The 115,343-nt window shown below is 71.3% G+C and carries 76 protein-coding genes and 1 pseudogene (1 of these 77 running past the window's edge); 41 read left to right on the forward strand and 36 right to left on the reverse strand.

Annotation, left to right across the window (positions count from 1 at the left end; all coding sequences use genetic code 11):
- Window positions 1-198: 198 nt before the first annotated feature.
- Entirely contained in the window at window positions 199-639 is a 441-nt protein-coding gene (locus ACFYM2_RS24715; RefSeq protein ID WP_359005330.1) for a VOC family protein, read from the reverse strand.
- Window positions 640-827: 188 nt separating this feature from the next.
- The gene (locus ACFYM2_RS24720; RefSeq protein WP_388839105.1) at window positions 828-1,784 is read right to left on the reverse strand and encodes an alpha/beta fold hydrolase; all 957 of its coding nucleotides are present in this window, start codon (window positions 1,782-1,784) and stop codon (window positions 828-830) included.
- 267 nt (window positions 1,785-2,051) lie between these two features.
- Here ACFYM2_RS24720 and ACFYM2_RS24725 point away from each other — a divergent pair, with 267 nt between their 5' ends.
- From ACFYM2_RS24725 to ACFYM2_RS24735, 3 genes and pseudogenes are all read left to right on the forward strand, one after another.
- On the forward strand, window positions 2,052-2,636 hold the full coding sequence (locus ACFYM2_RS24725; protein ID WP_388839108.1) for a TetR/AcrR family transcriptional regulator: 585 nt from the start codon (window positions 2,052-2,054) through the stop codon (window positions 2,634-2,636).
- A gap of 189 nt (window positions 2,637-2,825) precedes the next feature.
- A pseudogene (locus ACFYM2_RS24730) lies at window positions 2,826-3,305 on the forward strand (HIT family protein).
- 388 nt (window positions 3,306-3,693) lie between these two features.
- The gene (locus ACFYM2_RS24735; RefSeq protein WP_388839111.1) at window positions 3,694-4,284 is read left to right on the forward strand and encodes a dihydrofolate reductase family protein; all 591 of its coding nucleotides are present in this window, start codon (window positions 3,694-3,696) and stop codon (window positions 4,282-4,284) included.
- 21 nt (window positions 4,285-4,305) lie between these two features.
- On the opposite strand, the gene ACFYM2_RS24740 is transcribed toward ACFYM2_RS24735, so the two are convergent.
- The gene (locus ACFYM2_RS24740) at window positions 4,306-5,907 is read right to left on the reverse strand and encodes a carboxylesterase/lipase family protein (RefSeq protein ID WP_388839114.1); all 1,602 of its coding nucleotides are present in this window, start codon (window positions 5,905-5,907) and stop codon (window positions 4,306-4,308) included.
- Between the two features lie 142 nt (window positions 5,908-6,049).
- Here ACFYM2_RS24740 and ACFYM2_RS24745 point away from each other — a divergent pair, with 142 nt between their 5' ends.
- The 4 genes from ACFYM2_RS24745 to ACFYM2_RS24760 all read left to right on the forward strand — a co-directional run bounded on the left by ACFYM2_RS24745 (window position 6,050) and on the right by ACFYM2_RS24760 (window position 9,068).
- Entirely contained in the window at window positions 6,050-6,643 is a 594-nt protein-coding gene (locus ACFYM2_RS24745; RefSeq protein ID WP_388459916.1) for a TetR/AcrR family transcriptional regulator, read from the forward strand.
- Between the two features lie 153 nt (window positions 6,644-6,796).
- Window positions 6,797-7,633, forward strand: coding sequence for an MEDS domain-containing protein (locus tag ACFYM2_RS24750; RefSeq protein ID WP_388839117.1), 837 nt, complete (start codon window positions 6,797-6,799; stop codon window positions 7,631-7,633).
- Entirely contained in the window at window positions 7,630-8,592 is a 963-nt protein-coding gene (locus ACFYM2_RS24755) for an anti-sigma factor RsbA family regulatory protein (RefSeq protein ID WP_388839120.1), read from the forward strand. Before ACFYM2_RS24750 ends, ACFYM2_RS24755 begins: the two co-directional genes overlap by 4 nt.
- A gap of 287 nt (window positions 8,593-8,879) precedes the next feature.
- Window positions 8,880-9,068, forward strand: a complete 189-nt coding sequence (locus ACFYM2_RS24760) for a hypothetical protein (protein ID WP_350228385.1) — start codon at window positions 8,880-8,882, stop codon at window positions 9,066-9,068.
- Window positions 9,069-9,249: 181 nt separating this feature from the next.
- On the opposite strand, the gene ACFYM2_RS24765 is transcribed toward ACFYM2_RS24760, so the two are convergent.
- Window positions 9,250-10,386: an NADH:flavin oxidoreductase gene (locus ACFYM2_RS24765; protein ID WP_359005304.1), complete on the reverse strand. Its 1,137-nt coding sequence runs from the start codon at window positions 10,384-10,386 to the stop codon at window positions 9,250-9,252.
- Between the two features lie 162 nt (window positions 10,387-10,548).
- On the opposite strand from ACFYM2_RS24765, the gene ACFYM2_RS24770 reads away from it, so the two are divergent.
- Entirely contained in the window at window positions 10,549-11,133 is a 585-nt protein-coding gene (locus ACFYM2_RS24770; RefSeq protein WP_388839124.1) for a MarR family winged helix-turn-helix transcriptional regulator, read from the forward strand.
- Between the two features lie 99 nt (window positions 11,134-11,232).
- Here ACFYM2_RS24770 and ACFYM2_RS24775 read toward each other — a convergent pair whose 3' ends face one another.
- The 3 genes from ACFYM2_RS24775 to ACFYM2_RS24785 form a co-directional block, all read right to left on the reverse strand.
- Window positions 11,233-11,586 carry an NTP pyrophosphohydrolase gene (locus ACFYM2_RS24775; RefSeq protein ID WP_359005298.1) on the reverse strand — a complete coding sequence of 118 codons (354 nt, stop codon included), beginning with the start codon at window positions 11,584-11,586 and terminating at the stop codon, window positions 11,233-11,235.
- A 166-nt stretch (window positions 11,587-11,752) separates the two neighbouring features.
- The gene (locus ACFYM2_RS24780; protein WP_359005296.1) at window positions 11,753-12,391 is read right to left on the reverse strand and encodes a hypothetical protein; all 639 of its coding nucleotides are present in this window, start codon (window positions 12,389-12,391) and stop codon (window positions 11,753-11,755) included.
- A 115-nt stretch (window positions 12,392-12,506) separates the two neighbouring features.
- Window positions 12,507-13,328, reverse strand: coding sequence for a MerR family transcriptional regulator (locus ACFYM2_RS24785; RefSeq protein WP_388839127.1), 822 nt, complete (start codon window positions 13,326-13,328; stop codon window positions 12,507-12,509).
- A 201-nt stretch (window positions 13,329-13,529) separates the two neighbouring features.
- Between ACFYM2_RS24785 and ACFYM2_RS24790 the strand changes: the two genes are divergently transcribed.
- Together ACFYM2_RS24790 and ACFYM2_RS24795 are read left to right on the forward strand one after the other, a co-directional pair.
- Entirely contained in the window at window positions 13,530-14,477 is a 948-nt protein-coding gene (locus tag ACFYM2_RS24790) for a helix-turn-helix domain-containing protein (RefSeq protein WP_388839130.1), read from the forward strand.
- Window positions 14,478-14,539: 62 nt separating this feature from the next.
- The gene (locus tag ACFYM2_RS24795) at window positions 14,540-15,379 is read left to right on the forward strand and encodes an oxidoreductase (RefSeq protein ID WP_388839133.1); all 840 of its coding nucleotides are present in this window, start codon (window positions 14,540-14,542) and stop codon (window positions 15,377-15,379) included.
- 110 nt (window positions 15,380-15,489) lie between these two features.
- Here ACFYM2_RS24795 and ACFYM2_RS24800 read toward each other — a convergent pair whose 3' ends face one another.
- Window positions 15,490-16,647, reverse strand: coding sequence for an FAD-dependent monooxygenase (locus ACFYM2_RS24800; RefSeq protein WP_388839136.1), 1,158 nt, complete (start codon window positions 16,645-16,647; stop codon window positions 15,490-15,492).
- Between the two features lie 72 nt (window positions 16,648-16,719).
- On the opposite strand from ACFYM2_RS24800, the gene ACFYM2_RS24805 reads away from it, so the two are divergent.
- Window positions 16,720-17,277, forward strand: a complete 558-nt coding sequence (locus tag ACFYM2_RS24805; protein ID WP_388839139.1) for a TetR/AcrR family transcriptional regulator — start codon at window positions 16,720-16,722, stop codon at window positions 17,275-17,277.
- Between the two features lie 94 nt (window positions 17,278-17,371).
- Here the strand turns inward: ACFYM2_RS24805 and ACFYM2_RS24810 are convergent, their stop codons facing one another.
- Window positions 17,372-17,935 carry a CGNR zinc finger domain-containing protein gene (locus tag ACFYM2_RS24810; protein WP_388459907.1) on the reverse strand — a complete coding sequence of 188 codons (564 nt, stop codon included), beginning with the start codon at window positions 17,933-17,935 and terminating at the stop codon, window positions 17,372-17,374.
- Between the two features lie 103 nt (window positions 17,936-18,038).
- Between ACFYM2_RS24810 and ACFYM2_RS24815 the strand changes: the two genes are divergently transcribed.
- Window positions 18,039-19,211 carry an epoxide hydrolase family protein gene (locus tag ACFYM2_RS24815; RefSeq protein ID WP_388839142.1) on the forward strand — a complete coding sequence of 391 codons (1,173 nt, stop codon included), beginning with the start codon at window positions 18,039-18,041 and terminating at the stop codon, window positions 19,209-19,211.
- Window positions 19,212-19,269: 58 nt separating this feature from the next.
- Here ACFYM2_RS24815 and ACFYM2_RS24820 read toward each other — a convergent pair whose 3' ends face one another.
- Complete coding sequence (locus tag ACFYM2_RS24820; RefSeq protein ID WP_388839145.1) at window positions 19,270-20,493, reverse strand: phosphodiester glycosidase family protein; 1,224 nt, start codon at window positions 20,491-20,493, stop codon at window positions 19,270-19,272.
- A 402-nt stretch (window positions 20,494-20,895) separates the two neighbouring features.
- Here ACFYM2_RS24820 and ACFYM2_RS24825 point away from each other — a divergent pair, with 402 nt between their 5' ends.
- Window positions 20,896-23,199, forward strand: coding sequence for a DUF4157 domain-containing protein (locus ACFYM2_RS24825; RefSeq protein ID WP_388839148.1), 2,304 nt, complete (start codon window positions 20,896-20,898; stop codon window positions 23,197-23,199).
- A 40-nt stretch (window positions 23,200-23,239) separates the two neighbouring features.
- On the opposite strand, the gene ACFYM2_RS24830 is transcribed toward ACFYM2_RS24825, so the two are convergent.
- On the reverse strand, window positions 23,240-23,830 hold the full coding sequence (locus ACFYM2_RS24830) for a helix-turn-helix domain-containing protein (RefSeq protein WP_388459903.1): 591 nt from the start codon (window positions 23,828-23,830) through the stop codon (window positions 23,240-23,242).
- Window positions 23,831-23,970: 140 nt separating this feature from the next.
- Here ACFYM2_RS24830 and ACFYM2_RS24835 point away from each other — a divergent pair, with 140 nt between their 5' ends.
- Window positions 23,971-24,957 carry an alpha/beta hydrolase gene (locus tag ACFYM2_RS24835; RefSeq protein WP_388839151.1) on the forward strand — a complete coding sequence of 329 codons (987 nt, stop codon included), beginning with the start codon at window positions 23,971-23,973 and terminating at the stop codon, window positions 24,955-24,957.
- 34 nt (window positions 24,958-24,991) lie between these two features.
- Here ACFYM2_RS24835 and ACFYM2_RS24840 read toward each other — a convergent pair whose 3' ends face one another.
- Together ACFYM2_RS24840 and ACFYM2_RS24845 are read right to left on the reverse strand one after the other, a co-directional pair.
- Window positions 24,992-25,897, reverse strand: coding sequence for a phenylalanine 4-monooxygenase (locus tag ACFYM2_RS24840; RefSeq protein ID WP_359005263.1), 906 nt, complete (start codon window positions 25,895-25,897; stop codon window positions 24,992-24,994).
- 80 nt (window positions 25,898-25,977) lie between these two features.
- Complete coding sequence (locus ACFYM2_RS24845; protein ID WP_388839154.1) at window positions 25,978-26,508, reverse strand: DUF6234 family protein; 531 nt, start codon at window positions 26,506-26,508, stop codon at window positions 25,978-25,980.
- Between the two features lie 348 nt (window positions 26,509-26,856).
- Here ACFYM2_RS24845 and ACFYM2_RS24850 point away from each other — a divergent pair, with 348 nt between their 5' ends.
- The 3 genes from ACFYM2_RS24850 (at window position 26,857) to ACFYM2_RS24860 (ending at window position 29,292) form a co-directional block, all read left to right on the forward strand.
- On the forward strand, window positions 26,857-27,513 hold the full coding sequence (locus tag ACFYM2_RS24850) for a hypothetical protein (RefSeq protein WP_388839157.1): 657 nt from the start codon (window positions 26,857-26,859) through the stop codon (window positions 27,511-27,513).
- A gap of 152 nt (window positions 27,514-27,665) precedes the next feature.
- Entirely contained in the window at window positions 27,666-28,361 is a 696-nt protein-coding gene (locus ACFYM2_RS24855) for a sigma-70 family RNA polymerase sigma factor (RefSeq protein WP_388459899.1), read from the forward strand.
- 337 nt (window positions 28,362-28,698) lie between these two features.
- Window positions 28,699-29,292 (forward strand): DJ-1/PfpI family protein, encoded by a 594-nt coding sequence (locus tag ACFYM2_RS24860; protein ID WP_388839160.1) that lies wholly within the window; start codon window positions 28,699-28,701, stop codon window positions 29,290-29,292.
- Here the strand turns inward: ACFYM2_RS24860 and ACFYM2_RS24865 are convergent.
- The 11 genes from ACFYM2_RS24865 to ACFYM2_RS24915 all read right to left on the reverse strand — a co-directional run bounded on the left by ACFYM2_RS24865 (window position 29,285) and on the right by ACFYM2_RS24915 (window position 42,782).
- Entirely contained in the window at window positions 29,285-30,088 is an 804-nt protein-coding gene (locus ACFYM2_RS24865; RefSeq protein WP_359005251.1) for an ABC transporter ATP-binding protein, read from the reverse strand. The two genes, ACFYM2_RS24860 and ACFYM2_RS24865, sit on opposite strands and share 8 nt — an antisense overlap.
- Entirely contained in the window at window positions 30,085-31,050 is a 966-nt protein-coding gene (locus ACFYM2_RS24870) for an iron ABC transporter permease (RefSeq protein ID WP_350234405.1), read from the reverse strand. Before ACFYM2_RS24870 ends, ACFYM2_RS24865 begins: the two co-directional genes overlap by 4 nt.
- Before the next feature lie 74 nt (window positions 31,051-31,124).
- The gene (locus ACFYM2_RS24875; protein WP_359005248.1) at window positions 31,125-32,153 is read right to left on the reverse strand and encodes an ABC transporter substrate-binding protein; all 1,029 of its coding nucleotides are present in this window, start codon (window positions 32,151-32,153) and stop codon (window positions 31,125-31,127) included.
- A gap of 70 nt (window positions 32,154-32,223) precedes the next feature.
- Window positions 32,224-36,495, reverse strand: a complete 4,272-nt coding sequence (locus tag ACFYM2_RS24880; protein WP_388839163.1) for an amino acid adenylation domain-containing protein — start codon at window positions 36,493-36,495, stop codon at window positions 32,224-32,226.
- Window positions 36,482-36,739, reverse strand: a complete 258-nt coding sequence (locus tag ACFYM2_RS24885) for a phosphopantetheine-binding protein (RefSeq protein ID WP_359005242.1) — start codon at window positions 36,737-36,739, stop codon at window positions 36,482-36,484. Before ACFYM2_RS24885 ends, ACFYM2_RS24880 begins: the two co-directional genes overlap by 14 nt.
- A 41-nt stretch (window positions 36,740-36,780) precedes the next feature.
- The gene (locus tag ACFYM2_RS24890; RefSeq protein WP_388839166.1) at window positions 36,781-38,376 is read right to left on the reverse strand and encodes a long-chain-fatty-acid--CoA ligase; all 1,596 of its coding nucleotides are present in this window, start codon (window positions 38,374-38,376) and stop codon (window positions 36,781-36,783) included.
- A gap of 115 nt (window positions 38,377-38,491) precedes the next feature.
- Window positions 38,492-39,028, reverse strand: a complete 537-nt coding sequence (locus ACFYM2_RS24895; protein ID WP_359005237.1) for an FcoT family thioesterase — start codon at window positions 39,026-39,028, stop codon at window positions 38,492-38,494.
- Window position 39,029: 1 nt separating this feature from the next.
- Complete coding sequence (locus ACFYM2_RS24900; protein WP_388839169.1) at window positions 39,030-39,914, reverse strand: TauD/TfdA dioxygenase family protein; 885 nt, start codon at window positions 39,912-39,914, stop codon at window positions 39,030-39,032.
- Window positions 39,915-39,958: 44 nt separating this feature from the next.
- Window positions 39,959-40,195: an acyl carrier protein gene (locus ACFYM2_RS24905; protein ID WP_350228360.1), complete on the reverse strand. Its 237-nt coding sequence runs from the start codon at window positions 40,193-40,195 to the stop codon at window positions 39,959-39,961.
- On the reverse strand, window positions 40,192-41,256 hold the full coding sequence (locus ACFYM2_RS24910; RefSeq protein ID WP_388839420.1) for a beta-ketoacyl-ACP synthase III: 1,065 nt from the start codon (window positions 41,254-41,256) through the stop codon (window positions 40,192-40,194). Before ACFYM2_RS24910 ends, ACFYM2_RS24905 begins: the two co-directional genes overlap by 4 nt.
- A 122-nt stretch (window positions 41,257-41,378) precedes the next feature.
- The gene (locus ACFYM2_RS24915) at window positions 41,379-42,782 is read right to left on the reverse strand and encodes an MFS transporter (protein WP_388839172.1); all 1,404 of its coding nucleotides are present in this window, start codon (window positions 42,780-42,782) and stop codon (window positions 41,379-41,381) included.
- Window positions 42,783-43,558: 776 nt separating this feature from the next.
- Here ACFYM2_RS24915 and ACFYM2_RS24920 point away from each other — a divergent pair.
- Both ACFYM2_RS24920 and ACFYM2_RS24925 read left to right on the forward strand, forming a co-directional pair.
- Window positions 43,559-45,931 carry a heavy metal translocating P-type ATPase gene (locus ACFYM2_RS24920; RefSeq protein ID WP_388839176.1) on the forward strand — a complete coding sequence of 791 codons (2,373 nt, stop codon included), beginning with the start codon at window positions 43,559-43,561 and terminating at the stop codon, window positions 45,929-45,931.
- Window positions 45,928-46,455: a copper chaperone PCu(A)C gene (locus ACFYM2_RS24925; RefSeq protein ID WP_359005225.1), complete on the forward strand. Its 528-nt coding sequence runs from the start codon at window positions 45,928-45,930 to the stop codon at window positions 46,453-46,455. Before ACFYM2_RS24920 ends, ACFYM2_RS24925 begins: the two co-directional genes overlap by 4 nt.
- A gap of 33 nt (window positions 46,456-46,488) precedes the next feature.
- Here the strand turns inward: ACFYM2_RS24925 and ACFYM2_RS24930 are convergent, their stop codons facing one another.
- The gene (locus ACFYM2_RS24930; RefSeq protein ID WP_359005223.1) at window positions 46,489-47,241 is read right to left on the reverse strand and encodes an aspartyl/asparaginyl beta-hydroxylase domain-containing protein; all 753 of its coding nucleotides are present in this window, start codon (window positions 47,239-47,241) and stop codon (window positions 46,489-46,491) included.
- A gap of 445 nt (window positions 47,242-47,686) precedes the next feature.
- Complete coding sequence (locus ACFYM2_RS24935) at window positions 47,687-48,085, reverse strand: winged helix-turn-helix transcriptional regulator (RefSeq protein WP_388839181.1); 399 nt, start codon at window positions 48,083-48,085, stop codon at window positions 47,687-47,689.
- A gap of 88 nt (window positions 48,086-48,173) precedes the next feature.
- Between ACFYM2_RS24935 and ACFYM2_RS24940 the strand changes: the two genes are divergently transcribed.
- The 5 genes from ACFYM2_RS24940 (at window position 48,174) to ACFYM2_RS24960 (ending at window position 52,574) form a co-directional block, all read left to right on the forward strand.
- Entirely contained in the window at window positions 48,174-48,998 is an 825-nt protein-coding gene (locus tag ACFYM2_RS24940) for a polysaccharide deacetylase family protein (RefSeq protein WP_388839184.1), read from the forward strand.
- A 313-nt stretch (window positions 48,999-49,311) separates the two neighbouring features.
- Entirely contained in the window at window positions 49,312-50,451 is a 1,140-nt protein-coding gene (locus tag ACFYM2_RS24945) for an alpha/beta fold hydrolase (protein ID WP_388839187.1), read from the forward strand.
- Window positions 50,452-50,488: 37 nt separating this feature from the next.
- Window positions 50,489-50,923 carry a VOC family protein gene (locus tag ACFYM2_RS24950; RefSeq protein ID WP_359005210.1) on the forward strand — a complete coding sequence of 145 codons (435 nt, stop codon included), beginning with the start codon at window positions 50,489-50,491 and terminating at the stop codon, window positions 50,921-50,923.
- 599 nt (window positions 50,924-51,522) lie between these two features.
- Window positions 51,523-52,107 carry a DinB family protein gene (locus ACFYM2_RS24955; protein WP_388839190.1) on the forward strand — a complete coding sequence of 195 codons (585 nt, stop codon included), beginning with the start codon at window positions 51,523-51,525 and terminating at the stop codon, window positions 52,105-52,107.
- Between the two features lie 329 nt (window positions 52,108-52,436).
- Complete coding sequence (locus ACFYM2_RS24960; protein WP_388839193.1) at window positions 52,437-52,574, forward strand: hypothetical protein; 138 nt, start codon at window positions 52,437-52,439, stop codon at window positions 52,572-52,574.
- Window positions 52,575-52,739: 165 nt separating this feature from the next.
- Here ACFYM2_RS24960 and ACFYM2_RS24965 read toward each other — a convergent pair whose 3' ends face one another.
- The gene (locus tag ACFYM2_RS24965) at window positions 52,740-53,621 is read right to left on the reverse strand and encodes an SDR family oxidoreductase (RefSeq protein ID WP_388839196.1); all 882 of its coding nucleotides are present in this window, start codon (window positions 53,619-53,621) and stop codon (window positions 52,740-52,742) included.
- Between the two features lie 88 nt (window positions 53,622-53,709).
- Between ACFYM2_RS24965 and ACFYM2_RS24970 the strand changes: the two genes are divergently transcribed.
- Window positions 53,710-54,288 carry a TetR/AcrR family transcriptional regulator gene (locus tag ACFYM2_RS24970; protein ID WP_388839199.1) on the forward strand — a complete coding sequence of 193 codons (579 nt, stop codon included), beginning with the start codon at window positions 53,710-53,712 and terminating at the stop codon, window positions 54,286-54,288.
- Window positions 54,289-54,739: 451 nt separating this feature from the next.
- Here the strand turns inward: ACFYM2_RS24970 and ACFYM2_RS24975 are convergent, their stop codons facing one another.
- From ACFYM2_RS24975 to ACFYM2_RS24985, 3 genes are read right to left on the reverse strand one after another with little or no spacing between them, the layout of a single operon-like run.
- Window positions 54,740-54,970 (reverse strand): hypothetical protein, encoded by a 231-nt coding sequence (locus tag ACFYM2_RS24975; protein WP_388839202.1) that lies wholly within the window; start codon window positions 54,968-54,970, stop codon window positions 54,740-54,742.
- A 6-nt stretch (window positions 54,971-54,976) separates the two neighbouring features.
- Complete coding sequence (locus ACFYM2_RS24980) at window positions 54,977-55,327, reverse strand: hypothetical protein (protein ID WP_388839205.1); 351 nt, start codon at window positions 55,325-55,327, stop codon at window positions 54,977-54,979.
- Window positions 55,312-55,650 (reverse strand): ATP-binding cassette domain-containing protein, encoded by a 339-nt coding sequence (locus tag ACFYM2_RS24985; protein ID WP_388839208.1) that lies wholly within the window; start codon window positions 55,648-55,650, stop codon window positions 55,312-55,314. The genes ACFYM2_RS24980 and ACFYM2_RS24985 overlap by 16 nt, the downstream gene beginning before the upstream one ends.
- A 1,024-nt stretch (window positions 55,651-56,674) precedes the next feature.
- On the opposite strand from ACFYM2_RS24985, the gene ACFYM2_RS24990 reads away from it, so the two are divergent.
- The 4 genes from ACFYM2_RS24990 to ACFYM2_RS25005 all read left to right on the forward strand — a co-directional run bounded on the left by ACFYM2_RS24990 (window position 56,675) and on the right by ACFYM2_RS25005 (window position 58,186).
- Window positions 56,675-56,893 (forward strand): hypothetical protein, encoded by a 219-nt coding sequence (locus tag ACFYM2_RS24990; RefSeq protein WP_388839211.1) that lies wholly within the window; start codon window positions 56,675-56,677, stop codon window positions 56,891-56,893.
- 57 nt (window positions 56,894-56,950) lie between these two features.
- Window positions 56,951-57,313: a hypothetical protein gene (locus ACFYM2_RS24995; RefSeq protein ID WP_388839214.1), complete on the forward strand. Its 363-nt coding sequence runs from the start codon at window positions 56,951-56,953 to the stop codon at window positions 57,311-57,313.
- Between the two features lie 229 nt (window positions 57,314-57,542).
- Entirely contained in the window at window positions 57,543-57,926 is a 384-nt protein-coding gene (locus ACFYM2_RS25000; protein ID WP_388839423.1) for a transposase family protein, read from the forward strand.
- The gene (locus ACFYM2_RS25005) at window positions 57,848-58,186 is read left to right on the forward strand and encodes a hypothetical protein (RefSeq protein ID WP_388839429.1); all 339 of its coding nucleotides are present in this window, start codon (window positions 57,848-57,850) and stop codon (window positions 58,184-58,186) included. The genes ACFYM2_RS25000 and ACFYM2_RS25005 overlap by 79 nt, the downstream gene beginning before the upstream one ends.
- Window positions 58,187-58,306: 120 nt before the next feature.
- Here ACFYM2_RS25005 and ACFYM2_RS25010 read toward each other — a convergent pair whose 3' ends face one another.
- Window positions 58,307-58,783, reverse strand: a complete 477-nt coding sequence (locus tag ACFYM2_RS25010; RefSeq protein ID WP_388839217.1) for a DUF6194 family protein — start codon at window positions 58,781-58,783, stop codon at window positions 58,307-58,309.
- A gap of 98 nt (window positions 58,784-58,881) precedes the next feature.
- Here ACFYM2_RS25010 and ACFYM2_RS25015 point away from each other — a divergent pair, with 98 nt between their 5' ends.
- Complete coding sequence (locus ACFYM2_RS25015; RefSeq protein ID WP_388839220.1) at window positions 58,882-59,586, forward strand: MerR family transcriptional regulator; 705 nt, start codon at window positions 58,882-58,884, stop codon at window positions 59,584-59,586.
- Window positions 59,587-59,675: 89 nt separating this feature from the next.
- Here the strand turns inward: ACFYM2_RS25015 and ACFYM2_RS25020 are convergent, their stop codons facing one another.
- The 3 genes from ACFYM2_RS25020 to ACFYM2_RS25030 all read right to left on the reverse strand — a co-directional run bounded on the left by ACFYM2_RS25020 (window position 59,676) and on the right by ACFYM2_RS25030 (window position 63,059).
- Entirely contained in the window at window positions 59,676-60,842 is a 1,167-nt protein-coding gene (locus tag ACFYM2_RS25020; RefSeq protein WP_388839223.1) for a Cmx/CmrA family chloramphenicol efflux MFS transporter, read from the reverse strand.
- A gap of 372 nt (window positions 60,843-61,214) precedes the next feature.
- Entirely contained in the window at window positions 61,215-62,165 is a 951-nt protein-coding gene (locus ACFYM2_RS25025; RefSeq protein WP_388839226.1) for a VOC family protein, read from the reverse strand.
- Window positions 62,166-63,059 (reverse strand): 2-dehydropantoate 2-reductase, encoded by an 894-nt coding sequence (locus ACFYM2_RS25030; RefSeq protein ID WP_359005193.1) that lies wholly within the window; start codon window positions 63,057-63,059, stop codon window positions 62,166-62,168. It abuts the gene before it with no gap.
- 248 nt (window positions 63,060-63,307) lie between these two features.
- On the opposite strand from ACFYM2_RS25030, the gene ACFYM2_RS25035 reads away from it, so the two are divergent.
- The 4 genes from ACFYM2_RS25035 (at window position 63,308) to ACFYM2_RS25050 (ending at window position 67,217) form a co-directional block, all read left to right on the forward strand.
- A complete protein-coding gene (locus tag ACFYM2_RS25035) occupies window positions 63,308-64,273 on the forward strand; it encodes a YihY/virulence factor BrkB family protein (protein WP_388459883.1) in 966 nt (321 codons plus the stop codon).
- Between the two features lie 53 nt (window positions 64,274-64,326).
- On the forward strand, window positions 64,327-64,539 hold the full coding sequence (locus ACFYM2_RS25040; protein WP_359005191.1) for a hypothetical protein: 213 nt from the start codon (window positions 64,327-64,329) through the stop codon (window positions 64,537-64,539).
- Between the two features lie 391 nt (window positions 64,540-64,930).
- Entirely contained in the window at window positions 64,931-65,557 is a 627-nt protein-coding gene (locus ACFYM2_RS25045) for a PDZ domain-containing protein (RefSeq protein ID WP_388839229.1), read from the forward strand.
- Window positions 65,558-65,852: 295 nt separating this feature from the next.
- Entirely contained in the window at window positions 65,853-67,217 is a 1,365-nt protein-coding gene (locus ACFYM2_RS25050; protein WP_388839426.1) for an RICIN domain-containing protein, read from the forward strand.
- Between the two features lie 53 nt (window positions 67,218-67,270).
- On the opposite strand, the gene ACFYM2_RS25055 is transcribed toward ACFYM2_RS25050, so the two are convergent.
- The gene (locus tag ACFYM2_RS25055) at window positions 67,271-67,774 is read right to left on the reverse strand and encodes a hypothetical protein (RefSeq protein ID WP_388839232.1); all 504 of its coding nucleotides are present in this window, start codon (window positions 67,772-67,774) and stop codon (window positions 67,271-67,273) included.
- Between the two features lie 42 nt (window positions 67,775-67,816).
- Window positions 67,817-68,911: a hypothetical protein gene (locus tag ACFYM2_RS25060; RefSeq protein WP_359005179.1), complete on the reverse strand. Its 1,095-nt coding sequence runs from the start codon at window positions 68,909-68,911 to the stop codon at window positions 67,817-67,819.
- Between the two features lie 403 nt (window positions 68,912-69,314).
- Between ACFYM2_RS25060 and ACFYM2_RS25065 the strand changes: the two genes are divergently transcribed.
- From ACFYM2_RS25065 to ACFYM2_RS25095, 7 genes are all read left to right on the forward strand, one after another.
- Window positions 69,315-70,046, forward strand: a complete 732-nt coding sequence (locus ACFYM2_RS25065) for a hypothetical protein (protein WP_359005176.1) — start codon at window positions 69,315-69,317, stop codon at window positions 70,044-70,046.
- A gap of 67 nt (window positions 70,047-70,113) precedes the next feature.
- Window positions 70,114-71,946, forward strand: coding sequence for an FG-GAP-like repeat-containing protein (locus tag ACFYM2_RS25070; RefSeq protein ID WP_388459878.1), 1,833 nt, complete (start codon window positions 70,114-70,116; stop codon window positions 71,944-71,946).
- 1,627 nt (window positions 71,947-73,573) lie between these two features.
- Window positions 73,574-74,785, forward strand: coding sequence for a cytochrome P450 (locus tag ACFYM2_RS25075; RefSeq protein ID WP_359005170.1), 1,212 nt, complete (start codon window positions 73,574-73,576; stop codon window positions 74,783-74,785).
- Window positions 74,786-75,051: 266 nt separating this feature from the next.
- Complete coding sequence (locus tag ACFYM2_RS25080) at window positions 75,052-76,407, forward strand: serine hydrolase domain-containing protein (protein ID WP_388839237.1); 1,356 nt, start codon at window positions 75,052-75,054, stop codon at window positions 76,405-76,407.
- A 243-nt stretch (window positions 76,408-76,650) separates the two neighbouring features.
- Entirely contained in the window at window positions 76,651-95,205 is an 18,555-nt protein-coding gene (locus ACFYM2_RS25085; protein WP_388839240.1) for a non-ribosomal peptide synthase/polyketide synthase, read from the forward strand.
- A 13-nt stretch (window positions 95,206-95,218) separates the two neighbouring features.
- Entirely contained in the window at window positions 95,219-115,174 is a 19,956-nt protein-coding gene (locus ACFYM2_RS25090; RefSeq protein ID WP_388839243.1) for a non-ribosomal peptide synthase/polyketide synthase, read from the forward strand.
- A 134-nt stretch (window positions 115,175-115,308) separates the two neighbouring features.
- Window positions 115,309-115,343, forward strand: the 5' portion of a protein-coding gene (locus ACFYM2_RS25095) for an MbtH family NRPS accessory protein (RefSeq protein WP_358997061.1). 169 nt of this gene lie beyond the right edge of the window; only the first 35 of its 204 coding nucleotides appear in the window; its start codon is at window positions 115,309-115,311; its stop codon lies off the right edge, out of view.

Here is a 115,343-nt window from a genome sequence, read left to right on the forward strand (position 1 = left end):
GTGCATCGCAAGGCGCCGGAGCGTCTCGATAGCGGAGCTATCGGGGCGATTCGGCAACGCCGCGAGGTGCCGTGCCAGACGCCGCGCCCCCGGCCGTGGTCCACCAGACACCCCCTAGGCCGCCTCCCGGGCCGCGCCGGGTCGGGAGACCGACTGATCGCATGAGCAGGAGGAGGCCGAGCTGGCCCCCACCGCACTTCAGCGCAGCTGCTCGGCCAGTCCGACGATGATGCCTGCAGGCCCGCGAAGGTAGCAGAGCAGGTAGCTGTCCTCGAACTGGGCGATCCGGCCCACGAGTTGGGCGCCGTGGGGGCGCAGGCGGGCAACGGTGTCCTCGATGTCGTCGACCGCGAACATGACGCGGTGCGTGCCCAGGGTGTTGTGCGGCCGGTCGCGAGGCCCGGAGGTGATCACCGTTGGGGTCCGATACTTCGCCAGCTCGATCCGGCTGTGACCGTCCGGCGTCCGGACCATCGCGATGTCACAGTGGACGCCCTCCAGGCCGGTGCACTGGTCGGCGAAGGGCCCCTGGACCTCGGCCCTGCCCTCCAGTTCCATACCGAGTTCCACGAAGAACGCGATCGCCGCCTCCATGTCGTCGACGACGATGCCGACGTTGTCCATCCGCTGAATCGCCATGCCGATATCCCCTGTCTCTCCTGTTCGCCCGCGACCTTGGACCACCGAACACCGCAAGCCGTCCGTCACCGTACGCGTCTGACGATGTCACGCGGTTGAAGTACACCGGTCGGCGGCAATTCACGGCAACGTACGCGCCGCTCAGCTCGCGGGGGCGAGCAGGACGCTGTGGCGCAGCGGTACCGGGATCAGTCGCCCTCGGTCGGCCTGCCCCGCGCCCCGAGGAAGTCCGCTATCGCGGCGGCGACGGCTTCGGGCTGTTCGTCGGGGATGAAGTGTCCGGCGTCGGGAATGACGACACTGGTGACGTTGTCGGCCCAGGGGCTGATGGAGCCACCCATGTCCGGTATCGAGCCGTGACTGCTGGAGATCGCGAGAATGGGCACGGTCAGGTGCCGCTCGTTCAGCGCGTCGCGGTTCTTGCGCGCTGATTCCGCGGCGTCGCGGTAGTACGCCAGGGATGAGCGCAGGCCGCCGTCGGCGGCGATGGACGCCGCGTAGTGGTCGAGCTCGGCGTCGTCGAACGCGCCGGGAGACAAGGCCTTCATCTTCAAGAACCAGCCGACGTACTCGCGTTCGCGGCCGGCGAGCAGGGCTTCGGGCAGGTCGGGCACGATGTGGAACGCGAAATGCCAGGTCTTCCACGCTCGGTCCGGGTCGGTGGGAATCGACTCCGGAAGCGTGATGCCCGGAATGCCGGCGTCGAGCAGAGCGACCTTGTGCAGGTGGCTCTCGAAGGTGAGGGCGAGGGAGAAGGCGACCCAGGCGCCGATGTCGTGGGCGACCAGGGAGTAAACGGACACTCGAAGGGCCCGCACGGCGGAGTGGACCAGCGCCGCGACCGTGTGTGTGTCGTACCCGCGCTCCGGACGTTCGGAGTGGCCCTGACCCGGCAGGTCGACCGCTATGACGTGGAACCGATGGGCGAGGCCGGGCATCACCTTGCGCCAGGCCCACCAGGTTTGCGGGAATCCGGCGAGCAGTACGACGGTCGGGCCGTCCGCTTTTCCGCCTTCGACGGCATGAACGCGGACGCCGTCCGTTTCGACCCAGCGGTGCGTGAACCCGGCGAGATGCCGCAGGGGCAAGTCGGGTATGGGGTTGCTTTCGCCGATGTGCGTGGTGCTGTTCGCCTGGCCGGTCACGGGGGCTCCTCGGTGGCAGGTGTGCGGACGGGGCGGTACGGCTGACGATGCCGACCGGGGCGGCGCGCGGTTGCGTTTCTCGCATGGCCGGGAAGTGCGGGGCAGGTCTGGCCATGACCACGCCTGAAGGCTAGCGCATCTTGAACCGACCAGTTCAAGATAGGATGGCGTGCAACGCGATATACAACGCAGCGCGCATCGCGACGCGCGACGTGACGCACATCGCGACGTGAATCGCCGACGCATCGACAGGGAGGCACCCACCGCGTGGCAGGCAAGAAGCAGTTCGACATGGGCACGGTGCTCGACGCCGCGATGGCCCAGTTCTGGCGCGAGGGTTACGCGGACACCTCATTGGACGACCTGTCTCGGGCAACGGGCCTGAACCGCAGTTCCCTCTACTCGTCCTTCGGCGACAAGGACACGCTTTTCCTGCGTTGTCTGGATCTCTACGTCACGCGCTATGGCGAGAGGTACGACGCCGCGCTCTCGCGTGCGGCTCGGGATCCTGTTGCTGCCGTGCGTGCGTTCTTCGACGTCACCCTCGAGCGCATCGCCGATCCCGAACTGCCTGACGGATGCCTGGTCGCCCAGTCGGCCATGGCGATTCCAGTGCTGAGTCCGAGTGTCGCGGCACACACGAAGAAGGCGCTCGGCCTCCAGCGCCTGCGCCTGCGCGCCGCGTTGTTGGCCGGCCGGCTGCCCGACCGGGACGCCGAGGCCTTTGCCGTACACGTGGCGGCCGTGAACCAGTCCCTCGCCGTCATGAGCAGAGCCGGCGCGACCCCGGCACAGCTCCGAGCCGTCGTGGGCGTGACCCTGGACGCGCTGACACAGGCGCCGCGCGTGTAGCGATCCGGGACGACCCGTCGGAGCGGAGGGCGGCAGGACGTGGCCGGGCCGCACCACTGTGAGTCCGGCGGAATGGTCTGCCGCGACCACATCCAGGGCGGAACGTCGCGCCCGCAGACGAGTTTCCCGGGGGCCGTCGCGGACCGCACGGCCTGCGCGCCACCGGAATGGTAGGCGTTGGCGATGACTGTGACTGGTGACTGGCAGGCGGACCGGATCGGGGCCGCGCTGCGGGGCGAGAATCCGACCGTTCTACGGCGACTGGCGTCGGGATTCGCGGTGATCGGAGACGTTCAATTCCTGCCTGGCTACTCCGTACTGCTCGTGGACGAGCCGGCGGTGCAACGGCTGTCGGACCTGCCCAGGGCGAAGCGGCTGTCGTTCCTGTCCGACATGGATCGGCTTGGTGAAGCGGTCGAGCGAGTCTGTCGGCGGCTGGACCCGGATTCCCGCAGGGTCAATCTGGAGATCTTGGGGAACACGGACCCGTTCTTGCACGCGCACGTCTGGCCGAGATACTAGTGGGAGCCTGCCCATGCGGTAGGAAAGCCCGTCTGGCTCTATCCGCGCGAACGGTGGACCGACGAGCAGTTCGGACTCGGCCCGCAGCACGACGCGTTGCGGGATGCGATCGGCAGTGAACTCGACCAACTAGGTGTGCTGCCATGAGAGTTGAGCGTGAGAGCCGTCCCGCCGTCAGCGCGCGGTTCCGGAGGTCGGCGACGTTCAGTCGAATGGCCGGTCGGTCGGCCGGTTGGCGTCCCGGGCGGTGTGCGGGGGCCGAGCGTGGGCAAGCGTGGCCAGCTGGTCTCAATGCGGGCAGTTGGTCGCGGTACGACCAGTTGGGGGCCGGCGTCGGCACCGCTGGCGGGGCGGTGGCGCCCCCGCGTCGCCCGATGCGGGGCCCCGGCTCACGGGACTGATTCCGGCCTGGGGCCGCACCGGCGCGGCGGGCCGATGATTTTGGCGGTTGCCTGAAGTCTTCCCTGTGACAAGCGCCCCGGCGGTGGAGCAGGAAGCGCCGGCCCCCGGCGGCACGGACGAGAGGGAGGCCAGGATGCACCACCCCATTCGGCTCTACATGTCGATGTCGCTCGACGGTTTCATCGCCGGCCCGGACGACAGGGCAGGGCAGGAGCTCGGACGCAAGGGCGGGCGGCTCTTCAACTGGCTCGACGACCGGGAGTCCGACGGCCCGAGTGGCCAGATCTACCGCGAAGCGCTCGCGACCGGCGCGTTGATCTCCGGCCGTCGCACCTTCGAACTCGCCGGGCGCTGGCAGGGCAACCACCACGACGGAGTGCCGATCTTCGTACTCACCCATCAGGTGGATGAAGGGGACGTGCCACCCGGCCACGCCCGCTTCGTCACGGACGTCGAGGAGTGCGCCCGGCAGGCCCGCGCGGCCGCGAAGGACCGGCCGGCCATGGTGCACGGAGCGGGGGCGGCTCAAGCGCTGCTCCGCGCCGGGCAGCTGGACGAGATGGAGATCCACCTGATTCCGGTCCTCCTCGGCGAGGGACGTCGGCTCTTCGACCACCTGGGCAGCGATCACATCGAACTCGAACTCGTCCGTCGGCTCGAGGACCGGGATGTCACCCATCTCCGCTACCGGGTGCGCCGGCCCCAGGAGTCCACGGGAGGGTGAGAACGTTCCGCGTCGCGCACCTCACCGCGCCTTTGAGTCCGGGTCCCGCTCGGGCCCCGTGCCTCCCGTCCCGGCCCCTGGAAGGGCGGCGCCCAGGTCTCGTCCGGACGCCCGTACCCCTCGTACGAGATCGAAGGGCAATGGTGCGTGTCCCTCCCAGATCCGGCGGGAGACCTGCTCGGGGTAGGGCGCGGTTTCCGGCTCGGCGTCCACGAGGCGCGTGAGCCGGCGGCCCGGCTCGTAGGCGGCCCAGCCCGGGTCGCCGGTGTGGGCGAACGCCGCCCAGGCCTGCCGGAGTTGCCGTGACACCGCCACCGCCTCGGGGATGGCCGGGTCACCGCACAGCTGTCTGCCGGTGGGACTGTCCAGGGCGCCGAAGGCCAGCGGGACGTCGAGACTGTGGCAAGCACCCAGGATGCCTCCCTGGGCGGGGGAGCCGAACCGGAGCTCGAACAGGAACGAGGTGCCGCCGGCTGCGGCATTCGCCTCGGCCAGCAGCACGGAAGGCATGCGGAAGAGCGCATCGCCGTACACCCACTCGAACAGCGCTTCCGAGGAGGCCTGCGGTTGGGCGGCGCGGTAGGCGTCCGCGCCACCCGGGTCCGGGGCGAACAGATCCAGTGCCGTACGGGCGTCCTCGTCGGTGATCGTGCCCGACCGCCCGGTCATGACGGTGAACAGCCGGAATTCGTCCCGGGTGTGCCCGACGAGGAGTTCGGTGCCGCCCGCCCGGCCGCCGTTCAGCGCGGACCAGGGCGTCTCGCGGAGTAGGTCGCCGTCGATGACGGGGCACATCGCGACGCCGGTCCGGGAGAGGCGTCCCCACCGCTCGCGATGGCCGGAAAGCTCGGCGCCGAGTGAGGTGAGCGCTGAGGCCAGACTCCAGGGGTCGACGTCCGCGAGCGCCGCAGCGGTGGGTACGGTGCCGAGCCGGCCGGCGAGCGCGGTCGAGACCTCCTCGGCCAGCTCACGCGAGCAGTGCCACCCCGGTACGGAGTGGGTGATCGCCCGCCGGAACAGTCCTCGCGTCTCCTCCATCGTCAGCAGGGCCGCGATCGATCCCGCACCCGCCGACTGCCCGGCCACGGTGACCCGATCGGGATCTCCCCCGAACGCAGCTATGTTGCGCCGCACCCACCGCAGCGCGGCGATCTGGTCGAGGAAGCCCCGGTTGGCGGGGGCGCCCTCCAGGAGTGCGAAACCCTCGGCTCCCACGCGGTAGTTGAGGCTCACCACGACGAGTCCCGCTTCGGTGAGGGCGGTCGGGTCGTACATCGGGTCGTCGGAGCTCCCCGCGATGTAGGCGCCGCCGTGGATCCACACCAGCACCGGCAGCCCCGCCGCGCCCGGATCCGGGGTGCGGACGTTGAGCGTCAGCCAGTCCGTGGCGCCCGCCGGGGCTGCGATGGCCGGGCCGAAGTCCGGCATGGACTGCGGTACCCGGGGCCCGAACTCCACGGCCTGGCGTGTTCCTTCCCAGCGCGGGGGAGGGGCAGGCGCGAGGAAGCGGAGCCTGCCCACTGGAGGCTGGGCGTAGGGAATCCCGCGGAACTCCGCCTGGCCGTGCTTCCACAGACCTGCGACGACGCCCTCGGTGGTACGCACACTCGGCTGTCCGGACATGGTGGCTGCTTCCTTCCGCCGCTCGGACCTCCAGGGTTGTCGGCCAGATGTATTATGTCAATCGTATGGGAAAAAAGAGGCCCCCCCCCGCAGGCCTCGCAGACACAGACGCGACGCGACAGTCCCCGCAGAGAAGGCGAAGATGCCCAAACAAGTGGACCATCGTGAACGCCGCGAGGAAATCGCCCGGGCGCTGTGGCGGGTGGTGGAGCAGCGCGGCGTCGCGCATCTGTCCGTACGGGAGGTCGCCCGCGAGGCCGGCATGTCCCACGGCCAGTTGCAGCACTATTTCGCCTCACGGGAGGCGATGCTCTCCTTCGCCATGGACTTCGCCTCCGAGCAGACTTCCCTACGTGTCGGGCGCGGCGTGCGGGAACTGGGCGAGCGGCCGCACCCGCGCGACGTACTCCGCGTGATGCTCACCGAGATGCTGCCCCTGCGTGCCGACGCCCGAGCGACCAGCCGCATGAGCGCCCTCTTCGTGCTGGAGGCCCTGCACAACGAGAACTTCCACGCCAGGGCGCGCGAGGGAATGGCCCAAGGGCGGCTGCTCGTCGAGGAGTTGATCCGCCAGGCGATCAATGACGGGCACATCGCGCCGGACCGCGATCCGGTGATCGAGACCCATCTCCTTCTCGCCCTCACGGGCTTTTCCACCCTGCTCGAACTGGGCGTGACCGAGCCCGACGAGGCGCGTGCCGCGATCGACCACCACCTCGATCGGCTGTTCCTCTGAGTCCCGTTCTCGCGGGGCGAGGTGATCACGACCATGTGGTGCGGTCCTCCACCGGCCGGCCTGGGAGCATACCCGCGCACGCCCACGCGGAGTCTCCTGATCCGAGTCCGTTGTCACTCGGCTAGGCTCATCCGTCAGCGCATACTCCGCCCCATGGCGGGACGACTGCTGGAAGGGGGCCAGGTGCGGGCCGCACGGGTAAGGGCGACACTGGACGAGGTCGAGCTGGGCGACCACGTCTGCTGGCGCATGGACCCAGCCGCGTCGCTCCTGACCGACGTACGGGCTTTCGTGGCGGACGGAGCCCTCTACGGCGACAAGATCGTCGTCGTCGGCGGTCACGGCGACACCTTCCACGTCTCGCGTGAGGGCGTGCCGTCCTCCTCGGTCGTGCTCGACCGCTCGGAGACCGCGGGCGCCGACTCCGTCCTGGCGGCGGTACGCCGTGAGGCGCGTACGGCGGAGCGCGAGGGCTTCCGGTCCGTACGCGTTCTCGCCGAGCGAAGACCCATTACGGCGCACGACGGCGTGGAGGAGCTGCTGGACCAGGAGCTGCGACTGGACCAGTTCGCGTCCGAAAGCGGGGCGATCGTGGTCTGCGCCCTGCGGCCCGCACAGTGGGACGGGACTACGCTGGAACATGTGACAGGCGTGCACCCGCACGAGGTGGGCACACGTGCTGTGCATCCGGCATTCCGGATGTTCAGCACGGGCGCCGACACTTGGAGTGTGGACGGAGTGATCGACGCGGAGGGCGCGCCGGCGTTCAGCGCGGCATTGCGCGCGGCGGTGCTGCGTGCGCCGATGCTGAGGCTCTGCTTTGACGCGCTCGAACTCATCGACGCGGCAGGGATGCGGGCCCTCGTGGACACGGTGCGCCGTATCCCGGACCACCGTGTCCTGGTGGAGGGCGCCAACGACACGGTGCGCCTGTGCTGGGAACTCGCCGGCTACGCGGGGGCCGACCTCAGGGTGGTGATGAGCGCATGAGCGTCTCTTCGTCCTCGACGGCGTCCGCCGGGCCCGAGCCGGGCTTCCGCCACGAGCTCTATCCCTACCGTGGTGACGAGCAGTTCCTGGCCGGCACTCTGGGCTTCATCCGGGAGGCTCTGGAGGCAGAGGAGGCGATCATCGTCGCCGTCCCGGAGGAGAAGGCTTCACTCCTGCGTGAAGAACTCCCGGATGAGTCCGCTGTCACGTTCGTCGACGCCTCCTCGGTCGGATCCAACCCTGGTCGGCTCATCGACGCCTGGACGGCCTGGATGAGCGAGCGCGGCGATGGGGGCCGGCCGGTACGCGGCATCGGCGAGATGGCATGGCGCCAGGCACGCAGTGCCGCACACCTCTCCGAGCTGCGCTATCACGAGTGGCTTCTCAACCGGGCCTTCGCGCGCAGCTCGGCGTGGTCGATGCTGTGCCCCTACGACGCGGCCGACGACGACCAGAACGCCCTGGAGTCCGTCTCGCGGTGCCACCCTGGCATCCACCAGGACGGGCGGTCCGTGCCGAACGAGGGGTTCCTGGGGCTCGACCGTTACGAGTTCGACGAGCTGGCCGCGGCGTGCGATCCCTTCCAGGAGCTGGTCTACAGGCGCGGTGACCTGTCGGCCGTGCGGTCGAAGGTGTCGCAGTGCGCGGCGGACGCGGGGGTGCCCGAGGACCGGCTGCCCCGACTGGCGGTGGCCGTCACCGAGATCGCCACGAACAGCGTGCGGCACGGTGGCGGGCAGGGAACCTTGCGGACGTGGAAGCAGGACGCGACGTTCCTGTGCGAGTTCCACGACGCGGGCTACATCCCCGACGTGCTGGCCGGCCGCACCCGCCCCCGCGCGGATCAGCCAGGAGGCCGCGGCCTCTTCCTCGCCCACCAGCTGTGCGACCTGATGGAGATCCGCTCCACCCGCGAACAGGGCACCACGATCCGCCTCCACACGGACATCCCGCAGTGAACGGGTTTGGCCGACACGGGAGTTGACGTCGAGGGCCCCCGCGCGAGGCGTGGGCTGTTCGTGTCGTGCCGGTGGCTCACTGAACGGCACCGAGTGCCCTTCCGGCCCTGACTGATCCGATGTGCTGCTTGAAACGGCCGCAGTACGAGCTGCCGCGCGCGCCGGCGACCAGGAGGCCGGCCCCGCTCGTACGCCGCTGCGCGCCGATTCACCCGAACGCCCGCCCGGGCGGCGTCGGCGCTCCTGGGGTGGTGGTGTGGAGTGCTCTCTCCTGGAGGAGGACCGTCATGTACGAAATGCACGTCGGCACGGCCATAGCCGGCACCCGCCGGGTGTGGCACGTCGTTGCCCACGGCCAGCGGGCCACCCTGTGCGGCCAGCCGCTCGACCCGGTCGAGGACACCCAGACCGACCACCACTGCCTGCCGTGCATGGCGGCCTTCCAGCGCCTCATGCAGACGGCCGAGCCCGCCTGACGGGCGACCTCATCAAGGACCACCGGGGGAGTGGCCAGCGTGCTCCGCGCACGGGTTCAACACGAGACGGCCCCCGTGGAATGGAGCAGGGGGCCGTCGAGTGCGGGGAGGTCGCTGCTTGCTCGTCGCAGTGGGCCGGAGGGGGACACCCCGCGTCCCGCCCCCAACCCGCGCTGCCCTGCTACCGGCTGAGCGACTTGAGCGCGGCCGGGTCGTACGGCCGCAGTTCGTCGAAGCGGTTGCCGAGGACCTTCGCGGCCCACTGCGGGTCCTGGAGGAGCGCCCGTCCGACGGCGACCATGTCGAACTCGTCGCGCTCCAGGCGGTCCAGGAGATTGTTGATGTCGCCGAGGTCCGAGCCCTCGCCGGCGAACGAGCGGAGGAAGTCGCCGCCGACCAGGCCGACGGAGCCCACGGTGATGGTCGGCCGGCCGGTGAGCTTCTTGGTCCAGCCCGCCAGGTTCAGGTCCGAGCCGTCGAACTCCGGGAGCCAGTAACGCCGGGTGGAGGCGTGGAACACGTCCACGCCCGCGTCCGCCAGCGGGGCCAGGATGGCTTCCAGCTCCTCCGGTGTTTGCGCGAGGCGGGCGTCGTAGGCCTCCTGCTTCCACTGCGAGTAACGGAAGATCACCGGGAAGCCGGGCGAGACGCGCTCGCGGACCGCCCTCACGATCTCGGCGGCGAACTTCGTACGGGCCACCGCGTCACCGCCGTAGGCGTCGGTGCGGCGGTTGGTGCGCTCCCACAGGAACTGGTCGAGCAAGTAGCCGTGCGCGCCGTGCAGTTCGACGCCGTCGAAGCCGATGCGCTCGGCAGCCGCCGCGGCGTCGGCGAACGCGCCGATGACGTCGTCGAGGTCGGCGCTGGTCATCGCCTTGCCGGTCCCCTCGGTACCGTCGACGCGAATGCCCGAGGGGCCGACGGCGGGCGCGTCGGCGAACGGCGCCTCGCCCTGCTTGCGGACCATGCCTATGTGCCACAGCTGGGGCACGATCGTGCCGCCGGCCTCGTGTACGGCCGCGGCGACCTCGGCCCACCCCGCCAGCTGGTCCTCACCGTGGAAGCGGGGCACCCGGTCGCTCTGCCCGGCGGAGTCGTGCCCCACGTAGGTGCCCTCAGTGACGATCAGACCCACACCCGCGGCGGCCCGGCTGGCGTAGTACGCCCGCACGTCCTCGCCCGGCACACCGCCGGGGGAGAACATCCGCGTCATGGGGGCCATCGCGATGCGGTTGGGGACGGTCAGGCCGTTCAGTGTGATGGGCCGGGCCAGGAGCTCGGCCGCGCGGGAGGCGGTGGGCGGGGTGATGCCGGTCATGCGGGTCCTCCGGGGGGTGCGGTGGCGCGTCGGGACGCGACGAGAAATGCATAGTACACATGCTGTGTATCATGCATATTGCGACGCTCGTCACGCCGGGTCGGGCGCCCCGCCGTTCCACTCGGAAGGGGGCTCACCGCGACGTTGGACGGGTCGGCGATAATGAGGCGACGGAAACGGGTGGGAGGCGTGGTGCTGGAGAAGCTGGAGCGAGAGCTGATGCTGCTCTCGCGCTGCCAGGTGCTCGCCCGGCGCGAGCGTGACCCCGACCGCCTCGAGCGGTCGGCGTACCTGCTGCTCAGCCGGATCGACACCGAAGGCCCCATGTCCATCGGGCAGTTGGCGGAAGCCTTCGGGCTCGACACCTCGACCGTGAACCGCCAGACGGCCGCGCTGCTGCGCTGCGGACTCGCCGAACGGGTGGCGGACCCGGACGGCGGCGTGGCCCGCAAGTTGCGCATCACCGGCGAGGGCGGGCGCCGGCTCGCCGAGGACCGTGAGGTCAACCGGTCCTGCCTGGCGCGGATCGTCGCGGACTGGTCCCCCGAGGAGATACGCGAGCTGGCGGACGTCCTGGTCCGGCTCAACCGCAGCGCCGAAGCCCTTGAAGGGCGGTACTGGCCGCGTACGGAGGAAGCCGGCATCCCCGAAGGCACCCCAGACGGCGTCCCCGACCGCACCCCCGATGGCGTCCACGACCGCACCCGCACCGACAGTCATACGGCGCCGCGCGAACCCGCGCCGTGAGCACGTAGAAGCCGCAACCGCCGTCGTGCGCGGAAGACGCCGAGGGCCTGACGCCTGACGCCTGACCTCAGCGTGCCGCTCGCGCCACGCGCGTCGGTGTCAGGCGGGTCGTACCGTACGAGGACCGACGCACTCGGCGCCGTGGGCCCGCACGCGTTCGCGCAACGCCCGGTCGGCGGTCACGACGGTGCAGGGCCGGCCGGCGCGGGCGGCGGCGAGCTCGACGATGAGGTCGTCCCCGCTGCCGGTCGCGGACTCGACCCGCACCCCGGGCACGGACTCGACACCCCGGGCGGCGCCCTCGACGACGAGGACCACCTCCTCGCCCGCGTCCCGCCCGGCCAGCCGGTCCCGCAGCCGCTCGGCGGCGCCCTTGCGGTCGCGCCACCACCCGTCGGGCACCGACCCGACCACGTTCGCGGCATCGACGATCAGCAGCGGACGCTCACTCATGTCGCCTCCCGGACGCCTCGGTCCCCATCGCGCGTCACGAGCGTCCCCATCGCGTGTGACGCGGGTCGCCGTTCTGAGCACGGGCCGTGATTCTGCCATGCCGCGTCGGCCGCGCGCCCCGCCGTAGCGCCACTGCCACCGCACCCGCCATCGCGACCCGACGGGCTCAGTCCTCGAAGACGGGACGCCGGCCCGCGCTGCGCCGTACGAAACCGCGCCGGCCGGCGAGCAGGGTGATGCCCGTCCATCCGACGACACCCATGATGAGTGAGCCGAGCCGGTTGTCCGGGTCCACGTCGGATGCCACCTCGATCGGTATGACGCCCTTCGGGTCATGTATGACGTCGACCCGGTCACCCACATGCCACTTCGGACGGTCCTCGCCGGAGTCCAGTGTCTCCTTGAGCCGGCCCGACTGTCCGACGAGGGTGAAGTGGTGGTCCGAGCCACCCTCGGTCGCGGCGCTGTCGGCCGTGACGCGGACCGTTTCCCGCACACCTCGGCTGTCGAGTGTGGCCTCGGGGGCGTACTGGACCGAACCCACCAGGACGAACAACGCGGGAACGGCGGAACAGAAGGCGAGCCACCACGCGCAGTGGAGGAAGCGCAGGAGGATCAGGAATACGAGGCACCCGATGAAACCGGTGACGATCGGGATGACGTCCATGCCCAACGCGAGGTAGGAAATCCCGGTGTTGACGGCCGCGACGATCCAGCCGACCCCCATCACGACCAGCGTGAACAGGACATAGGCACTCTTGTCCACGGTCTGGTCCTGCGACTTCTTCAGGTTCACTTCAGGCATTGGGGCAGCATAAACATCCAGTCCCCTGTGACTCGCGCGCGGGTTAGGTGCCCTCGGCACCAGGTGGGCCGCCGGGCGCACACCGACGGCCGACCCGGGCCGGCCGCCTCTCCCGTCACATCGGGAACGCGATGTCGCAGACCTCGTCGTCGGGCCCGGCGCTCGTCCAGTCGGTGAAGTACACCTCGCGCGGGGCCGACGACACGGGCAGGCCCCGCTCCTTGAGCCACTGGGCGACCGTCTCGAAGGCGGAAAGGATCTGCGGAAACGCGACCTGTGCCTTCGTGATGCGGACGTAGGCCTCGCGGTGCGCGGGCTCCTGGCGGGTCGGAGCGGTCAGCCGGCCGGCCGAGGCCGCGTCGACGGGGACGCAGACCTCCACCGGTCCGTCGCTGTCATGGTTGACCTCGCCGTGGTAGACCACGAACGGCGGACCGGCCGGGCCACCGACCGCTTCCGCGACGGCGCCCAGCCGGTCCATCGCCGCGCCGATCCAGCCCGGCAGCTCTTCCGGGGTGATGTGGCGCTGCTCGGACAGCACCAACTGGGCAGGAAGGTCACGGGTGTTGACGGTACCTGTCATGGCGAAGCCTCCTTCGTTGCCGGACACCAGATCCCGTACGTGTGCCGCGAGGTGCCGCTGGGCGGCGAACCGCGCCTCGGCTGCCTCCCAGTAGGCGCTCACGTACCCGGCGCGCTCGGCGGCAGGTGCCGCCAGCACACGGGCCACGTCGGCCAAGGGCATGTCCAGGCGACGCAGCCACACGATCAGGCGCGCGTCGGCCAGCCGCCCGGCCCGGTAGCGGCGATAACGGTTCGCCCCGTCGACCTCGTACGGAACCAGCAGGCCCAGCTGCTCGTACAGACGCAACGCCTTGGGCGACAGCCGGGAACGGCGCGCGAACTCGCCGCTGGACAGCAGCAGATCATCTGGCATACGGAAGGGTGTCCTGTTCCGGTTCAGTAGGAGCCGCGCCTCTCGTGCGGCTCCGGATCAATCGTCGGGGCTGCCCTTGGGGCGAGGTCAAGCTACAGCCGATGACGTGCGCGGTTTCGGTCGGGGACAGCTCGTCACGCGCCGCCGGGTGGGTGGGGCAGGACCACCCACCCGGCGGCGTACGCCCTTACGTTGGTCGGCATGCACACGAAACGGCTGAGCGAGTTCCTGCGGGCGCGGCGGGCACTGGTGCGTCCCGAGGACCACGGGATGCCCACAGGGGTTCGCCGTACTCCCGGTCTGCGACGCGAGGAGGTCGCGGTCCTCGCCGGGGTGAGCACCGACTACTACGTACGGTTGGAACAGGGACGTGAGCGCAACCCGTCGCCCCAGGTACTGCGCGCCCTGGCGAGCGCCCTGCTGCTGAAGGACGAGGAAGCGGCCTATCTGCGCGCGCTAGTCGATCCGCCGAGGTCCGGACGCCCCAGGCCCGCCCGCGAGTACGCCGGGCCGCAGCTCATCTCCCTGCTCGACACCTGGGCCGACACACCGGCTCTGGTCTATGGCCGCCACCTCGACCTGCTGGCCGTCAACGCGCTGGGCGAGGCGCTGTTCTCCTGGCTCGGCGACGAGTGCAGCCTGATCACGGGGATGTTCCTCAACCCCGCCGCCCGGGACTTCTACCGCGACTGGGACGTCGTGGCGCAGGGATGCGTGGCCGCGCTGCGGGCCGGCAATCCCGGTCCCGATGATCAGCGGTTGTGGGAACTGGTGGGCGAACTGTCAGTGCGCAGCCCCGACTTCGCGCGCATGTGGGCACGCCATGAGGTACGGGCCAAGACGGCCTCGGCCAAGCGCTTCCGCCATCCGGTGGTCGGCGAACTCACCCTGGGGTTCGAAACCTTCTCCGTCAACAGCGCACCCGGCCAGCACCTGGTCGTCTACCGAGCCGAACCAGGCAGCGCCGCCGAGCAGTCGCTGGCCCTGCTGGGTGGCTCCTCCCTCACCGGTCTCCAGGACACGCACGACGCGACACACGCGCAAGTCGCGACACACATACGAGGCGCGGCACGCACGCAAGTCGCCGCACAGGCACAAGACATGACACACGCGCTAGACACCCAAGATGAAAGGCCCAGCCCCCCATGAACTCCCGTGAATCCCTTGCATCCTCTGCATCCCCTGCATCTTCTGCGACCCCTGCACCCCCTGTGTGGTTCATCACCGGCTGCTCCTCCGGCCTGGGGCGAGCGCTCGCCCTGGCCGTGCTGGAACGCGGTTGGCGGGCGGTGGTCACCGCCCGGGACCCGGGCACGGTCGCCGACGTGGTCGCCGGACACGAGGAACGCGCCATCGCTCTGGCACTGGACGTCACCGACCCCGAGCAGATCACGAAGGCGGTACGCCAGGCCGAGGACGCCTTCGGGCGGATCGACGTACTGGTGAACAATGCCGGTTACGGCTACCTCGCCGCCGTCGAAGAGGGTGAGGACGACGAGGTCCGTGCGCTGTTCGACACCAATGTCTTCGGCTTGATCGCCACCACGAAGGCGGTCCTGCCGGGAATGCGCGCCCGCCGCGCCGGACACATCGTCAACATCTCCTCACTCGGGGGCCTGGTCGGCTTCGGCGCCACCGGTTACTACCACGCGACCAAGTTCGCCGTGGAAGGACTCTCGGAGTCACTTACCGCCGAGGTCGCCCCTCTGGGCGTCGACGTGATGATCGTCGAACCCGCGGCGTTCCGCACCAACTGGTCCGGGCCCTCCATGCGCCAGTCCGCCACCACCATCGACGATTACGCGACCATCGCCGGCGCGCGCCGGACCTCCACGTTGGCCACCTACGGCCACCAGCCGGGAGACCCGGCACGCGCCGCCCAGGCCGTCATCGACGCCGTCTCGGCCGAAAAGCCCCCGCCGCGCCTGCTGTTGGGCAAGGCCGCGTACGACATCGCCACCGCCAAGCTGGACTCGTTGAGGACCACATTCGAAGCCTGCCGGGAGGTGACGCTGAGCGCCGACTTCCCGCCGGAGCCGATCGTGAAGTGAGCAGCGGTCGCGGTGTGACGTGGGCGTGCGCGGCCCGGTTCGGCTGAGCGCAGCACGCCGTCGGATCACGCGTGCGACCGACCGCAAGCGGGACGCGCGCCCCGAGGGCGCTAGGGCAACTGTGGTGGGACCCAGGCGTGATGGCGAAGGATCATACGTGTCGCGGCGCGGGAGGGTGTCAGCCGCATCGCCGTGTTGCGCAGGGTGACGGCCAGGGGGTGGGAGAGTTGCTGGCCCATCCGCCCGGCCTGTCGCGCGGCTCGGGCGACCGCCTGGCTGCGTGGGCGGCGCTCGGCGTCGTAGCGGGCGAGCGCCGATTCGACGGTGGGCTCGGTGGCGAGCGCGGCGGCCAAGGTGACCGCGTCCTCCAGCGCCTGGCAGGCACCCTGTCCGAGGTTGGGGGTCATCGCATGTGCCGCGTCGCCGAGCAGCGCGATCCGGCCGACGGCGTACGAGGGGAGGGGAGTGCGGATTTCATTGACATCGTGGTGCAGCACGGCGGCGGTCCGGGTCGCGTCCAACAGTGCGGGGATCGGATCGTGCCAGTCACGGAACCTTCGACGCAGTTCGGCCAGCGGGTCGGTGAACCGCGTCCCGGCGGGCAGGTTGAGGACGGCGTGCCATTCGGCCCGCCCGTCACGGAAGGCGAGGTGCCCGAACTCGGCCCCCTGCCCCCAGGTCAGCTCGAAGTCGGTGCGCAGTTCGGCCGTCTGCTCGGTGACGGCGCGCAGCACCGTGGAGCCGCTGTAGACCGGGCCGGGGTGGGCCGGGAAGAGAAGGCCGCGCACCTTGCTTCCGACGCCGTCGGCCGCCACCACCAGATCGGCTTCCAGGATCGTGTCGCCGCAGCCGACGCGAACGGTCCCGGGGCCGGTCTGCCGGACCGAGTCGGCCTCGGAGCCGATCAGCAGTGTCTCGACGGGCAACGCCTCACGCAGCAGCCGGTGCAAGGTGGAGCGAGGGATACCCATGATCGGCGTCCCCACCGCCTTCTCCAGCACCGCGCCGTCCATCCGGGCCAGCCAACTCCCCGCCGGCGTACGGGTGCCGCCGCTGTACTGGCCTCGCGAGGCATCCCGTACCGCCTTGCCGACGCCGAGTTCGTCCAGTGCCCGCAGCCCGTTGGCGGCCAGTGAGATGCCGGCCCCCGCGTCCTGAAGCACGGCCGCACGCTCGACGATCCGCACCTCCCATCCGATGCGGCGCAGGCCGATCGCGGCGGCCAGCCCGCCGATGCCCCCTCCGACCACTACTGCCGTGCTGCCCATGCCGAAGCCCCCGTTCTTCTACATCCGTAGAAAGTGACCCTACCTGAGGCTCTACAGGTGTAGAAAGGAGCCATGGCTTCGGAACGGCGCACCCTCCTCGCGGACGCGGCTCTCGACGTACTCGCCGACGAAGGGATCCGCGGCCTGACCCACCGGGCGGTCGACCGCAAAGCGGCTCTGCCGCCCGGCACCACGTCGGCGTACTTTCGCACTCGGGCCGCGCTGCTCACCGGACTCGTCACCCGCCTTGTCCAACTCGACCAGGCAGAGCTGCGAACGACGGCCGAGGCTCTTCCGCCCATCCGCACCGCCGGGGAACTGGTGGACGGCATGGCGCTGCTCAGTCGGCAGCGACTCACCGGAGAGGGCCGCCGCCGCACGCTCGCCCGTTACGCCTGCGCTGTCGAGAGCGTCCGCGACCCCGAGCTGCGCGAGATCCTCGTCCCCCGCCAGAACGCCGGCCGCGAGGCCGTCCGGCAGTTCCTCGCCGGTCAGGGCGTGCCGGATGTCGAAGACCGTACGCACACCCTGCTGATGTGCGTCGACGGACTGGTCTTCGACCGGCTGGTGAGCGGCGGCGAAGTGCCGCGCGAGTCTCTTGAAGGCATCGTTGCCGCTGCCCTACGTTGAGGACCCGGTTGCCCGAGGTTCTGGCCCGAGCGGCGGGTGCCTTTTGGCGAACCGGCGCCCGGACGCGGTCACCTCAGAGGCTCACGCGGTGACCTCAAAGGCCTTTGCGCTGGGCGGCGTTGAAGCGCGCCTTCTTCTGGCGGTTCCCGCACGTGTTCATGTCGCACCACTTGCGGGTGCGGCTCTGGCTGGTGTCGAAGAAGGCGGCTCGGCACGACGGTGACGCGCACAGGGCCAGTCTCCCGTCCCGTTCGCCCGCGAGGATGTCGATCGCGTCGGCCGCGATCACGCCGAGGGCGTCCTCCACGCGGGACGCCGAGCTCAACTGCCATCGTCGCTGACCCTGTGGCGCGAGGATCGCCGCTGCCCGGCCCTGGACGCTGCGGTCGTTGATGACGTGGACGGCAGTCGGGGGAAGGGCTTCCTGGAGGGCGGCCGCCGTTGCCGCCGCGTGAATCGACTCCCTCAGCTCCCGGGCCAGGGCGAGCTGGGCAGGGGTGCAGGAGTCCACGGCCAGGCCGCTCACTGCCAGCCAGTCGACCAGTCGCCCCGGCGTGGGAATGCGCTCCACGGCGTCGCCATGACGCTCCGACAGAGTCCCCGTGAAGCTGGTGGCCAGCACCTTGCCGAGGCGGAAATCGGGGAAGGCAGCACACATGGAACCACCTTAGCCGGTTGCGGCGGCCGCCGGAGAACTGTTAGAACCGTCTTAGCCGGTTCGCTCTGGATCGCGGCCGGTTCCGCGAAGGCCAGGAGGTCTCATGCCCCGTCCGACCAGCGACGTACAAGCATTTGAAGCCCACGCGACCGACGCCGACCTCGACGATCTGCGGGCGCGACTGACCGCGGCGCGCCTGCCGGAGGCCGAGACGGTCCACCGTGCAGCGCCCGGCCCCGGCCGTTGGGATCAGGGTGTTCCGCTCGCCGACCTCGTCGAGGTCGTGAACTACTGGCGCACCGGCTATGACTGGCGGGCGTTCGAGGCGCGCCTCCATGGGATCGGCCAGTTCCGGACGAGCATCGATGATCTGGGCATCCACTTCCTGCACCGGCGATCGACGCGTGCGGATGCCACCCCTCTGCTGCTGACGCACGGCTGGCCGGGGAGCGTCGCCGAGTTCGTCGATGTGGTGGATGAGCTCGCGGATCCGCAAGACGCGGACGCGCCGGCGTTCCACGTCGTCGTTCCGTCGCTGCCCGGATTCGGATACAGCGACAAGCCGTCCGCAACCGGGTGGGGAACCGAGAGGATCGCGGCCGCGTGGGTGCGGCTGATGGGACGGCTCGGCTACGACAAGTTCCTTGCCCACGGCGGCGATTGGGGCGGCAACATCACGACCGTCCTCGGCGGCAGGTTCCCGGAACACGTGCTCGGCATCCACACCACGTCCGCGGAAGGGCCACCCGGGTTGACGACGGACGGGTTGACGGCGACCGAGCGCCAGTGGACCGAGGACACCCGCCATTTCTGGCGACACCGGGCGGCATACGCGAAGCAGCAGGCGACGCGTCCGCAGACCATCGGCTACTCGCTCGTCGACTCCCCGGTGGGACTCCTCGCCTGGATCCTCGACAAGTTCGCCGAGTGGTCGGACACCGAGGACAGCCCGTTCGAGAGGATGTCGATGGACAGGGTTCTCGACGACGTCACCCTGTACTGGCTGACGCGGACGGGCGCGTCGGCGGCCCGCATCTATTACGAGAGCCACAACTCACTGGACCCCGAGCTGCGCGTCGACGTTCCGTCAGCGATCACCATGTACCCCCGCGACATCGAGAAGTGCCCATGGCCCTGGGCGGCGCAGCGGTATCGGCGGATCGTCAGGTGGGCGTCGCCCGACACCGGGGGACACTTCCCCTCGCTTGAGGTGCCCGAGTACTTCGTCAAGGACCTGCGGGAGGGCCTTGCGGCCGTGCTGGCGGCCCATCGGTGAGCGAGGGGAGCGAGGTGGGCGTGGCACGCTGGGCAGCGCGACGTTCGGATCCGCTCCGTCAGGGCCGGTCCCGGCGGCTGTACAGCGCGATGCCGTTCGGCACGCGGCGTTCCAGGTTCTGGTCGAGGGTGTTGCGTACGGTCGCGTGCCCGGTCATGGGGTCGCGGGTGACGAGGGTCGTGGAGGCGCCGCCATCCACGTAGGCGCCTTCCGCGCAGTCCAAGTCCCGCAGAACGTCGGCTAGTTCGGCGAGTGTGAGTCCCGTGGCCGTCGACTCGCGGCCGTCGGTGGCGATCAGACGCAGCACATGGCCGTGGTGTGCGATGCCGACCGCCGTACGGGGATTGGTGGTGACGGCGTCGAGGCCGGGCAGGGGCTGGTGGTCTCTGAGCAGGGGGTAGGCGCCGAGGGCGAAGGTGAACGGGACGGGGCTGGTGGACGCGAGACGGTAGTCGACGTCGACCGGCGTGCCGGGGGCGAGGGAGCGCAGCGCCTGCGCGCCGCCCTCGCGGCCGAGGACGACCAGGGTCCCGGGCGGGATCGGCCCCTGGCCGGCGCCGGTGCTCGTACCGGTGACGCGCCCGTGACGGATGGTCACCTCGAAGGTGTCGTGGGTGCAGGGCGCCCCCCGGTCGTGATCCGTTCCGCAGACGGCGCGGGCGCGCGAGGTGCTGCCCCACTGAGGGGTGAACAGACCGATCGACCCCTCGGGGAGCGCGTATTGATTGAGGCCGCGCACCGGCAACGTGGCGTGCGGGGTGCGCAGTTGACCGAGAAGGCTCAGGCGCGCGGTGCGGGCCCGGCCGTCGGTGCCGACCCCGAAGACGTCCTCACCGCTGTCGCCGGGGGGCAGGGAGCCGCCGAAGCGCTGGGCGTCGGGGACCGCCGCTTTGAGTGGCCGTCCGGCGAGTACGGCGGCGCCGGATGCGGCTCCGGTGGCGGTGACGCCAGGATGTTGTTCCTCGGTGATGTCGAAGAAGTCCCCGTTGACCGCGGCGACGGCTCCTTGGCGGTCGGCCATGACGGACACGGGCGCCCGGTCGGCTACGGCGCCGGCGTACAGCAAGCCGGCCCGCACCCCCGGATGGTGGAGATCGACGGTCAGCACATGGATCCGGATCGGACCGTGCGCGGTGGGAAGGGTGAACGCCCGGTACTCGATGCCCGGGGCGACGCGTTCGGTTGCCCCCGCGCCACGCTGAGGGGCGGCCTGCGTGGTGGGGGCGGCGCAGAAGAGCAGGGAGACCAGAAGGACGACGGCAGCGACGCGAACACGACTCATGCGCCCAACATCCCGCCGCCCCCGCCCCGATGACCACCGCCGCGACGCACATCTGGCCGACACCACTCGCATGGCGCGGGCCCCCCTGCCCTGCGGACCGCACCGGTTCGGTGTGCGATGGGCCAACTGCGCGCAGACCGGCGTGGATGGGGCGTTGTCGTCATCGGCGACCGTGCGACCAGCCCGGACACCTCATCTCGTAGGACAAACGCAGCTCCGCGGTGGGGGTGGTGTCGTTGGGGGAGGAGCGTCGGGTTTTGCGTTGGCGGGATGGTTGATACTGGGTACCCGGCTACTCTGGGTGGCGGGCTGTGGGGGACACCCCGCAGGGGCGGACCAAGGCGCCGGGCGACAGGGGGCGTTGGCCGCCCGGTTCATCCCGGTTCATCGAAGGGGAAGTGTGTGACCACCAGGCAGTCCCAGGACGGGCCCGCGCGGACGGCCGACGACCGGCTTCGCCAGCCCCAGCGCCAAGACGCCGCACCGGAGCGGGCGTCCACGGGGCTGATGGCGTTGCAGGCCGGTGCGGGCAACGCCGCGGTCGTCCAGATGCTTCGCCAGGCCGGCCACTCCTGGGCCCAGGAGCAGCACCAGCACGGGGCGGGCTGCGGACACCAGCAGACCGAGCAGGCCGCGCCCGTCCAGCGCTCGGCTGTGCACGACGTGCTGCGCAGCTCGGGCAGCCCCCTCGACTCCTCAATACGTACGGACATGGAGGCCCGGCTCGGCGCGGACTTCTCCGACGTACGCATCCACAACGACAGCGCCGCGAAGGCTTCGGCGGCGGAGGTCGGCGCCCGCGCCTACACCTCCGGCAGCCACGTCGTCGTCGGTGAGGGCGGAGCCGACCGCCACACCCTGGCGCATGAGCTGACCCACGTCATCCAGCAGCGTCAAGGGCCCGTCGCGGGCACCGACAACGGTTCCGGCCTCAAGGTCTCCGACCCTTCCGACCGCTTCGAGCGCGAAGCCGAGGCCAACGCGACGCGCGCGCTCAGCGGCGAGGCACCCGTCCAGCGGGCGGCCGGCCCCGATGACGCGGGGGCCGGGGACACGGGCCCGGGCGTGGTTCAGCGCGCGCTCGTCATCAACGGGAACGACGTTTCGCAGGAGTACAAGGCCGCGACGGCGACCGCCGACGACAGCCAGAAGGCGGCCATGCTGGACGCCAAGGTGAACCAGATCCTCACGGAGATGGACTCCGAGATCGGCGCGAAGTTCCAGCCGGACGAGCAGGCGAGCTTCCACGCGGAGCGGCAGCGGATCACGGCGCAGTTGCGCAAGGCCATCGTGGAACCGCGCACGATGAAGGGCATGCACCCGGTCCTCAAGGTGGAGGTCGGCAAGCATCCCGATTTCGGCGCCAAGAACCGTGACATCCAGGTCAACAATGTGGAGGAGCTGGCCCGGGGCCTGATGGGCTGGGTCTACGCCAAGGACAAGCGCAGGGAGGAGAAGCAGCGGGCGCACGGGGTGAAGACCAGCCCGGACGTCGAGATGTTCCTCAACTCCCTGCTGCTGCGCGTCAACTCCGCCACCGACAGCCTGAAGGCGAACCTCACAGCGGAACAGCGGGCCGTGATGGAGGAAGAGCTCACCACCGGCGTGGCCCACCTGAAGTCCCAGCCGCTGGTGATCGACCCGGCGACGGGCAACGAGGTCCACGACCCCGAGAAGGCCGGCAAGCCCTTCGGCGCGTACCTGACCTATTTCAGCCAGACGCACGGCATCGACCCCAAGTTCCAGCCCGGCCAGCCACTTGAGAGGCTGGCGACCCAGCTGCCCGAGGTGGGCGGTGGTATCCAGGCGGTCCTGCGCGACCCGGAGAAGCATTCGTTCCGGGACAAAATCATGGTGCTCCACGACTTGATGGAGTACTTCGGTCCGGCCCGGCACTTCCCCCGGACCATGGGAACCGACCAGCTGGCGGAGGTCGGGGGACAGGACATCCAGAGCACGGCCGGTATCAATCCCGTGACGGGCGCCCGGATCGAAACGACCGACCGCGGCCAGAACCTGGTGCCCAATCTGCGCAAGCCAGGGGAGATGAAGGAACACCCCTCCACCCGGAACGAACACTCCGACACCACCAAGTTCGCCCGGGCCCACCGGGTGCCGGTGTGGGCCGGGCAGTCCTTCACGGCGGCCCGCATGTTCAAGCTCGCCCAGGCGGCCGGCGGCACCAAGCGCGAGATCGCGGCGGTGGCCTGGGGGATCTTCGCCTTCTGGCGGCTGGACTTCGACCACACCACGGCGCTCGCGTACCACACGCTGCACGAAGTCATGGACATCGCCCAGAACTTCGGCGTCCCCTACGACATCAAGGACCAGTACGCGGGTCAGGCGGACGTCACGATGACCGCGCTGACGGACTCCCTCAAGGCCCTCGGGTCCACGGTGGACCACCATCGCCAACAGCTCGAACTCAGCATGCAGGGCCTCCGGAACCTCCAGAACGACGACACTCAGATGGTGACGGACGAACTGGAGCTCAAGTACGCCAACGCTTTGAACGCCGCCGCTGGCATCCAGAACGACATGGTGCGTCTCGCCCAGGGCATCACCGACCTGCTCGCACGGGTGGCCCGCAACCCGCAGGGCCGGGAGAAGACCCTGCTCGTCCAGGATCTCCAGAGCGGTATCGCGGCTGTGCCCACCCGGATCGAGGAACTGAAGGCGCGCTTCAACGCCAACTGCGTCGTCTGAGGCCCGCGCGTCCCGGCCCCGACGACGGGGCCGACTGCCCTCAGCCGGTGCGCAGTCGGGGGCGTTCGCCCTGGGGACCGAACATGATCAGGTACTCGACGGGACCGCCCGGGCCGGCGTTCGCCACCGCGTGCGGGGTGCGGGTGTCGAACTCGGCGACGTCCCCGGCGGCCAGGACGAGATCCTGGCCGCCGAGCGCGAGCCACAGCCGCCCGTACAGGACACACAGCCATTCGTAGCCCTCGTGGGAGACCTGCCGGGGCCGCGCGGGCGGATCCTCGACGGCGGCCAGGACGTGCTTGTGGGCGTGCAGGCCGCCGACATACCGAGTGAGCGGCAGCACCGCCTTGTCGTCGCCGAAGCTCAGCGGCCTCGCCGTGCGACGAGGCCCCGCTCCCGGGGCGGGTTCGATGCCGGCGAGTTCGTCGAGGGAAACGCCGTACTCCTTCGCCAGACGCAGCACCACCTCCAGGGTGGGCCCGCGCCGGCCGGTCTCGATCCGCGACAGCGTGCTCGGCGAGATGCCGGTCGCACAGCTGACGGCGGTGAGTGTGGCGCCGCACCGCTCACGGGCGGCCCGCAGCCTGGGCCCCATCGCCGCCAGCATGCCGGGCACGTCGTCGACAGCCACCGCCCCCACTCCCTTCGGTCACCCAGGTCCGCCCCTGTGTCCTGCGAGTTTGCCAGCTTGGCAAGACCGGTCGCACGGAACGGGTGCCACGCCTCATGATCGACGGGTAGCCGCGTCCGAGTCGAACCGAGGAGACGTCCATGCGCCCCGAGCCGTCCACCGCCGCCCGCCATCGCACCATCGAGGCCCCGGCCGGGCGCCTGCATCTGGTCGAGCAGGGCAGCGGCCCGCTGGTCCTGCTCCTGCACGGTTTCCCCGAGTCCTGGTACTCCTGGCGCCACCAGCTCCCGGCCCTGGCCGCGGCCGGATACCGGGCGGCGGCCGTCGACGTGCGCGGCTACGGCCGCTCCTCCAGGCCCGCCGACCGTGACGCCTACCGGATGCTCGACCTGGTGGCGGACAACGTCGCCGTCGTGCGCGCCCTGGGGGAGGAGAACGCGGTGGTCGTCGGCCACGACTGGGGCGCCAACACCGCGGCGACCTCGGCATTGCTCCACCCCGAGGTCTTCCGCGCGGTCGCCCTCCTGAGCGTCCCCTACGCGCCGCCCGGTGGCCCCCGCCCCACGGACGTTTTCGGCCGGATCGGAGGCCCCGGGCAGGAGTTCTACGTCTCCTACTTCCAGGAGCCCGGCCGCGCCGAGGCAGAGATCGAGCCGGACGTCCGGGGCTGGCTCGCGGGCTTCTACGCCTCAATGTCGGCCGACACCATGCCCGCCGATGACGCGCCCGACCCGCACTTCGTCACCCACGGCGGCCGGCTGCGTGACCGCTTTCCCGCGTCCGCCCTCCCCTCCTGGCTGACCGAGGACGATCTCGACGTCTACGCCGGGGAGTTCGAGCGCACCGGCATGACCGGCGCACTCAACCGCTACCGCGCCATGGACCGCGACTGGGCGGACCTCGCCCCATACCGCGGCGCACCCATCAAGCAACCGTCCCTGTTCATCGGCGGCGCCAAGGACGCCTCCACCACCTGGATGTCCGATGCCATCGACGCCTACCCCACCACCCTCCCCGGCCTGTCGGCCTCCCACATCCTGGAGGACTGCGGTCACTGGATCCAGCAGGAACGCCCCGACGAGGTCAACGGTCTCCTGACCGACTGGCTCGCCACCCTTCAGGACTGACGACTTGCCCGGCCTCGGCCACGCAGCGGCCGACTCAGCGCGGGCGACCCATGAAGCCGCGCTCCGACAGGGCAGGCAGGCCATGGCGGTCCCGTGTGTCCTCGTCGAAGTCGTCAAGGAAGCCGTGCAGATGCTCCGCGAGGCGCGGCAGTGAGTCGACGGCGTACAGGACGGGCTGGTAGCCGGCGACCTGGTAGGGCAGTCGGACGAGTTCGGGGATGTCGAAGGGGCGGATGTCGGCGCGGGTGAAGTGCTCCAGCTCCCCGTAGGAGGACAGCAGCGCCGCGCCGTACGCCTTGGGCTGCCCGTCCTCGTAGGCGATGCCGTACTCCAGGGTGAACCAGTAGACACGGCTGATCAGATCCAGCGCGTCGTCCGACTCCACCCGGGCCGCGGCCCGCCCCACTGTGCGGTACAGGTCGGCGAACCATGGGTCGCAGAGGTGGGTGCCGTGGCCGAAGACGTCGTGCAGGACGTCCGGTTCCGGGGTGTAGAGGGGCACGGCGGGGTGGCGTACGTACTGCACCGCGTGGAAGTAGCCGTCCGCCATGGCGCCCAGGAACCGCTTGTTGGGCACGATCCCGCCGGCCAGGGTGAACCGGAAGCCGCCGAGGGGCTGGAGGCGGTCGGAGACCTCCTCGTGCTGCGGAACCCCGTCGGCCGGTACGGGCGCCGCCTCGCGCGCCCGCGTGACCGCCCGGCACACCCGCCCCTCCTGGGCCCGGGTGAGCGCGGCGTGCACCGTACGCCAAGTGGAGTGCTCGGACTCGCGATAGCGGACGGGCGGCGACGGGTCGCCCACCCGGTGCCCTTCGGCCGCGGCCACGATCGCGTCACGGCGGCGGACGTACGCCGGGTCGGCGAACCCCGGATGATCATCCGCGTGGCCCAGCCGTGAACCGTGGGTATCCAGTGGGGTCTGCCGCAGCCAGTTGATCACACGGGCCATTCTCGGCGGCATCACACGACAAGAGGCCGGGAACGCGCCGGGAGGCACATATGTTCCCCCGTCAGGCCCACTCACGTGTCAGTTGCCATGTGCTGGCGCGCTTCGGTCTGGCAGATGACCGCGAAGCCAGGCCGGGTCATCGAGTGGTCCGGTGTCGATGCTGGGGCAGCCGGGGGCACGGGCGGCGCGATCAGCGCTCGGCAGGTCGGTTCGGGGGCTGAACGGAACTTGTCGTCATCGTGCTGCTGTGCGACGGAGCCGAGGACGAGCACCGCGCCCACCAGCAGGGCCATCAAGAGCTGAGAGACGGCCGTGATCGGCGCCCCGCCCTTGATGGCGACCAGCCCCACGATGACCACCACGCCGCCGAGCACGGCGATCGCCGGCGCGTAGTGCCAGAAGACGTACGGGTGTTGTGGGGCCTGTGGGTCGAGCTCGAAGAGGTCGATGAACGGCCACACGACCACGCAGACGGCAAGCGCCACTAGTTCCAGAAGTCCTAGCGCACAGCCGATCGCGGCATCCGCACCCCGGTGAAGCCGGTCGGGTACGTCCCCGTAGGCAGAGGGGGGAACGGGAGGAGCAGGCGGCAAGTTGCTCATGTCCGACACGGTGCCTGTACTTGCTGCGCTTGCGCATGAGTACGGATACTCAGGCGCTCAACTCGCCTTCTGCGGCCTGGGCTTGGCTGGCTGTTAGGGGCGCGAGCTGTGGCCGACGTCCTGTCACGGGCGAGCGCGGTGTGACGTCCCATGAGACGTGATCCCCTTTTAAGAGTCGGATGGAACGTGTGGTGAGTTCCCTGACGCGGCCGAGTTCTGCATCACGCCGGTTCCATTGAGTGGGTCACCCCGTGAATTCGCGTACCGATCCGTGACGACGGCAGTTCGAGTGCAAGGATGAAGCCTGTCATGGATGCCGGGTGGTGTGCGCGTACGGTACGGGCCGCAGTGTTCGCGGCCATGTGCGTGCTGCTCGCCGCCTTGGGGCACATCATGATGTCGGGTTGCACTGTGCCCTGGTGGGCACTTCTGGCCGGGTTCGCGGCAACGGGCGGCGTCAGCTGGACGCTGGCCGGCCGGGAACGCGGGTTGACACTCATCGTGACGCTCGTGGTCGGCGCTCAGACAGTGCTCCACTGGGGTTTCGCGCTCGCGCAGGCGGAGACCGTACCGGACTCGCCCGGCAAGGCGATGCGCGCGATGCCGATGGGCGCCATGGACATGAGTGGTCTGCATGGCCACTCCATGACCACGCGGACGCACGTGGGCATGGGCAACCCGGTTCACACGAGCGCCGGTGAGGGCGGCCTCGGGCACTGGCTGATGAGCGGTATGCCGTCCTGGGGCATGTCCATGGCTCACCTGGTGGTCGCCGTGCTGTGCGGCCTGTGGCTGGGGTACGGCGAGCGTGTCGCATACCGGTTGCTGCGTGCCGTGGGCGGGTGGCTGGCCGCGCCGTTGCGGCTGGTGATCACCCTGCCCGCACTGCCGCGTCGGCCCCGCCGTCTGGTGCGGCGCAGCCGTTCGCGCTGGGTGCCGTGCCGTCTCCATCTTGTTCACGCGATCACCACTCGGGGACCACCCATGAGGACCGCTGTCGTCTAGAACAGCGGTTTTCCCGAGGTCGCTTCCGGAAGTCGTCGACTTTCGCGCCTCGGTCCGCGGCCGTGCCCGCACGCACGGCCGCCGTCCCCTTGGTGCTGGAACCGGCGTGTCCGCGCGCCGCTGTTCCACGCGTGATTCGTGAAGGACACAAGGTGCTTACTCCTGCCCTGCCCCCGTTACCTGGGCGCCGCAAGAAACGTAGGAAACACGAGAACACTCAGGAGGTCGACGAACTGATCACTGGATGGGCGCTGGAGGCCCGAGGCGGCGACGCCGAGGCCGTCGAGCGGTTCATCCAGGCCCTGCACCACGACGTCAAGCGGTACGTCGCGCACTTGAGCGCGGACCCGCAGTCGGCGGACGACCTGACCCAGGAGACGTTCATCAGGGCGCTGGGCAGTCTGCACCGGTTCGAGGGGCGCTCCTCGGCCCGGGCCTGGCTGCTGTCGATCGCGCGTCGGGCGGTGATCGACGACTTCCGGCGTGCCGCCGCGCGGCCCCGCCTGGCCGATCGTCACGACTGGCGGCGCGCCGCCGAACAGACCCAGCCGGTCGACGTGCCGGGGTTCGAGGAGGGCATCGCGCTCCTCGACCTGCTTGCCACGCTGCCGGACGAGCGCCGTGAGGCGTTCATGCTCACCCAGTTGCTGGGCTTGTCGTACACGGAAGCGGCCGATGTCACCGACTGTCCCGTCGGCACGATCCGTTCCCGTGTCGCCCGGGCCCGCGGGACGCTGCTGGAGCTGCTTGCCGAGCCGGAGGAGCCCTGTCCGGACATCGGTGATCCACTGCCGGCCATCGGGCCGTCCCGCTCCGCGGTAGCCGTCCTGGCAGCCGCGGCGGCCTGACCAACGGGAGGCTCGGCGCGTGCCCCGGCGGGCGGGCACCGAGCCTCCCTGGTGATCCCCGTACGCCTGCCTCATGCAGCTGCCCCATGCCCCTGAAATGAGTGGGACTTGGCGGTCTGGAACGGGCGTTGTCGCTGTGCAGTGCCCTTTTCGCACGCGGAAGCGGAAGGGGCGCCGAGGCCGGGACGCGCACGTCATTCCTTCGGGTTCTTCGCTTGCCCCTTTCGAGTACCGGCGCCGGTACTCGTGCCAGGCTGGGTCCCCAACTGGGCGGGGGCCACAACCGGTCGGGGGTGTGACCGGTCGGCCCGCAGGGAGAGTGGGTGAGCTCGTCGGCATGGGGACTTCTCTGACCGTCGGTGTCTTCGTGTTCGAGGACGCCGAGGAACTTGATGTCGTCGGACCGTGGGAGGTTTTCGGCTTCTGGGCCGCGCACGTCGCCACGGCTCCCGTCCGACTGGTCACGATCGGTCGCGGGGAGGAGTCGGTGCGCTGCGCCAAGGGGCTTCGCCTGGGCGTGGATCACGACTTCGCCACGGCCCCCGCACTCGACGTACTGATCCACCCGGGCGGTGACGGCACACGGGTGCTCGGGAAGGACACCGCCCATCTGGACTGGCTGAGGCAGTTGCACGACCAGGGGGTGCTGCTGGCGAGCGTGTGCACCGGCTCGCACACGCTGGCGGCGGCCGGGCTCCTGAAGGGGCGTCCCGCGACCACGCACCGCGACTTCGCCGCGACACTGGCGGGCATCGACGACACCGTCGACGTCCGTGCCCGCGACCGGTATGTCGACGACGGCGACATCGTCACCAGCGCGGGCGTGTCCGCCGGCATCGACATGGCCTTCCACCTGGTGGAGCGGCTGGGCGACGCGCAGGCGGCGGCCCTGGTCCGCCAGGGAATGCAGTACGAACGGCCCGTCAGCTGATTTCGGCCTCCGTCAGCCGCTCAAGGGCGAGGGGTTGAGCCGCGTAGGTGATGCGGACGACGCCGTCGGGGTGGCGGTCCGCGGTGGCGGCCACGCCGAACACCTCCCGCAGCAGTCCTGAGGTCAGTACGTCCAGGACCGGGCCCGCGGCCACCACCTGGCCGGAGTCAAGTGCCACCAGGTGGTCGCACAGACGAGCGGCCAGATCGAGGTCGTGCAGGACGGCGAGGGTCGTGATGCCGGTCGCCCTGATGAGGTCGAGGACTTCGAAGCGGGCGCGGATGTCGAGGTGGTTGGTGAGCTCGTCCAGGACGAGGAGCCGTGGGCGTTGAGCGAGCGCGCGGGCCAGGAGCACGCGCTGACGCTCGCCGCCGGACAGGCAGGAGACATCGCGTTCGGCCATGTGGCGGATGCCGCACAGGTCGAGCGCGTCTTCCACGGCCTCGCGGTCCTCGACGCTGTCACGGCCGACCAGCCCGTGGTGCGGGGTGCGTCCGAGGGCGACGATCTCGGTGACGCACATGCCGGCCGGACTGCCGCCGGCATCCTGGAGGACGGCGGCGGTGCGGCGGGCGGCGCTGCGGGCGGACAGGGTCCATACGTCGTCGCCGTCCACCCGCACCACGCCGTGGTGGGGCCGCAGGGAGCGGTAAATGGTGCGCAGCAGCGTGGACTTGCCGCTGCCGTTGGGCCCGATGAGACCGACGATGTCACCGGGCCGCGCCTCCAGGTTCACGTCGTGGAGGACCGGGCGGTGGCCGAGTTCGACGTGGATCTGTTCGACGGTGAGCTTCATGCGGTGTCCAGGCTTTTGTTGCGGCGCAGCAGCCACAGGAAGAAGGGGGCCCCGAACAGGGCGGTGAGGATACCGAGGGGCAGTTCGTTGGGGCGGTTGACGGTGCGCGAGAGCAGGTCGACGACGACCAGGTAGATGGCGCCGACCAGAGCGGCCTGGGGGAGCAGTCTGCGGTGGTCGGCGCCGGTCGTGAGGCGCACCAGGTGGGGGATCATCAGACCGACGAAGCCGATCCCGCCGGCGACGGCGATGACCGTGCCGGTCACCAGCGAGGACAGCACCAGCAGGACGGCGCGCAGGCGGTGCACGTCGACGCCGAGGGCGGTGGCGGACTCGTCACCGACGAGCAGCGCGTTGAGCCGCCGGCCGAAGAGGGTCAGGACCACCGTGGTGGTGAGGACGACGGTGGCGACCGCGGGAAGCTGTCCCCACTGGGCGCCGGCGACGCTGCCCAGCATCCAGAACATGACCGTGCGCAGCTCGGTCGGGGTGGCCCGCAGCTGGAGGTAGCTGGTGGCGGCCAGGAACAAGTAGCCCACAGCGACCCCGGAGAGCACCAGGCGGGTGGGTGCCAGGCGTCCTTGCTTGCGGCCGAGGAGGAAGACCAGGGCCGCCGCCGCCGCGGCGCCGAGGAAGGCGGCGGAGGACACGCCGAGCCCGCCCAGCGCGCCGCTGGTGAGCGTGATGACGAGCACCGCGCCCAGCGAGGCACCGGAGGAGACGCCCAGCACATACGGGTCGGCCAGCGGGTTGGCGACGACGGCCTGAAGGACCACACCGGTGACGGCCAGTCCGGCGCCGACGAGCGCGGCCAGCACGACGCGTGGCGTACGGAAGTTCCAGACGATCTGGTCCATGGCGGGATCCGCGACCGTCCCGCCGCCGGTGAGATGGTGCCAGATGATCCGCCACACCTCACCCGTGGGCACGGTCACCGCGCCGATGCCGATGGCCACGATCATGGCGCCCAGGAGCACGGCAAGCAGCACCAGCAGCACGAGGACGGGGTTGGGCCGCCCGCGTCGGCCCGGCCGGGTCAGAAGGCGTTCGGGTGCAGCAACTTGGCGATCTTCTCCACGGCGAGGTCGTTGCTGGGCCCGAGGTAGATCGAGTCGGACAGCACGAGGGAGCGCTCGTTCTTCGCGGCCGGCCACTGGGGGAACTCCTTGAGCAGTTTGCGGGCGTACGCCTCGGGGTTCGGGTCGTTGTAGCTGATCACCACGAGGGCATCCACCTGCTCGGCGGCGACCTTCTCCTTGCTCAGGTCGGCGAAGGTGCTCTTTGAGGTGGAGGCGAAGGCGTTGTTGGCGCCCGCCTTGTCCAGGATGTCGTTCCAGATGCCGTGGGCCGCGATGGAGCTGAAGTCGTTGCCGCCCATGCTCATGTTGGAGAACACCACCATGACGTTGGGCTTCTTCTCACTCCTCACCTTGGCCGAGATGCCGCTGATCCGCTCTCGCGACTCGGTGATGAGCTTTTCGGCACGCCCGCCGACGTTGAAGATCTTCCCCAGGTCGCGCAGGAGTTGATAGCTGTCGTCGATGGTCATGTGGGAGGTGTCCTGGTCACAACCCCCCGGAGAAATATAGGAGTTGGCGCCGACCGTCGTGAGGTCGGCACGGGTCGCGAAGCCGTTCTTGGCGTCGAAGCCGTACGACGTGGTGGACAGCACCAGGTCCGGAGCCAGGCCGAGCATCGCCTCGCGGGGGACGTCGTAGGCGTCGTTGAGTGTGATGTGGCCGGTGGGCAGCTTCTTGATGGCCGCGGCCCGGCCCGGGACCTCGGAGCGGCCGTAGGACTGCTGGTTCGCCACGATGCGGTCACCGAGCCCCAGCGCCAGCAGAGAGGAGACCTCGGCGACGGAGGCGCCGTTCATGACGACCACCCGACTGGGCGCCTTCTTGTAGGTGGTCGTCGCTCCGCAGTTCTTGAGAGTGACCGGATAGCCGGGGGCGCTCGTGCCCGCGGCGGCCTTGGCCGTCGGGGACGTCGAGGCCCCGCATGCCGTGGCCGCCAGACACAGGGCGCCGGCCAGGGCCACGGCAGCGGGCCGTTTCGTCTGCACACGATCTCCTTGGGACGGGAAGTGCTCCAATCAAGTAGTCGGTGCGAGGTGCGTCCGAGTTCCCGGCAGGTCAGTCCTTCCGTCGTTCGGGGGGCGGCAGGGTTCCGGTTTTCACACAGTGGTCCAGATACCGGAACACCAGTGCCCGATCGGCCTCAGGGCACGTGATGCCGGTGCCTTCGAGCCCGCGCAGCACGTTGTCCGCCCGGACGCGGCCCAGCGCGAGCTCCGGCTCGGCGTCTTCGCCGGCATCCAGGGAATCGAAGAACGCTCCGGTCGTCGCCGCCACGTCCGCCGAGCGGGGCAGTTCCACGCGCCACCGCGTCAGAGGGATCTGTTTGACGGCGTAGCCGTACTCCTGCACCCAGTCGTACACGTCGGCCAGGCGTACGGGGGCGACGGGGGCGTGGTTGAAGACCGTGCCGGGCGCGGCGGTCAGGGCCAGCCGTACGACGGCGCGGGCGACGTAGTCGGCGGGGGTCCACACCTCGGCGTCGAACAGCTCGGGCACGATGCCGGCGGGTATGCCGGAGGCCAGGACGCTCCACAGGAAGTCGCGCTGGTTCACCTGGCCGGTCTCCGGTGCTCCCGTCACGCGGCCCAGGCGGTGCAGGGTGACCGGCAGGCCGCGTTCGGCCGCCTGCTCCAGGAGGCGTTCGGACGCCCACTTGGACTGCTGGTAGCCGCTGACCAGCCCCGGATGCGGCGGGAAGAACGCCTCCGGTACTTCGGGGCTGCGGCTGCGGGGCGGGGCGACGGACAGCGTCGACACCAGGTGCACCGGGATCGAGCGCGCGGACGCCATCCGCAGCAGCTGACGGGTCGCTTCGGTGTTGGCGGCGCGCAGGCTGGCGTACTCGCGCATGATGCTGACCGTCGCCGCGTTGTGGATGACGGCGTCGCAGGTCTCGGCCAGTTCGGCGAACCGCTCGGCGCCGAGGCCCAGATGGGGGCGGGCGAGATCGGCCGGGACAGCGGTGATGCGTTCGCCCCCTGCGGGAAGCGGGATCTCCTGAGCGGCCAGGGCCCTACGGATGCGGTCGGTAGCCTCCTCGGGGGTGGCGGCCCGGACCGGGCAGACGATCTCGGCGTCGGTGGTACTCAGGAGTTCGGCCAGAAGGTGGGGGCCGACGAATCCGGTGGCGCCGGTGAGCACAATGGTGCGGGGCGGGCCGGCCGTACGGCGCGAGCCACCGGGCCGGATGTCGTCGTCCAGGACGGTATCGGCCAGGACCGCCCCCGGCAACACCGCCTCCGGCGACGTGGACGCGGCGGCCGGTGCGTCCGCGCGGTGCTCCAGACGGTGCGCGAGGCCGGCGGCCGTCGGGTGCTCGAAGAGCCAGGCGACGCGGACCTCCCGTCCCAGCTCGACACCGAGCCGGTTGGCGACCTGGATGGCCTGGAGGGACTGAGCGCCGAGGTCGAAGAAGTCGTCCTCGGGTGTCATGTCGTCAAGACCCAGAACCTGGGCCCAGATACGGGTGATGGCCGCCACCAGGCCGTCCCCGTCCTCGGCCGGAACAGCCCGCTCCTCCACGACCGTACGCAGAGCGTTCCTGTCGATCTTCCCTGTGCTGGTGCGGGGCAGCCGCTCGGTGAACTCCACGGCGGAGGGCACCATCGCAGGGGGCAGGACCTTCCGCAGCCCTTCTCGCACCTGGGCGGCGGTGGGCCGGGGACTTTCCGCGACGATGTGGGCGGCGAGCCGGCGCGTCCCGTCCGGCAGCACCTGCCCGACGACGGCCGCTTCGCGGATGTGCGGCTGGGCCAGCAGGGCGGCCTCGACCTCCGAGGGGTGGACACGATGTCCACTGATCTTGAATTCGTCGTCCGACCGTCCCAGGAAACGCAGTTGTCCGTCGTCACCGAGGCGCACCAGGTCGCCCGTGCGGAACGCCCTTGGCGCGCCCGGCAGTTGGGGAAGCGGCGCGAACCGGGCGTCGTCCGAGGCGTCCGCGCCACGGTAGCCCGACGCCAGTGCGTCACCCAAGAGGTAGAGCTCGCCTTTGACGACGGCGGTGCGCATGCCGGGCAGCGGAACGCCGATCGGCACGTCACCGGTGTCGGCGGGGCCGTCGTGGAGTGCGGCGACGGTGGCCACGACCGTCGCCTCGGTCGGGCCGTAGGTGTTGAACAGCTGGACGGATGCGCCGACCGCGTTCCGCCAGCGGGCGACGCGTTCGGGCAGCGCGGCCTCTCCGCCGATGATGACGGTCCGCACCCCGTCGGGCAGCGTGGTGGTGCCGGTGGAGACGGCGTAGGCCAGTTCGTGCCAGTAGGCCGTGGGAAGGTCGAGGACGCTGATGCGCAGGCGGTCGACGGCGCGCGAGAACTGCGGCACCGATTCGGTCATCTCGCGGGTACGGATGACGAGGGTGGCCCCGGTGCACAGGGTGAGGAAGACCTCCTCGACACTGGCGTCGAAGTGCAGGGGCGCGAACTGTAGGACGCGGTCCTCGCGGCGCAGGCCGTAGCGGTGCGCGGCGCCCGCGACGAAGGTGGCGAGCGCGCCGTGGCTGATCTCCACGCCCTTCGGCCGGCCGGTGGAGCCCGAGGTGTGGATGAGATAGGCCGGAGCGTTCGCCGTCGCGGCCGGGGCGAGGGGCGCCTCGGCGGCGTCTTCGAGGACGTCCAGCACAAGGGTCGGCCGGCCGGCGCAGCCATCGGCGTGGGCGCTGTCGGTGAGGACGAGCGCGGGCTGCGCGCTGTCCAGGAGCGCGTGCGTCCTCGACTCCGGCGCGTCGGGATCGAGCGGGCAGTACGCGGCGCCCGACATCAGCACGGCGAGGATCGCCGTGACGGCGTCGATGCCGCGCGGCAGGGCGACGGCCACCACCGCGCCGGGGCCCACATCGCGGGCCGAGAGTCGGCGCGCGAGCTGCCGCGCGGAACCGAACAGCTCCGCGTAGGTGATGCTCCGCCCGTCGTGCTCCACGGCGGTGGAGCCACCGCGCCTGCCGGCATGGTCGGCTATGCGGCTCAGCACCGGCCGGGCCGGGCCGGGCAGCGGGCCGCCGTCCACGATGGTGTACGCGGGCCGGCCGAGCGCACGGTCCGGCGCGGACAGGGCCTCGCGCAGCAAAGTCAGCAGGCCCTGCTGGTGCGTGGCCAGGTCCGCCATGTCGTAGAGGTCGGGGTTGGCATCGACGGCGATGCGCAGGCCGGCGCCCTCGGCGCGGTCGTACACGTTGACCGCGAGGTCGTCGACGGGCCCCGCGGAGACGTTGTGGACCGTGCTGCGGTGGCCCCCGAACCGGAGGTCGTACTCGAAGGGCATGATGTTCACGCCCGGCCCGGACAGCCGTCGCGCGCCGCCGACCAGCTTCACATCCCGCCGCAGCTGTTCGTAGCGGTACCGCTGGTGCGGGCGGCTGGCCCGGAGCTCCGCTGCCACCTTGGCGGACAGCGCCCGAAGGCCGTCCTGCTCGTCCACCGCGAGGCGCAGGGGCAGGATGTTGCGCACCATGCAGGGCACGCGCAGGGACACCGAACCGAGGCGGCCCATGGCCGGCACGCTGAGTACGACCTCGGGGGCGCCGCTGACCCGGTGGATGTAGGCGGCGGTGACCGCGAGCAGGAGATCGGACCAGGTCACCGACAAGTCGTCCGCGACGGCACGCAGGCGTTGTGTCTCGGCGGGATCCAGGTCGACGACGCGCCGCAGGAAATCGCGGGCGGGCAGCGCCTGTTGGTCGGTGAGGCTGGGGACGGCCGGGCGGTCGGCGAAGCGCCGCGTCCAGTAGGCGCGGTTCTTGGCGAAACGCTCCGAGGCGCGGTAGGCCGTCTCCTCCTGCCGGACCGACTCCAGGGTGCCGAAGCCGCTCTCGCCCAGCGGGGCGTCCCGCACCAGAGCGGTGTACACCTGCGCCACGCGGTGCGCGACCAGGGACAGGCCGAATCCGTCGAGTGCGATGTGGTGGACGCGGTGATACCAGAGGAACGCGTCGGGGGCCGTGCGCAACAAGGCGTGTCCGAAGACCAGGTCGCGTTCCAGATCGAGGGGGCGGGCGATGTCCTGGGCCATCCACGCCAGGGCCGCCTGGTGCGGATCGGCGGCGGTGGTCAGGTCGGCGATGTGCGGTTCCCACTCGATGCCGGGGACGCTCACCTGCCAGGGCCGGCCCGTCTCGTCGGTGACGAAGCGGACGTTCAGGGCCTCGGCCTCCGCCACGACATGACGCAGCGCCTTCTCGAAGACGGCCGGGTCCACCGGGCCGTGGATGTGCACATATTCGGCGGTGTTGTAGGCGGGGCTGCCCGGATCGAGGTGATGGCCGGTCCAGATGCCCTCCTGGGCGGTGAGGAGGGGGTGGCACTCGGCGTGCGGCTCAGGCGTCGGCATGCGCCGCTCCCGCCTGGCGTTCGGACAGCAGCTGCCACCACTGGCCGAAGGAGGTGCGCTCGGCGAGCTCGACGAAGCTCACCTCCGCGCCGGCGCCGCGCCAGCGCTCGGCGAGGGTGGTGATGCGCAGCGAGTCCAGGCCGGCGTCCAGGGGGTTTTCCTCCAGGTCGACCTCGTCGGGTCGCTGGTGCAGGAACTCCGCCAGATCCGCTCGGAAGGCGTCCAGCGTCAGGGGCTCAGGCATGGTGTTCTTTCTTGGTAGCCGCACGGGGTGGCGGGGGCCGGTCAGTTGACCTTGCGGTCGGCGTCGCTCCAGAAGCGGTCACGCAGCTCCCGGCGCAGGATCTTGCCGCTGGGGTTGCGCGGGACGTGCTCGATGAACTCGTAGGCGGCGGGCAGTTTGAAGGCGGCCAGGCGGTCCACGAGGAACCTGTGCAGATCCCGTGGGGAGGGTTCCTGCCCGGCCACGGGCACGACGAAGGCGTGGACCTTCTCGCCCCACCGTTCGTCCGGGGCGCCCACGATCACCGCCTCGGCCACTCCGGGGTGGCGCTCCAGGGCGTTCTCGATCTCGGCGGGGTAGACGTTCTCGCCCGCGACGAGGATCGCGTCCTTGATGCGGTCCTGAATGAAGACGTAACCGTCGTCGTCGACGTATCCGGCGTCGCCGGTGTGGATCCAGCCGTCGACCAGGGTCTCGGCGGTCTTGCCGGGCAGCCCCCAGTACTCGACCATGTGTGCCGGCGTGGCCAGGCAGATCTCACCGACGGCACCCGGCGGCAGTTCCTTGCCGTCCCCGTCGATGACCCGGCTGGCGACCCCTGGATACGGGTGGCCCGCGGCCTTCATGCGGCGGTGGCCGGGGACGTGGTCGGCGGGCGGCAGGCACACGGCGGTGTTGCCGGTCTCGGTCAGGCCGTAGATCTGGGCGAACTCGCTGCCGAACATGGCCAGGCTCTCCTCAAGCAGGGCCTCGGAGATCGGCGAGCCACCGTAGACGATCTTGCGGAGCGTGCTGAAGTCGTCCGGCCGCACGCCGGGCTCGGCCAGCATCATGCGCAGCATGGCCGGGACCACGCAGGCGGTGGTGACGCCCTTGTCGCGGATGAGGTCGATCGCCTCACGGGGGGCGAAGGCGCGCATCGCGACCACGGTGACGCCGGCGTTGAAGTTCTGGGTGGCCCACCACAGGCCGCCGACGTGGAATCCGGGGATGCCCACCAGGGCTACGTCACCGACTCGCCAGTCGATCCAGTCGAGTTGGCCGTTCGCCAGGGCGTCGCGGATGGCGAAGAAGCTCCGGTGGGCCAGGACGACGCCCTTGGGCAGGCCGGTGGTCCCACTGGTGTAGAGCTGCGCGACGGGTGTGTCGGGGGTGGGCGAGGAGGCGGGTTCGGTGTCCGGGTGGTCCGCTTTCCAGGCGACGAAGCCGTCCTGCGTGCCCAGCCTGACCACCGTCTTCGGCAACGCGGTATGCGGCAGCCGGTCAAGGACGGGGGCGAACTCCTCTTCCAGGAAAAGGAGTTCAGTTCCCGAGTCCTGGAGGATGTGGCTGACCTCGGGGGCGGTCAGCCGCCAGTTGATCGGCACCAGGACGGTCTCGCTCTTGGCGCATCCGAACAGGATCTCGTAGTAGTGCTCGGACTCCTTGCCCAGATAGGCGACGCGAGCCCCTGGCGCGGCGCCGGCGCCGCGGATGGCGTGGGCCGTGCGGCTGCTCTCCTGGTGCAGTTCGGCGTACGTGAGGTCGCGGTTCTCGCACGTGACAGCGGTGACCAGGGGACTGCGCGCGGCGTGGAAACGTGCCGTATCGACGAGGGTCTTGAGCTGAGGGTGGTGCAGCCGTTCGCCGGGTGTCCCGGGCGCGGACGGGTCGGCCATGGTCGGGTCTGCCTCTCGTGCTGCTCTCGGTCTGCCGGGTCGGTCTGCCGGGTCGGTCTGGGGGCGTGCCGCCGCCGGGCGCGGCGGCGGCACGCGGTGAGGGATCGCCGCGCGGCTAGGGGGCGTTGACAAAGGCGAGTTTCACGCTGCCGTCGCAGCGCCCGCCTCTGTCGTCCCAGTACCGGTAGGCGGTCTCGGCGACGAGCAGCGGTTCTCCGCCCGGCGAGCGCCGCTCCACGGACAAGAACTCGATCTCACCGAAGAAGGAACGGGCGTTGATGGGGCGCCGGAAGCTGCCGCTGAAGCGGGCGATCAGGATGTCCGGCAGCTGATGGCGCCAGTAGTCGTCAAGGGTCCAGCCGGCGAACTCCTCAAGAAGTCCCTCTTTCACCGCCTTCGCGACGGTGTAATACATCATCTGGTTGTAGCTGATGTTGACTTCGACGGCGTTGAGATGGCCGGTGTCGTCGATGTAGCAGGACTCCGGGATGGCCAGTTCGCAGCGTGCGGACACGAGGCTGGACCGGGTGCTCACCGCTGCGGACCGCAGGTACTTGCAGTGCGCCTTGTACGGCCGCAGAACCTGGGGCAGCAGCTCGTCGTCGTTGGCGTAGTCCTGAGCGGGCGGGTCGTGTTGGAGGGGCGTCCGCATCTCAACCAGCCCTGTCGTAGAGCTTGTGCGTGTCGTGCACGGTCACCCGGAAGGAGACGGTCGGCTCCGGGGTGGTGGTGTGCCGGGCGCGATGGATCAGGCTGCGGTTGTCCCAGACCAGGAGGTCGCCCTTCTCGAAGGTCTGGAGGTGGATGTTGGGGTGCTCGAAGGTGTCGTCGAGCTGGCCGGTCGCTTCGAAGAGGCGCTGGAGCAGGTCGCCCTCCAGCGGTTCGCCGTCCCCGTCCTCCATGCCGACGGTGAAGCCCTCGCTGATGTACAGGACCGTCTCGCCGGTCATGGGGTGGATGAACGTGCTGGGCTTGACGACCGGCGGGGTCTTCGTGTCGACCTCCTCGATGATCTCCGAGATCGGCCGGTAGACGTCCGAGGGCCGGATCTTGAAGTACTTGCGCACCGAGTGCCGGGAGAAGGTGTCCGCCACCTCCTTCTTCAGGTCCTCGGGAAGGCGTCCGTACGCCTTGCCCATGTCGATGAAGTAGGTCCCCCGGTTCTTCTCGGGTACGACCTGCGGGTAGATGAACGTGAGACCGAAGGGGTCCGGCATGAACTGGTAGTCGGCGTGCCAGAACTTCCCGGTTTTCGGCACGCCGATCTGCTTGCCGTCCTCGGGCACGTTGGAGGAGACGAATATCTCCTCGACCTCGGGGTGTTTGTACATCGGCTCGTAGTACGTCTCGGGACGGCCGAAGCGCCGGCCGAGTTCCAGGAACTGCCGGGGCGCCAGGTGTTGGTTCTTCAGGACGACGATCTTCTTGGTGTAGACGGCCGCCTTGATGGCGTCGATGTCCTCGGTGCCGGCGGACGCGTAGTCGAACCCGTCGACCGTGACGCCGATGTCCGTGCCCATGACTTCCTCGATCTGCATGATTCCTGCTCTCGGTAGGGGACTGGTGGCGGTGGTGAGCGGCGTTACTGGGCGAGCTTCGCGTCGATGAGCTCGGTGGTCGCGCCGAGCGTGAGGTCTTCCTCGAGCTCGTTGTCGTCGATGTGGACGCCGAGTTCACGCTCGATGCGCATGCTGATCTCGACCATCGTCAGAGAATCGACGTCCAGCTGGGCGAAGGTGGCATCGGGGTTGATCCGGTCGCGCGGCGCGTCGTGCAGTTTGGTGACGATGTCGACCAGCTGGTCGTAGGTGGTGGTCATGGCTCCTGCGTTCCTCCTGTGTCGTGCGGGTGGTCAATCCGGGTGAGAGCGGGCCAGGTCAGGAGGCAGGACCCCCAGGTGAGCCCGCCGCCGAAGGCGGTGAGCAGCACGCGTTCGCCCGCGTGGATGGTGTGCTTGGCGGCCGCGTCGGCCAGGGCGAGCGGGATGGACGCGGCGCCGGTGTTGCCCACCGACTCGACGTTGGTCACCAGTCGTTGCGGGGGCAGTCCGAGGTCCTCCGCCACCGCGCGCAGGATGCGCAGGTTGGCCTGGTGGGGGACGAGGTGGTCGATGTCGTCGGCCTTGCTGTCGGCCAGTGTCAGCGTGGTGCGGGCGGAGGCCGTCATGCGGGTGACCGCGTGCCGGAAGACCTCCTTGCCGCGCATGCTGAAGTAGTGGTCCTGGGCGGCGGCCGGGGCGGAGGCCGAGCGCTGTCGTGAACCGCCCGCCGCCACCATGATCAGTTCTTCGCCCGCGCCGTCGCTGCCGAGGTCGAAGTGGCCGACGGCGCCGGGTTCGTCGGCGTGGCCGGCGCGCAGGACGACGGCGCCTGCGCCGTCACCGAAGATGATCGCGTTGGTCCGGTCGTCCGGGTCGACGATCGTGGAGTAGGTGTCCGCGCCGATCAGCAGGACGCGTTCGGCCACCCGGGCCGCGATGAGGCCGGCGGCCGTGGCCAGCCCGTAGACGAACCCGGTGCATACGGCGCTGATGTCGAACGCCGCTGCTCCGGTCAGGCCGAGACGGTCGGCCACCAGGGGGGCGGTCGCCGGGCAGGAACGGTCCGGGGTGGTGGTGGCGACGACGACGGCGTCCACGGTGTCCACACCCGCGGATCGCAGGGCTCGTCGGCCTGCCTCCGCGGCCAAGTCGGAGGTGGCCTGGCCGGGTTCGGCGAAGTGGCGGCGGCTGATTCCGGTACGGGAGCGGATCCAGGTGTCGGTGGTGTCGAGCCGCTGGGAGAGCTCCTGGTTGGTCACGACACGTGGTGGGAGCCAGCCGGCGAGCCCGCACAGAATGGCAGCACGGTCGCGCGGTGGGGCGGTGGCAGGTGCGGGCAGGCTGAGGGGTCGGTCGAGAGTGCTGGACACAAGAGCTCCTGGGTCTCCCGGCATGCGTGAAGGGATGTCTGGAGTGACGGGGAAGGAACGGTTGTAGGAGAGAGGGGGAGAAGCGGGCGCGCTCAGACGTCCGCACGCCGTGGAAAGGGCAGCAGAGCCACAGCGCCGAGACCGATTCCGGCCGCGATCACATATGCGGCGCCACGAACTCCGTCCAGCAGACCGGCGGCCGTCAGGTCGTGGCTGCCCGTGCCGGCGACAGCCACCAGGACGGCAAGGCCCACGGCGCTGCCGATCTGGAGGGTGGTCGAGGCCAGGCCCGACGCGATGCCCTGGTCCTGGTCCGGGACGCCGCTGGCGGCCGTTATCCACATGCCCGTCCAGGTGGCACCCTGTCCGAGGCCGAGCAGCACGATCCCGGGCAGCAGGCGCGCGTAGGAACCGTCCGCGCTGAACGCGACGGCGAGTAGCAGGGCGCCGACCGCGCCGGTCGCCATGCCGGCCAGCAGCATGAGCCGCACACCCAGCGCGGCCACGGCTCTCTCGCCGGCCTTCGTCCCGGCGGCCACGACGAGCGCCGGGACGAGGAAGGCGGCCCCGGTGGCCATCGCGCTGTAGCCGTGCACCGTCTGGAAGTAGAGGGTCAAGAAGTACGGCAGTGAGCTGAACGTGGCGCTGAACAGCGCGGTGAGCGCCATGGCGCCGAGCAGACCGCGATGGCGGAACAAGTGCCCCGGCGTCAGCGGGGCGCGGCAGCGGGTCTCGACCAGGACGAACAGGGACAGCGAGATCACCGAGAGGGCCGCGCATATGAGGACGCCCCGGCTGCTCCACCCGGCTTCCGGCGCATGGATCAGGACGAAGACGAGCAGGGTGATGCCCGCCGTGGCGGTCAGTGCGCCCGGCAGGTCGAAGTTCCGCTGCCGGGTCAGGGCAGCGTCCGCGGGGAAGAGGAACGTTCCGGCCAAGGCGATGGCCCCGGCCAGCGGGACGTTGACGAGGAACACCGCGGGCCAGCCGAAGGCGTCGACGAGCACGCCGCCCAGCAGCGATCCGAAGCAGAGCCCGCCGGCCCCGGCGGCGCCCCACGCGGCCAGCGCCCGGTTACGGCGGGGGCCTTCCTCGTACAGGGTGTTGATGAGGGAGAGCGCGGCGGGGAACAGGAGCGAACCGCCTATGCCTTGCACCGCGCGCACCGCGACCAGCACGCCTGGGGACTCCGAAAGCCCGCCCACCAGCGAGGAGAGCGCGTACACCAGCGCGGCCACGATGAAGACCCTGCGCCGCCCCAGCAGGTCCGTGGCCCGGCCGCCGAGCAGCAGGAACCCGGCGGTCGTCACCACGTAGGCGCTGACCACCCATTGCAGATCCTGTCCCGAGAAGCCCAGCGTGCTGCCGATGCTGGGAAGGGCGACGTACACGATGTTGTAGTCGAGTGAGATGACCAGTTGCGCGGCGGCCAGGACCAGGAGCGGCAACCCGAGGCGCTGACGGGTCGGAGCAGATGGCGAATTCACTGCAGGCATTGCGGAACGATTCCCCCTAAGAATCCGTCCCCCTGAAACAGGACGGCGGCTCACCCCGGGATCGTGGCTCACATCCGTCGCCAGCCACAAGCTCTCGCCCCTCGTTTTCGGACTGGCTTGCGAACGGGTTGCAAGAATCGTTCACTTCTTCATTGAAGCTCGAACATTCGAGACGGCTGCCTGGGCAGCCGATTGTGGAACATGCCAGGTGAGCATGCGGATTGCGAAGCCGATGGGGGATTCCGGTGCGTGTGCGCGGAGCGGAGGACGGGTTCCCTATTCCACAAGTCGGCTGACAGCGACTGCTGGTTCCAGCCCTCTCGGACGAATCTTGACGCCCCATGGATGGCTGATTTCAGTGCCTTGGCAATCGAGTTGACCCCCCACCGGAGATATCGTTCAGGGCGATCCGGAGTTCAATATTTCGAAACGGCTGGGGATGCCCAATCATAGAGAGTCGGATGGCGGAGTGCCCCGGTTCCCGACAACATCCAGGTTTTTTGTCACACACCCCGGCCGAGTCATTGGTCGGGTACCCCCCTACCGTATGGACGCATGGAGAACTCGAAGCGTGTTTTTTTCGTCCCCCCGGTCTTATGGGCGTTCCTCGTGCTGCTCGTGTCATTGACGGCCGTGTCCTATGCCGTGGGACGCATGGCGGGTCCGGTGGCCCCTGGCATGCACCGCACCGTGCCGGCGTCCGGGGATTCCGAGGGGCCGGGTATGCCGGGCATGCGTGGCCTCGGACCGGTCGACCGTGAAGTCCGGGGGAGCCGATGAGCACTCCCGAACGGCATGGGACGTCCGCCGAGCCCGGTGCGACCACCGACCTGCTGGTCGGCGGAATGACGTGCGCCGCGTGCGTGGGCCGGGTCGAGAAGAAGCTGGGCCGCGTCCAGGGGGTGACGGCAACCGTCAACCTGGCGACAGGACGGGCCCGTGTCTCCCACCCCGCGTCGGTGACCGCCGCGCAGTTGATCTCCGTGGTGGAGAGCGCCGGTTACACGGCCGAACTTCCGCCGCCACCCGCCAGCGAGCAGCACGCGGGCGCGGCAGGCGAGCAGCCGAAGGCCCGCGCGGGCGTCACGGACGGGGCCCGTCTGCTGATCACGGCGTTGCTCGCGCTGCCCGTGCTCCTGCTCTCCATGGTGCCGTTCCTCCAGTTCACCTACTGGCAGTGGCTGTGCTTCAACCTGGCTGTTCCGGTGGTGTGCTGGAGCGCGAGGCCGTTCCACGAGCGGGCCATGAAGGGGCTGCGGCATGCCACGGCGACCATGGACACGTTGATCTCCCTCGGCGTGTTCGCCTCGTTCGCCTGGTCCGCGTACGCCCTGTACTTCGGCGGCGCGGGCCAGCCGGGCATGCGCATGGCGTTCAGTCCGGTGCCCGAGGCCGGCGGCGGGAGCGCGCATCTGTACCTGGAAGCGGCCGTGAGCGTGCCGCTGTTCGTGCTGGCCGGCCGCTACCTGGAGGAACGTGCCAAGCGGGGAACCGGATCGGCGCTGCGCGCGCTCGCCGAAATCGGCGCCAAGGACGTCGAGTTGCGCGAGGGTGACCAGGGCCGGCGAGTCCCGGTCTCCGCGCTCCGGGTCGGCCAGGAGTTCCTGGTACGACCGGGTGAGAAGGTCGCCACGGACGGGGTGGTCACCGACGGCAGCTCCGCTCTTGACCTGTCACTGGTGACCGGTGAGAGCGTGCCGGCGGAGGTCGGGCCGGACTCGGCCGTGGTGGGCGGCGCCGTCAACGCCGGCGGGCTGCTTGTGGTCCGGGCCACCGCGGTCGGCGCCGACACACAACTCGCCCGGATCACCCAGCTGGTGAGCGACGCCCAGGCCGGAAAAGCGCGCATCCAGCGACTGGCCGACGCCGTCGCGGGGGTCTTCGTACCCGCGATCGTGACCGTGGCCTGCACGGTACTGGGGTTCTGGCTCGGCGCCGGGGCGGATCCTTCGGCCGCCGTGACCGCGGCGGTCGCCGTCCTGGTCGTCGCGTGTCCCTGCGCACTCGGCCTGGCCACCCCGACCGCCTTCATGGCCGCGACCGGGCGTGGCGCGCAGCTCGGCGTCCTGCTTCGCGGCCCCGAAGTGCTGGAACGGCTGCGGCACATCGACACCGTCGTCTTCGACAAGACCGGCACCCTCACCACCGGACGCATGTCTCTCGGCGGCACGACGGTGGTGGCCGGGGAAGACGTGGGCAAGGTCCTCCGCCTGGCGGGGGCGGTCGAGCACGGCTCCGAGCATCCCATCGGCCGCGCCATCGCCGCCGCTGCCCGCCAGGCCGCGGACGCCGGCCGGCTGCCCCCGGTGGCCTGCTTCCGTGCCGTTCCCGGACTCGGTGTCCGAGGCCGGGTCGACGGCCACGAGGTCGCCGTGGGCCGCCCGCGGCCCGACGCCGCACTCCCGGAGGCGCTGCAACGCGCCGTGGACGACGCGCACGCCGCCGCTCGCACCGCCGTGGTGGTCGAGAGGGACGGCCGCTCAGTCGGTGTCCTCGCGGTCGGCGACACCCTGCGGCCCTCCAGCTACTCCGCCGTACGGCACCTGCGCAAACTGGGCATAGAGCCCATCCTGGTGACCGGCGACGGACCGGCCGCCGCCCGTGCCGTGGCCGAGCAGGTCCGTATCGACAAGGTGCACGCCGAGGTCACCCCGGAGGGCAAGTCCGCCATCGTGGCCCGACTCCGCGACGAGGGGCGCCGGGTGGCGGTCATCGGCGACGGCGTCAATGACGCGGCCGCGCTGGCCTCTGCCGACCTGGGCATCGCCATGGGAGGCGGCACCGACGCGGCGATCGGCGCCGCCGACATCACCCTCGTACGCGAGGACATGCAAGCCGTGGTCGCGGCCGTCCACCTCACGCGCAAGACCCTGAGCACCATCCGCGCCAACCTCATCTGGGCCTTCGGCTACAACCTCGTCACTGTGCCGCTGGCCGCCACCGGCTGGCTCAACCCGATGTTCGCCGCCGTGGCGATGTCCGCCAGTTCCGTCCTGGTGGTCGCCAACAGCTTGCGGCTGCGCGCCTATGCGCCACCCGGACACCGCTACCGCTCCACATCGGCGTCCGCCTCCGCCGGTAAGGGCGGTCCGACACCACCGTCCGCGGCGGACGGCGGCGCCACCTCGCCCCTGGAGGACATTCGATGAGTTCCCCCCCTTCCGCCGCCCCGGCCGAACACTCCTCACCGCCCTGGCACCGTATGACGGCCGGCGCGCTCAGCGCCGCTCTGGTACCTGTGGTCACGTGCGTGACGGCCTTGCTGCTTCTGACGGCCTATACGACGACGGGTGCGGCGGGTGACGCGCCGGCAAGGATCAGCGTCAGTAACGCCCGCATCTTCGTGCCGCCCAACTCCGAGAACACGGCCGCCTTCTTCGACATCAGCAACACCGGGGCCTCCGACGACGTGCTGACGTCCGTTTCCTCGCCGCAGCTCGGCGCGGTCATGCTGGGCCGGCGGGTCAAGAAGGACGGAGCGGGATACATGGAACCGTTGGGCAGCCTCACGATCCCGGCCCGAAGCAGCGTGCGGATGACCCCCTACGGCGTCGACGTCATGGTCGCCGATCCGCCGGAGCTGAAGGCGGGGGACACGGTCCGCTTCGACCTGTTCTTCCGTGACTCCGGCCGGGTGAGCGTGGAGACGGTGACCGTGCCGGTGCGGTCGTGACGAGGAAGAGCGGCCCTCGCGTTCCCCTCGGAGTCACCCCTCACCCATCAGCTTGCGGATCTCGGTGACGGCCGCGACGAGCGCCTTCCGCTCGGGGACGGTGGTCTCCGGGTGCCACAGATCGACCAGCAGGCACGTACGTGGACGCGTGCCTTTGTTCCACGCCTCGTGCTCGAAGGAGTAGTCGAAGAGCAGGCACTTGCCCTCCTCCCACGACCGCGTCTCGCCCGCGACCGTGATGCCGCATCCCTCGGGGATGTCGACCGCCAGGTGCAGGTTGATGCTGAAGTTCCACAGGTCACAGTGGGGAGCGATGGCCGCGCCGGGCAGCAGGGTCGAGAAGTGGGACTCCAGCAGGGGACAGAGCTTCCCGGTGTCGACCGCCTGCTCCTTCAGCACCCGGAAGGCGGTCGGCACCGTGCCGGCCGCCTCCTCCACCAGGCCACCCTTGCGGAAGAGATAGAGAGCCTGCCAGTCCGTCTGGCGCGTGAGGTAGTGCTCGTAATCCGAGAACGCCTCCCGCCGGGCGCCCCAGGCGGCCTCCAACTCCTCCCTTATCGTCGCGTGGTTCGTCTCCAAGGCACGTACCACAGGTGCCAACTCGGGGTGGCTGTATGGATCGTGCCAGGCCTGCTGGGAAACTCCCGGTAAAATCCACTTGGCTCCCTTCTGCAGAGGATGGCGATCCCCCTTTCCCGCCGCCAGCATCTGCTCAACCCGGGCGATCGAATCCGTTCCGTACTCGCCCTTGATGGCGGCGAAGGCTACGTCTATCTCCGGGGTCATAAAATCTCCACGATGTCGAGCTTCACAGTCTCCGCATACGGTGTGGAGGCTACCGAGGACGTGCCCATCCCGTCTCCGAGGAAAGAGCACGGTGTGGCCGGATCGGGGGCACGGCAGACGGTGCGCGTGGTGCGATGCGCCGGTAGTGCTTCCGGTGCTCCGGAAATTCGACTGTCACCGGGAACTGGGGGACGCCGTGAGCCGACTCCCTCAAGGGAATGGCGTGCGCTGCCAGTTGAGTTCGACCAGTTGAGTTCGAGTGGGATCGCTAGGGCGGGGGAGACGCGATTTTCCTACTCGGCCGCGCAGATCTCAACCCTTTGAGAGCCGCGACCGCTTCTCGGCGCCGGACCGGGGCGGGCGCGTACCGGCCGGGGCGGGTGCCCGAAACGCCGGCAGACGGCGCGTAGCCGGTGTTCGGTGTTCGGTGTTCCGGTTCACGCTTTCACTGCCCGACAGTCCGCCCAGGGCCCTGCCGCGGGTCCGGCACGCCCTCGTCCGCAGCGCTCTCCTGGAAGTCCGCCACCGCCGCCCCGTGCTCATGGGCCCACTGCGTGAGCACAGCGATCGGTTTCACCAGCGTGCGGCCCAGGTCGGTCAGGACGTACTCAACCTTCCCGGCCTCGGCGCGGCGCTCGACCAGGCCGTACCCCTGCAATCGCCGCAGTGTCTGAGTCAGCGCCTTCCGCGACACCCCGCCGATCAGATCGATCAACTCGCCGTGTCTGCACGGCTTCCGGCTCAGCGCGAACAGCACGACCACCGCCCATTTGTCGGCGATGATCTCGATGGCCAGCCGCGCGGGACAGTCCGCGAGGAAGACGCTGCCGGAGTACTCACGCATGCCTCGACGGTAACCGGGGGTGAGGAACCCGGAGGTACCCACTTCCTCACTAGCGTCCACGACGGAAGCTGCCGAGGAGGGGAAGCGGATGAGGGAAGAGACCGCCTGGCCGGGCGGGCGGAAGGTCGCCGCCCTGGTCACCGTCGCATTGGAGCTGTGGTCGCCGGGGCACTGGCCTGCCTACGCGCCGATGGCGGCGGCGTGGCCGCTGTCCGGCGTCGATGACACGCACAGCACCTCCTGGGTGGATTACGGCGTCACGACCGGCATCTGGCGACTGCTCGACGTCCTCGGTGACCTGCCCGCCACCGTCGGAGTCAGTGGACTCGTGGCCGAACGGCACCCCGAGACCGTCAGGGCGGTACATGAGGCGGGTCATGAGATCGCCGCGCACTCTTGGGCCCAGGACGTGGTGCCCGCGCTGCTCGACGTCGATGCCGAGCGGTCCACCATCCATCGCTGCACCGACGTCCTGCACGGTGTCACCGGCGTCCGTCCTACGGGGTGGATGAGCCCGCGTGCCAACGGTTCCCGGCACACGGTCGATCTGCTCGCAGAGGCCGGCTACCGCTGGACCGGCGACCACAGCGATCACGACCTTCCCCGGGTCCTGTCTACCGCCCACGGCCCCGTGGTCTCGTTGATGCACAGCGACCACTCCGACGTCCGCGACGCGGCTGCCGGACCGTACGCCTACCGCGACCTGCACCGTGAGCTGCTGAACCAGACGCTCGCCGCCCCCGGACCCGGCGTCTTCCGCCTGACCGTCCACGCCCACGTCGGCGGCCGGCCACTCCTGGCGGGGATGGTCGGCCAGATCCTCGACGACCTACGGGAGAGCGACGACGTCTGGGTCGCCACCCACGCGCAAGTGACCGACCACATCCTCACGCACCAGGGACGTACACCGTGACCCACATTCTCGTGGTCGGCGGGACCGGAGCCATGGGCAGCCGGGTGATCCGGCGCCTGTTGGCCACCACCGACGCCACCATCACTGTGCCCACCCGCCACCCGGAGTCCGCGCACGCCATCCGACTCGCCGGGAGCGCGCCCGGCCGCGTGCGTTTGGTTGCTTCGAACTCGCAGGCCCGGGAGGCCGGTGGGGCCCGTGAGGCCCGGGGGGTCCGCGAGGCGCGGGAGGGCCGGGAGGGCCGTGAGCCCTTGGAGGCCCGGGAGGCATTGGAGGACCTGGAGGTCCTGGAGGACTTGATGGGGGAGGCCGAGTGCGTATTCGCCAACACCGACTTCCCCTCGTGGCGCTGGACGACATCGCCTGGTTCGCCTGCCACATGTTCGTCCACTGGCAGTCCTGGGGCGCCCGGGACCTCGCGGTGATCGGCGACAGCCTCTCCGGCGACGAGATCGCCGCGACCTTCGCTCGCGTCACGGGAGTCCCCAGCACCTACCTCCCGATGCCGCACGCCGAACTGCACGCGGTGGTACCCGAGTTCAGCCACGACTACGCCGCGATGTTCCAGTTCTTCGCCGACCGTGACGTCTACACCCAGGACCGCGACATCAACCTTCTGCGCCGACTGCACCCCGGGCTGATGACCTTCGAGGGACTGGCTGCGGCACACAGGCTGGAAGGGATGAGACCTACCGTCCTCCTCGGCATCCGGCATCCGGCAACCGGCCTCGGTTGTCCTCGCCCAAACCGCCGGGTCTATGTCTTCGACCATCTCGGCTTCGGGCAGTCCGACCAGCGCGAGGGCCAGGACCTGAGCCTGACGGCGCACGCGGGAAACTTCGCCCGGCTCCTCGACCACTGGGAGCTGCCTCGCCCCAGCGTGGTCGCCCACGACATCGGCGGCGCCGTGGCCCTTCGTACGCTGCTGCTGGAAAAGCGGAGCTACCGGGACCTGACCCTGTTCGACGCCGTGAGCGGTGGTGAGTGGGAGCGTGGCCTCTTCCAGCTCATCCTGGAGCACGCGGACGTCTTTCATCAGCTCCTGGACTACGCTCATGAAGCCCTGGTCGCCAGTCACATCCGGCACGCCACGCACGTGGGGCTCCGTCCGGAAGTCCTCGACGCGCATCTCGCACCGTGGCGGGGCGCCGACGGGCAAGCGGCGTTCTACCGCCAGTACAGCCAGATCAGGCAGGCCGACACCGCCGCGTACGAGAGGCTGCTGGGAACGATGACGTTGCCGGTACGCATCATCTGGGGCCGCGAGGACCGCATCCTGCCCCCGGAGTACGCCGAGTGGCTGCACGCGCGCGTTCCCCACGCCGAACTGCACTGGATCGACGGGGCGGGCCACCTCCTCCAGGAAGACGCACCGGGCCGGCTCACGGCCCATCTCGTCCAAGGCGGCGCCCCTGGACGCGACGCATGCCGGGTGGATCCGAGGGGAAATTGAGCGGCGGGAACCTCCGGGTACGCGGTACGGTGCGCCGATGTCGACGATCAAGAAGTTCCAAGTCACCTTCGACTGCGCCGACCCGGAGCGCGTCGCGCGTTTCTGGTGTGAGGTATTGGGTTACGTCGCCCCTACTCCACCGGAGGGGTTCAGCACCTGGGACGACTACAACCAGACCCTGCCTCCCGCGGAGCGCGGATCCTGGTTCGCGTGCAGCGACCCCACGGGTGAGGGGCCGCGCCTGTACTTCCAGCGCGTCCCCGAAGGCAAGACCGCCAAGAACCGGGTGCATCTCGATGTCCGGGTCGGCACGGGTCTCGTGGGAGACGCGCGCCTCGCCGCGCTGGAAGCGGAGTGCGAGCGACTGGTCGCGCTGGGCGCGACCCATGTGCAAACGCTGTATGCCGACGGGGTGAATGAGTCGTGCATCCCCATGCTGGACATCGAGGGCAACGAGTTCTGTATCGACTGATGAGCGCGCTCGGATCGCTTCGGGCCACAACGCTGGGGCTGTTGGCGCGCGATGCGCCGGTCCGCCGTGGCCGGGTGCCTCTTGAGCGCGGGTTGATCAGGTGTGGGATTGCCGGGTGCTTCTCGTCGGCCCGATCACGCTCGGTTTGGGCTGCGAGGAGCTTGAGAGCCGTACGAAGACGCTCGACCGCTTTTTCGGCAGCGGCGCATCGACCGACGTACCGGTCCCGGGCCAGATGGACCCGCGGCGTGGTGACCCGTCTCCTGCTCACCGTGCAGGACGATGTCGATGTCTTCGTACACCTCAGCCCAGTCCACGCCCTCGCCCACTCATGCAAGGAGCGCATGAACCGCCGTACCGCCTCACCGTGGTGTGAGGACGTCCACGGGCGTGTGGGGACGGACGGGTCCTTGGTGCGAACGGGATCGGCTCGTGCTGAGCGGCCAGCGGAGTTGTGCGTGCCGTTAGCACGTCGTCCACCTCAACTCGCACCACGTAGTTGCGCCGTTGTCGCTGACACTCCTGTCAGTCTCGGGCGCATCGCCGGCTTCTTGTCAGAGCCGCGTGGTTGGGTGGCTGCATCCTTGAAGGAGGACAACGTGACTGATCTCAAAGCGGAGTTGCACCGCAAGCTGCGGGCAGGACGGGCCGGTCTGCTCTCCAAGTTGGAGGGGCTCACCGAATACGATATGCGCCGACCCATGACGCCCACCGCCACAAACCTGCTGGGCTTGGTCAAGCATCTGGCGAGCCTTGAGTACGGGTACCTCGGCGAATCGTTCGACCGGCCGGCACCGGAGCCGCTGGCCTGGATCGACGACGGTTCAGTCTGGGAAGGCGCGGATATGTGGGCCAGACCCGATGAGTCCAGCAAGTACATCATCGGGCTCTATCAGCGTGCCTGCGCGCATGCCGACCGGACCATCGCGGATCTCGCGCTCGAAACCCCGGGCCACGTGCGGCACTGGCCCGAAGACCGCCGGGCCACTACCTTGGGCGTGCTGCTCGTCCGCATGGTCTCCGAGACTGCCCAGCATGCCGGCCACGCCGATGTCCTGCGAGAGCTCATCGACGGCAAAGCCGGGCCAGATCACGACGGCTTCGGCGACGATGCCAAGTGGCGGCAGTATCACGCCCGCATCCAGGCGGCGGCCGATACCCACCGCGCGCAAGATTCGTTGTGATCGCCCTATCTTCGATAAGACCCGAGGACACCTGCCCGTTTGTCTGCCAGTGCCGTCTGCCACGGTCCGCGCCAGGTGGCGGACCCTGCCGCCCGGGAAGATCGCGGTGATCGTCCTGGCTGTGCCGCGCCACGACCAGCGCCTGGCCGACATGGCCGGCGGCAACAACGTGTCCGAGTCGACCGTCCGCCGCTGGCGCGACGAGCTGGTTGCCCTGCTCGCCGCGCAGGTGCCGCGCTTGGGCCGCGCCCTGAAGAAGGTCGCCCGGCAGGGCGGGGAGGTGGTCCTGATCGGCGGCACCCTCATCGCCACCCAGTGCCGCACAGGGAATGCCGACCGGCGCAACTACTCCGGCGCGCCGCCGGCCTCGAAGCACAGCACTGGCGGACCTGGGCTTCCACGGGCTGGACAACGACGTACTCGACCCCGTGGTCGTCACCGGTTTCCACGCCACCCGCATCCACTAGCTCACCCCTGGGCAGAGGACCGCCAACCTCGAAGTCAACCGCTGAGGGATCCGCTCAGCAGGCGGTCGCTCACGGCGAATGGGAGTGGCCCGGTACCGGGCGTACTGGCGCATCGTCAGTGACCCAAGGAGCCGGTCCTGTCCGGCGCCCCGGAACCCATGTGCGTCAGGGCTGAATGGTTTCCAGGTCCTCGAGGAGGCTGGAGTGGGTCGGCTGCCAGCCGAGGGCGTCGCGGGTGTGGGCGCTGGATGCCGGCTGGTCCATGGCGAAGATCGGGCCGAACGGGCCGAAGTTCTCCTGCGCAACCTCCTCGACCGGCAGGCCCAGTCGCCGGCCGATGACCGTGGCGATGTCCCGCACCGCGTCGCCCTCGTCGCCGACGGCGTGCCAGGCCGTCCCGGCCGGTGCGGACTCAAGGGCCAGCCGGAACAGGACGGCGGCGTCGAGCGCGTGCACGGCCGGCCAGCGCTGGGTACCGTCGCCCGGGTAGCCGGCCACCCCGGTGCGGCGCGCTTGATCGGTCAACAGGCCGGCGAATCCGCCCTGGCCCTGGTTGTGGACCGTACGCGGCATGCGAACGGCCGTGCTGCGCACACCGCGCGAGGCGAGGCCCATCAGTGCGTTGACCGAACGGCCCCGGCCACCCACCGGTCCGTCGGTCGGCAGCGGATCGGCCTCGGTGGAGGCGCGTCCCGGCACCCAGGGCGTCCCGGAGACCGTGACGATCGGACGGTCACTTCCGATGAGTTCCTGCCCGAGCGTGGCGAGAGCGGCGCTCTCCTCGGTGATGGACCGCGCGAGAGCGTCCGGACTGCTGTAGTCGCGTCCGAACGCCAGACTGATCACGCCGTCGCACTGCGCTGCACCGGACCGCAGTACGTCCAGGTCCGCCAGGTCTCCTCGCAGCACCTTGGCCCCAGCGCTTTCAAGGGCCTGCGCGGAGCCGTCCGAGCGAGCCAGTGCGAGAACGGTGTGCCCGTTGCCGAGGAGTTCGGCGACGACGGCGGAGCCGATGGTGCCAGTACCGCCGGTGACGAAGACATGCATGAGCTCTCCCCCAAAGTGATGGGACGATTGTCCCGTCACTGACCCTACACCGTGACGGGACAGGTGTCCCATCGCTTATCCTTGTCTTATGGCTAGATGGCAACCCGGGGCGACCCAACGACTCGTCGTTGCGGCTGTCGACCTGTTCACCGAGCAGGGGTACGACGCCACCACGGTGGCGCAGATCGCCGAGCGCGCCGGCGTCACCAAGAGCACCTTCTTCCGGCACTTCTCCGACAAACGCGAGCTACTGGTCGCCGGCCAGGAGACGCTCAGCAGGCTGCTCGCCGAAGGCATTACCGAGGCCCCCGTCGGCGCCAGCCCGCTCCAGGCGGTAGCAGCCGGCCTCGAACGCGCATCGAGCGCCATGGGACCGACAAACCGCGAACTCGGTCCCCGCCTCAAAGCAGCCGTGGCAGCCAACACCGAACTACAAGAGCGCGACGCCCTCAAGAGCGTCGGTCTCGCGGCCGCCATGACAGCCGCGCTCGTCGCCCGTGGCGTCCCCGACCCGACCGCGCACCTCGCGGGCGAGCTGGGAGTCCTCGCGTTCAAGCGGGGATACGCCCAGTGGTCTGAAGGCGATCGTGATGACACAGAAGGGCTCGCGCCACACGCGCTGGCAGCACTGGAAGACCTACGTGCGGCAACGGCATCGCTGGGCTGACCCATGCCGCCCGGCTGTCGGCGCCACGTGCAGTGCGACGTTCGTCGACTGCCTCCCGAACGCCCAGCCCTTCCCGGCAGACCTCCAAGCCGATCGCCGACAGACGACCTACTGCGCGGACAGTCACCCAGGACCAGCGCGAGCACCCCGAGAGCCGGTCACGCCAACCCTTCGCCCCGTCATTTCAAGTCGACGGAGGCTCATTCCTCCAGGGAGGCGTGAGAGGCGAGTTGAACACCTCCCACGTCGGCGAACAGGGGCGGGCGTGTCGGTGACGTTGATGCGTTCGTGTACCGGTTCGGAGGGGGGTATCTCGCCGCCGCCGCCGATCGAGTCGAGATGCACCGGTGTCGACAGCGCCGGGGCGGTCGGAAGACGCGGAACCGCCGCTGGCCTCACGGCTGACGTGACAGGGGACGAACCTGCGGCGCGCGTGGTCCCGGCCGGTGACCTACTCGCGGATGCCTGCGGCTTCGATCGCTCGTCGGCGCGTTGCCCGCCCGGTCGCTGCCGCCGCAGTGATCGTGGTGACGAGGGCGCAGAGCGCGATGGTTCCGACGATCTGGGTCCAGGGGATCACCGTCGGTGCGCCAGTCACGAGTTTGCTCAACGAGACGTGCTGGGCCGCTGCGGCGAGACTGGTCGCCACGGCGGCGAGCACGGTGCCGACGTCTACCGCCACAGCAGCCTAGGCTGCGGCGACCTTCACGATCTGGCCGCGCATCGCGCCGGCCAGCCCCAGCAGGGCGAACTCCCGCCGTCCCCCGGCCACCGCCATGATCAGGGTATTTGCCACGGCGATCAGTGCGTAGGCCAGAGCGATACCCAGAATGATCACCGCAGCGTTGTTCGTCTGCTTGGCGGCGTGTACGCGCTGGGCCTCCAGGTAGGCGCCGTGGGTCAGGAGGCGCGCGCCGGAGCCGGCCAGAGCCTGGTTCACCGCGGCCGTTTGCTCCTCATCGAGCGGTCGGCCCATGCTGGCCGCCGAGTCGAGGTAGACCTGGCCCGGCATCACCGCGCCGGTCAGCGACCCGGACACATACGCTCGGAAAGCCCGTGCAACGGCGCGCCGTCGAGCAGGACCCGGCCCGCGTCGACCCGGTCGAGGCCGGCAGCACACCGCAACAGCGTTGACTTGCCCGAACCCGAGGGCCCATGATGGCGGTGAAGGTGCCCGCCTTGAAGTCGACGTTCACCCCGTCGAGCGCCTGCACCAGGCTGTTGCCACGGCCGTACGTCTTGTACACGGCGCTCAGGCTGACAATCTCGCCCACCCTTTCCGTACCGACGAAGGCTGGGATCGAAGCCCGTGCCGGTAATGCCTTGTTCCGGAACACTCGCTCGCCTTTTTCTTGGGGGCATCGGTCACGTGCCGGACCGACGCTACGGCCGTTCGCGGCGCCCATGCCTGCGGACTTCCCCTGATCTCCACCCTGAGGAGCCCCTGACCCGAGTAGAGGGCGGCCGGGCAACACGGACACCCGCAACCGCCACCGGCGGCCGGGTGTTGTGCCGTCCACTCGTCCCTGACTCACTCAGCCCTGGCCGAGGCATTGGGCGATGCCCTGGGATTCACCAAGGGCTGTGACGCCGAGCAGTTGGGACCGGATGACGCGGTCAAGGTTCCGCGGCAGCGAGAGGCCGGCGATTCCGGCATCGCGGTCACGGTCGATATCGGCAGGCGAGAGTGCGCGGGCTGGGGGGCGCCTCACCGGACGGGGCGAGCCACGGCGGCAGCCGTTCGCCTTGGTGCTCGGTGAGCATCTGGCGCGAGGGCCGGACGTAACCCCGCCGGAAAGTGGTCCGACTACTCGCAGGTGAAAGTCCCTCGCCTGCGGGCGCTGCCTGCGCGGGCCAGTTGTCCTCGAACGATCAGTTCGAGTGCCCGCGGCTTCGGGACCAAATCGCCTTCAAACAGTGCCTGTTGGTCGTTTTGGCTGGGACGCCCGGTTGCGTCGATAGCGGATTCAACTGGGAGTCGGGGGGCACCCTGAAGTCCATGACGACCGGGGGGCAAGGCCTACTACTCCCTGACCGACCCGCGCGGTCCTGTGAACGGCCTCGCCGACGAGTACGGCGCCGGAGTCAACCCCTACAGTCCGCGCGGGGTGTCCCGCACCACTACCGAAGGTGTCCGGCAGTTCTGCCGCTGTGCTGGCGGCGCATCAGAACACGATGGTCTGCGAGTCCGGCCGCCGGAATCGTGGTCGTTGGGATCGGTGGAGCGGCGAAGGGCCCGGAGTCCGGCTTGCTGTTGACGGCTGGGTGTTGTGCGGCGGGCCAACAGGTCGCACAGGGTGTGGCGACCTGGCACTCCTGAACTCTGTGGCGGGAGTGGGGACCTCCGCCCGCGGGTCGCCACCCGGTGTACAACGAGAGGAACGCGATGGGACGTTTGGAAGACTTCGAAGATCGCACCCGGGGCCACCCCGTGGCCAACCTGGTGGGCTCCTTCCTGGTGATCTACGTGCTGGGCGGCGTCATGATGACTTTGGCAGGGACCTCTGCCACCAAAGCGTGGGTGGCCTCCCTGCCCGTACTCCTCGCCGTCGGCTCAGGAATAGCGGCCGTGCGCTTCCGTCGTAGGGGCAGGACCGACCAATAGCGGCTAACGACATGGTGTGCGATTGAGGCTGTTGCTGCGTGGCGGAGGATGGTGCCCATGCGCGCTCTCTTCGACAGCCCCGAGCCCCGTCGCGTCTCGCCAGGCGAGTACCCCGTGTGGGACCGGGCTCTCGCCCTCCTCAACCGGGACTTGGCGGTGACCATTCCCGAGCAGGAACCCCTGCAACTGCTGGCCCTTCCGTCCTACGATGCGGATGGGCTGGAGAACGTCTACGTCGCTCTCGCCAACGGCGAGTGGCATGGCAATTACCTGTACCAGGAGTCGGCGGACGACTTCGCCTCTGCGCTGGCGCTCGTCGCAGATGCCGCGCAGGAAACCGTCACCGAGCGTCTGTGGCAGGCGTGGCCTCTGTGCGCCGAGCATGGCCTGGGCATGCATCCGCGGGATGCGGACGGGTAGCTGTCCTGGTGGTGCGCGGGAGAGCGGTTGCGTTGATGCCCGCCCCATATCCGTGCGGGCCGTGGGCGCGCTCGACGTCTTCGTTCGCCCACGTCGCCCCAATCGCAAGAGGCGGCGGGCGTGTTGATGTCCCCTGCGCCACGACGCTCGTTGCGGTCATGACCGTCTGCGTGCGGCCGGGGCGGGGCCGAGCCACCAGTTGGTATTCACTGACCGGGTCATAGCCACGTTGGTCGTCCTGCGGTTCCAGCTCCCGCACGCGGCCCTGGCCGTGCTCTACGGGGTGGACCGTTCCACGATCACTCGGGCCGTCCACGAGATCCGCCCGTTGCTGGCGGCCCGCAGCTTCGCTGTATCAGCTTACGCCGGCCTGCGGCTTCGCACGCTGGAGGATGTCTTCGCCTGCGCGGCGGCCGAGGAAGTCGAGCTGCGGCTGGACGGTACCGAGGCCCGGGTGCGCCGTCCGAAGGCGAACAGGCCCGGTCGGCGCGCTTTCGTGTCGGGCAGGATGGGCAGAACACCAAGAAGGCCACTGTGGTCACCGACAGGCGGGGCCGCACCCTGTGGACGGGGCCGGTCCGGCCCGGCCGGATGCGCGACCAGACGGCCGTGAAGACCGAGGGGCTGTCCGAAAAGGTCGCTGCTTGGGACGCGGCCCGCCATCAGCAGTCCTCGGAACGGATCTGCGCCGAGCACGCCAACGCCGAACACAAACACTGGCGGACCCTCCAGTGGTACGCCAGCCAAGCTCCACGCTTCCACCTGGGCCGGGACGGGACGGTTTTCGCGGCGGTCGTCACGGTGTCCATGGTGCTGACGTGGGGTCAGGGTCCGGCGGATGGCTACCGCCGCGCGCTCGTCGCGAGACACTGACCGGCCGAAGCCGCCCTGCCGCATGCCCCGGCCCGCACGGTGGTGTGCCAGGGGCACGTGGTCCACCAGTCATCCCACTCGCCTGCCGCGCCGGCCACGTCCCCGTGTCCCACGCCACCCTCAGCAGCCCGCAGACCGAGCGCGTCGTTCGTGGCGTGTGCGTGCCAGGTGGTGGGCGGTGCGCAGGAGGTCGCGCGTTGACGCTTCCGTGTGCTTGCCGGGGTTGATGACGGCCAGCCAGCCGGCTGCGCCGTAGACGGGGTGTGCGAAGACGGCGTCGGTGGCGCTGGGGTCGGCCTTGGCGCGGGTGGGGCGGCGCGGTGTGTGGCCGGTCCACCGGATGAACGCTTCCTTCCCGGCGGCGATGTTCACGCGGAAGATGTCCGGCCGGTCCAGACGCGATGTCTCGTCGCCGGGGTAGTTCTTGGTCGTGATCGTGGCGAACGGCTGGGCGGTCGCCTGGGCGGCGCCGTCGGGTGCGTAGAAGAAGAACGTGTCACCCCAACTGAGCTCCGGGGTGCCGTCGCCGGGGGTGGGCGTCTGGGTCAGGACGCCGTCGAGGCCGCTTACGAAACTGATGATCTCATCGATGGTCATGTGCTCCAGCGTTGCATTCATGTGCTTGTGGAGACTTCGAGGTGGAAACAGACCGGAAACAGAGGGGTGTGGGGATGTCAGGTCTCAAATCAGGGGATATGCGTACCGCGGATGTCGCCCGGCGGGTCGGGTACTCCGTTCAACAGGTGCGCAACCTTGAGCGCGACGGGGTGCTGCCGCCCGTGACGCGTACGGCAGCGGGTCACCGGATCTACGGTGAGGCGCATCTGCGGTCCGCCGTGGCCTACCGGGCTCTCGCCGTGGGCGTGGGGCCGGTCGAGGCCAAGGAGATCGTCCGGGCCATTCACCAGGGCCCCGCAGGACGAGCACTGGCCCTCCTGGACGCGGCGCACGCCCGGCTCCACGAGGACCGCACACGACTGAGGCAGGCCCAGGACGCCGCCCGCGCGATTTCCAGCGAGCCGATGGGCGACGTGCGCGCGTCGGACGCGATGAGCGTGTCCGAACTCGCGGCCGCGCTCGGTGTGCGCCCTTCGACATTGCGGCACTGGCACGCGGAGGCCCTGGTCCTGCCGGACCGCGACCCCGTGCGTGGGACGCGGCGCTACACACCGGCGCAGGTGCGCGACGCCAGAATCGTTCACCAACTGCGCAAGGCCGGATACCGCATCGCGCCCCTGCGGGCCCTCATGCCGCAACTGAGGCACCCCGGCCGAGCGGCTGAGGACGTCGTATCGGCGCTGGCGGGCAGGGACGCCCAAGTCACCGCGCGATCCCAGGCCCTCCTCGACGGCGCCGCCGCACTCAGCGCCCTGCTCTGCCCGCGCGACCAACGCCCTTGAGCGCACCGCCCGTTGGGCCGGCCACCAAGCGGTCACCGGCCCGGGCGGCCACGAGGGACACCCGGGCGCCCACGCGGCGTATCAGTGCGTCAGCGCACCACCCCACGTTCCCGGCGGCCCGCGCTCAGGCTCGAGGCAGCGGCGACCGCGACCGCGGTGGCCGCGAGGGCAGCACTGGTCCACACCGCGTCCCGGAAGTCACCCGTCGTACCCGTGACGGCGCCGGCGAGCAGCGGTCCCAGGAACGCGCCGGCGTTCAGCGCGACAGTCGCGAACGACCCGTTCAGGGACGGGGCAGCGGACGCGAGGTGCAGGACGCGGTTGACGAGCGCCGATCCGATGCCGAAGGACAGCCCGCCCTGGATGACCGTCGCCAGGAACAGGGGAACAGGACGGGTGCTGGTCAGGGCCAGCAGCGTCCACCCGACAGGCAGCGACCACAGCGCGATGGCCACGCCTTGCCCGAGCCGGCCGGCGGTCGCACGTCCCACCGCGTTCACCCCGGCGAAGGCACCCGCTCCGAACGCGGCGAGCAGCCCGGGGACCGCACCCGTGGGCAGGTGGGTGACATCCGTGGCGACAACGGCCAGGTAGGCGAACGTCGCGAAGGTCGCCCCGTTGACCACGGCCGCGAGCACCAATGCCGACTGCACCGAGCGCGAGGTGAGCGTACGCACTTCCTGCCTGACCGAGACGTCGGGCCGGCCGCCCGCGTCGACGGGCGCCGAGCGGAACACGAGCAGCAGCGCGGGCAGGCACAGGGCGGCGACCGCCCAGAAGGCCGAGCGCCAGCCGGCCCATTCTCCGAGCAGTGCGCCCGCGGGCACGCCGACGACGCACGACAGCGTGACCCCGGACAGCAGGATGGAGGTGGCCCTGGCTCGCCCCGGCGGGGCCGCGAGGGCGGTCGCGACACTCATCGCCACCGCCAGGAAACCGGCGTTGACGATCGCGGCGACGATACGGGTCGCGAACAACACGGCGAAGTCCGTCGTGACCGCGCCGATGACGTGCACGCCAACGAACGCCGCCAGGAAGCCTGCCAGCGCTCGACGGCGTGGCCAACGCGCGCTCAACGCGGCCATCACCGGCGCACCGACGATCATGCCGATGGCGTACGCGGACGTCAGGCTCGCGGCGGCTCCCACCGACACGGACACATCACGGGCAATTCCCGGTACGAGACCGGACAGCATGAACTCGGAGGTTCCTTGGGCGAAGACAGCGAGGCCAAGGACATGGATGAACACAGGCATGGAGTCGACTCCAGCGGTGACGGGTGCGGGCAGGAACATCCGCGTGCTGGAGGTCGAACCGCGTCACCCGTCGCGGGGACGGGGGCCGGAAGGGCACCAGACACACGGAGCACGTGTCCGATCGCTCACGGCGAAGCCGACCAAGGGACCTGTCGGTCGTTGGTCAGATCGCATGCCGCCGAGCGACCGGCGGCTCCGTTCTGTCTGATTCAGGGCTCGTCACGTCAGGCAGAGTACGCATGGCTTGGGCAACCATCAATCGGATTACGGCGGCCGCCGGTTCGGGTGCCGCGCCGCCGAGTTGTCGGGCGGCAAGCGTGGGTCGGCCGTGACCGCACCGATGGGCGGCGGGTCATGCCGTCCCGTGCGCGTTCAGGCGTAGGTGGAGATCTCGAGCAAATTGCCGTCCGGATCGCGCAGATAGGTGCTCAGGAACGGCCCCAGGGCACCTGTGCGTGGCACCGGCCCCTGCTCCACGGGGACTCCGTGTGCGGCCAGATGGGCCAGCACCTGTTCCTGCGAGGTCTCGGTGACCAGGCAGAGATCGGCGCTGCCGGGGGTCGGCCGGGTGGCGTGGGGGAGGAGTTCGTGGCCGGCCTCATGCAGGTTGATCTTGCTGTTGCCGAAGGCCAGCGCACGGCGTCCCTCCCCGAAGGCGACGGGCCGCATGCCGAGGACGTCCTGGTAGAAGGCGGTCGTCCGCTCGATGTCGGCGACCGTCAGGACCAAATGGTCAAGGCCGCTGATCGCGATGCCGGGCCCGGGGGCGTACCGGCCCAGCCGCGTGGCGCAGGCCTGCCATGCGACGGCGGGCAGCAGGTCGCGCGAGCGGGCGAACAGGCCGTACAGGCCCGGACCGTGGCGCTCCGCGAGCTCGGCGTTGTGGGCCAGGACGTCGAGCTCGTTGGCGGCGGTGATGGTCACGGCTGCGCGTACATCCGCGTCGGGCGGCGTGTGTTCGCGACCCGTGAAGCGATCGCGGAAGAGAAGCGGAAGCCCGGAACCCAGGCGCGGGTAGACGGCGCCCCGATCGCAGCTCGCGTACAGGTACACCAGGGCCTCAGCGCGCTCGCCGATCAGTTCGGCAAGGACCTCGCGCTCGGTGAGGGCCAGGAGCGAGGCGTCGAATCCGTCCGTCCCGTACGCGGCGTGGCACAGTCCGGCGAGCTGGACCTCCGGCTCGACGTCCCAGTCGGCGAGCAGACGGGCGACGCGGCGCAGGTGGTCCAGGAGGGTGCCGCCCGGGTGGGGCATCCGTGCGGCGCCGCGGCCGGCCAGGAACTCCTCGATCCGTGGCCGGTGCGCTGAGGGGGCCGGCTCCATTCAGGCCACCCGCCCCGTGGACTGTGCCACCTCGGCGACCAGGCGGGCGGTGGCCGGGGTGGCGATGCCGTGCGCCGCCCCCGCACGCAGGACGGCTCCGCCGATGGCGTCGAGTTCCAGCGGCAGGCCGGCTTCGGCGTCGCGCTGCATCGAGGACTTCATCGTCTCGGGAATGCGGTCGAAGAGCGAGAGCAGCCCTTCGGCGGTCACGGGCGCACCCCCGGCGCGGGCCACCGCGGCCACCTCGTCGAGGACGGCGAGCAGTTCGGCGCGGTGCCCGGAACGGACGGTGCCGACGTCCGCACGGTGCCGGGTGGTCAGCAGGGCGAACGGGGCGAGGAAGGCGAGCTTGTCCCAGAGCACCGCGCTCTCGTTGTCCCGTACGCTCACGTCAAGGCCTGCCTGGCGCAGGACTTCCGCGAACTCGCCCAAGGGGGCGCCGAGTTCGAGCTGGGTGAACGGGCTGGTGTGGGCGATGCGGCCGGGCGCGGTCCGGGTGGCCTCGACCCGGATGGTGCCCGCGACGATCTGGGCCGAGGGCAGGCGCCGGCGCAGCACTGCGAGATGGTCGACGCCGTTGAGCAGCGGGACCACCACCGCCGCGCCCAGTACGTCCGCGGGAACGCGGTCGAGGGCTTCGTCGAGCGCGGTCTGCTTGACCGTCACGAAGACCGCGTCCACGGGCTCGCGCAGCCGGGTGTCGGCCTCGACCGCCGCCGTGAACGCGCCGTACTGCTCACTGTCGACGCGCAGGCCTTCCTGGCGCAGCACGTCGGCCGTCCGGTCTCCGGCCAGGCAAATGACACGGTGTTCCGCGCGGGCCAGCAGCGCGGCGATGAGCCCGCCGACGCCGCCCGGGCCAAGAACCGCCAAGGTCAGCTTGCTCGTGTTCACGTATGCTCCTGTCTGGGGAACCGAGGAGTCGAGAGGCCGGGAGAGCCAGTCGGGCCTGGGCGGATCGGTACCCGGCCGTACCGGCATCGTGCCGGAGCGCGAGGCGGACGACGGGCGCGTCGCCGCCCTGAGCCACAAAAGATGATCAAACCAAAGGCGACACAAGTCAACGGGCCGCCCCTGTGGCGTGAGGTACGCCCTGGCGGGGCACCCGCCCATCACCTGCCGCCGCACGAAGAGAGAGCTCCTTGTCCCCAGCATCCCCGCACGAGGGCAAAAGACGCCCACACGCCGCCGCGCTGCTCAAAGCATGGGGCCGTGATCTGCGTGCGACCGGGGTGGCGATGTGGAACGACAACGTCTCCGACTGCGCGGCCGCGCTCACCTATTACGCGGTCCTTGCTCTCGTCCCCGCGCTTCTGGTCGCCGTCTCCGTCATAGGGCTGGCAGCCCCGCAGGCGACGGGCCGGTTGATCGATGAGCTCACCTCCTACGCGCCGGCCCAGTCGGCCGTCGCCCTGCGCGAGGCCTTGCGGGAGATGACGGCGGCGCAGTCCACGGTGTGGCTGCTGGTGGTCACGGGATCGGTGAGTGCCCTGTGGTCGGCGACGAGTTATCTGGCGGTCTTCCGCCGGGCGCTGCATTCCATGAACCGTCTCCCGGATTGCCGTCCCGCGCTGCGTACCGCGCACACCATCGTGGCCACCGCGCTCCTTCTGCTCGCCCTGCTCCTGACGGGGTCGGCCGCGATCGTGATCTCGGGGCCGCTCGACCGCCGGGTCGCTGCGCTGCTCGGCGTGGGGGGTCTGGGCACGTGGCCCGTGCTGCGCTGGCCGGTCATGCTGTGCGTGGTCACGGTCCTGGTGCTTGTGCTGTTCCGTACGGGGCCCTCCGAGGTGCGCGGCGTGCGCCGGGGCCTGCCGGGTGGTGTGGTCGCGGTGGTGCTCTGGTTCGTGGCGTCCGCGGGATTCGCGATCTACGCCGGGCACTTCGCCTCGTACACGCGGCTGTACGGCTCGCTCGCAGGCGTGGTGGTCTTCCTCGTCTGGCTGTGGTTCAGCAACTTGGCCCTGCTCGCCGGGGCCCAGTTCAACGCCGTACGGCGCGGCGACCAGGATGGTGTGCCGCGGACGGACCCGGAGATCCCGCAGGCGCGGCCGAACGCGCCAGGGGGCCGGACCGCCCAGGGGAACATTCTTGGGGCCGACGGATGACGCCGGTGGCGGGCTCCATGGCTACCACCGGGCATACGGGGTAGAACAAGCCCATGGCCGACACGGTGGACGCGGACGAACTCCTGCGGCGTATTCGAAGGGCCCGCGACTGGGCGCTCCAACAAGAAGACCGGCTCGCCCTCAAGACTGACGCGGACACGGAGGGATCAGCGTCCGCGAACGCGGAGAGGGCAAGGGTCTTCAACGCCGTGCGTACGGTGCTCGACGAGATCATCGAACCAGGCAAGCACGCCGGCCCCGAGTAGGCGGTCGGGCCTCGGCGCGGACGGTGGCGGCAGTGGTGATCCACGCCGGCCACCCGGTACCCGCCCGCACTGCTCCTGCCATCGCGCCCTGGGCAGCCGCCGTCCACGCACCCGTTGGTGACCGGCGCCGACTTCGACACCCACGGGCGCTTTGGCGTGTTCTTCCACGGCTCCCCAAAAGTGGGTTATATGACTAACCCATGCCCAATTGATCCTGCCACTGGGCACGATTATCGTGTGCTACCAGACGGATACTCTGTGTAGTCGCAAGGGTTGGGGAGGGTCCATGCGTAGGTCCATGGCGGCATGTGCGGTGCTCGCGCTTGGGGCGAGTTTGCTGGTCGGAGGGATGACGCACGCGGCAACCGCTGCGGTCACGCCTGGCGCGACCATGGCGCTCCGAGCGCCGACTCCTCCGTCGACGGTCCCCGACCTGGACGCCCCCGGGCCGGCCAAGCCCGTCGAATTCCCACCGGACGGGCAGTGGCATGGCCCGGGGCAGGTCACCATCCAGGCCCCGCAGTACACCCGCATCACCCACGCGGACTGGAGCTGCACGGGTCTCGCCTGCCCGGTGTCCATCGCCTCCGACGGCTCGTCCGCCACCATTGACATCCGAGGCCGCGCCATCTGGATCCGGCCTTGGACGGTCTACGTTGCCGCCGACGTTGACGCGCCCCTAGCGGGCGGACAGTTCAGCGGGAACCTAACCTTCGAAGGCGTGACGGTACCTCTGGACGTCAACATCACCCCGGGCACCCCGGGTGCCTTTGGCGGGTACGTCAGCAACGTCCTTGGGGGAGGGGGTGCCCGAGTCCGGTTCGTGGACCCCGACTTGAATGCCGCCGCCGCGGGGTTCCTGGTCCAGGACGTCATCACCTCCGTCGACGGACAGCCCGTCACGTCGCCGGCCTCCCTCAACGCCGCCCTCGCGAGCAAGCGAGCCGGGGCCACCGTGGCCGTGGACATCAGGCGTAACAACACTCCCATGACCCTGCAATACACGATCGATCAGTGATTACCTCAGCGCAGCCCGGCGGTCGGCGTCCGCGCGATCCATCGCCCGACGCAACGTTGAGCGGGTTCTTGGGCTGTCGTGTCCCAGCCGCCCGCCAGAAAAGCGGCTGACACGCGCGCCGAGCTTCCAGCCACGTCGCCGTCTCAGTCTCAGTCTCACGAGAGGATTGCGCGGGGCGTGGCCGGGTGGGCCCTTGCCGCCGCCCACATCCCTCACGATCCCTCACGCACTTGTGACTGTCTGTCATTCAATGATGACCGTCCATACCGGGCGGGCCAACGATGAGACGAAGGGGATGACGATGAGCACTGCCGCCGCGGCAGCCGCACATGGTGAGCACTCCGCTCCTCCGATCAGGACGGTCGCCGGGACTGGGAGCCCTGGGTTCAAAGGGGAAAGGGGGCCTGCCGTTTCGGCTGAGTTGAACCGCCCGTACGGGGTCGTGGTGGACAGCACCGGCACTGTCTACTTCTCCGACTCCGACAACCACCGGGTCCGAAGGATCACCTCTGACGGGAAGATCAGTACGTTCGCGGGGTCCGGGGCCGCGGGGTTCGATGGGGATGGTGGGCCGGCGGTTTCGGCTCGTCTGAGTTCGCCGCATGGGGTGGCGGTGGATGGTGCGGGCAACGTCTACGTCGCTGATGCCGATAACAACCGGGTCCGTAAGGTGACGGTTGACGGGAAGATCAGTACGTTCGCGGGGTCCGGGGCTGCGGGGTTCGCAGGGGACGGTGGGTCAGCGGTTTCGGCTCGTCTGAGTTCGCCGCATGGGGTGGCGGTGGATGGTGCGGGCAACGTCTACGTCGCTGATGCCGACAACAACCGGGTCCGGAAGGTGACGGTTGACGGGAAGATCAGTACGTTCGCGGGGACCGGGACTGCGGGGTTCGCAGGGGACGGTGGGTCAGCGGTCTCGGCTCAACTGGACTGCCCCCTGGGGGTGGTGGTGGACAGCGCCGGCACCCTCTATGTGTCCGACCACAACAACCACCGGGTCCGGAAGGTAACGGCCGACGGGACTATCAGTACGGTCGCCGGAACAGGCGCCGACGGCTGTGGTGGTGACGGCGGGCCGGCCGCTTCGGCCGAGCTGAACTACCCGCTTGGGCTCGCTGTCGACTGCGTCGACGCCCTCTACATCGCCGACTACGTCAACAATCGGGTCCGGAAGGTCGCGTCGGCGAAAATGGCCGGGCTGCCCGAGTCGGGCACGGTGGTGTCCTGGGCCAACGTCCGCAGCAGGCTGCGCATGGGGATCGTGCGTGAGTCCACCAAGGATGGGGCCGAGGTGCAGCAGTTGCTCGCCGCGTCCAGGGACCACCAGCGGTGGCGGCTGGTCGCTGCGGGCCAGGACGACGGCGATGTCCTGTACAGGATCGAGAACGTACGCAGCGGCAAGGTCCTGGAGGTCGTCGGGGCGCAGGAGAGGTCCGGGGCTGTGGTCGCGCAGCGCGGCAGTGAAGGTGCTGACGCGCGCCATCAGCAGTGGCGGCTGATCCCGGTGGGCTCGGCGAGGGACGTTCCGCGGGTGTATGAGATCGCGAACCACAACAGCGGTCTGCTCCTGCGAGTCGATACCAACGCCCGTGCGGTGATCAAGCAGGACGAGGCGGAGGGTGATCACCGGGCACGGCAGTGGCAGCTGTTGCCTTTGTGACGCGAAGAGGGGGCAGGGGCGGTCTTGCCCCTGCCCCCGGTGACCCGGAATTACTAGGATTTGGGCGGGTTTTCGGCGGTTGCCTTCGGCGCCTTGGGGGCTTCTTCTGCCTTGGGGGTTGCCGGGGTCTTGGGTGGTTTGGTGAAGTCGCTCTTCTTCGGCCTGTCCTCGAGGTCTTCGTCCTTTTTCAGGCCGTTGAGGTCCTGCACCGTCGCGCTGGCCTGGTTCATGCCGGCCGAGGCCGCGTCGGACACGGAGCCGGCATGGGGGTGCTGGGTCTGCGTGGTGGCTGATGTCTGGGTGGTCTCGATGAAGGAGCCGAGGAAGCCCAGGATGAGTCGTGCTTCGGGCGACTGCTCCTGTACGACTTTCGCCCGGGAGGAAGCCCCGTGGATCGCCTTGGGGAGCAGGTCCGTCCTCTTGTCGTCGTACGTGTCGTCCTTGGCGCCCTCGAAAACGTCGAGGTCCGCACTCAGCTGCGGCTCGACGTCGTCGGCCTTTACGGAGAAGAGCCCCGCGCTGTTCTTCGCGAAGCCGAAGATGTTGTCGAAAACCATGGTCATCACCCCTGGTCGTGGGAGCGGCGCCACGCCGCCCGCTCAGATGTCCTTGTACAGCGCTCGTTGGCTGTAGGTCAGGCTCTCGTGGTTGAACATCGTGTGGTGGACGTCCAGGACGGAGACGACTTCGGCCAGTCCCTTCATGCGGAAGCCTTTGCCGCCGGCCAGGTCGATGTCGCCGATGTCGTGGGCGACCACGTAGTCAAGGCCGGGAGGGTTACTGGACTGCGGGGGAGACAGGACCGGCACCGGCACCGCGTACCTCACCGCGAGGAACCCGGAGAAAGTCACCGGGATTTCGTAGATGTAGTGCTTGTGGGTGCGCCGCTGCGTGGCGATGGTTTCCACGCGGGAGTCCGCCGGGACGTCGCCGGAGATCTGCGATTTCGAGGTCCAGCTGGTGGTCAGGGAGCCGCCGACGGAGGCCGCGATACCCAGCGCGAGCTGTGCGTTGAGAGAGGCGTTGCCGGTGGCGCTGCCCTGGGTGGTGAACGCCACCGAATTGGTCACCGTGTTCGTCGACGAGTTCCCTGCCGAGTTCGTCGCGGCCGTCTCGGTGGCGTTGGCGTTGTCCACGCCGACGCTGTCCTTGCTGTTCTTGTTGGTCACCGTGTTGGTGTTCTTGTTCGCGGTGTCGTTGCGCAGTTGCGTCCCGAGCTGCGCCTGGAGGTCCAGCTTGAGCTGGTTCTGAAGCTGCAACTGCAACTGCGCGCCGACGCTGCCGCCGAAGGTGAGTTTGGCGTCCCCGTGGAGCGACCACGTGATGCCGTTCGACACGGTGAAGTCGACGGAGTCGGTGAAGGTCATTTTCGTCGTCTGGCTGCGGTTGACGTAGACGCGCGAGGAGAACGTGTCGGGCGGGGGCTGGGCGATGTCACACCGCTCCTCGATCAGCGGCTCCCCGAGGTTCATGTAGGCCAGCCACCCCAGATCGAACGCGGACCCAGGGAAATGCTGGGAACTCGACTTGTTGATGGAGACGGCGACGGGGTGGTGTGGCACCCCGTAGTTGTCGGTGTAGACCAGGTTGGGGTGGTGCACGATCGACTGAAGGTCGACGTTGAGTTCCCGCAGGTTCTTCTTGGTCAGCGGATGACGCTTGAAACGTTCCAGGTTGTACGCGGTGGAAGGCATTCCCCGTCCTCGGCCGATTCTGGCAGAGCCGTGCCCGGTGCAATACAAACGGGCCCTGCGTGCGTTGTCGGAAAATCGACGCTATCACGATCCTAATTACCCGAAAAGAGATCTCGGTACATCACGCTCAATCGAGTGAACAGATTCGTTTTGCCATCCTTGGCTGGGCGTAATTGCGGGTATGTTCAGATCTGCCGATCACTCCGCCGATAGCTCTCCGAGAGTCCTGTCCGTATGCGCCGTGGCCATGAATTATTCGAGTGGCGGTATTCGGTCAGGGTGCCTACTCTTTTTAGCTGTTTCGGTAGAGAGCGGTTTGGTTTGCGGTAATTCCGAGTAACGGCCAATGCGGCGAGCGCCCTGCGCATTGTTCTCCCCATCAGAAACAGGTGAGGTTTCCGCGATGTACACCCAAGAACGCACGGCGATGTCGAATCTGGTGGTCGGCGGCCCGGTGGCGGTGAACAGCTACGACAACGCGATCGTGGCCGCGCTGGTCGAGAACCGGCCGGTCATGCTCGTTCACGCCTTCAACGGCGGCTACCTGCGGCCTGCCGAGCTGAAGGAGGACAGTCACGACAAGGGGGTCAAGCTGGCCACCGTGCTCGACCCGGACACCAAGGAGGCGCAGGGCCACCTCTGGCACATCACCCCCGCCGGTTTCTTCGGGCAGCGGCCGCTGTACTTCATCGAGAGCGCCGCGGGCCAGGTGTCGCCCAAACCCGCCGGCGCGGGCACCGGCCCGGGCGCGGCCGACGCCGGGCGCGGCGACGACGGCGCGCCCAAGCCGCAGCGCCGGCGCATCACCGTCCACCAGGAGGCCCCCGAGAGCACGGCCGACACCGTCCAGGTCGGCCTGCCCGACAAGGTGGGCGACAAGTGGCGCGGGCAGAACGGCGCGCCCGAGGACACCCAGCTCTGGGTGGTCACGGTGACGCCGTGGGGCGGGATCACGTTCGTGCCGATCACCCACCCCGACGCCATCCTCGGGTTCAAGGACCACGCGGTGGCGGCCGACAGCGAGGTGCGCCTCACCTACAACTGGGGCGGGGACTTCACCGGGACGGTCATCAACACGTTCTACCCGCGGCTGCCCAACGAGTGGAGCGTCCCCTACCACCACGTCTTCACGTGAGCGGCCGCCACCGCCGTATCGCGTCCGAGCCGAGCCCCTGCCCGAACCGTCTGGAAGAGGCACAACGATGCCCGTGCCCACGGAAGAACTGAAACAACAGATCGTCAACGCCGCCACGGGGCAGCCTCTCGGTGTCAAGGCCGTGCCGGGTGCGGACGGGACGCTTGTCGTCCGCGACTTTCCCGAAGGCGGACCGAGCCCGGAGCAGTGGCAGCTCACCCCCGTAGGGGCCGCGCAAGGACAGGACGACCAGGGGTATGTGATCCGCAACGCGGTCAGCGGCCAGGTGCTCGACAACTCCGCCGCGGACCACGGTGTCCGGCAGTGGGATGCCGCAGCCGGCAACAGGGGCCAGCAGTGGCACGTCGTCCCCGTCGAGGGCGAAGCGGGCCTCTACTTCATCGAAGTCGCGACCGACGGTGCCGTTCTCGACCTCGACGATCCCGGCACCGAGGACACGCGGGTCGTTCTGCGCGAGTACGACGAGAGCGCGGAAAGCCAGCGCTGGCGGTTCGTGACGGCCGACCCCGAGCGCACCAGCGACCCCGTGTTGCGCTGGGCGCCGCTGAGCCACTGGAACGGCCGCCGCTCATGGCGGCTGGCCCGCTCGGTCGCGCTGCGGCCGGCGCCCGGCGCGACGCCCTGCTTCAGCGACATGCTGCTGGTCCTCGAGCAGTTCGGAAGCGGCCAGGATGCGGGCGGGTGGAGGAGCACCGGAGCCGTACGTTCCCCCAGCGGGCAACCGGGCTGGTGGGGCGGGCTCGGTGACCGGTTCCTCGCCGACACCACGGGAACAGGCCGAGCGGACCTCGTCGCGCTCAAACCCGCGAAAGGGGTGGTGACAGCCTCCAGCCGAGGCGATGGCACGTTCGACGAGGAGCGCGTGCTGCTCCCGGCCGTGCCCTCCGCGAGCCCCAAGGATCTGTGGACCCTCGCGGACATGACCGGCAACGGCAGGCCCGACGCCGTCATGCTCTGCGCCGACGGTGTCCGGGTGTCCCCGCAGGACGAGGACGGGACGTTGGCACCCGCAGGCGGCGAGCCGGTCGTCAGAGCGTTCGGACACGGCCAGCAGTCCGGCGGCTGGCGCGCCGACAAGCATCCCCGCTTCCTCGTCGACGTCACCGGCTGCGGCAGGCTCGACATCGTCGGCTTCCGGGACGACGGCATGTGGGTGTCCCTCCAGGACGAGGACGGCACGTTCGCGCCCCTCGCCGACGAACCAGACCTCCGGGCGTTCGGCTGCGACGAGAAGGCGGGTGGCTGGCTTGCCGACAAGCACCCCCGCTTCCTCGCCGACCTCACCGGTGACGGCCGCGTCGACATCGTCGGCTTCCACGACGACGGCGTGTGGGTGTCACTCCAGGACGAAGAGGGCACGTTCGCCGAACCTCTGTACCTCCTCGACGACTTCGGCGTCGACCAGGGGTGGAGTACGGCTGAGGAACACCCCCGCTTCCTGGCCGGCATCACCGATGGTGGAGCCGTGGACATCGTCGGATTCGGCCCGCAGGGCGTCGTCGTCGGACGGGGGCGCGGCGACGGGACGTTCGAGCCCTCCAAGCTCGTCCTGAACGACTTCGGGCTCGCCCAGGGGTGGACGAGCAAGAAGCACCTCCGCTTCCTCACCGACGTCACCGGCGATGGCAACCCCGACATCATCGGCTTCGGCGACGAAGGGGTCTGGGTGTCGCACAACCGAGGCGACGGCCGGTTCGAACAGGCCCAGCTGGTGTGCCGGGGCTTCGGACACAACGACGACGCCGGCGCCTGGCGCATCGACCACCACCCCCGCTTCCTCGCCGACATCACCGGTGACGGGCGCGTCGACATCATCGGCTTCGGCGGCCCCGGCGTGTATGTGGCCCGAAACCTCTTCCGCCGCTTCAGGACCCGATAGCCCCCGAAGGACGTCCGCAGTCGCATGGCGGGTCGGGGCCGGCCAGCTCCCGGGCCCTGGTCTTGCGCGCCGCATCAGCGTCGTGCGGGCCGGGTCGTACGCGGCTCGCGGCCCGCCCGGGCGGGCCGCGGCCGGGTGACCGTCACGGAGCTCGGTGACTCCTTCGCGGTCGTGCTCGGCCGCCAGGCGGCCGTGTTGGCGCGGAACCGGGAACTGGAGCTCGATCGGTGCCGGGTCCGCCAGCGCCTGCGGCTGGGCCCGCCGTCCTTTCCCGCCGGACGCCTCCACCGTCGCCAGAGGTTCAGGACGGTGCTGCCTGAGCCAGCTGACCGTCCCGTCCTCCGTCCGACCCTCCGTACTGATCAGGACGACGCGATCGTGCTGGAGCTCCACCTCATCGACCACCCAGCCGCCGCCGTCGATCCGGCATCCGGCCCCCAGCGCCAGCCCGTTCCAGCAGTCTCGGGCGTCACACCCATCCGCCAGCTCGGTGCGGCGACATGCGACGTGCGGTGTCCGGAGCACCCGTAACCCCCACACTTCCGCCGCTATGTCCAGGATGGGCGCGTTTTCAAGGGGTCGTTATGGGGGCCGCTCCCTGCCTACCGGTCACCTCCCGTCGACGTCTACTTCAGGCTCATGTGTCTGATGCAGACGAATTGCGGCGGGCCATTCCTGGGGTGACGCAGGGTTAATGGCAAAAAACGCGTCACGCAATGGCGTGTAATCGTCGCGACGGGGATTTGGCGCTTGAGGCGGCGAGGCTGAAAGCGTCCGCACGGTTCCAGCCACCACAATCAGTACCGTCTGTTTTCGGCCGATCGGCCAGGCGGGACACTCCCCACCCGCATCGAGTATTGGGGCAGCTCACACCCAGGATGCGCCCTCGTGCGACCCTCCTGCGCTACCGCATGGAATCAGCCGAGTCGATGTTGCAAGGAAGCGAGGCATGCGGTGAGCTTGTTTGTCGCCGCGACGGCGGGGAACTCGCGCACCGATGGACCAGCTATGGGTCGTTCGTGGTCTCCTCTACGCGACGGCAGCGCACCACTGTTCTTTGTGTGACGTAAACAAACAGTCAAGGTTGCTGTGCGTTAAAAGTGTGGGGTTGCGTTCGAACGAGCCTTGTATGAAGACTGTGGCTGAGTTTGGACGGGGCGCAGGGCTTCAGGAGGTTTGAATTTCGCCAATCCTGACCCTTACTCAGCGGTAAATATGTACCGTCGTGGTCGCGCTCCGGGAATGGATTCATCTGTTGGGCCGGGTGCTGGTGGGGTGCCCGCGTGACCGTCACGCGGAAGCATTGCCGAGGGGGATACGACATGGCAGGTGAAGTTCTCGCATCCAGTGCGCTCACGGGCGGGAATCAGGAACACCTCCGCTGCTTCCGCAGGAAGTGTTGACGCCCGTCCAGCGAGATCCGCGCGCGATCCCGGCGCGTCTGACGCGCATTCATCGGCGCACGCCACGTGGGTACCTCCGCCGCCGCCCTCGGTGCTGCGGGTGCCCAGTGCGCCGTCGGACGCCCGCGTCCAATCGCCAAGTCGCACCCCGAACAGCTCTGTCGTCGTTCCCCGCCGCGCCCACGCGGACGGGCTGTGTCCGCGTGCCGTCAAGTCGAGGAGCCATGGTGTCCACCGACCGCAAGACGAGCGATACCTTTCTGCTGGACGCGTTACCCCGGCGCTGGAGCGACCTGCGCGCAGCCGGCCCGGTGCGGCACGACGACCGGCAGGGTGTCTGGCAGGTCGTGGACCACGAGATGATCTCCGCCGTGCTTGCCGACCCGGCGACCTACTCCTCGGACCTCTCCTCCCTGGCGCCCACGCAGGAGGACTTCGCGACCTTCACCCAGGGCAACTTCGTCGGCATGGACCCCCCGGAGCACCGCAAGCTGCGCGCACTGGTCAGCCAGGCCTTCACGCCTCGCGTCGTCCAAGGACTCGCGCCGCGCATCGAGGCGGTGTGCGAGCGGCTGCTGGGGTCCGTCGGTGACCAGGACCGTTTCGACCTCGTCGACACCCTGACCTATCCGCTGCCCATCATCGTCATCGCGGAACTCCTGGGGATCCCGGCCGAGGAGCACCGCACCTTCCAGGACTGGGCGAGCGTTCTGTTCGGCGGAGACCAGCTCGGCGAGGCGCCCGACATGGCCGACCTCGAGCGGGCGCTGGCCGCCATCGCTCCGACGGTCCGGGAGATGAACAGCTACATGCTGGACCACATACGCGGCTGCCGCGCCGCCCCCGGTGACGATCTGACCAGCAGACTCATCGCCGCCGAAGTGGACGGTGTCCGGCTCACCGACCAGGAGATGGTGGGCTTCGTGGCGCTGCTGCTCGTGGCGGGACACGTCACGACCACCGCCCTGCTCGGCAACGCCGTCGTCACCTTCGACCGTCACCCCGACGCGGACGCCGCACTGCGCAAGGACCCCGACCTGATCCCCCCTGCCGTCGAGGAGGTGCTGCGCTGGCTGCCCCCCTTCCCCGAGCTGGGGCGCCGCGTCACCCGGCCCGTGGTCCTGGGCGGCCACGAACTGCCCGCCGACAGCATGGTGATGGCCCATCTCGGCGCCGCCAACCGCGACCCCGCGCGGTTCGAGCGGCCCGACACGTTCCTGGTGGACCGCCACCCCAACCCGCACCTGACGTTCGGGCACGGCATCCACTTCTGTTTCGGCGCCCCCCTGGCCCGGCTGGAGGCCAAGATCGCGCTGCGCATGCTGCATGAACGATTCCGCGTCCTGGCGATCCCGTCGTACGACGACATCGTCGCGCAGAATCCGGCCGTCATCGTCGGCATCCGCCATCTGCCCGTCGAAGTCACCAGGACCTAGGGGGTGTCTGGTGGGCCATGGCCGGGGGCGCGGCGTCTGGCACGGCACCTCGCGGCGTTGCCGAATCGCCCCGATAGCTCCGCTATCGAGACGCTCCGGCGCCTTGCGATGCACCGCACCAGACGCCGCGCCCTGACCGACCCTGATCCACCAGACACCCCCTAGCCACCGACCGGCACGTCCTCGCACCGCCCGGCCCGGCACCGCTCGCCACGGCCGGAGAAGCCACCCGTACACGAGGAAACTCACTGGGGAGCGCCTTTCTCATGCCCTACACCGTCCCCGCGGTCCCTGCCGACCCCTGCGCGCCGGCTCCGCTGCGCCACGCCGTGCAGAACAGGCTCGACGCCCTCGCCGAGAGGCACAAGGTGCCCGGCGCCCAACTCGTCCTCGACGACGGCACGGAGACCGTCTCCCTGCACACCGGTATCGCCGACGCGGCCACCAGCGCACCGTTCACGGCGGACACCGCCGTCGCCCTCGGCTCGCTCACCAAGCCCTACACGGCCGCTCTGGTGCTCCTCCTCGTCGACGACGGCGACCTCGACCTCGACGAGCCCGTCGCCGACCACCTGCCCGAACTGCGCGGCTTACCCGAGGTGTCGATACGGCACCTCCTCAGCCACACCGGCGGACTGCCCACCGGCCCCGACTCCGACACCTCATCCGCGACCACCGGGGCCCGGTACCTCACCTCGCTGTGCACCCCGGCCCAGGCACTGTTCCCGCCGGGCACCGACTTCTCCTACTCCAACGCCGGTTACGTCGCCGCCGGGCGGCTGGTCGAGGAGATCACCGGCATGCCGTGGCACGAAGCCGTACGGGTGCTGCTCCTCGACCCCCTGGGCACATCGGCCGCGTTCGTCGGCGACAGCACCGCCACCCGCCCCTGGGCCGCCGGACACGCCGTCAACACCGCCACCGGACGGGTGCGTCCCGTCGGGCAGAACCTGGCACCGCTCGAGGCTCCGGCCGGGGCCCTGATGGCGAGCGCCGCCGACCTGGCCGCCTTGGGCAACGCCCTGATCGGCCGGTCGCAGGCGCTGCCGCCTTCGGTCGCCAAGGAAATGCTCCGCCCGGAGGACCGCGCCCGGCCCGGAGCTCTGGCCGACGGCTGGGGCCTGGGGATCGCCCACTACCGGCAGGGCGACGACCTGTGGTGCGGCCACGACGGCAACGCGCAGGGCACCTCCTGCCACCTCAGGGTCGATCCGACCAGCGGCGTGGTCGTGTCCTTCACCGGCAACGCGGGCGGCGCCACCGCCCTGTGGCGCGAACTGGCCGCCGATCTGGCGGAGTTGGCGGGCGTACGTGTGCCCGCCGGGCCCGTCCCCGCAGGCGAGCGGGGGCGACCGGTCCGGCTGCCCGAGTGCTGGGGCACGTACCGCAATGGCGGCGCCGACTACCGCGTCACCGAAGGGCCCGACGGTTCACCGGTGCTCTCGATCGACGGAGACCTCGCGCTGCCGCTGGTCTGCTACGCGGACCTGTCGTACGACCTGGTCGATCCCGGCACCGGGCGCCGAGAGCCCGGCGGACGCTTCCACCGCGATCCCGCCACCGGCCGGATCGAACGCGTCCAGGTGTCCGGACGCACGGCGCGCCGCACCGACGACGGCTGAGCCACCCCGAGCCCGTGCCACGGCCGCCGGGCGCCGCCGCGTCCGCGCCGCCCGCGCGTCGTGACACCGGCGCTCGCGCCCGGACCCCGCCGGCGGCCGCCCGGGCGCGCCCACCGCGCGTAGCCCGGCCGGCCGGTGCTCTGCGCACCCGGCCGCCCGTCGCGTCGCCGCCACGGGCCGCAGCCCGTCTCCACACTCCGCCGCCCACTCGGGCCGCCCCCGCGCTTTCGAAGGACTGGACCCATGACGGACCCGCACGTCACCCCCGTACCGGCGACCCCGCGTTCCCAGGACGGCGACACCGCACGACCGCAGGAGCCCTTGGCGCTGGAGGAGCTTTTCGCCCGGCAGGTGGCTCGCGCCCCGGGCGCTGTGGCCCTGACCGACGGGCGCCGCGCCTGGACCTACGCCGAACTGGCCGAGCGCGCCGACCGGTTGGCCGCGCACCTGGTCCGTTCGGGGGCCGGGCCGGACACGGTGGTCGCGCTGGTGCTGCCGCGTTCCATGGAACTGATCGCGGCCGAACTGGGTGTCGCCCGGGCCGGGGCGGCCTTCCTTCCGGTGGATCCCGCCTACCCCGCCGAGCGTCGGGCGCTCATGCTGGCCGACAGCGCGCCTTCGGTGACGCTCGACGACTTGCGGACCGTTGCCGCCCTGATGGAGCGTGAGCTCCCGGCGTCCGAGGAAGACCGGGCGGCGCACGGGGCGGGTCCCGACCGGGCCGCCTACGTGATCTACACCTCCGGTTCGACGGGCACACCCAAGGGCGTGACCGTCACCCACCGGGGCGTCGGCGGGTTCACCGCGGCGGCTGCGGAACGGTACGCCGTGGGTCCCGGCGACCGGGTGCTGCAATTCTCCTCGCCCAGCTTTGACGCGTCCGTACTCGAACTGTTCATCTCCGTTCTGGCCGGTGCCACGCTCGTGGTCCCGCCGGACGGGCCGTGGCTGGGCGACGAACTGGCCGAGGTCCTGGAAACCCACCGCATCACCCACGCCCTCATCCCGCCGGCCGCGCTCGCGACCCTGCCCGACCCGGCCCGGGCCGCCGGAAGTCCGCTGCGCACCCTGATCGTGGGCGCTGAGGCGTGCCCGGCGGGCCTCGTGGACCGCTGGGCCCCGGGCCGCCGCATGATCAACTCGTACGGTCCCACCGAGGCCACCATCGTGGCCACCTGGACCGGACCGCTGTCCGCCGGGCAGGGCGCCCCCACCATCGGCGCGGCCCTGCCCCACACGCGCGTCCACGTCCTGGACGCGGCGATGCGACCCGTCCCGCCCGGTTTCGAGGGCGAGTTGTACATCGGCGGCGACGGTGTGGCCCGAGGCTATCTGCGCCGGCCGGGCCTGACGGCGTCCCGGTTCGTCGCGGACCCCTTCGGCGAGCCCGGGGCCCGGCTCTACCGCACGGGTGACCGTGCCCGTCTGCGGCCCGACGGCGAACTCGACTACCTCGGACGGCTCGACCGTCAGGTGAAGATCCGCGGGTTCCGCATCGAGCCCGGTGAGATCGAGGCCGCCCTCGGCCGCGACCCCCGGGTGGGCGAGGCGGCCGTCGTGGTCCGCGAGGACGAACCGGGCCGGCCCCGCCTCATCGGGTACGCGACCCCCGCCGAGCGCGGTCAGCGCCTCGATGCCGCTTCGCTGCGCGCGGCCCTCGCCGCCGTCCTGCCCGCCCACATGGTGCCGTCGGCCGTCGTCGTACTGGAGCGGATGCCGCTCACCGCGCAGAACAAGACCGACCTCGCCGCCCTGCCCGCGCCGGACGCGACCCCACGCCCCGACGGCGTGCTGCCGCGCACGCCACAGGAAGAGGCCCTTGCCGCGATCTGGGCCGACGCCCTGGGCACCGACGCGGTCGGTGTCCGCGACGACTTCTTCGACCTGGGCGGCGACTCCCTGCTCGCCGCTCGTGTGCTCTCCCGGATCCGCGACGACTTGGGGCTACGGCTGACCGTCCGCGACCTCTTCACCTCGCGCACGGTCGAAGCCCTCGCCCCGCTGCTCGGCGACTGCGCCGCGGCCGAACCCGCCCGGACGATCCCGCCCGCACCCCGAACCGGCGGCCTGCCCCTGTCCAGCGCGCAGCGCAGGCTGTGGTTCCTCGACGACCTCGCCGAGGGCGGCGCCGAGTACAACACCGGCGCCGCCCTGCGCCTGCGCGGCCCCCTGGACACCGAGGCCCTGCGCCGGGCCCTGCGCGCGCTGGCCGCCCGGCACGACGCGCTGCGCACCACCTTCCGCGCCGACGGCGGGCAGGGCACCCAGCACATCGCCGCCGAACCCGTACTGCCCCTGCGGACCGTCGACCTCAGCGACGTGCCCCACGCCCACCGGGGCCAGAGCGCCGAGGGGCTGCTGACCGAGGAACTGCGCCGCCCGCACGACCTGGCGACCGGCCCCCTCACGCGCGCGCTGCTGATCAGGCTCGACGACAGCGACCACCTCCTGCTGCTCGCCCAGCACCACATCGTCACCGACGGCTGGTCCGTCGGTATCCTCACCCGGGAACTGGCCGCGCTCTACCGCGCCGAGACGACGGGTGAAGCGGCCGGTCTGGCTCAACCCGCCCTGCAATACCCGGACTTCGCGGTGTGGGAGCAGTCCCGGCGCGGCTCGGAAGCGGAGGGCGAGCACCTGCGCTACTGGCGCAGACACCTGGAGGGGATCCAGCAGCTGGAACTCCCCACCGACCGCCCCCGGCCCGCCGAGCGCACGACCGCGGGCGCCGGACACCGCCGCCACCTCTCGCCGTCCCTCATGGCCCGGCTCCGTACGCTCGCCACCGGACGCGGCACCACCGTGTTCACCGTGCTGGCGGGCGCCTGCGCCCTGCTGTTCGCCCGCTACTCGGGACAGCGGGACGTCGCCTTCGGCACCATCACCGCCGGCCGCGACCGCCAGGACCTCGAGGACGTGGTCGGCTTCTTCGCGAACACCGTGGTGGTCCGCACCGACGTGGACGAACGCCTCGACGTCGACCGGTTCGTGGAGAACATGCGCACGACGCTCCTGGACGCCTTCGCCCATGACGCGGTGCCGTTCGACCGGGTGGTGGAGGAACTGGCCCTGCCCCGCGATCCGAGCCGCACCCCGCTGGTGCAGGCCCTCGTCGTCCAGCAGACGGCGACCCGCGCACCGCGTGCGGGCAAGGTGCGGTTCGACGACCATCCGCTGCCGCGCCCCGCCGCCCGCTTCGACCTCGTCCTGGAGTTCACACCGGACGCCGACGGCGGCTGCGTGCTGACCGCCGAGTTCAACACCGATCTGTTCGAGGCGCGGACCGTGGCCCGGATGTGCCGGCACGTGGAACGCCTCCTCAAGGCGATGGCCGACGCGCCGGGGAGCAGTCTGGCCGAGCTGCCCCTGCTCTCCGACGACGAGCAGCGCACTCTCCTGGAATCCTGGAACCCGCCGGCTGACAGCGAGCGGGACGCCGCCGCCGACGTCACCCTGCCCGAACTCTTCCAGGCCCAGGCGGCCCGCACCCCCGACCGGATCGCCGTCACCCATGGCACCGACCGGCTCCACTACGCCGAGGTCGAGCGCCGCGCCAACCGCCTGGCCCGGGAGCTGATCGCCCGGGGCGCGGGCCCCGAGACGCTGGTGGCACTGTGCCTGCCGCGCACCGTCGAGCTGCCGGTCGTGCTCCTGGCGGTGCTGAAGTCCGGCGCAGGCTATCTGCCCGTGGACCCGAACTACCCGGCCGAGCGCATCCGTTTCATGCTGTCCGACGCCCGGCCCGCGCTCGTCGTGGCCACGCCCGCATCCGCCGCCGCGCTGCCCGAGGACTGCGCACCACTGATCATCGCGGACTCCGGCACCGGGGGCGTGGCGCGGACCCGGCCGGCCACGGAGGTGACCGACGCGGACCGTGTGGCCCCGCTGCTGCCGGAGCACCCGGCGTACGTCATCTACACGTCGGGCTCGACCGGCCGGCCCAAGGGCGTGGTGGTGACCCACCGTACGGTGGCCGCGCTCGCGGCCTGGGCGGGGGAGCGGTTCGGACACCGGACACAGGCCCCGGTGATCGCGGCCACGTCCCTCAACTTCGACGTCTCGGTCTTCGAGCTGCTGTGCCCCCTGCTGAGCGGCGGCCGTGTGGAGGTGGTCGCCGATCCCACCGTCCTCGCCGACGCCGGCGAGCGACGGAGCGGGCTGATCAGCGGCGTGCCCTCCGTGATGTCCCGGATTTTCGCCGGGGAGGAGGCACCGGTGGCGGCGGACACGGCCGTCCTGGCCGGCGAGGCGCTGTCCGCGCAGACCGTGCACGACCTGCGGGCGGCCCTGCCCTCCTGCGACGTCGTCAACGCCTACGGGCCCACCGAGGCCACCGTCTACGCCACGGCCTGGTTCGCCGGGGACCGGGTGCCCGACCAGGCACCGCCCATCGGCCGCCCGGTGGCGCGTACCCGCGTCTACGTCCTTGACAGCCGCCTTCGCCCCCAACCCCCGGGTGTGACAGGGGAGTTGTACCTCGGCGGCGGCGGACTGGCCCGTGGCTACCTCGGGCGTCGCGGCCTCACCGCCCGGCGGTTCGTCGCCGACCCGTTCGGCGCGCCCGGGGCGCGCATGTACCGCACGGGGGACCTGGTGCGGTGGAGCGCCGACGGCGAACTGGAATACGTCGGGCGCATTGACCAGCAGGTCAAGGTGCACGGCTTCCGGATCGAACTGGGCGAGGTGGAGGAGGCGTTGCGCCGCTGCCCCGGCGTCGCGGAGGCCGCCGTCCTCGTTTCCGGGAAGGACGACAACCGGCGTCTGACCGGTTACGTGGTGACCGCGCCCGGGCAGAGCGTCACACCCGAGTCCGTACGCCGCACGCTCGGCAGGACGCTGCCCGACTACATGGTCCCCGCCACCGTCGTGCTCCTGGACGAGCTGCCGCTCAACCCCAACGGCAAACTCGACCGCGACCGGCTGCCGCAGCCCGGCCCCGAGGTCACCCGGGCGACACGTCACGTCTCGCCCCGCACGGCCACGGAACGGACGCTGGCGGCCGTGTGGGCCGAAGCGCTCCACGTCGAACGCGTCGGCGTGGACGACAACTTCTTCGAGCTCGGCGGCGACTCGATCCTCAGTCTCCAGGTGGTGGCCCGGGCCCGGCAGGAGGGGCTGAGGGTCACCTCACGCGACATCTACCGCCACCAGACGCTCGCCGCCCTGGCCCGCCGCGTCGATGCCGCCGACCCGAAGCGCCCCGCCGCCGCCCAGGTGGATCCCACCGGGCCCGCGCCGCTGACTCCCATCCAGCACTGGCTGTTCGCCACGGACGAGGACCGGGCGGCACACTTCGCGCAGGCCGTGTCGGTGCTGGTGCCCGACGACGTCGATCCCGAGGCCCTGGAACACGCGCTCAACGATGTCGTGGCCCATCACGACGCCCTGCGCTCACGTTTCGACACCGGCTCCGGCGCCCCCGACTGGCACATAGCCGACCGGGACGACGGCGTCACCCTGGCGCGCCATCGCGGCCCGGACACCGACACCCCGCACTTCGGGGCCTTCGACCTGGCACGCGGTCCCCTGCTGCGAGCCGTCCTGCACGACCGGGGCGCCGGCCGCGCTCCCGTGCTGCACCTCGCCGTGCACCACCTCGTCGTGGACGGTGTCTCCTGGCGGCTCCTGCTGGAGGACCTGGACACCGCCTACCTCGCCCGCCGCGCGGGCCGCGACGGCACGGCGGCGCTGCCCGCCAAGTCCTCACCGCTGCGACAGTGGGCCCGGCGGCTGGCCGACCACACCGCGCGCGGCGGCTTCGACGACGAGCGGGACTACTGGGCGCGGGCGATCCCCTCGGCGGGCCGCGCTCTGCCCGTGGACCTGCCGGGCCGCAACACCTACGCCTCGGCCCGCGCCGTCACCGCGCGGCTGAGTACCGAGGACACCGCGACTCTGCTGCGTCTGCTGCCCGAGACCTACCGCACGCAGGCCAACGACGTCCTGCTCGGCGCGCTCGGCCGCGCCCTGTGCGCCTGGAGCGAGCAGGAACAGGTCGTGGTCGACATCGAGGGCCACGGCCGCGAAGAGCTCTTCCCCGAACTCGACCTCAGCCGGACCCTCGGCTGGTTCACCACCCGCCACCCCGTCGCCCTCGCCGTCCCTGAGCAGGCCTCGTGGGACACCGTGCTCAAGCAGGTCAAGGAGCAGCTGCGGGCCGTGCCCCGGCACGGCGTCGGCCACGACGCGCTGCGCCACCTGACCGGCCAGAGCGACCAACCGCCCGCGCAGGCCGCTCGGATCAGCTTCAACTACCTCGGGCGGATGTCCCCGGGGGAGACGGGGAGCGGGCTGTACCGGGGCACCTTCCGGCCGCTGGAGCTGGACGCCGACCCCGAGGCCGAACGGCCGCACGCCCTCGAACTGGTGGGCCGGCTGGACGGCGACGCCCTGGAATTCACCTGGTTCTACTCCGACCAGGTGCATCACGAGGCCACCGTCGGCGCCCTCGCCGACCGCTTCACCCGCGCGCTGAGCGACCTCGCGCGGTATGCCGCCGGGCCGGACGCGGCGGGCCGTACCCCCAGCGACTTCCCGCTGGCCCGCCTCGACCAGACGGCCGTGGACCGCCTCGTGGGTGACGCGCCCGCCGCGGTCGAGGACATCCTGCCACTGACCCCGACCCAGGCCGGCATGGTCTTCCACGGTCTGTCCCAGAACGACAGCGGGGTCTACTTCCAGCAGGTCACCTTCGTCCTGGACGGAGTGCCCCGCACCGACCTCCTCGTCGCGGCCTGGCAGCAGGTCACCGAGGCCACGGCCGTGCTGCGCGGCCGGGTGGTCTGGCAGAACGTGCCGGAACCGCTGCTGGTGGTCGGCCACGCCGTGTCCGTGCCCGTGACCGTCCTGGACTGGCGCGGCCTGACCGGCGCGCAGTCCCGCGACCGGCTGGACTCGCTGCTGCGCGCGGACCGCGCCGCCGGGATCGACCTGGTCGGCGGCCCGCTCCAGCGCCTGGTCCTGGCCAGGGTGTCCGACACCGCGGTGCGCGTGGTGTGGTCCTTCCACCATCTGCTCCTCGACGGCTGGAGCATGTTCCAGGTGCTGTCGGACGTGTTCACCCGCCACAGCGCCCTCACCGAAAGGCCCGGCGCGACAGCCGTGCCCGACCGAAGGCCCTGGCGGGACTACGTCGCCTGGCTGGGCGAACGCGACCGTGACGAGGCCGAGAAGTACTGGCGCCGACGGCTTCACGGGCTCGACGAGAGCACTGCGCTGCCCTACGACCGCGAACCGCGCGAGGCCCACCGCGCGCAGTCCACCGACGCCGTGACCACCGCCGTGCCCGAGACGGCGACGCGGGCCCTGGAGGAACTGGCGCGAACCTCGGGCCTGACCTTCAACACCCTCGTGCAGGGCGCCTGGGCCATGCTGCTGAGCCGCCTTTCGCGGCGTCCCGAAGTGGTGTTCGGCACCACCGTGTCCGGCCGCCCGGCGGAACTGGACGGCGCCGAGACCATGACCGGCCTGTTCATCACCACCGTGCCCACCCGGGTCACCGTCCCCGCGCGGGGCACCCTGCGGGACTGGTTGCGGGCGCTCCAGAGCGACCAGAGCGAGGACCGGGGCCATGACCACCTGCCGCTGAACCGGCTCAAGGCGCTGACCGAACTCCCCGAGCGGGCGGCCCTGTTCGACAGCATCGTGGTCTTCGAGAACTATCCGAAAAACGACGACCTCTCCTCACACGGCCTCGTCCTGAGCGATCTGGAGGGCATCGAGAGCACCAACTACCCGCTGGGCCTTGTCGCCTACCCGGGCACCGAACTGACCCTGCGCCTGGGCTACGACCCCGCGTTGTTCGACGAGGCGACCGTGCGCCGGCTCGCCGAATACCTCACCGTCCTGCTCACCGAGATGGCCGCCGCGCCCGAACGGCCGCCGGCCCGCGTGCCGCTGCTCGCCGACGACCGGCGCGAACAGGTCCTGCGCACCTGGAACGACACCGCAACCGAGCTGCCCGAAGCCACCGTCGCCGAACTCTTCGCCACCCATGTGCGGCGCACTCCCGACGCGATCGCCCTCGAAACCGAGGATGAGCGTCTGACGTATCGTCAACTCGATGCGCGCGCAGCTGAGTCGGCCGCGCGCCTGAGCGCCCTGGGGGTGCGTGCCGAGCGCGCCGTGGGCGTTGTGATGGGCCGCTCCGCAGAGCTCGTCGTGACCCAGCTCGCGCTCGTGCGCACCGGCGGGGTGTACGTACCCCTGGACGGCCGGGCGCCGCGCGAGCGGCTGCGCCGCATGCTCGCGGAAGCCGGCGTCACCCTGCTGCTCACCGACGCCGAGCACGAGGAAACCGCCCGCGACCTGCTCCCCGGTGACGCGGTGCGACGGGTGGACGACCGCACCGCGCCGGGGGAGACCGGCGCGGCCGACGCCGCCGAACTCGACCCCGACCTCGTCCAGTACCTGATGTTCACCTCCGGCTCCACCGGCGTCCCCAAGGGCGTCGCCGTCCGCCAGCGCGACGTCGCCGCGCTCGCCCTGGACCGGTCCTTCGCCGGCCACGACCGGGTCCTCGTGCACTCCCCGCACGCCTTCGACGCCGCCACCTACGAGGTGTGGGTGCCCCTCCTGCGGGGCGGCACCGCCGTACTGGCCCCGCCCGGCGACCTGGACGCCGAGGCGGTCCGGCACGCCATCACCGAACGGCACGTCACCTGCCTGTGGCTGACGGCCGGACTGTTCCGGCTGCTCGCCCAGGAGGACCCCGCGTGCCTGCGGGGCGCCCGCGAGGTGTGGACCGGCGGCGAGGCCGTGCCCGGCGCCGTGGTGCGGCGCGTCCTCGATGCCTGTCCCGAGCTGACCGTGGTCGACGGCTACGGACCCACCGAGACCACCACCTTCGCCACCCGGCGCCCCTTCCGGGCCGGCGACCCGCTGCCCGCGGTGCTGCCCATCGGCCGCCCGCTGGACAACACGCGCGTCTACGTCCTTGACGGCGCGCTCCAGCCTCAACCTCCGGGTATACCGGGCGAGTTGTACATCGCGGGCGCGGGGCTCGCGCGCGGCTACGCGGGCCGCCCCGGAGCCACCGCGGGCCGCTATCTCGCCGACCCGTTCGGGCCGCCCGGAACCCGTATGTACCGCACCGGTGACATCGTGCGCTGGAGCGCGGACGGCGAACTGCACTTCGTGGGCCGCGCCGACGACCAGATCAAGATCCGCGGCTTCCGTGTCGAACCCGCCGAGATCGAGGCGCGGCTCACCGCGCACGCGGCCGTCGCCGAGGCCGTCGTGTCGCCCTACACCCTCGACGGACGCAAGCGGCTCGCCGCCCACCTCGTCCCCGCCGACGGGACCGCCGTGCCCGCCCCAGCCGAGCTGCGCGCGCATCTGGCCGCCGAACTGCCGGACTACATGCTGCCCGCCGCGTTCGTCACCGTACCCGCGCTGCCCCTCACCGCGAACGGCAAGGTGGACCGCCGAAAACTGCCCGAACCCGACTGGACGGCGGGCGGCGACAGCGCCTACCGCGCCCCCGCCACCGGCCCCGAGCAGACCCTCGCCGGCATCTGGGCCGACCTGCTGGGCGTCGAACGCGTCGGCGCCGACGACAACTTCTTCATGCTGGGCGGCGATTCGATCCTCAGCATCCAGGTCGTCTCGCGCGCCCGTGCCGCCGACCTCACCCTGACCCCGCGCGACCTGTTCCGCCACCCCACCGTGGCCCGGCTCGCCGCCGCCACCGGCACGGGCGCCGCCGTGGCCGTCGCGGGCACCGAGCCGGTCGAGGGCGAAGTGCCCCTGACGCCGATCCAGCACTGGTTCCTCGACCCGGGACCGCGAAGCCCCGGCTTCTTCAACCAGTCCGTCCTCGTGGAGACCGCGCCGGACACCGACCCGGACGCACTGCGCCTGGCCCTGGCCGCGCTGTGGGAGCGGCACGACGCCCTGCGCGCCCAATTCACCGTCACCGACGACGGCACCTGGCGCCAGCACGTCACCGCCGCCGGCGCCCCCGACCTCCTGACCGTCTGCCCACTGGACGGCCTCGACCCGGCGGCGGCACGCGAGCAGGAGGACCGCGCCACCGCCGAGGCGCACGCCGCGTTCTGCCTCGACGCCGGACCGCTGCTCACCGCCCGCCTGTTCACCGGCCAGGGCACGACCGCCCGACTCCTGCTCGTCGTCCACCACTTGGTGGTCGACGGCGTGTCCTGGCGCATCCTGCTCGAGGACCTGGAGAGCGGCTACCGGCAGGCCCTGGCCGAAGAGCCCGTACGCCTGCCAGCCCGGACCACGTCGGTACGCGAATGGGCCCGCCGCCTGCGTGCCCGCGCCGACGCCGGCGGCTTCACCGACCAGATCGCCCACTGGACCCGCACCGCGGGACACTGCGCCGAGCCGCTGCCGGTGGACGGCGAGGGCGCCAACACCATGGCGGACGTCCGCGAGGTGAGCGTACGGCTCGACCCACGGCGCACCAACGCCCTGCTGCGCCAGGTCCCCGCCGTCTACGGCACCCGCATCGACGACGTCCTGCTCACCGCGCTCGGCCGGGTCCTGGCCGGCTGGACCGGACGCGACACGGTGGCCGTGGGCCTCGAAGGGCACGGCCGCGAGGACCAGCTGTTCGACGACATCGACCTGTCCCGCACGGTCGGCTGGTTCACCACGCTCTTCCCGGTCGCCCTGCGGGTACCGGCCGGCGACTGGGGCGGCGCCCTGAAGGCGGTCAAGGAGCAACTGCGGTCCGTGCCCGAGCGAGGCCTCGGCCACGGCGTCCTGCGTCACCTGGGCGGCGCGCCGGGCGCGGCCGGCACGCCGATGCCCGGCATCAGCTTCAACTACCTGGGCCGCTTCGACTGGTCCGCCGACGACGGCGCACTGATCCGCGCCGTGCCCGGCGGCCTCGGCGGCGCCGACGCGCCCGGCACCGAACGCGCCCATCTGCTGGACGTGGTGGCCCGCGTCGAGGACGACTGCCTGGAGATCAGCTGGCACTACAGCCACGGCCGGCACCACGAGAGCACCGTCACCGGGCTCGCCGACGGCATGCTGCGCGCCCTGGAGGCGATCCTCGCCCACTGCGCCGAACCGGGCGCCGGCGGCCGCACCCCCTGCGACTTCCCGCTCGTCCGCCTGGACCAGGAAGCCGTCGACCGGCTGGCCGGCGACGGACGGGACGTCGAGGACCTGCTGCCGCTCAGCCCGATGCAGTCCGGCATGCTCTTCCACAGTCTCCTGGACCCGGACGGACGCACGTACGTCAACCAGGTGCAGCTGGTCCTGAGCGGCGTCGGCGACCCCCACGCCCTCGCCGAGGCATGGCAGCGGACCGTGGACGCCAACCCGGTGCTGCGCTCCCATCCGGCCTGGCAGGAGAGCACCGAGCCCGTCCAGGTGATCCGGCGCCGGGCCACCGTGCCCGTCGTCCACCACGACTGGACCGGCCGCCCCGCCGACCGGTGCGCGGCCGACCTCGACCGGCTCGTGGAGCAGGACCGCGAGGCGGGAATCGACCTGGCCACCGCGCCTTTGATGCGGCTCGTCCTCATCCGGCTCGATGCCGAACGCGTACGGATGGTGTGGACGTTCCACCACATCCTGCTCGACGGCTGGAGCGCCGCCCAGGTCTTCGACGAGGTCTGCGAGCGCTACGCGGCCCTGACCGCGGGCCGCCCGCCCGAGGTCCCCGCGCGCCGGCCGTTCGCCGAGTACCTGGCGTGGCTGGCCGGCCAGGACACCGCGACGGCGGAGCAGTACTGGCGCACCACCCTCGCCGGCTTCCGGGCCCCCACCGAACTGCCGCGCGACCGCCGGGCCGCCGGCGCCCACCACAGCTCCTCGTCCGACACCGTACGGGTGACGCTCGACGGCGACGTGTCGGCGCGGCTGCGCGAGACGGCCCAGCGCGCCGGGCTCACCGTCAACACCGTGCTCCAGGGCGCCTGGGCGCTGCTGCTGTCCCGCTACGGCGGCGGTGACGACGTGGTGTTCGGCACCACCGTCTCCGGCCGGCCCGCCGAACTCCCGGGCGTCACCACCATGGTGGGCCTGTTCATCAACACGCTGCCCACCCGCGCCCGGATCGACGGGCGGCGCCCGCTGCTCGGCTGGCTGAGCGACCTCCAGACCGCCCAGTCCGAGGCCCGGCGCCACGACTTCGTCTCCCTCGCCCAGGTGGGGACCTGGAGCGAGGTGCCCGGCGGGACCAACCTGTTCGACTCGATCGTCGTGTTCGAGAACTACCCCTTCGACGAGGGCGCGCTCGCCCGGCACGGCCTGGCCATGGAGACCGAACGGGACCTGGAGCCCACCAACTATCCGCTCAGCGTGGTCGTCGCGCCGGGGGACGCCCTCGACGTCAGCCTCGACTACGACCCGGCCGCGTTCGACGCGTCCACCGTCGAAGGCCTCGGCGAGAGCCTGCGCTCCCTGCTGACCGCGATGGCCACCGCGCCCGCCAGCACGCTGGCCGAACTCCCGCTCACCGAGCCCGCCGACGGCCGCGCGCTGCTCGACCGGTTCGGCGGCGCCCGCGCCACCGCGCCAAGGGACACCCTGCCTGAAGGCTTCGCCCGCCAGGCGGCGCTGACCCCCGACGCACCTGCCGTCCGCCACGGTGAGGACCTGCTCACCTACCGCGAACTGGACGAACGCGCCAACCGGTTGGCCCGGTTGCTCATCGACGAGGGCGCGGGCCCCGAGCACTACGTCGCGCTCGCCCTGCCCCGGACCGCCGACCTGATCGTGGCCCTCCTCGCGGTCCTCAAGTCCGGCGCCGCCTACCTGCCGGTGGACCCCGGATACCCCGCCGAACGCATCGCGTTCCTCTTCGAGGACGTGCGGCCCCTGGCGGTCGTCACGGCCACCGCGACGGCCGCGCGGCTCCCCGAGGGGACGTACGCGCGCCTCGTCGTGGACGACCCCGACTGGGCGCGGCGCCTCGATGCCGCCTCCGCCGCCCCGGTCGCGGACGGGGACCGGCGCGCCCCGCTCCTGCCCCAGCACCCCGCCTACGTCATCCACACCTCCGGCTCCACCGGGCGTCCCAAGGGCGTCGTCGTGGCCCACGGTTCGGTGCTGGCCCTGACGGACTGGGCCGCGGCGGAGTTCACCGGCCGTGGCCTTGAGCACGTGGTGGCGTCCACCTCGCTCAACTTCGACGTGTCGGTCTTCGAGATCTTCTCGCCCCTGATGTCCGGCGGCTGCGTCGAGATCGTCCGCGACCTGCTGGCCCTGGCCGAACGGCCCGGCCCCTGGCGCGCCGGACTCATCAGCGCGGTGCCCTCGGCCCTTGGCCGCCTGCTCGCCGAGGACGCCGCGCAGGTCAGCGCCGACACCGTGGTGCTCGCGGGGGAGGGGCTGCCGGCCAGGACCGTACGCCAGGTCAGGGCGGCCGTGCCCGGCTGCGAGATCCGCAACATCTACGGGCCCACCGAGGCCACCGTCTACGCCACCGCCTTCACCTGCGACCCGGGCGATCCTGACCGCGACCCGCCGATCGGCCGTCCGCTCGGCGGCGCCCGCGCCTACGTCCTGGACGACCGGATGCGTCCGGTGCCCGTCGGCGCCCCCGGCGAACTGTTCCTCGCGGGTACCGGAGTGGCCCGAGGCTACCTGCGCCGGCCCGGACTGACCGCGTCCCGCTTCCTGCCCGACCCGTACGGTCCGCCCGGCAGCCGCATGTACCGCACCGGCGACCGGGCCCGCTGGAGTGCCGAGGGGGACATCGTCTACCTGGGCCGGGCCGACGACCAGGTCAAGGTGCGCGGCTTCCGCATCGAACTCGGAGAGGTGGAGGCGGCCCTGGCCCGCCACCCCGGCGTGGCCGCCGCGGCCGCCCGCGTGGCCGAGCACGACGGCCACCGCCGCCTGATCGGCTATGTGGTGCCCGCCCCGGCCGGCCTGCCGCCAACGGCGGACCTGCGCGCCTTCCTCGCCGACACCCTGCCCGACCACCTCGTGCCCGCTCTCGTGACGCGCCTGGACCGCCTCCCGCTCGGCGCCACCGGCAAGCTCGACCGCAGGGCCCTGCCCGACCCCGAGTGGACCGCGAGCGCGCGGACGAGCCGTCCCTGCGTCACCGCGACCGAACAAACCCTCGCCACCATCTGGTGCGAGGTGCTTGGCCTGCCCGAAGTCGGCGCCGACGACAACTACTTCGAGCTCGGCGGCGACTCCGTCCTCGGCATCCAGATCGTCTCCGCCGCCCGCCGGGCCGGGCTCGCCCTCAACCCGCGCCATCTGTTCGCCCACCAGACGCTTGCCGAACTGGCGGTCGCGGCACAGGAGTTGCCCGCGTCGGCGGTCGTGGCCGAACAGGGCCCTGTGGTCGGCGAGGCCCCGCTCACCCCGGTACAACACTGGCTGCTCGACACCCTGCCCGGGGACCCGGCCGACTTCAGCCAGGCGGTCTCCCACGAACTGGCCGACGACACCGACGCGTCCCTGCTGCGAGCCGCGCTGGCCGCCGTCGTTGACCGGCACGACGCGCTGAGGCTGCGCTACACACGGGACGCCGCCGGGCGGTGGCGCCAGCACGGCACCGCTCCCGGCGAAGCACCGCACCTGGAGGTGCACGACGGGCCGCCGCCCACCGGGGCAGCGGACCGCCTCGCCGCCGGCTTCGACCTCGCCCACGGCCCCCTGCTGCGGGCCGCGCTGTACCGGGGCGACGGCACGCGAGGGCCGGTCCTGACGCTCGCCGCCCACCACCTCGTCGTGGACGCCGTGTCCTGGCGGCTGATCCTGGACGACCTCGACACCGCCTACATCGCCCTGCGCGCCGGGGAACGCCCCGAACTCGGCGTCAAAAGCACCTCCTTCGGCGCCTGGGCCCAGCGCCTCGCCGCGCACACCTCGGCGGGCGGCTTCGACACCGAAGTCCCGTACTGGCGAGCCCAGCAGACTCCGGGCCCGCTGCCCGTGGACCTGCCAGGAGGCGCGAACACGGCCGCCGAGGAGGAGACGGTCACCGTCGCGCTGGACGCCGATGAGACCCGGCGGCTGCTCCAGGACGTCCCCGACACCTACCGCACCCGGATCAACGACGTCCTGCTGTACGCCCTCGGCCGCGTGCTGACCCGATGGACCGGCCGGGACCGGGTGGCGATCACCCTGGAAGGGCACGGCCGCGAAGACCTCTTCGACGACGTCGACCTCTCCCGTACCGTCGGCTGGTTCACCAGCGTGTACCCGCTCGCCCTGGACGTGGCGCGCGAGGCCCTCATCGGCGCGGCCCTCAAGGCCGTCAAGGAGAACCTGCGGGCCGTGCCCCGGGGCGGCGTCGGCTACGGCGCCCTGCGCCATCTGCACCCCACCGCCGCCTCCGAGCTGCCGGGCCTGGCGGACATCAGCTTCAACTACCTGGGGCGCCAGGACCGGCAGAGCTCGGCCGGCGGGCTGCTGCGCGCCGCGCGCGGCGGGCTCACCGGCGGCATGGACCGATCGGCCGAGCGGCCCCATCTGCTCGACGTCCTCGGGCACGTGAGCGAGGGTCGGCTTGAGTTCGGCTGGTCGTACTCGCGGGCGCTGCACCACCGCGAGAGCGTCGAACGTCTCGCCGCCGAGCTGGCCGACGAACTGCGCGCGGTCATCCGGCACTGCGCCGAGCCTCAAGCGGGCGGCCGTACCCCGAGCGACTTCCCGCTGGCCCCCCTCGACCAGGCGGCACTCGACCGGATCGTCGGCACCGGCCGCGACGTGCGGGACGTCTACCCCCTCACCCCCACCCAGACCGGCATGGTCATCCACGGCCTGGACGAGTCGGCGCAGGGCCTGTACATCGAGCAGATCACCTTCGTGGTGGACGGCGCCCGCGACCTGGACCTGCTCGCTGCGGCCTGGCAGCACGTGGTCGACCGCACCCCGGTGCTGCGCACCGCCGTCGTGGTGCAGGGAGCGCCCGTACCGTTGCAGACCGTCCACCGGGACGTGACCCTGCCGGTCACCCGGCACGATTGGAGCACGCTGCCCGAGGACCGGCGCCCGGCGGCGCTCGAAGAACTCCTGCGCACGCAGAAGGAGTTGGGCATCGACCTGCGGCGGCCGCCGCTGCTGCGCCTCGCGCTGGTCCGTCTCGGCCCCGACGCGGTACGCGTGGTGTGGACCTTCCACCACGTCCTGCTGGACGGCTGGAGCGTCTTCCACGTCCTTGGCGACGTCGTCGAGGCACACGCGGCCCTCGCCCGGGGCGAGACGCCCCGGCTCACGGAACGCAGGCCCTTCGCCGACTACGCCGCCCACCTCGCGGGCCGCGACACCGGCCGGGCCCGCGACCACTGGCGCGGCGCTCTGGCCGACCTGACAGCCCCCACTCCGCTGCCCTACGACCGCAGGCCCGCCCCGGACACCACCGCCCGCTCCGGCACCTGGCTGTCCGAGCGCCTTGACACCGAACGGACGGCGAAACTCCAGGAGTTCGCGCGCCGGCACCGGCTCACCGTCAACACCCTGGTGCAGGGCGCGTGGGCGCTGCTGCTGGCCCGCTGGAGCGGCACGCCCGACGTGTGCTTCGGCACCACCGTCTCCGGCCGCCCCGCCGACCTGCCCGGCGCCGACACCATCACCGGACTGTTCATCACCACGCTGCCCGCCCGCGCCCGCGTCGAGGGCGCGGCGCCCTGCGCCGACTGGCTGCGCACCTTCCAGGAAGCGCGCGCGGAGGACCGCCGCTTCGACCATTTGCCCCTCAACGACATGCATGCCCTCACCCAACTGCCGCCCGGCACACCCCTGTTCGACAGCCTCGTGGTGTTCGAGAACTATCCCGTCGGGGACGCCACGGCCGGCGCCCACGGTCTGACCCTGCGCGACCTCGACGCCCGCGAGGCGACCAACTACCCGCTGACCGTCGTCGTCTCGCCCGGTGACCGCCTCGCCGTGGAACTCGGCTACGACCCGCGCCACTTCGACGCGGACACGGCCCGCTCCCTCGCCGCGCAGCTGCTGCACACCCTGACGTCCCTGGCCGCCACGGACGGCGCCGTCCACCTCGACGACATCGAGGCTCTGTCAGCCGATGAGCGCGCCAGGCTGCTGCGCGGACCGGCCCGCCCGGAGGCGGCACCGGTGACCCCGGCCACCCTCGCGGCCCTGATCGAGGCCGCCGTGGACCGCCACTCCGACGCGCCGGCCCTGGCCGACCCCGACCGGGTCCTGACGTTCGCCGAGGTCGAGGACCGGGCCAATCGCCTGGCCCACCGGCTCATCGCCCGAGGCGCCGCCCCTGGCGCCCTGGTGGCGCTGCTGCTGCCGCGCTCCTTGAACATGGTGCTGGCCCAGCTCGCGGTGGCCAAGGCGGGCGCCGCCTTCCTGCCCGTCGACCCGGCCTACCCGGACGAACGGATCGCGCTCATGCTCCGGGACGCGGCGCCCGCTCTCACGCTGGACGCCAAGGAGATCGCCGCCTGGCTGGCCGAGGGGAGCGACGACGTTCCCGGTCACCGCCCCACCGACGCCGACCGGGGACGCCCGCTCGACCTGGACGATCCCGCGTACGTCATCTACACCTCCGGTTCCACCGGCACTCCCAAGGGCGTCGTCGTCACCCAGCGCGGTCTCGCCGGGTTCGCCGCCGCCGAGGCCGCCCACTACCAAGTGGCCCAAGGCGACCGGGTGTTGGCGTTCGCCACCCCCAGCTTCGACGCCGCCGTCCTCGAACTGTGCGCGTCGCTGCCGCACGGCGCCCGCCTCGTCGTCCCCGAACCCGGACCCCTGCTCGGCGAGCCCCTGGCCCGGGTGCTGCGCGCCGAACGCATCACCCACACCCTGCTGCCGCCGGCCGCGCTCGCCACCCTTGATCCCCGTACGCCCGCCACCTTGCCCGACCTCAAGACGCTGATCGTGGGCGCCGACGCGTGCGGCGCCGACCTGGTCGAACGCTGGGCCCCGCACCACCGCATGGTCAACTCCTACGGCCCCACCGAGGCCACCGTCGTCGCCACCTGGTCGGCGCCGCTGACCCCCGACGGCGCCGCCCCGCCGATTGGCCGGCCGCTGCCCGCCACCGGCGCCTACGTTCTCGACGCCCAGCTGCGCCCCGTCCCCGACGGCGTCCCCGGTGAACTCTGGCTCAGCGGACCGGCCCTGGCCCGCGGCTACCTCGGCCGCCCCGGACTGACCGCCGCCCGCTTCACCGCCGACCCCTTCGGGCCGCCCGGAACCCGCATGTACCGCACCGGCGACCTGGTCCGCCGCGACGGACACGGTGAACTCCATTACCTCGGCCGCACCGACCACCAGATCAAGCTGCGCGGGCACCGCATCGAGGCCGGCGAGGTGGAGGCGGCCCTGACCCGCCACCCCGGTGTCCTGGAGGCGGTGGTGGGCGTCCGCGAGGACGAACCCGGCCTGCCCCGACTGGTCGCCCACCTGCACACCGTCCCCGGCGCGCAGGCGCCGACGGACGGGGAGCTGCGCGCCTTCGCCGCCCGTGCGCTGCCCGGATACATGGTGCCCTCGGCGTTCGTCGCCCTCGACCGCTTCCCGCTCACCGAGAACGGCAAGATCGACCGGGCGGCCCTGCCCGCTCCGGAGTTCGCCGCCGAGGTGGCCCGGGCCGAGCATGTGGCGCCGCGCACGCCCACCGAGGAGGCGCTGGCCGCTCTGTGGGAGGACGCCCTCGGTGTGAGCGTGGGCGCCGAGGACGACTACTTCCTGCTCGGCGGCGACTCGATGCGCGCCCTGCTCATCGCGTCCCGCGCCAATGACCTGTTCGGGGTGGCCCTCACCCCGCGCGACATCCTGGTCTCCCGCACCGTCGCCGCCCTCGCGGAACAGGTCGAGGAACAGGTGCTCAGCGAACTCGAAGACGCCGCGTACGGCGGCCCCGACCACGACGAACGGTGAGGATCCGACGATCATGACGTCTTCGAAGCCTTCCAGGCGAGACCGCGCCGAAGCCCTGCCCGACGACCTGCGCGAAGCCCTGCGCCGCAGGCTCGCCGGGCGGGCCGCGACGGGTGCCGACGGCGCGCAGGCGGGCATCCCGCGCGCCGACCGCGAACGTCCGCTGCCGCTGTCGTTCGCCCAGCAGCGCCTGTGGTTCCTCGACCGGCTGCGCCCCGGCGACGCCCGCTACAACAGCGCCGTCGCGGTACGCCTCACCGGCGCCCTCGACCACCGGTCCCTGGAGCGCGCCCTGGCCGGGGTGGTCGCCCGGCACGAGGCGCTGCGGACCACGTTCGAGGAGAGTGACGGCCGCGCCGCGCAGCGCGTGCACCCGGCCGCCCCGGTGCCGCTGCCGGTCCGGGACGTCACGGCGGACGGGCTGGACGCGGCGCTGCTCGCCGAGTACTCGGCGCCCTTCGACCTGTGCTCCGGGCCCCTGCTGCGGGCCCTGCTGCTGCGCGAGGAACCGGCCTCGCACGTCCTGATCCTGACGGCTCATCACATCATCACCGACGGCTGGTCGATGGGCATCGTCCTGAACGAACTGTGCGCCCTGTACGAGCACTTGGCGCACGGCGGCGAGGCCGCTCTGCCCTCCGTGGTGACCCAGTACCCGGACTTCGCCGTCTGGCAGCGCGAGCAACTGACCGGGGCACGGCTCGAACGGCAGCTGGCCCACTGGAAGGAGCGGCTGACAGGCGCGGTCGCACCCGAACTCCCGCTGGACCGGCCCCGGCACGGCGCGGAGGCCGGCCCCGGAGCCGTCCACGCCTTCACCGTCCCGGCCGAGGTCACCCGGGCGCTGCGCGAACTCGCGGGCCACCAGCACACCACGCTCTACACCGCGCTCGTCGCCGCCGCCCAGGCTCTGCTGGCCCGTTGGTCGGGGCAGGAGGAGAGCACCGTCGGATCGCTGACCCCGGGCCGTTCGCGCACCGACCTGGAACGCGCGGTCGGCTTCTTCGTGAACACCGTCGTGCTGCGCACCGAGGTGGCGTCGGGCGACTCGTTCCGTGACCTGCTGGCCCGTACCGCCGACACCGTCAACGACGCCTTCGCCTACGGCGACACGCCCTTCGAGCGGATCGTGGAGACGGTGGGCGCCGCCCGTGAGGCGGGCCGCAACCCGCTGTTCGACGTGATGGTCCTGCTGCACCCGGACCCGCCCGAGGCGACCGCCCCCCGCGACCTCGCCATCACCCCGGTCGCCGTGCCCCGCCAGGCCGCGACCTTCGACCTGAGCATCGAGTTCGTGCCGGACGGCGAGGAGCTGACCGGGCTGCTCGAATACCGCACCGACCTCATCGACCCGGACACCGCCCGCCGCATGGCCGGCCAGCTCCTGCGGCTCCTGGAGACGGCCACGGGCGCCCCGGACCGGCCGCTTCGGACCCTGCCGCTCCTCTCCGAGCAGGAGGTACGACAGGTCACCCGCGACTGGAACGCCGCCGCCCAGCCCGTCGCCGACCCTCCCTACCCTCGGCTCTTCGAGCAGCGCGCGGCCCGCACCCCGGACGCGCTCGCCCTGGTGGCGGGCGGCGAACGGCTCACCTACGCGCAGCTCAACGCCCGCGCCAACCGGCTCGCCCACCACCTCATCGGCCTCGGCGCGGGCCCCGAACGTCTCGTCGCGCTCCGGCTGCCGCGCACCGCCGCCATGATCACGGCGATCCTCGCCGTCTGGAAGAGCGGCGCCGGATACCTCTCGCTCGACCCGGCCCTGCCCGAGGAACGCGTCCGCCACCTGCTGGACGACGCCCGCCCGGCCCTGGTCCTTGACGAGGCCGCGCTCGCCGCGCTGCGCGGCGGCCTGTCCGACGCCGACCCCACCGACGACGACCGCCACCGCCCCCTGGACCCCCTGCACACCGCCTACGTCATCCACACCTCCGGCTCCACCGGGCGGCCCAAGGGCGTCGCCGTACCGCACCGCGCCCTCACCCATCTGCTCGCCGCCCACCGTGCCGGATTCGTCGCCGAGGCGGGCGGCGGGCCACTGCGGGTGGCGCTCACCGCGTCGTTCTCCTTCGACACCTCCCTCGAAGGGGTGCTGCTGCTGGCCGACGGCCATCCGCTGCACGTGGTGGACGAGGTGACCCGGATGGACCCGGCCGCCCTGACCGCCTACGTGGTCGACCACCGCATCGACTTCCTCGACCTCACCCCGTCCTACCTGCGCCAGCTGCTGCCCGCCGGGCTCCTGAGCGACCCGGTCCACTACCCCCGGGTGCTCATGCTCGGCGGCGAGGCGATCGGCCCCGCGCTCTGGCGCGAACTCGGCGCCCACCCCGAGGTGAGCGCGTACAACTTCTACGGCCCCACCGAATGCACGGTCGACGCGCTGTCCTGCCGCGTCGACGGGACCGGCCGTCCCCTGGTGGGCCGCCCCCTGCCCCACACCCGTGCCTACGTCCTGGACGACCGGCTCCAGCCGGTGCCGCCGGGCGTCGGCGGCGAGCTCTACCTCGCCGGCGAGCAGGTGGCCCGGGGGTATCTGGGGCGCCCGGGCCTGACCGCCGCACGGTTCCTGCCCGACCCGTACGGGCCGCCCGCGACCCGTATGTACCGCACCGGCGACCTGGCCCGCTGGACCGCCGACGGCCGTCTCGACTACCTCGGGCGCGCCGACGACCAGGTCAAGGTGCGCGGCCACCGCATTGAACCCGGCGAGGTCGAGGCCGCGCTCACCGACGTGCCGGGCATCGCCGCCGCCGCGGTCGTCGCGGTCCCCGACCCGCACGGCCACCTGCGGCTCGCCGCCTACGTCGTCCCCGCGCCCGGTGCCGCGCGGCCCGACTCCGAGGCGCTGCGCGCCGCGCTGCGCACGGTCCTGCCCGCCCACATGGTGCCCTCCTCGTTCACACCGCTGACCTTGCTGCCGCTGAACGCGAGCGGCAAACTGGACCGCCGCGCCCTGCCTGCCCCGGACTTCGAATCACCCGCCGCGGCAAGGGAGTTCGTGGCGCCGCGCACCTCGGACGAGGAGATCCTTGCGGGGATCTGGAGCGAGATCCTTGGTGTGCGCCGCGTCGGGGTCACCGACAACTTCTTCGAGCTGGGCGGCGACTCGATCCTCAGCATCCAGGCCGTCTCACGGGCCAGAGCGGCCGGCCTCGCCCTGTCCTCGCAGGACGTCTTCCGCCACCAGAGCGTCGCCGAGCTCGCCGCCGCCTCACGGCGCGCCGCTCCGGCGCCCGCGCGGCGCACTTCGCGGGAGAGCGGCCCCGGCCCGCTGACGCCGGTCCAGGAGTGGTTCCTCGCCACCCACGGCCCGCGCCATCGCTTCACCATGTCCATGCTTCTCGACCTGCCGTACGACCTCGACGAGACGGCGCTGTCGCGCGCGCTGGACGCGGTCGTGACCCATCACCCCTGTCTGCGCGCCCGGTTCACGCGGGACGGCGACACCTGGCGCCAGCATTTGGGCGCCGGCCCGGACACCGGCCTCCTCACCCGCCACGACGGCGGCGCGAGCCTCGCCGAGATCGCCGAGTCCGCTCGGGCGGACCTCGACCCCACGGCCGGCCGCATGCTGCGCGCCGTCTTGCTCCCGGCAGCCGAAGGCGCCCGCCCCCGGCTGTTCTTGACGGTCCATCACCTGGCGGTGGACAGTGTCTCCTGGCGGGTGCTGCTCACCGACCTGGAGCAGGCCTACCGTCAGGCCGTGGACGGGCAGAGCCCCCAACTGGAGCCCGAGCAGACCTCGTTGACCGACTGGGCCCGTGGCCTTGCCGAGCTCGTGCGCGCGGGCGCCCTCGACGACGACCTGCCGTACTGGACCGCGGAGATCGCCCGCCCGCGCGTTCCGCTCCCCGTCGACCTGCCCGGCGCCCCGCTGGCCGGCTCGGTGCGCACGGTCCGCACCCGGCTCGACGCGGCCACCACAGAGGCACTGCTGCGCCGGGTCCCCGGGGCGTACCGCACCCAGGTCAACGACGTGCTCCTGAGCGCGCTTGGCCGTGTCCTCGCGGACTGGGCCGGCGCACCGCACATCACCGTCGCCCTTGAGGGCCACGGCCGCGAGGAACACCTGGTCGACGGGGCCGATCTGGCGCGTACCGTCGGCTGGTTCACCAGCCAGTTCCCGGTCACCCTCACCCCGATGGGGCCGGCGGGAGCCCCCGACTGGGCCGCGACGCTGAAGTCCGTCAAGGAGGGGCTGCGGGCGGTGCCTCGGCGCGGCCTCGGCCATGAGGCGCTGGGGCGCCTCGGCTCGCCCTCGCCCCAGGCCCGCGCCCTCGCCGAACTGCCGCTGCCCCAGGTGTGCTTCACCTACCACGGCCAGTGGGAGTCCGGCGCGGGCGGCGACTTCGCGCCCGCCGCCGATGTACCGCCGGGCGACATCGAACCGGCCCAGCCGCTGGACCACCTCCTGGACGTGTCGGCCGTGGTGAGCGACGGCGCCTTGGAGATCACCTGGCACTACAGCGACCAGGTGCACCGGGAGTCCACTGTCCGGGCGCTGGCCGACGGCATGCTGGGCGCCCTCACCGAGGTGACCGAGCACTGCGCCCGCCCCGACGCGGGCGGCCGCACCCCCTGCGACTTCCCGCTGGCCCGCCTCGACCAGGAGGCGGTGGACCGCCTCGTGGGGAACGGCAGGTCCGTCGAGGACCTGCTGCCGCTCACCCCGCTCCAGGAAGGCATGCTCTTCCACCGCCTGGTCGGCGGCACGGACGACGTCTACCTCGACCAGGCCGCCCTGCTCCTGGACCACGTCGCCGACCCCGAGGCGTTCGCCACCGCCTGGCAACGCGTCACCGACCGCACCCCGGCCCTGCGGACCTCGGTCGTCTGGGACGGCGTGCCCGTCCCCCTCCAGCGCGTACACCGACAGGTGAGGGTGCCGGTCGAGATCCTGGACTGGCGCGCCCTGGACGCGGGGGAGCGGGCCGCGCGCCTTGAGCGGCTGCGCGCCGACGACCTGGCGCGCGGCCTCGACCTGAACGCCGCTCCCTTGATGCGGCTCACCCTCATCCGGCTGCCCGACGCCCGTCTGTACCTGCTGTGGACCTCCCACCACCTGATCCTGGACGGCTGGAGCCTGGCCCAGGTCCTCACCGACGTGTTCGCCGAGTACGCGGCCCTCACCACCGGCATCGAACCCGCGCCGTCCGCGCGCCGGCCGTTCGGGGACTACGTGCGCTGGTTCAACGACCAGGACACCGAAGCCGTCCGTACGCACTGGCGGGGAGTCCTCGACGGATTCACCACCCCGACCCCGCTGCCCGTCGACCGCGCCCGCCCGGCAGGCCACGAGTCGCGCTCGGCGGCCGTGCACACCGCCTCCCTGAGCGAGGAGACCTCCGCCCGTCTCGCCCGCACCGTGCGCGGCGCCGGGCTGACCCTCGGCACCGTCGTGCAGGGCGCGTGGGCCCTGCTGCTGTCCCGTTACGCGGCCGAGCCCGACGTGCTGTTCGGCACGACCGTCTCCGGGCGCCCCGACGACCTGCCCGGCGCCGAGGACATGATCGGCATGTTCATCAACACCCTGCCCACCCGCGTCCGGGTGGCAGGGCGGAGCTCCGCCGCCTCCTGGCTGCGCGAACTCCAGGAGGCGGGGGCCGACGCGCGGCGCTTCGCGGCGGTGTCGCTCGCCGAACTGACCGGCCTGAGCGACGTGCCGTCCGGCACCGCCCTGTTCGACAGCATGGTGGCCTTCGAGAACTATCCGTTCGACGAGACGAGTCCGGCCGGCTCCGGCGTGCGCATCGTCGACGTCTCCTCGCGTGACGCCACCAACTACCCGCTGGTCCTGCGCGCTTACCACGGTGAACACTTCGGATTCGATCTCGCCTACGATCCCGAGCTGTTCGACCCGGCCACCGCCGCGAACCTAGCGCGGCGGCTGTGCCAGGTGCTCACCGAGCTGGCCGACGACCTGGAACGCCCCCTGGCCGACCTCGCCCGTACCACCCTCGAGGAGCGGCGCCTTCTCCTCACCGGCGCGAACGGCACCGACGAGGGCAGGCCCACCGAGACGCTGGCCGGCCTCTTCGAGGCACAGGCCGCCCGCACCCCGCACGCCGAGGCCGTCACCTGCGGCGCCGAACGGCTGGACTACGCCGAACTGGACGCACGCGCCGGCCGCCTCGCCCACCGCCTGGCCGAACTCGGCGCCCGCCCCGAGCGGTACGTCGCCCTCGCCCTGCCCCGCTGCGCCGACCTGGTCGTCGCCGTCCTCGCCGTCCTCAAGACGGGCGCCGCCTATCTGCCCATCGACCCGGCGCTGCCCGCCGACCGCGTCACCGGCATCCTGGACGACGCCGCACCGGTGGCCCTCGTGACCGGCACGGAGGTCGCCGGCCACCTCGCCCTACCCGTACTGCGCCTGGACGACCCCGAGGTCCGCGCCGACCTCGCCCGGCGCCCGGCCGCCCCGGCGCGCGGGCAGCACCGCCCGCTGCCCGACAGCCCGGCCTACGCCATCTACACCTCGGGCTCCACCGGCCGCCCCAAGGGCGTGGTGATCCCGCACGCCAACGTGGTCCGCCTCTTCAGCCGCACCCACGACTGGTTCCGCTTCGATTCCACCGACGTGTGGACGCTGTTCCACTCCTACGCCTTCGACTTCTCCGTCTGGGAGCTGTGGGGGCCGCTGCTGCACGGCGGCCGGCTCGTCGTGGTCCCCGACGAGGCCGCCCGCTCACCGGAGGACTTCCTGCGTCTTCTCGCCGACGAGCAGGTCACCGTCCTCAACCAGACGCCGTCCGCCTTCTATCCGCTGATCCGCGCCGACGCCGAACACCCGAAGGACAGCGAGCGCCTGGCGCTGCGCACGGTCGTGTTCGGCGGCGAGGCGCTGGAGGTGTCCCGGCTGGCCGACTGGTACGCGCGCCACGCCGACACCGCGCCGCGCCTGGTGAACATGTACGGCATCACCGAGACCACCGTGCACGTCACCTACGCCCCCCTGGACCGGGCGGCAGCGCACGCCGGCCCCGCGAGCCCCATCGGCACCGCCATACCCGACCTGGAGACCTACGTCCTCGATGAGACGCTGAACCTCGCGCCGCCCGGCGCGGTGGGGGAGCTGTACGTGGCGGGACAGGGCCTGGCGCGCGGCTACCTCAACCGGCCAGGCCTGACAGCGTCCCGTTTCCTCGCCGACCCGTTCGGCCGGCCCGGCGCCCGCATGTACCGCACCGGCGACCGGGCCCGGCGACGGGCCGACGGGGGCCTGGAATATCTCGGCCGCGCCGACCAGCAGGTGAAGATCCGCGGCTACCGCATCGAGCCCGGCGAGATCGAGGCGGCCCTGCACAGCCACCCGGGTGTCGCCGGCGCCGCCGTGGGCGTCTACGAGGACACGGAGGGCACCCGGCGCCTGGTCGCCCATGTGGTCGCCGCCGGCGCCGCCGCGCCGTCCGCCGCCGAACTGCGCGCCCACCTCCAGCAGTCGCTCCCCGCGCACATGGTGCCCGCCGCCTACGTGCCGATGCCGGCTCTGCCCCTCACCCCCAACGGCAAGCTCGACCGGCGCGCGCTGCCGGCGCCGGGTCCCGGCGGCTTCGCGACCGCCGGCGAGCACACACAGCCGCGCACCCCGGCCGAACGGCTGGTGGCCGCCGCGTGGGCGGAAGTCCTGGACACCGAAGAAGTAGGCGCGGACGACGACTTCTTCGCCCTCGGCGGCGACTCGATCCTCGCCGTCCGGGTCGTCTCCCGCCTGCGTAGCGCCTTCGGCGGCGACCTCTCACCCCGCCTGCTGTTCACCCATCCGACCCTGTCGGCCCTCGCGGGAGCCCTCGGCGACCCGTCCGACACCCCCGAAACCCCCGTCGGCGCCATCCCGGCCGCCCACCCGGACGACCCGGCTCCGCTGTCCCACGCACAGCAACGCCTGTGGTTCCTGGACCGCTTCGAGCCGGGCAGCACCGAGTACACCACCCTGTCCCTGCTGCGCCTCACCGGTCCGCTCGACCCGAGTGCCCTGCGCACGGCCCTCGACGGCCTGGTCGCACGGCACGAGTCCCTGCGCACCACCTTCGCCGAACACGACGGCCAGGCCCGGCAGATCATCCACCCGCCCGCCCCGGTGGACCTGCGCACCCAGGACTGCGCGGACGCCGCCGCGCTCGACGCCCTCATAAAGAGCGAGGCGGCCCGCCCCTTCGACCTCGGCACCGGACCACTGATGCGCGCCCACCTGGCCCGGCTGACCGGTGCGGGCACCGAGCGGCACGTCCTTGTCCTGGCCCTGCACCACATCGTCACCGACGGCTGGTCCATGGGCGTTCTCGGCCGGGACCTCGGCGAGCTGTACGCGGCCGCACTCGAGCGGCGCCGGCCCGACCTGCCCACCCCGTCGCTGCGCTACGCCGACCACGCGGCATGGCAGCGTGCGCGCACCGGGCAGGGCGAGGCCGACCTGGCCTACTGGCGCCGGGCCCTGGACGGCGTGACACCCCTGGAACTGCCCACCGACCGGCCGCGCCCAGCCGTGCGCACCCGGGAGGGCGACCTGGTCACCTTCACTCTGCCCGCCGCGCTCACCGACCGGCTGCGCGCGCGGGGACGGGAGGGCGACGCCACCCTCTTCATGACCTTGCTGACGGCCTGTCAGATCGTGTTGGCCCGCTGGTCCGGCCAGCAGGACATCACGGTGGGCACCGTCACCGCGGGCCGCGACCGCCCCGAACTGCACGACGTGGTCGGCATGTTCGTCAACACGCTGGTGCTGCGCGCCCGGGTCCGTCCCGAGCTGTCCTTCCGTGACCTGCTGAGGGAAGTACGCGCCACCGTACTGGACGCCGTCTCCCACCAGGACGTGCCCTTCGAACGTGTGGTGGACGCGGTCCAGCCCGAACGCGACACCAGCCGCACTCCGCTGTTCCAGGTGCTGGTGGCGCTGCACAACCTCGGCACCGAGCTCCCCGCACTGCCCGGTCTCGAAGTGGAGCCGATGGTCCCGCCGGTCCGGCACGCCACCTTCGACCTGGCCTTCGACTTCGTCGAACGCGACGGCGCCGTCACCGGACACCTGGAGTACAGCACCGGCCTGTTCGACCGGACCACCGCACACCTCCTGACCGACCGGCTGCGCGTCCTGCTCCAGGCCGCCGCCGACGACCCGGAGCTCGGCGTCGGCGCCCTGCCCCTGATGACCGGAGCCGAACGGCAGCGCCTGCTGGACCTCGGACGGGGCACGCCGCTGCCCGGGCCCGGCACCACCTTCCCCGCCCTCTTCGAGGCGCGGGCCGCCCGCACCCCGCACCTCACCGCGCTGGTCGCCCCCGACGCCACCCTCGACTTCGCCACCCTCAACGAGCGGGCCAACCGGCTGGCCCATCACCTCATCGGCGAGGGCGCGGGACCCGAGAGTGTGGTCGCCGTCCGCCTTCCGCGCTCCTGCGGCCTGCTGGTGGCGCTGCTGGCCGTCGCCAAAGCGGGCGCCGCGCTGCTCTTCGTGGACCCGCGCCTGCCCGCCGAACGCGTCCGCGTCCTGCTGGAGGACGCCCGCCCGCGAGCCGTCCTCACCGAGGACACCCTGCGCGCCGCCGACGCCCCCGGCCTGCCCGCCCACAACCCCACCGACGCCGACCGCGTCACCCCGCTGCACCCCGAGAACACGGCCTACATCGTCTACACCTCGGGCTCGACGGGCCTGCCCAAGGGCGTCGCCGTCGAACACCGGCACCTGGTCAACCTCTGCCGTGACCACGAGGCGAACCTCATCGGACCGCACACCGCCGAAGGCACCCGGCTGCGGGCCGCCCTCAGCGCCTCCTTCGCGTTCGACACCTCCTGGGAAGGGCCGCTGCTGCTCGCCCTCGGCCACCAGGTCCACCTGATCGACGACGACACGCGCCTTGACCCCGAGGCGTTCTGCGCCCAGGTCGCCGCCGACCGCATCGACCTGGTCAACGTCACCCCCACCTTCCTGCGCGAACTCCTGGCGGCCGGACTGCTCGCCCCCGGCCGCCACCACCCCGAGCTGCTGCTCGTCGGCGGCGAAGCCGTCCCCGCGGCCACCTGGCGGGACCTGGTCGCGGCCCGCGACGAGTCCGGCGTCACCGCCGTCAACATGTACGGCCCCACCGAGTGCACGGTCGACTCCGTCTACGGACCCTGCGCGGACCGCCCCGACCGGGCCGTGATCGGCCGCCCCGGCGGCGGACTGCGCGCCTACGTCCTGGACGAGGCCCTGCGCCCGGTACCCGTCGGCACGCCCGGCGAGCTCTACCTCGCCGGCGCGCAGGTGGCCCGCGGCTACCTGAACAGGCCCGGCCTGACGGCGGGCCGCTTCCTCGCCGACCCCTTCGGGGCTGCGGGGGAGCGGATGTACCGCACCGGCGACCTCGCCCGCTGGGACACGGCCGGGCTGCTCGAATTCCTGGGCCGCGCCGACGAACAGCTCAAGATCCGGGGCTTTCGCATCGAGCCCGGCGAGATCGAGGCGGCGCTGCTCGCCCTGCCGGGGATCACCGACGCCGCCGTCACCGCACGCGAGCACGCGGGCCATGTGATGCTGGTCGCCTACGTAGTGTCCGCCGACGGCCGGCAGCCGGTCGCCGACGACCTGCGGATGCGACTGCGCGGCACGCTGCCCGATCACCTGGTGCCCGCCGCGTTCGTCCCGCTGGAGCGGATACCGCGCACAGCCGGAGGCAAGACCGACCGCCGCGCCCTGCCGGACCCGCCCCTCCAGCCCGCCACCGACAGCGCCTACGTCGCACCGAGGACCGGCGCCGAGCGGACTCTGGCCGCCATCTGGGCCGACGTACTCGGCGTCCCGAAGGTGGGCGCACGGGACAACTTCTTCGCGCTCGGTGGCGACTCCATCCTCAGCATCCAGATCGTCTCCCGCGCCCGCCGCGCCGGACTCGCCCTCACCACCAAGGACGTCTTCCGCCACCAGAACATCGCCGAACTGGCTTTGTGTGCCGAGCAGTTGGCCGCTCCGACGACAGAAGCCGCCGAGGACGCCACAGCTCCCGCGCCGCTCACCCCGATCCAGCACTGGTATCTGGAGGGCCGACGCCCCGGCGACCCGATGCGCTTCACCATGACCCAGCGCTTCGAGCTGGCGCCGGACACGGACACCGAGGCGCTTCACCGCGCCGCCGACGCCGTGGTCGCACGGCACGGCGCACTGCGCACGCGGTTCACGCACACCGCGTCCGGCTGGCAGCAGGAGGCGCTTCCCGCGCCGCCCGAGCCCGTCTTCGGCCGGTACGACCTCTCCGGCCTCGATGACGCCGAGGCCGAGGCCGAGACGCACCGCCTCACCGACCGCGCACAGGCCGCCCTCGACCCCGTCCAAGGGCAGGTGGTGCGCTTCCTGTTCCTGGACCGGGGCCCGGCCCGGGCGGCCCAACTCGTCATCACCGCGCACCACTTGGCCATCGACGGTGTGTCCTGGCGCATCCTGCCGGCCGACCTGTCCGCCGCCTACCAGCAGGCCGCCGAGGGGCGCGCCGTGGACTCGGCGCCCGTGGGCACCTCCTACGGACGCTGGGCGGCCCGCCTGGCCCAGCACACCCGGGACGGCGGCTTCAGCGCCGACCTGGCGTACTGGCAGCGGTCCCTCCAGGCCCCGGCCGGCCTGCCCGCCGGCCGGCCCGGCCCCAACACGTACGCGACATCGGCCACGGTCACCGTCACCCTGGACGCCGAGACCACCGACGCCCTGCTGCGCCGGGTGCCCGAGGCCTACCGCACCCAGGTCAACGACGTCCTGCTCAGCGCCCTCGGTCACACCCTCGCCCAGTGGTGCGGACGGGACACGGTCCTGATCGGCGTCGAGGGCCACGGCCGCGAAGACCTCTTCGCCGACGTCGATCTGTCGCACACGGTCGGCTGGTTCACCGCCGAGTTCCCGCTCGCGCTGTGCGTCGACCCCGGCGCGGGCTGGCACGACACACTGCGCTCGGTGAAGGAGCAGCTGCGCGCCGTCCCCGCGCACGGCCTGAGCCACGGCGCGCTGCGCCACCTCCTGCCCGACAGCCCCCTGACCGGCGCGCCCGCGCCGCAGGTCGGCTTCAACTACCACGGCCAGTGGGACGGGGGCAGCGGCAGCGGCGACGGCCTGCTGCGCACGGCGCTCGCGCCCACCGGCAGCGACACCGACCCGGACGCCCCACGCCCCTACGTCCTGGACATCACCGGCGTCGTCCAGGAAGGCCGGCTGGAACTGGGCTGGAACTACCCCGAGGCCGTCCACGACGAGAGCACCGTCCGTGCCCTGGCCGAGCAAATGATCACCGCGCTGCGGGACATCGTGGCGCACTGCGCGAGCCCCGGCGCCGGCGGGCGCACCCCCGGCGACTTCCCGCTCGCCGGCCTGACACAGGACGGCCTCGACCGGCTCGTCGGTGACGGCCGGCACGTCGAGGACGTGCTCCCGCTCAGCCCCCTCCAGGCGGGGATGCTCTTCCACGGCCTGGTGGACACCGACGGCGCCTACTTCGACCGGATCGCGGTCCGGCTGTCGGGAGTGGCCGACCCGCAGGCCTTCGCCGCCGCCTGGCAGCTGGTCGCCGACCGTACCCCGGCGCTGCGCACCAGCGTGCACTGGCAGGGGCTGCCGCAGCCGGTCCAAGTCGTGCACCGCCGGGCCGACGTGCCCGTACGCCACTTCGACTGGCGCGCTCTGTCCCCTGCGGAACGCGCCGAGCGCACGGAGCGCCTGCTGGAGGAGGACCGCGCCACGGGACTGGACCTGAACACCGCACCGCTCACCCGCCTCGCGCTGGCCGCGCTGCCCGGCGAGGAGGTGCTGCTGCTGTGGTCCACCCACCACATCGCCCTGGACGGCTGGAGCACCGGTCAGCTCCTGACCGACGTGTGCGAGAGCTACGCCGCGCTGATGGGCGGCCACGAACCGCAGCCCCCGGTGCGGCGGCCCTTCGCCGACTTCCTGCACTGGCTCGACCAACAGGACCGGGCCGCCGCCGAACGCCACTGGAGCGACGCCCTCACCGGCTTCACCGCCCGCACCCCGCTCCCGTACGACCGCGCCCCGGGCGAGGCCCACCGCGCCCGTGCCACCGCCCAGGTCCGGCACGAACTCGACGAAGAGGTCTCCGCGCGGCTGCGTGCGAGCGCGGCCCGGGCCGGGCTGACCGTCAACACCCTGGTGCAGGGCGCCTGGGCGCTGCTCCTTGCCCGCTCCGCAAGCCGCCAGGACGTGGTGTTCGGCACCACGGTCTCGGGCCGCCCGGCCGAACTGCCCGGCGTCGAAGGCATGATCGGCATGTTCATCAACACCGTGCCCACCCGGGTCCGCCTCCGCGACGGCGGTGTGCTGCCGTGGCTGCGCGACCTCCAGGAGAGCGAGACGGAGGGCCGGCGCTTCGACCACCTCGCCCTGTCCCGCATCCAGGCCGGCAGCGAAGTGCCCGCCGGTGAGGCCCTGTTCGACAGCATGGTCGTGTTCGAGAACTATCCCGTCGACGCGTCGGCCACCGCACGCACCGGCGTCCAGGTGGCCGAAGTACGGGCCGAGGACGCGCCCACCTTCCCGTGGTGCCTGCGCGCCCACCTCGCCGAACGGCTCGGATTCGACCTGGCCTACGATCCCGCCCTGTTCGACGCCGCCACCGTAGAGCGCGCCGTGGAGCGCCTTACGGTCCTGCTCACCGCCTTCGCCGACAACCTGGAAACCGACCTCGCCGATCTGGACGCGCTCACGGTGGCCGACCGGCGGCTGCTGGCGTCCTGGAACGCCCCGGCCCGCGTGACGACGCCACGCAGCCCCGTCGAGGTATTCACCGAACTGGCCCGCAGCACCCCGGACGCCATCGCCATACGCGACGGGGGCAAGGAAGTGACGTACCGTCAACTGGCCTCAATAGCAGGAAGGTTGGCCCAGACTCTGAAGGAGGGCGGCCTCGCCGCCGAAGGCCGGGTCGCGCTGCTCATGGACCGCTCCGCCGACCTCGTCATCGCCCAGCTCGCCGTCCTCGGCGCGGGCGGAGCCTACGTACCGGTCGACACCCGCGCGCCGGAGGAACGCCGCCGGAGCCTGCTCGACTCGGCGGGCGTCACGGTCCGGCTCACCGCGGCCGACGTCGCCGCCGCCCGCGCAGGCACCGGGGACGGAGTACTGGTGCCCGGTGACCCCGACCGCCTCGCGTACGTCATGTTCACCTCCGGCTCGACCGGCCGGCCCAAGCCGGTGGCGGTGCGGCACCGGGATGTCGTGGCCCTGGCCACCGACAGCCGCTTCGCCGGCGGCGTCAGCGACCGGGTGCTGCTGCACTCCCCGGTGGCGTTCGACGCGGCCACCTTCGAAGTGTGGGCACCGCTGCTGAACGGCGGCCGCGTGGTCGTCGCCCCCGACGGCGCTGTCGACGGCGCCCTCATCCGCCGGCTCGCCGGCACCGAGGGACTGACGGCGCTGTGGCTGACGGCCGGCGTCTTCCGCCTCCTCGCCCAGGACGCGCCGGACTGCTTCGCCGGACTGCGACAGGTGTGGACCGGGGGCGACGTGGTCCCCGCGGCCGCCGTGCGCCGGGTCCTCGCGGCCTGCCCGGGACTGAGCGTCGTGGACGGCTACGGACCCACCGAGACCACCACCTTCGCGACGTCCCACGAACTCACCGACGCCGCCCAGGTGCCCGACACCGTGCCCATCGGCCGGCCCCTGGACGACATGCGCGTCCACGTCCTGGACGCACGGCTGCGCCCCGTCCCGCCGGGCAGCGCCGGTGAGCTGTACCTCGCCGGCGAAGGCGTCGCCCGTGGCTACCTGGGCCGGCCCGGTGACACCGCGGCCCGCTTCCTCGCGGACCCCGCGGGCCCGGCAGGCACCCGCATGTACCGCACCGGCGACCTGGCACGCCGGCGCCCGGACGGCACCGTGGAGTTCCTGGGACGCGCCGACGAACAGGTCAAGATCCGCGGCTTCCGCGTGGAGCCCGGCGAGGTCGAGGCCGTTCTCGCCGGCCACCCCGACGTCGCGGACGTGGCGGTGCTGGCCAACGCCGGCCGCTCCGGTGCCAAGCGGCTCATCGCCTATGTCGTCGGCCCCGCCGGCCAGGACCCGGCGGCCCTGCGGGACTTCGCAGGCCGCACCCTGCCCGACTACCTGGTCCCCACCGACATCGTCGCGCTCGACTCGCTGCCGCTGAGCGCCAACGGCAAGGTCGACCGCGCCGCCCTGCCCGCGCCCGAGGCCGCACCGAAGGCCGAGCGCACCGAGCCCCGCACCGAGGCCGAGCGCCGCACCGCCGAGATCTTCGGCCAGGTCATCGGCATCGAACCACCCGGTGTGGACGACGACTTCTTCGCCCTGGGCGGCGACTCGATCCTCAGCATCCGGCTCGCCGCCCGCCTGTCCGAGGCCTTCGCGACCGACCTCACCCCCCGCGACGTCTTCACCCGGCCCACCCCGGCCGCGCTCGCCGCCCTTCTCACCGAGGCCTCCCGGCGCGCCCGCCCGGCCATCACCCCGGTCGCCCGCGACGCGGCCCTGCCGATGTCGCACGCCCAGCAACGCCTCTGGTTCCTGGAGGAGTTCGCGCCCGACGGCAGCGAGTACGTCACCGCGCTCGCCCTGCGCCTGCGCGGGGGCCTGGACAGCGGCGCGCTGGCCGCCGCCGTCACCGCCCTGGTCGCCCGGCACGAATCGCTGCGCACCACCTTCGACAGCGTGGACGGTCACGGCGTGCAGATCATCCACCCGCCGCGCCCGGTGCCGCTGCCACCGCACGACCTGTCCGCGCTCGCGGCGCGGGACCGGGAGCCGGCCCTGCGCGCGCTGCTCGCCGAGGAGCGGGAGCGCCCCTTCGACCTGCGCGAAGGTCCACTGCTGCGTACCCGGCTCGTCCGGCTGGCCGACGACGACCACGTCCTCGCCCTGTGCCTGCACCACATCGTCACCGACGGCTGGTCCACCTCGGTGCTGCTCGGTGACCTGGCCCACCTCTACCGGGCCCAACTGGGCCGCCAGGACGGCGCGTTGCCGCAGCTGCCCATCCAGTACGCCGATTACGCGGCCTGGCAGCGGGGCGCGCAAGCAGCCGAGGCCGAGCAGCAACTGGCCTATTGGACAAGCAAGTTGGCCAACATCTCGGCACTCGACCTGCCCACGGACCGGCCCCGCCCCGCGGTCCGCACCAGCAACGGCGCCACCACCCGCCTCATCGTGCCGGCCGACATCGCCGCGCGACTGAACCGGCTCGGCCGTGAGCACGGCGCCACCTTGTTCACCACCCTGGTGGCGGCCACACAGGCCTACTTGGCGCGACTGTCGGGACAGAGCGACATCGCCGTGGGCACCGTGACCTCGGGACGCGATCGCGCCGAGACCGAACACCTCGTCGGATTCTTCGTCAACACCCTCGTCCTGCGCTCCCAGGCCGACACCGGCCGGCCGTTCACCGACTTCCTCGGTACGGTCCGCCGAAGCGTCCTCGACGCCTTCGCGCACCAGGACGTGCCCTTCGAGCGCGTCGTGGACGAGGTCCAACCGGCCCGGGACACCAGTCGCACCCCGCTCTTCCAGGTCATGGTCGTGCTACAGAACACCCCGGGCGCCGACCTCGACCTCCCGGGCCTGCACGTCAGCGACGTCGAGGCCGACACCCATCAGGCGGCCTTCGACCTCACCATCGAATTCGCCGAGGAACCGGACGGAACGCTGCACGGCCTGCTCTCCTACAACACCGACCTGTTCGACGCGGCCACTGCGGACGGCCTCGCCGCCCGCCTCGGGATCCTCCTGGAAGCGGTCGCCACCGACCCCGCCCGCCCGCTCGGCGTCCTGCCGCTGACCTCCGCCGAGGAGGAACGCACCCTCCTGGCCCAGGGCAGGGGCACCTGCGAGGGCGTAACCGGGACGCCGCTGCCCGGCCTGTTCGAGCGGCAGGCGGCCCGCACCCCCGACGCGGTCGCCCTGTCCGAAAGCGGCCGGGACCTGACGTACGCCGAACTCGACCGGGCCGCCAACCGCTTCGCGCACCGCCTGATCCGCGACGGCGTCGGACCGGAACGCGTGGTCGCCCTCTGCCTGCCCCGCTCGGCCGCCATGGTGGTGGCCCAGCTCGCGGTCACCAAGGCCGGCGGAGCCTTCCTGCCCGTCGACCCCGACTACCCGCAGGCCCGCCGGGAGTTCATGGTCCGCGACGCCGGCGTCCACCGCGTCGTGAGCGATCCCGCCGAGGTCCTGACCGCCGAAGGGCCGGGCACACCACCCGACGACGCGGCCCGCACCACCCCCCTGCTGCCCGGGCACCCCGCCTACGTCATCTACACCTCGGGATCCACCGGGACACCCAAGGGCGTGGTGGTCACCCACCGGGGCCTCGCCTCCTTCGCCGCCGCCGCGTCGAAGCGTTACGCGGCCGGCCCGGGCGACCGGATGCTCCAGTTCGCCTCGCCGAGCTTCGACGCGTCCGTGCTGGAGCTGTGCACCTCGCTGCTCAACGGCGCCACCCTGGTCACCGGCGAAGAGGGGCCGCTGGTCGGGGAGCGCCTGGCCGAAGTGCTTGCCGAGCGGCGCATCAGCCACGCCCTCATCCCCCCGGCCGCCCTCGCCACCGTCCCCGCGCGGGAAGCCGCCCGACTTTCCGCCCTGCGGACCCTGATCGTCGGCGCGGAGGCCTGCCCCGCGCACCTGGTCACCACCTGGGCCCCCGGCCGCCGCATGATCAACTCCTATGGGCCGACGGAGGCCACCGTCGTCGCCAGCTGGACCGGCCCGCTGGCCCCCGACGTCGGCGCACCCTCCATCGGGCGTCCATCGGGCAGCACCGGCCTCTACGTACTCGACAGCGCGAGGCGGCCCGTCCCGCCCGGCGTGACAGGTGAGTTGTACGTGGCCGGCCCCGGACTGGCCCGTGGCTACCTCGGCCGTCCCGGCCTGACCGCCCAGCGCTTCGTCCCCGACCCGTTCGGGGCGGCGGGGGAGCGGATGTACCGCACCGGCGACCTGGCCCGCTGGGGCACGGACGGTGAACTCCATTACGCAGGACGCGTGGACGATCAGGTCAAACTGCGCGGCTTCCGCATCGAACCGGGCGAGATAGAGAGCGCGCTGCGCCGCAGCCCCCTGGTCCTGGACGCGGCGGTCGTCGTACGCACCGACGCGGCCCGGCCCGCCGACGGCGACGGCGGCCAGTCGGAGTCGGCCACCGGGCCCGCCCGGCTCGTCGCCTACGTCGTACCGGACCCGGCGGCCGCCGACGAGGCGAACGGCCACGATCCGCTGCCCGTCGAGGACCTGCGCGAGCACCTTGGCACAACGTTGCCGCCGCACATGGTGCCCTCGCTCTTCGTGCGGTTGGAGCGGCTGCCCCTGACCCCCAACGGCAAGCTGGACCGGCGCGCCCTGCCCGCCCCCGGACCGGGCCGGGCCGGCGGCAGGCCGTACCGCGAGCCGCGCACCGACACCGAGCGGCGGGTCGCCCGTATCTGGGCCGACGTCCTGGGCGTCACCGACATCGGCGTCGACGACAACTTCTTCGCCCTGGGTGGCGACTCCATTCTGAGCATGCAGGTCGTCTCCCGACTGCGCCGCGACGGCCTCCACCTGGTGACCAGGGACCTGTTCACCCACCAGACCCTCGGTGCGCTCGCCTCCGTCGTGCGCACCGCGCCCCGGGGGACCGCCCAAGGCCCGGTCACCGGCGAAGTGCCGCTCACCCCCATCCAGGACTGGTTCCTCACCACACCCCGCGCCGCCCACCACCACTTCAACCAGTCGACGCTGCTCGAACTCGACGGCGCCCCCGACCTCAACGCCCTGGACACCGCCCTGCGCGCCCTGCTGGAACACCACGACGCGCTGCGCATGCGCTTCACCAAGGACGCCGACGGCTGGCACCAGTTCAACCCGCCGCCCGCCGCCGCCCGGCCGGACGACGCCTTCCTCATATGCCACGACCTGTCCGGTCTCGCACCGGAGGACGCGGACGCGGCCATGCAGAAGCGCGCCGACGAACTGCACGCCGGCTTCGACCTGGCCGACGGCCCGCACCTGCGGGCGGCCCTGTTCACCGGCGGCCCCGAACGCCCCGTCTACCTGCTGCTCATCGCCCACCACCTGGTGGTGGACGCGGTCTCCTGGCGCGTCATCGGCGACGACCTGGAAACCGCCTACCGCCAAGCCGTGCAGGGCGCGCCCGTCGACCTGGGGGAGCGCGGCACCAGTTTCCGGGACTGGGCCCGGGGACTCGCCGCACACGTCCGCGCGGGCGAACTGGACTCCGAGCTGCCCCACTGGCGCGATGTCGTACGTGCGGTACCAGGACCCGGCACCGCGCCCGAGCCCGGCGACACCGCGCCCGCGACCGTGATCGGCGTCGAACTCGACGAGGAGGACACCGAAACCCTGCTCCGCGCCGCGCCGACGGCGTACCGCACCCGCATCAACGACGTGCTGCTCGCCGCACTGGCACTGGCTCTGGCCCGCTGGACCGGCGAGGAACGGGTCCGTCTCGACCTGGAGGGCCACGGCCGCGAGAGCCTTGTCGACGGGGTCGACCTGACCCGCACCGTCGGCTGGTTCACCAGCGTGCACCCCATCGCGCTCCAGGTCGACGACCCGGGCCGGCTCGCGGCGGACCGCGACTGGCGGGCCCTGGTGAAGTCGGTGCGCCGACAACTGCGGGCCGTCCCCGGCAAGGGCGTCGGCTTCGGAGCGCTGCGCACGTTCGGGACCCCCGAGGTCCGCGAGCAGCTGGGTGCGGGCGCGCACAGTCAGCTGGTCTTCAACTACCTGGGCCAATGGGACGCCCGCCCCCAGACGTCGGGCGGCGGCCTCATCCGCACGCAGCACGGCCCCCTGGGCCAGGACCACGACCCGCGCGACGGCGGATCCCACGCGCTGGAGGTCGTCGGTTCCGTGGAGCACGGCCGTCTCGCCTTCGCCTGGCACCACCGCCCGGCCCTGCACGACACACGGACCGTGCGCCGCGTGGCCGAGGAGTTCGCCGAGGCCCTGCGCCACATCGCCCATCACGCCCGGGGAGGCCGGTGACCGACCAGCATCCGCGCCGAGCAGATACGCGCAGGACCGCCCGGCACAGCCCCCGCGTCCCCCGCGCCCCGACCCTGGTCACCACGGACAGCCACCCGCCCACCACACGCCCCACCACCACGGAGGAACGACCCATGGACGAGAACACCCGCTACCAGGTGCTGCGCAA

Source organism: Streptomyces sp. NPDC006711, assembly GCF_042869775.1.
In the GTDB taxonomy this organism is placed as follows: domain Bacteria; phylum Actinomycetota; class Actinomycetes; order Streptomycetales; family Streptomycetaceae; genus Streptomyces.

Excerpts from the sequence above, each read along its gene's own strand:
- ACFYM2_RS24715 (WP_359005330.1), bottom strand. The coding sequence starts at position 639 with ATGGCGATTCAGCGGATGGACAACGTCGGCATCGTCGTCGACGACATG.
- ACFYM2_RS24735 (WP_388839111.1), top strand. The coding sequence starts at position 3,694 with ATGCACCACCCCATTCGGCTCTACATGTCGATGTCGCTCGACGGTTTC.
- ACFYM2_RS24740 (WP_388839114.1), bottom strand. The coding sequence starts at position 5,907 with ATGTCCGGACAGCCGAGTGTGCGTACCACCGAGGGCGTCGTCGCAGGT.
- ACFYM2_RS24745 (WP_388459916.1), top strand. The coding sequence starts at position 6,050 with ATGCCCAAACAAGTGGACCATCGTGAACGCCGCGAGGAAATCGCCCGG.
- ACFYM2_RS24750 (WP_388839117.1), top strand. The coding sequence starts at position 6,797 with ATGGCGGGACGACTGCTGGAAGGGGGCCAGGTGCGGGCCGCACGGGTA.
- ACFYM2_RS24755 (WP_388839120.1), top strand. The coding sequence starts at position 7,630 with ATGAGCGTCTCTTCGTCCTCGACGGCGTCCGCCGGGCCCGAGCCGGGC.
- ACFYM2_RS24760 (WP_350228385.1), top strand. The coding sequence starts at position 8,880 with ATGTACGAAATGCACGTCGGCACGGCCATAGCCGGCACCCGCCGGGTG.
- ACFYM2_RS24765 (WP_359005304.1), bottom strand. The coding sequence starts at position 10,386 with ATGACCGGCATCACCCCGCCCACCGCCTCCCGCGCGGCCGAGCTCCTG.
- ACFYM2_RS24770 (WP_388839124.1), top strand. The coding sequence starts at position 10,549 with ATGAGGCGACGGAAACGGGTGGGAGGCGTGGTGCTGGAGAAGCTGGAG.
- ACFYM2_RS24775 (WP_359005298.1), bottom strand. The coding sequence starts at position 11,586 with ATGAGTGAGCGTCCGCTGCTGATCGTCGATGCCGCGAACGTGGTCGGG.
- ACFYM2_RS24780 (WP_359005296.1), bottom strand. The coding sequence starts at position 12,391 with ATGCCTGAAGTGAACCTGAAGAAGTCGCAGGACCAGACCGTGGACAAG.
- ACFYM2_RS24785 (WP_388839127.1), bottom strand. The coding sequence starts at position 13,328 with ATGCCAGATGATCTGCTGCTGTCCAGCGGCGAGTTCGCGCGCCGTTCC.
- ACFYM2_RS24790 (WP_388839130.1), top strand. The coding sequence starts at position 13,530 with ATGCACACGAAACGGCTGAGCGAGTTCCTGCGGGCGCGGCGGGCACTG.
- ACFYM2_RS24800 (WP_388839136.1), bottom strand. The coding sequence starts at position 16,647 with ATGGGCAGCACGGCAGTAGTGGTCGGAGGGGGCATCGGCGGGCTGGCC.
- ACFYM2_RS24805 (WP_388839139.1), top strand. The coding sequence starts at position 16,720 with ATGGCTTCGGAACGGCGCACCCTCCTCGCGGACGCGGCTCTCGACGTA.
- ACFYM2_RS24810 (WP_388459907.1), bottom strand. The coding sequence starts at position 17,935 with ATGTGTGCTGCCTTCCCCGATTTCCGCCTCGGCAAGGTGCTGGCCACC.
- ACFYM2_RS24815 (WP_388839142.1), top strand. The coding sequence starts at position 18,039 with ATGCCCCGTCCGACCAGCGACGTACAAGCATTTGAAGCCCACGCGACC.
- ACFYM2_RS24820 (WP_388839145.1), bottom strand. The coding sequence starts at position 20,493 with ATGAGTCGTGTTCGCGTCGCTGCCGTCGTCCTTCTGGTCTCCCTGCTC.
- ACFYM2_RS24835 (WP_388839151.1), top strand. The coding sequence starts at position 23,971 with ATGCGCCCCGAGCCGTCCACCGCCGCCCGCCATCGCACCATCGAGGCC.
- ACFYM2_RS24845 (WP_388839154.1), bottom strand. The coding sequence starts at position 26,508 with ATGAGCAACTTGCCGCCTGCTCCTCCCGTTCCCCCCTCTGCCTACGGG.
- ACFYM2_RS24860 (WP_388839160.1), top strand. The coding sequence starts at position 28,699 with ATGGGGACTTCTCTGACCGTCGGTGTCTTCGTGTTCGAGGACGCCGAG.
- ACFYM2_RS24865 (WP_359005251.1), bottom strand. The coding sequence starts at position 30,088 with ATGAAGCTCACCGTCGAACAGATCCACGTCGAACTCGGCCACCGCCCG.
- ACFYM2_RS24870 (WP_350234405.1), bottom strand. The coding sequence starts at position 31,050 with ATGATCGTGGCCATCGGCATCGGCGCGGTGACCGTGCCCACGGGTGAG.
- ACFYM2_RS24880 (WP_388839163.1), bottom strand. The coding sequence starts at position 36,495 with ATGCCGACGCCTGAGCCGCACGCCGAGTGCCACCCCCTCCTCACCGCC.
- ACFYM2_RS24885 (WP_359005242.1), bottom strand. The coding sequence starts at position 36,739 with ATGCCTGAGCCCCTGACGCTGGACGCCTTCCGAGCGGATCTGGCGGAG.
- ACFYM2_RS24890 (WP_388839166.1), bottom strand. The coding sequence starts at position 38,376 with ATGGCCGACCCGTCCGCGCCCGGGACACCCGGCGAACGGCTGCACCAC.
- ACFYM2_RS24895 (WP_359005237.1), bottom strand. The coding sequence starts at position 39,028 with ATGCGGACGCCCCTCCAACACGACCCGCCCGCTCAGGACTACGCCAAC.
- ACFYM2_RS24900 (WP_388839169.1), bottom strand. The coding sequence starts at position 39,914 with ATGCAGATCGAGGAAGTCATGGGCACGGACATCGGCGTCACGGTCGAC.
- ACFYM2_RS24905 (WP_350228360.1), bottom strand. The coding sequence starts at position 40,195 with ATGACCACCACCTACGACCAGCTGGTCGACATCGTCACCAAACTGCAC.
- ACFYM2_RS24915 (WP_388839172.1), bottom strand. The coding sequence starts at position 42,782 with ATGCCTGCAGTGAATTCGCCATCTGCTCCGACCCGTCAGCGCCTCGGG.
- ACFYM2_RS24920 (WP_388839176.1), top strand. The coding sequence starts at position 43,559 with ATGAGCACTCCCGAACGGCATGGGACGTCCGCCGAGCCCGGTGCGACC.
- ACFYM2_RS24925 (WP_359005225.1), top strand. The coding sequence starts at position 45,928 with ATGAGTTCCCCCCCTTCCGCCGCCCCGGCCGAACACTCCTCACCGCCC.
- ACFYM2_RS24930 (WP_359005223.1), bottom strand. The coding sequence starts at position 47,241 with ATGACCCCGGAGATAGACGTAGCCTTCGCCGCCATCAAGGGCGAGTAC.
- ACFYM2_RS24935 (WP_388839181.1), bottom strand. The coding sequence starts at position 48,085 with ATGCGTGAGTACTCCGGCAGCGTCTTCCTCGCGGACTGTCCCGCGCGG.
- ACFYM2_RS24940 (WP_388839184.1), top strand. The coding sequence starts at position 48,174 with ATGAGGGAAGAGACCGCCTGGCCGGGCGGGCGGAAGGTCGCCGCCCTG.
- ACFYM2_RS24950 (WP_359005210.1), top strand. The coding sequence starts at position 50,489 with ATGTCGACGATCAAGAAGTTCCAAGTCACCTTCGACTGCGCCGACCCG.
- ACFYM2_RS24960 (WP_388839193.1), top strand. The coding sequence starts at position 52,437 with ATGCCGACCGGCGCAACTACTCCGGCGCGCCGCCGGCCTCGAAGCACA.
- ACFYM2_RS24965 (WP_388839196.1), bottom strand. The coding sequence starts at position 53,621 with ATGCATGTCTTCGTCACCGGCGGTACTGGCACCATCGGCTCCGCCGTC.
- ACFYM2_RS24970 (WP_388839199.1), top strand. The coding sequence starts at position 53,710 with ATGGCTAGATGGCAACCCGGGGCGACCCAACGACTCGTCGTTGCGGCT.
- ACFYM2_RS24985 (WP_388839208.1), bottom strand. The coding sequence starts at position 55,650 with ATGCCCCCAAGAAAAAGGCGAGCGAGTGTTCCGGAACAAGGCATTACC.
- ACFYM2_RS24990 (WP_388839211.1), top strand. The coding sequence starts at position 56,675 with ATGGGACGTTTGGAAGACTTCGAAGATCGCACCCGGGGCCACCCCGTG.
- ACFYM2_RS24995 (WP_388839214.1), top strand. The coding sequence starts at position 56,951 with ATGCGCGCTCTCTTCGACAGCCCCGAGCCCCGTCGCGTCTCGCCAGGC.
- ACFYM2_RS25010 (WP_388839217.1), bottom strand. The coding sequence starts at position 58,783 with ATGACCATCGATGAGATCATCAGTTTCGTAAGCGGCCTCGACGGCGTC.
- ACFYM2_RS25015 (WP_388839220.1), top strand. The coding sequence starts at position 58,882 with ATGCGTACCGCGGATGTCGCCCGGCGGGTCGGGTACTCCGTTCAACAG.
- ACFYM2_RS25020 (WP_388839223.1), bottom strand. The coding sequence starts at position 60,842 with ATGCCTGTGTTCATCCATGTCCTTGGCCTCGCTGTCTTCGCCCAAGGA.
- ACFYM2_RS25025 (WP_388839226.1), bottom strand. The coding sequence starts at position 62,165 with ATGGAGCCGGCCCCCTCAGCGCACCGGCCACGGATCGAGGAGTTCCTG.
- ACFYM2_RS25040 (WP_359005191.1), top strand. The coding sequence starts at position 64,327 with ATGGCCGACACGGTGGACGCGGACGAACTCCTGCGGCGTATTCGAAGG.
- ACFYM2_RS25045 (WP_388839229.1), top strand. The coding sequence starts at position 64,931 with ATGGCGCTCCGAGCGCCGACTCCTCCGTCGACGGTCCCCGACCTGGAC.
- ACFYM2_RS25050 (WP_388839426.1), top strand. The coding sequence starts at position 65,853 with ATGACGATGAGCACTGCCGCCGCGGCAGCCGCACATGGTGAGCACTCC.
- ACFYM2_RS25055 (WP_388839232.1), bottom strand. The coding sequence starts at position 67,774 with ATGGTTTTCGACAACATCTTCGGCTTCGCGAAGAACAGCGCGGGGCTC.
- ACFYM2_RS25060 (WP_359005179.1), bottom strand. The coding sequence starts at position 68,911 with ATGCCTTCCACCGCGTACAACCTGGAACGTTTCAAGCGTCATCCGCTG.
- ACFYM2_RS25065 (WP_359005176.1), top strand. The coding sequence starts at position 69,315 with ATGTACACCCAAGAACGCACGGCGATGTCGAATCTGGTGGTCGGCGGC.
- ACFYM2_RS25070 (WP_388459878.1), top strand. The coding sequence starts at position 70,114 with ATGCCCGTGCCCACGGAAGAACTGAAACAACAGATCGTCAACGCCGCC.
- ACFYM2_RS25075 (WP_359005170.1), top strand. The coding sequence starts at position 73,574 with ATGGTGTCCACCGACCGCAAGACGAGCGATACCTTTCTGCTGGACGCG.
- ACFYM2_RS25080 (WP_388839237.1), top strand. The coding sequence starts at position 75,052 with ATGCCCTACACCGTCCCCGCGGTCCCTGCCGACCCCTGCGCGCCGGCT.
- ACFYM2_RS25085 (WP_388839240.1), top strand. The coding sequence starts at position 76,651 with ATGACGGACCCGCACGTCACCCCCGTACCGGCGACCCCGCGTTCCCAG.
- ACFYM2_RS25090 (WP_388839243.1), top strand. The coding sequence starts at position 95,219 with ATGACGTCTTCGAAGCCTTCCAGGCGAGACCGCGCCGAAGCCCTGCCC.